Origin of the sequence: Bacillus safensis FO-36b, from assembly GCF_000691165.1 — a bacterium.
Taxonomy (GTDB): Bacteria; Bacillota; Bacilli; order Bacillales; family Bacillaceae; genus Bacillus; species Bacillus safensis.
Genome location: NZ_ASJD01000002.1, coordinates 519,045 through 634,387, shown reverse-complemented (window position 1 = coordinate 634,387; position 115,343 = coordinate 519,045). Strand labels below are relative to the sequence as shown.

Below are 115,343 nucleotides of genomic sequence, written 5' to 3'. Positions count from 1 at the left end.
AATCCAGAGGATGTAGAAAAAGCCATTCAAATCATTCATGAAGCAAAGCGCTTAGAGTTTTATGGGAGTGGCGGGTCCGGACTTATTGCAACAGACGCTTTTCATAAATTTATGAGGACAGGCATCAACTGTATTGTTCACACCGATTCCCATTTTCAAGCGATGTCTGCCGGTCTTCTCGACCAGCACAGTACAGTGATTGGTATATCTCATTCCGGCCGTAATAAAGATTTACTCGATGCGATGAAAACAGCAAAGGAAAAAGGAGCGAAAACCATCGGTATTACAAGTTATCAGCGCTCCCCATTGAGCCAGCTTGCTGATGTCACGTTGTATACTTCGACGCAAGAAACGGCTTTTCGAACAGAAGCGATGTCTGCAAGACTTGCTCAGCTCACTGTCATTGACGTACTATACTTTGCACTTGCTCACTTAAGACAGCAGGAAACTTTAACCAATTTAAAACAAATGAGAGAAACCATTTCACAAAAAAGGGTGTAATGGTTTCAAAAATAAATTTTTCTATTAGTGAAAAATGCCGTTGTGGTAACGATTTTGAGCTTTTAAGTGAAAATAATTTTCTTTTTAGTCGTTGAATGTCGAAAAAATTATTCCTATAATGGGATTTAACAGCTATATCAAAACAATAAAATATGATTTCAAATCAATGATTGGGCGTGATACAGATGAAGGGAAACCAGGCGGTAATTGGTTTGGATATTGGAACAACAAGTACAAAGGCGGTTCTGTTTGGACCACAGGGGAAAGTGATAGCAAAGCATTCGGTTCCTTATGATCTCATTCAGCCCCAGCCAGCATGGGTTGAACAGGACCCTGAACATATATTAGAAGCCGTCATTGCAAGTGTAAGAGGTGCGTTGACGAAAGCAGCATTTGATGCAAAACATCTCATAGGCGTCGGGATTAGTACAGCGATGCATTCCTTGATTGTGATGGATAAGGATGGCAAGGCGTTAACGAACAGTATCATTTGGGCAGATAACAGAAGTGCAGAACAAGCCAAGCGAATCACTTCAGACATGGACGGCTTCCAAGTGTATAAAAGAACCGGCACGCCGATTCATCCAATGTCACCGCTTTCAAAAATACGGTGGATCAAGGAAATGGCACCTGATGTCTTCAAGAAGGCAGCGAAATTCATTTCCATCAAAGAATATATTCTTTATCATTTCTTCGGTCAGTATGTCGTCGATTATTCAATCGCTTCAGCAACGGGACTGTTCCGTTTGGAAACGCTTCAATGGGATGAGCAGGCGCTGCGAATTGCTGGAATTGAGGCTGATCAATTGTCTGAACTTGTTCCCACGACGTATCAGCTGAGAGGGCTTCAGCCAGAGATCGCCCTGCGAATGGGCATTGCGGAAGATACACCATTTGTTGTTGGTGCGAATGATGGGGTTCTAGCGAACTTAGGTGTGGGAGCGATTGGAAAAGGTGAGGTGGCTGTCACGATTGGGACAAGCGGTGCAGTTCGTACGGTCGTGGACAAACCAATAACAGATGAACAATCAAGAACGTTCTGCTATGCGCTGACTGATAAGCATTGGGTGGTTGGAGGACCGACGAATAATGGCGGGATCATGCTGAGATGGCTGAAGGATGAATTTGGATCCTCGGAGGTAGAGGTAGCAAAGCGCCTTGGAGTGGACCCTTACGACCTGATGATTGACATTGCGAAAAAAGTTCCAGCCGGCTCAGAGGGGCTGCTGTTTCTGCCATTTTTAACAGGTGAGCGAGCACCTTATTGGAATCCAAATGCGAGAGGCACTTTCTTTGGGATTGGTCTTCAGCATAAGCGGGAGCATTTTATCAGAGCTGTGTTAGAAGGCGTCATTATGAGTGTTTTCTCAATCGGTGTGGCCTTAAGGGATTTAACCGGTTCAGCAAAGGATGTCAGGGCGTCGGGCGGATTTGCGCGATCTCCGCTGTGGCGGCAAATTTTAGCGGATACGATGGGCAGGGAAGTACTTGTTCCAGAAAGCTACGAGGCATCAGCACTTGGGGCGGCTGTGCTCGCACTTCATAGTTTAGGTTATATGGAAGAGATAGAAGAGGTTCAAGATTGGATTCGAATCTCTGCCCGTCATGAACCCAATATGGAGAACAATGAAACATACATAGAACTGTTTTACTTATATGAGCGTCTCTATGACAAACTCAAGGATGAATTTGATGTCATTAGTGCGCTTCAATTAAAACAAAATCATTAAACATCAGGGAAAAGGTGGGAGAGCATGCTTTTATTCATCGTGATTGCCGCAATTGTCCTTTTACTCATCCTCATAACAGTTGCTAAGTTGAATCCGTTTGTGAGTTTAATTATTACCTCTATGTTAGTCGGCTTTGCCACAGGGATGGACCTGCAGGAAATCATTCAATCCATCAAAACGGGGTTAGGCAATACGTTATCATTGCTGGCCATAGTTCTAGCGCTTGGAACCATGCTTGGGAAAATGATGGCTGAATCAGGTGGAGCTGAGCGGATTGCTCACACATTAATCGGCCGGTTTGGGACGAAAAATGTGCATTGGGCGATGATGTTTGTTGCCTTTATTGTGGGAATACCTGTCTTTTTCCAGGTCGGATTCGTTCTTCTCATTCCTTTATTGTTTACGATTGCGATTGAAACGGGCATCTCGCTCGTGACAATTGGGATTTCGCTCATTGCTGGATTGTCTGTCGTTCATGGTCTTGTGCCGCCTCATCCAGCTGCCATGGCAGCTGTCGGCATCTATCATGCCAACGTGGGGAAAACCATCTTCTTTTCCATTATTGTCGGTTTGCCGACAGCTATTATTGCTGGGCCGCTGTATGGAAAGTGGATTGGAAAGCGGATTCATAAACCAGTTCCAGAGCTGCTGAGAAAGCAATTTACTGAACGCAATGAAGATCGAAAACTTCCCGGCTTTGCAAATACGATGTTTACGATTTTGGTGCCAGTGATTTTAATGCTTCTTGCCACACTGGCGGATATTATTTTACCAGAGGACAATATTTGGTATCAGGTATTTAAGTACATTGGAGATCCAATTACAGCGCTACTGATTGCAACGGTGTATTCTTTCTTCAGTCTTGGCTTTGTGCAAGGAATGAGCCGTGACCGGGTGCTTTCCTTTAGTAATGAGTGTTTAGGACCGATTGCTTCCATTTTGCTTGTCATTGGAGCAGGCGGGGCTTTCAATAATGTGCTCATCGATTCGGGTGTTGGTGAATATATTGCGGATTTAGCCAAGCATTCGCCAATCTCGCCAATTTTGCTTAGCTGGCTGATTGCTGCGGTTATTCGTGTGGCAACAGGTTCTGCTACGGTCTCCATGATGACGGCAGCAGGTATTGTCGCACCGATTGCTGCAACTATGCCGGATGTGAGCAGAGAGCTTCTAGTGTTAGCAACAGGGGCGGGTTCGTTGATTTTGTCTCACGTCAATGACTCTGGTTTTTGGCTGATCAAAGAGTATTTTGGTATGACCATTAAAGAAACGTTTTTGACATGGACGGCTATGGAGACGATCATTTCCGTTAGTGCCATTGCATTTATTATGATCATTAATATGTTTATATAGCGAAACACAACAGCCTGATTCTGCGGAATTGGGCTGTTTTTGCTTTTGGCAATACCACCTTTGTCAGATTGGGGTAAAATAAAGATATTGAGAAGCGGGAGGCGGACACGATCGAACCATTAAAACACGTTTATCATGAATTATTTATTGAAGAATTAGCGGAGAAACTTGCACAAGCGTCGACTGGGTTTGATGCTGAAGAATTCCAGCGGCTTGTGTTTCAAAAGGATTGGCAGCAGCTTGAGTTAAAAGGCAGAATGAGAAGAGTCACTGAATCGATGCATGCCTGTCTGCCTAAGGATTATGAGAAGGCCATTGAAGTGCTGCGTCAGACAGCCCCGCATTTTTCAGGACTTAGTGCGCTTGTATTTCCAGACTACGTCGAAACATATGGCCTAGCACATTGGGATATCTCGATCAAGGCGCTCGAATTCTTTACGCCTTTTTCCACTTCTGAATTTGCCGTTCGGCCTTTTCTGATTCAGGATCAAGACAAAATGCTGGCGCAAATGCTTGTATGGTCACAGAATCAAAATGAGCATATTCGGCGGCTGGCTAGTGAAGGATGCAGACCACGTTTGCCATGGGGATTAACTGTTCCTGCGCTTAAAAAGAATCCTTCGGTTACGCTGCCTATTTTAGAAAACTTGAAGTCGGACCCAGCGCGCTATGTGCAAAAAAGTGTAGCGAACCACCTAAATGATATTTCTGCAATTCAGCCTGATTTGATGAAGAAGACGGCTAAAAGCTGGTATGGAACGAATGAACATACGACCTGGATCATCAAACATGCATCTCGTACTTTACTAAAAAAAGGCGATCCAGATATCATGGCTTTGTTTGGCTATGGGGATGATCCATCTGTTCAAGTAACAGATTTGAAAGTAGTGCAAGACCCTATTCGTATTGGAGAGAAAATGACCTTTCAATTTACACTTCAGGCCGCTAAGCCACTAAAGCTGCGTGTAGAGTATGCCATAGACTATGTCAAAGCTCGGGGTACCCGCAATCAAAAGGTATTTAAAATCACAGAGTTTGAAACAAGTTCAGCGTTACATAGAGAATTTATCCGGTCACAGTCCTTTCAAAATATGACGACGAGAAAACATTATGAGGGAACCCATACTTTAACGATTATCATCAACGGCATTCCAAAAGCGTCGGTTGATTTTGAGGTAACAGAAGATAGCAGCTCATAAAAAAACCCGCCAATTCGGCGGGTTTTGGCGTTTAAGCCTTCTTTTTCATTAAGAATGAAGCGATGATGGCAGCGACTAAGAAACCAATGCTGATAATGGAGCTAGGCAGGTTTTCTTGTCTGAATAGGAACAAAACAAAGCTCAAACTGAGTACAAGACCTGCAAATAAAGTTAAATATGGAAACAGCCACACCTTGAAATACGGCTCCTGTGGATATTTTGGACGCAGTTTCAGATGTGCCATACAAATGCTGATCCAAATGAGTGAAACAGCAAAACCAGGAATAGCCAGCATATAGCTGAAAATTTGGTCCGGATATAAGTAAGCAAAAAATGTTCCGATAAGAAGAAATAGAACGGTAACCCATAAACTTAAAATGGGTACGCCTCTTTTGTTGACTCGTGCCAGTTTTTTCGGACCGCCGTCTGATTTAGCCAGAGAATGAATCATTCTCGTCGTTCCATAAATTCCGGAATTAGCCGCAGATAGAACGGCTGTAATCAAGACGAAATTAATGAAGTGAGAGGCGCCTTGCATACCAGCAGCAGAAAAGACTTGGACAAAAGGACTGTTATTTGGGTCAATTTGATTCCAAGGAATAAGGCCGCAGATGATCAAAATCGGCAATGTGTAAAATAAGATAATCCGCCACATCATACTTTTGACTACTCCAGGCAGGACCTTCTCCGCATCCTTTGTTTCAGTAATGGTCAGCCCGATCAATTCAGAGCCTCCATAAGAGAAAATAACCACTAAAAGTGATGCAAAGATCGCACCCCATCCGTTCGGGACGAAGTTTTGATAGTTGGTAAAGGCTGGTGTGCTTTGTTCGTTTGGAATGATCCCAAATAATAATGCTGCACCAAGAATAATAAAGACAATAATAACGAAAATCTTCATTCCAGCGAACCAAAACTCAATTTCACCAAAGTATTTTACATTATTTAAGTTAATTCCGATGACTAAGAGTGAACAAAGTAAACATAGTGACCATAGCGGCACGTTCGGCAGCCAGTATTGAAGCAGACTGCCAGCTGCAATAATCTCAATGACACATACAGTGAGCCACATAAAACAATAAACCCAGCCGACGACAAATGAAAAACGTTGACCAAGCGCAATTTGTATAAGGTCGCGAAGATTATTTCCCGGATACACAATGGCCATTTCGGCTAATGCTGCCATCACAATGAGGAGCAGCAATCCAGCAAATACATAGGAAAAAATGACCCCAGGGCCTGCTAAACCAATTGTATCGGCACTTCCTTTAAAGATTCCTGTACCAATGACCCCGCCCATCGCAATCATGCGAATGTGACGCGGTGATAAAAGCTTTTTTAATTCTTGTTGCTCCTGATTCGCGCTCATGACGTTCTCCTTTTTTAAAAATGCTTATGTTCCATTTTCTTTTTTCAAGACGTCAGTGTCAATATAAAAAAAGAGATTTTTCAGACAAAAATAGTGGTTGATTCTATCAAAACATATACTTATATCCATAATCCCCTTATTTCATCCATATTCTAAAAATGAAACTTCAAATAAATGAACATTTGCCTTATTTATGACATAAACAATTTTCAGTTTTTGTCGATATATCTTTTGTATTACTAAAGTCCTAATAAAGAATTGTTTATAACTGTAAAATATTTCAAAAATGTAAGAGTTGAAAGGAGTTATGAAAGATGTTTATGAAAAAAGCAAATGATTCATCGGCTGGAATCCTTCTGAGTGAAAGCAGCCAATTAATAGAAAGAATCGAAAAGGGAGACCTTTCAGCAAGATTAGATACTGCTGCATTCTCTTCAAGCCAAACGATAGAAGCGGTAGCGCAAATTAATGAAGCTTTGCAAAAGATGCAGGAAGCTCATGAAAATATTCAAATGCGGGTGGAATTAGTGACAAAAGCCATTCAAGTTGGCTTATGGGATATGGTCGTCATCGCTGGAGACCCGGTCAATCCAAAAAATGAATTCACATGGACGGATGAATTCCGCAGAATGCTCGGCTTTCAAAATGAGCACGATTTTCCAAATCTATTAGACAGCTGGGCATCTCGAATACATCCGGATGAACAAGAATATACATTAGATGCATTTTCTTCGCATTTATTGGATCATTCAGGGCGTACGCCATATGATATCGAATATCGCTTAAAGTTAAAAAATGGAGATTATCGCTGGTTCAAAGCAACTGGAACGACCGTTCGTGATCGAAATGGTGTCCCTCTTCGTGTGGCGGGAGCTCTTTTTGATATCCATGATCAGAAATTGAAAGAAGAAGAGCTGCAAGCATTCGTCACAAGATATGACTTAATCAACCGTGCGCTTGTCGAAGCTCCTTGGGACATGGTGGTAGAGGCCGGTGATCCAGTCAATCCAAATAACGAATTTTGGTGGTCTCCGCAGTTCAGAAAAACGCTTGGTTTTACAGACGAAAAAGATTTCCCGAACGTGTTAAGCAGCTGGAGCGACCGTCTGCATCCTGAAGATCAAGAAATGGCTCTTCAAGCCTTTGCAGATCATTTAAATGACCACTCTGGACGCACACCGTTTGATATTGATTACAGATTGCAGCGCAAAAATGGGGAGTACCGCTGGTATCATGCGGGTGGTGAAACCATTCGTGATGAAAAAGGTGTTCCTCTTCGTGTGGCAGGAACCATTCGTGACATCACGTTAGAAAAAAACAAAGAGAAAACAGCGAATGAAATGGCTTCACAAGTAGAACAGCTTTCAAGTTCTATTAGCGAGATGGTATCGGGCATTAGCTCTGTGACAAATCAAGCACAGGAGCTTGCTGTTGCTCAAGAGCAGTCAACGTCTGCCGCAAATCTAGCAAAAAATAGTGCAGATGAAACGAAAAACATTTCTGACTTAATCAAAGAAGTGGCGAACCAAACGAACCTGCTTGGTCTGAATGCTGCAATCGAAGCAGCTAGAGCTGGTGAACAGGGCCGCGGATTCTCTGTTGTTGCAGATGAAGTACGGAAGCTGGCGCTGCATAGTGCCAATGCAACGGAAAATATCGAATCTAGTTTAACGGAAATGAAAACACAAATTGATGAAATTCTTGAAAATATCTCGAATATGACAGCTCTTACGCAAACACAGGCTGCTTTAACAGAGCAAGTGAATGCTGCAGTCGATGAAGTGAATCACATGTCTCAGCGTCTTGTGGCGTATTCAAAGAGTATTTAATCGTGAAAAACCGCCCTCTCATAGAAGGCGGTTTTTTTCATTAAATTTGATCTGCTGGGAAAACAATACCTGCATCTTTTCTTGCGGCATCAAGAACTTTCATCACGGAGAGACTTTCATCAAGCCATGCATAGCACTGTTCATGATTTTTTGTTTCAATGATCTGCTGAAAAGCTTCTGCTTCATAAAACAGCCGATTTGGATTCGTTTGTGCATTGAGTGAGATGACCCTGTCATCAACATGCAGCAGCACTTCCTCGCACCCATTCGCCCCATTTTTTACATGAATGAAGCCTTTTTCTCCTTGAATCAATGCAAAGTTCATGCTGCTTGTATCCTTACTGCCGACACTTGTCGCAATAAAATCATTGTAAGTGAACGTCAAAACACCAGATGTGTCAATACCGTTTGGATGGCGGTTTGCCTGATATCGGACTTGCTCTGGTGATCCAAAGAGGTTCATGATGAAATGGACATTATAGATGTTAATATCCATCAGCGCCCCTCCAGAGAACTCAGGGTTAAAGACATTTGGCGTTTCGCCGGCTAGCAGCTGATTATATTTGCTTGAATATTGACTATAGTTGCATTGAACCAGTTTGATTTTACCTAATTGATGAAGGTGCTTTTTGATCAAATGATAGTTTGGCATATGAATGGTCGTAATGGCTTCAAATAGGAGAAGCTGCTTTTCCTTTGCGAGAGCGATTAAGGCTTCCAGCTCTTTCACATTAGAGGTGAAAGGCTTTTCGCATATCACATGTTTTCCGTGTTTCAATGCTTTCGTTGCATGCTCGCTATGTAAACGATTCGGTGATGCGATGTAAACGGCTTCTACGTGAGGATCTTCTAGCATAGCAGTTAGATCCGTATAAGTTGTCTGCACCCCAAATTTGTCTGCGAGCTTCTTTGCCGTTGCTTCCTTTCTTGAATAGACAGCGTGACAAGAAGCACCGTCGAGCTGTTCAACCGCTTGCAGGAAGCCTTCCACAATGATACCTGTTCCGATGGTTGCGATGTTCATTCTCAAAACCCCTTCCACTCGTTTAAGCTGACTCTAGTATAACCGATGTTTTCATTGAACGTGTACTGAGATACCTGAGCGAAGTTGTGCCAGTGATCAACACCGGCACAACTTTGGCAGCCCTTACAATCAGCTGATGTTTGCTAATGTTTGTTTTGTTAACAATTGAATAGCTGCCTTCCTTTTTTTTAACTCTTGAATAGAGTGCTGGATATCTTCGACTTTTTGCTCGAGCAGCTGTTCAGCTTCTGTTTTTGACTTTTTTTCGAAAAGTGATTTGATAATTTCACGAATTTCTTTAAGCGAGAAATCTAGCTTTCTCGCTTCCGTGATAAATGACAGCATGAGTACATATTTTTTATCATATAGACGATAGCCGTTATGTGCTCTCTTTGGCTCTGGGAGCACTCCCTCATTTTCGTAAAAACGAATGGTTTCAATATGTACACCAGACATTTTTGACAATTTACCTCTCGTAAACGTAATCATTCCCTGCACCTCCTTTCTTTGCTATCCATCATACAATTAGATTTACTCGTTTCAAAACATTCTATGGTGGTGGACAAATGTTCTGTTTTACTAGTTTCAAATGGGGGATCAGCGCGATGAATAGAATGCGTTATAATAGAGTAGACTCATGTGATATTTGTTACAGATATGAACAAGTAGACAGCGTGAAGAAAAAACGATAGGCTAAAATAGGTAAATAGTAATGAAATAACCTGTCATCATCGTAATGGTGGCTCAAAATAGTGACAGCACGTTTTTGCTGAGAAAAGGGGACCAGTGAATGTATAAATTAGTCGCAATTGATATGGATGGTACGTTATTAAATGATCAACATATGGTACCGGATGAAGTGTTTGAAGCCATTCAAAAGGCTAAGGCAGAAGGAATTAAAATTGTCTTATGTACAGGCCGGCCGATTGGCGGAGTAAATCGCTATTTAGCTGATCTTCAGCTTAATCAAGAGGGAGATTATGTGATCGCGTATAATGGAGCACTTGTTCAAAACAGCCATACAAATGAAGTGGTGTCAGAGCTGACATTATCCTATGATGACTTAGCTTCTTTATATGAATTGAGCCGTCAGCTGGACACGCCGATGCATTATTTCGATTCAGCCAATTTATACACACCGAATCGCGATATTAGTGAATACACAGTTCTTGAATCCTATTTAACAAAACTGCCGCTTAAGTATTTACCTGTCGAAGAGGCAGATTCATCTATGAGGCTTCCGAAGATGATGTATATTGATCAGCCAGAACGTTTGGAAAAAACGATACAAGCCATCCCATCTGAAGTGAAGGAAAAGTATATGATGGTGAAAAGTACAGATTTCTTCCTTGAAATCCTGCATCCTGATGTGAGTAAGGGAAATGCCGTGAAGCTTCTAGCGAAGGAGCTGGGAATTCCTCGTGAAGAAGTCATGGCTATTGGTGATAACGGGAACGACGTCTCAATGCTAGAGTTTGCGGGCTGCGGCGTCGCTATGGGAAATGCCATTGATGATGTCAAAGCCGTAGCAGATGTTGTAACAAAGTCTAATAATGAAGCCGGAGTAGCACATGTCCTGCATGAGCTGGTTTTAGGAAAATAAGAAAAGAGCGGTCTGCCAGTGCGGTAGCCGCTTTTTTATATATTGGAGAAAAAGTAAACAAGCATACGTCTGCTGCTTAAATTCGTCTTTTGCAGCATCGCTTTCACATGATCATGAACGGTATGGGGTGAAATATATAACGTACTCGCAATTTCCTTTGTCGACTGGCCCTTTAATAAGCAGTCGAGGACGTTCATCTCTCTTTCTGTCAGCCTGTACGTTTTCGCTGCATAAGGAAGAATATCATTTGTTTGGGCTCGTTTGATGTGAATCATGACAGCCTTCTCCTGCCTGTCAGCCTGCGCCAATCGAAAGGCTTGAAGGGAAAGAAAGACCCCCGTAGGCATTCTTGTGATGCTTGCTGCTGTTTGATCGGTGCCGCTGTATAAAAGTTTAGCGCCTAATGCTCTGAACGGCCGGGGCATGACGGCTTGGTCATGGATTTGCTCAAAGACTTGAAATGTATGAAGCCAATGGAGCCCTGTCTCATTTCCATAAAGAAGCTTGTAATGAGTTGTAAGAATGAGAAATCCTTGCTGCTCCGCCGCATCATCATTTTCAGTTTCCTTTTTTTTGAAAATCTCATCTCTCAGCTTGGCTGCAAGTGACGGTGTTAGATCGATGACTGCTTGTATATCTCGCTTCCGAAAAGGTTCCTTGCCCTGTTGACGATAAAGACTGGCGATACCCCAGCATTCTCCTTGAATCACAAGGGCTGCCCGCAATTCATCAGACCAACCGTTAGGTATCAAAATATGCAGATAGCGCTCGCTGCTCAGATATTCTCCGCTTTGGACGAGACTCGCAGCATGAATAGGGCCTTTGGCTAGAAACTCATGCTGATGCACGTCCTTTTTTAAAAATTCATTTTGAAAGAGCTGGTCATGAATTTCTTCAATCGGTTCATCAGTGTAGGAACCTGTCGAGAGGAGAGTGGCTGGATCGATGGTTGTGATACAGGCGGCATCAAATTCAATGACAGCAGCAAGCTCGTCCCGAATGTGCTGCCTTAGCTGCTGAAAATGAGTGGCTGGATTGACCACATGATCTCCTCCTCAAAAACCCCCACTTTTAGGGATCGTTTTTTCTGGTGCCTCTTTTTACAATAAAGATGTCATATCGTTAGTGTACAGGAAACGATGGAAAGCGGAAAGGAACTGGAGGAGAATCATATGAAAGGAAACCAGCATTGGCACGACCCTGTTGCTGAATCATACGCAGCAACGATTTCACATAAAGTACCCGGCTATCACCTTTTGCATGAGTTAACAGTAGATGTATTAGAAACTGAAATAAAGGGAGCGGCCTCTCGTATTCTAACTGTCGGAGCGGGTGGGGGCGAAGAGATCATCAACATGCTTCAGAGAAAAGAAGACTGGCTCATCACAGGAGTCGATCCCTCTGCATCTATGCTGGATATGGCGAAACAGCGGGTTTCAAAGCTCCATATGGAGACGCGTGTCACATGGTATGAGACCGCATTAAACAAGGTGTCTGCTGAAGCTGTTTACGATGCCGCAGTGAGCCTGCTCGTGATTCATTTTGTAGAAAATCGGCTGCCATTTTTACAGGAGATTGCACAAAGGCTTCAACCAGGGGCCCCGTTTGTACTCGCATTTATACAAGGAGAGATGAATTCCAGCGCATTTCAGCAAGAGCTTCATATGCTGTCTCTTTTCATGAAGCGGCAAGGTCTAGGAAAAGAAGTGTTTTCGTCCTTTCATGACAGACTGGGACGTGCAACATATCCTGTGCCTGAGGAGGAAATGAGGGGACATTTAATTGAGGCGGGGTTTCGAGACATCAGACCTTATTTTCAGGCAGGAATGATCAAAGGGCTTGTTTGCAAGCGAGGTCGTAGAAAGGCGGATGAGAGATGAGATCACAGGTAATGGTAATTGGCGGCTATGGACATGTCGGACAGCAAATATGTCTACAGTTAAGTGAAGTGTATAAAGGGCAAATTGTTGCGGCGGGGAGAAGCTATGAGAAGGCTGAACAATTTTCACAGCAGACCAAAGGCAGAGTCCGTCCTTACAAACTAGATGTTAGAAAGCCATTAGATTCTGACTGGATGAATGAAACAAAGCTGGTGATCATGTGTCTCGATCAAGAAGACACGTCATTTGCTGAAACCGTTCTGCGGGCAGGCATTGATTATATCGATATTTCTGCAAAAGGGGCGTATATGGAGCAAATGGCACAGCTGGATCAGCAGCAAATCAGTGCAACGGCTTTGCTCAGTGTAGGCCTCGCGCCCGGTCTTACAAATTTATTAGCTGCGAAAGCGGCTTCTATGCTTTCATCAGTGGATCAAATAGATATTGGGATTATGCTTGGATTGGGGGATCAGCATGGAAAAGCCGCGATTGAATGGACGATTGATCATGTCCATACTGAATATGAACTCACTGAACATGATCAGCAGAAAAGAGTGAAAAGCTTTACTGGAGGCAGACCGGTCAACTTTGGTGGACAGCTTGGAAAGCGGTATGCCTATCGATTCCCCTTCTCTGATCAACAGACATTGCCTTCCACAATTCATGTGCCATCTGTGACGACAAGGCTTTGTTTTGATTCACGTCTAGCGACGGGTGCATTGGCCTTCACAAGGAGCCTTGGACTGACGTCGTTCCTTACATTACCGAAAATGAAGGATCGAGCCATTTCAATGATACAATCTTCTCAAGTGGGAACAGATCAATATGCGGTCAAAGTGGAAGCGGCAGGGACGGATGGGAAAATGGTTCATCATGCAGCGCTTGGAATAAAAGGACACGACGAGTCTCAAGCAACAGCTCAAGTCGCCTGTGCTGCGGCCCTGCATTTATTGAACAAGCGGTTTCAGCCAGGGATTTTTCATATTGAAGAATTATTTTCACTAGCATATGAGAACGGGCATTTTGCTTTGGTGGATCAAAAAACAAAGGAAGAACAGACATTAGCGATAAGGGCCAGCCTTTTGACGGCATAAAAGAAGACTAGCATTCTGCTAGTCTTTTTATGATGACGTTGACACATCCCCTTTTTTCTTAATGCTTGCTGTGATGAGCTGTGTCAGTGTGTCAGAACCTTTTTTTGAAAGGTGGACACCATCGGACTGAAAATAGGATGGCTGTCCAGTAGCGGCTGAATGCCAATCGACCAAGGTGACATTTTGATCTTGATCAGCCACTCGCTGAATGACCGCATTCACATCATTTTCCCATGACCTTGGAACCCTCGTATTCACTAGGAAAATATGTGCCTTAGAAAAGTTTTGAATGAATGCTTTCAGCGTGTCCTCAGTAAAATAACCATTTGTGCCGAGTTCAATGATAACAGCGGCATCAGATTGATTAAATGATTTGTATTGAGGGGCAATGCTGACGGCTTCGTTCATTTGTCTGCCAACTTTCCCATCGATGGTGATTTGTTTATATGCTTTTTCTAGATTCGGCGCAATGTCTAACATGACAGAATCACCAATGGCAAGAACTTGGTGAAATTGTTTTTGATCAGCTGCTTTTTTCTCGTGCTTTTCTTTCTTTTTCTTCGCTATTGATTCCGGTGGTTCGGCTGTTTTTTTCGGTGCTGTCTTAATTTGCGTCACTTCCTTCACATGTGGGGTGGAAGTGGACGAGTTAGACATGCCAATGATAAATAAGATCAAAAGAGCTGCGGTGATTCCAAGGAACACCTTATTAGATGTAGACCACTGTTTGATTCCTTTTTTCCAAATAGACCAAGAAGAAAAATATTGTCTGAAGCCATGCTGGCGGATCGGCTGTTCGATGAAGCGATAGGAAGCCTCAGCAACTAGTAAAATGGCGATGAGCTGTAATGTGACACGCGCTATGGAAGGCTGTCCAATTTCAATGACCGGTGTGGTCAGTACGATAATGGGGTAATGCCACAGATAAATACCATAAGACCGCTTACCTAGCCAGACGAGCGGCTGAAAGGACAGCCATTTCCCTATAAGACTTGCAGGGTGGCAGACGCACCCAATTAAGATGGCCGCATTCAGACAGAATAAAAGCATGCCGCCCTGATAGAGAAAGGCATCGAAATCGTCCACTGCATAAACACAAAAAAGGAAAATCGCAAACGAACCGAAACCGGCAATATGTAAAATACGTCTGCCAACAGGAAGTAATCTTTTGCTGGATAGTCTTTGCATAGGCCACACAAATGCCAGGCTGCATCCAATCAGGAGCGCAAATGCACGAGTATCTGTTCCATAATAAACCCTGCTTGGATCGGTATCTGGTGAATAAAGAATCGCCATCCATAAGGCAGAGACAAGTGCAAGTCCAAAGGTGATCATAGGCAGATGGGATCTGTTTTTTACCCATTTCAGCCCTGCAATCAACAGTACCGGCCAAATGATATAAAATTGCTCTTCTATTGCCAGAGACCACAAATTTTTCAGTGGAGATAGGGCATTGAAGCTATCAAAATATGAAAGCTGGTGAAAAATGTACCACCAGTTACTGACATAAAAAAAGGACGATATGGCATCGCCACGAATGGACAATAATGCATTTGATCCAGCAATCGCGCACCAGCTGACGGTTATAAAAATCATGATGTAAGCGGCTGGAAGAAGCCTCCTGATCCGTCCCATCCAAAATGGCAAAAGCTCTTGATAGCCTAAATCCTGCTTATGTAACAAGATCGTTGTAATCAAGTAACCAGAAATGACAAAAAATAAATCAACGCCAAGAAACCCACCGCTTGCGGGTCCGATATGTAAGTGATAAGCAATGACTGCCAATACAGCAACGGCTCTTAGTCCATCTAATCCTAAAATATAACGAAAACGATTTTCCTTGCTGTTCATGAAAATGAATCCCCCATCAATGTCAAACGCTTCTTTTTGTTGTTCATTCAAAAGAGCAACGATTCTTTTATTTTATATAAGATTAGACGAATCAGCATTACATTTTGTTGGCGAATTTCTGTCTTTTTTAAAATTTTTTTAATTGATGGGTTAAGAGATGTCGAATTTGATACTCAAAACCAAAATCCCTGTCATAATAAATGAAGAAGGAAAGGGGATGTGTTGAATGAGAACGATCGAAAATGATCAGTTATTGGTTCAGATTCATGAAAAGGGAGCGGAGGTCAGGGAGGTGCTTGACAAGGAAAGCGGGCGTCACTATATGTGGTCTGGTGATCCAGCTTATTGGGGCAGGGTGTCGCCTGTCTTATTTCCGATTGTTGGGCGATTAATGAATGACCAATACAAGATTGACGATCAAACCTTTGAGCTCACGCAGCATGGATTTTTGCGTGATGTCAATTTTGATTTATATGAAGAAACGAAGCATTCGGTGACCTTTCAATATGAATCAAGAGGCCGGCATGTGAAGCAATACCCGTATGAATTTACAGCGCGAATTCGTTATGAACTATTGGAAAATGGACTGAAGATTTCCTGGGAAATTGATCATGACGGAGAGGATACGATGTATTTCTCCATTGGAGGGCACCCAGCATTTCGCATTCCTCTTGTTGAAGGCGAGCAAACAGCAGATTATTCACTCACATTGACACCTTCCACTGATCATCTCCCTGTGCAATATGAACTGCGGAATTCACTTGTCAGGGAGAAAGAAAAAGGCATTCAGCTTGAGCCGATCCAGCTTCGGCCAGAGCTTTTTCAGCATGATGCGATGATTTTTAGCCATATCAATCGAGTGTCATTGACTTCCAAAGGAGGTCACGGGGTTGAGGTTGATCTCACTGGCTTTCCTTTCGTTGGCATTTGGTCACCTTTTGATCAAGAAAAAGGAACGATGGCTCCTTTTGTTTGTATTGAGCCTTGGTATGGCATCGCCGATATGGAAGGGACGAATGGGCAGTATAAAGAGAAGTTTGGTATTCAAACATTAGAAAAGAATGAGACCTTTCATGCCGCTTATACGATTTTCTTCAAATGAACATTTGTGCATGATGAGGTGAACAATTTGTTATGATAGAAGAAAAAGGGGGCGTATGAATGGATCGAGAGAAACAACAGCTGAGTATTGAAGCGGCAAGGCTTTACTATTTGTCTGATTACAGCCAGCAGGAAATTGCCAAACAGCTCGACCTGTCGAGACCGACTGTATCTCGGCTGCTTCAATATGCGAAAGAGAAGGGGTACGTCCAGATTACGGTGATGGATCCGTTTGAAGATTTAAATGAGCTTTCTTCATTGCTCAAGGAAAAATATGACCTGCTCGAAGCTCATGTGGTGTTTTCGCCGAAGGACGACTATCCAACCATCACCGATTATTTGAGCCGATTTGGTGCAGATTACTTGCAAGAAACGGTGAAAGACGGTGATATCGTTGGCGTGAGCTGGGGAACGACTATGTATCAAATTGCACAAAAGATGCAACCTAAACAGGTAAAAGGTGTAGAGGTTGTCCAGCTCAAGGGTGGAATCAGCCATTCTCATGTGAATACATATTCTGCGGAAACCATCCAGCTGTTTGCTGAGGCCTTTCAAACAGCACCGCGCTATTTGCCGCTTCCTGTTGTATTTGATAGTGCTGCCGTCAAGGAAATGGTTGAGCAGGACAGACATATTCAGCGAATTATTGAAATGGGCAAGCAGGCGAATATCGCTGTGTTTACTGTTGGAACGGTAAGAGATGAGGCGCTATTGTTTAGACTAGGTTATTTCCGTGAAGAAGAAAAAGCGCTCCTCAAGGCATCCAGTGTCGGAGACATTTGCTCGCGTTTTTATGATCAAGATGGACGCATTTGCAGTGAAGCCATTAACAATCGCACAATTGGCGTGGAGCTAGATGATTTAAGGACGAAAGAACGATCCATTCTTGTCGCTGGCGGTCATCGAAAGGTGGCTTCTATACACGGCGCACTAAGAGGAAAATATGCGAATGTATTGATCATCGATCAGCACACAGCGAGGGCTCTTTTAAATGTCACAAAATAGATGAACAAAATTTCATAACCGTGTTTACAATTGTTCATCCGTCATATATGATGAAAGTATCATAATTAAAAGGAAGTGTGAAGCATGACGATAGCAAAGCTCATTGATCATACAGCACTAAAACCAGATACAACTAGAGCTGCAATTATGCAGTTACTTGAAGAAGCAAAGACTCATCAATTTGCATCTGTTTGCGTAAACCCAACTTGGGTATCTCTAGCGTCGAAAGAACTAGCAGGAACAGGTGTAGATGTATGTACAGTCATCGGTTTCCCGTTAGGCGCAAACACAACAGCGGTAAAAGCATTCGAAACAAAGGATGCCATTGAAAACGGTGCCACAGAAGTGGACATGGTCATCAATGTTGCGGCATTGAAAGACGGCGAATATGATGTGGTTGAACAAGATATTCGTGCAGTTGTAGACGTAGCAAAAGGCAAAGCATTAGTGAAAGTCATTATTGAAACATGTTTACTTACTGATGAAGAGAAAGTCAAAGCTTGTGAGCTTTCAGTGAAAGCCGGCGCTGATTTTGTGAAAACATCGACTGGATTTAGTACAGGCGGTGCGACTGCTGAGGACATCGCATTAATGCGTAAAACAGTAGGACCTGACATCGGTGTGAAAGCATCAGGCGGCGTGAGAACAAAAGAAGACGTTGAGGCAATGACAGCAGCAGGTGCTACCCGTATTGGCGCTAGTGCAGGCGTTTCCATTATCAAAGGGGATCAATCAGCTCCTTCGAAAGACTATTAATTCATACGATCCTATGGTAGGATAACATTCATGACTCATAAATGATGAAAAAGTCATATGCGGAAGGATCTCACTTCTGGGAATTTCTTCCGCATTTTGTTTACGAAATAGGGATTGTTCCATACAAGCACATTAATGTAAACGAATTCATTCAAGGAGGAAAAACATGAAATACGTGATTGGTATCATCGGTTTGCTAGTGATTCTCGCCATTGCATGGCTGGCTAGTAATGGGAAAAAACGAGTGAAATTCCGTCCAGTAATTGTCATGATTGTACTGCAATTTATTTTAGGTTATATTCTGCTCAATACAGGTGTTGGAAACTTCCTAGTCGGAGGTTTTGCAAAAGGATTCCAAATGCTTCTAGGCTATGCCGGTGAAGGAATCAACTTCGTATTTGGCGGGTTAATGAATGATAAAGCGTCCACTTTCTTCATCAACGTCTTACTGCCGATCGTCTTTATCTCGGCGTTAATCGGTATCCTGCAGCATTGGCGTATTCTTCCGCTTATCGTACGCGGAATCGGATATTTGCTTAGTAAAGTAAACGGTATGGGGAAACTAGAATCTTACAACGCAGTAGCGTCTGCGATTTTAGGTCAATCAGAAGTCTTTATTTCTATTAAGAAACAGCTTGGATTATTACCTCAGCAGCGTCTTTATACATTATGTGCATCTGCAATGTCGACGGTATCGATGTCGATTGTTGGTGCATACATGCAAATGATTAAACCAGAGTACGTGGTTACAGCACTTGTGCTGAACCTATTTGGTGGATTTATTATCGCATCGATCATCAATCCATATGAAGTGTCTAAGGACGAAGACATGCTTGAAGTCGTCGAGGAAGAAAGACAATCCTTCTTCGAAATGCTTGGCGAATACATTATGGATGGTTTCAAAGTAGCGATTGTTGTTGCTGCAATGTTGATTGGATTCGTTGCATTAATTGCGATGATTAACGGTATCTTTACAGCAGTCATTGGTGTTTCTTTCCAAGATGTACTTGGATATGTCTTTGCTCCATTTGCGTTCCTTGTTGGTGTACCTTGGAGCGAAGCGGTACAAGCAGGAAGCATTATGGCAACCAAAATGGTATCGAACGAATTTGTTGCGATGCTCGCTCTATCTGGAGACGGTCTGCATTTCACTGCTCGTACAGAAGCGATCATTTCTGTATTCCTTGTATCATTTGCGAACTTCTCTTCTATCGGTATCATTGCTGGAGCAGTCAAAGGCTTAAACGAAAAGCAGGGGAACGTCGTCGCACGATTTGGATTAAAGCTGTTGTTCGGTGCAACTCTTGTCAGCTTCTTAACAGCAGGTGTAGTCGGTTTAATTTTCTAATTTAAAAAAAGGAATGGTGAAAACAATGAGAATGGTAGATATCATTGCGAAAAAACGTGACGGAAAAGAATTATCTTCAGAGGAAATTTCTTTCTTTGTCAAAGGTTATACGGATGGAACAATTCCTGACTACCAAGCAAGTGCCTTGGCTATGGCAATTTTCTTCCAAGATATGACGGATCAAGAACGTGCAGACTTAACACTCGCTATGGCGAACTCAGGAGATACAATTGACCTGTCTGCCATTGACGGTATTAAAGTAGACAAGCACTCAACAGGCGGAGTAGGCGATACAACAACGCTTGTACTCGCCCCTCTTGTTGCAGCACTAGATGTACCTGTTGCGAAAATGTCTGGGCGCGGCCTTGGGCATACAGGCGGTACAGTGGACAAGCTTGAAGCGGTGAAAGGCTTCCACGTAGAAATTACAAAAGACGAATTCATCGAGCTCGTGAACCGTCATAAAGTAGCGGTCATTGGGCAATCAGGCAACCTGACACCAGCTGATAAAAAGCTGTATGCTCTTCGTGATGTGACAGGAACTGTTAACTCAATTCCGCTTATTGCAAGCTCCATTATGAGTAAGAAAATCGCTGCTGGTGCAGATGCGATTGTACTTGATGTGAAAACAGGCGCAGGTGCTTTCATGAAAACACCAGAAGACTCAGAAAAGCTTGCAAAAGCCATGGTTCGCATCGGTAACAACGTAGGCAGACAAACAATGGCGGTCATCTCTGATATGTCTCAGCCGCTAGGATTAGCGATTGGGAATTCCCTTGAAGTGAAAGAAGCGATTGACACACTTAAAGGCGAAGGCCCTGAAGACTTAAACGAGCTTGTGCTCACATTAGGAAGTCAAATGGTCGTTCTTGCGAAAAAAGCAGAAACGCTTGATGAAGCAAGAGAAAAGCTGATTGAAGTGATGAAAAACGGCAAAGCACTTGAGAAATTCAAGGAATTCTTAAAAAACCAAGGTGGAGACAGCTCAATTGTGGATCAGCCTGAAAAACTGCCGCAAGCACCTTACAAAATTGAAGTACCTGCCAAAGGATCAGGTGTCGTAGCTGAAATCGTCGCGGATGAAATTGGTGTTGCAGCGATGATCCTTGGAGCAGGACGCGCAACAAAAGAGGACGATATCGACCTATCTGTCGGCATCATGCTGAACAAAAAAGTGGGAGATCGTGTTGAAAAAGGAGATTCACTTGTGACTCTGCATGCGAATCGTGAAGATGTTGCAAATGTCATGGAGAAAATTTATGACAACATCCGCATTGCTGATCATGCCGATGCACCAACATTGATCCACACGGTCATTACTGAATAAAGAAAAAGGACAAAAGCGATTCGTCGCTTTTGTCTTTTTTTATGGTTATTTTAGGCGCGTCTTTTTCTATTGAAATAAAAAAATTCACTTTATGAAACAAACCTCTTGCAATCATCAAACAATGGGTGTATATTAATTGACGAGTCAATGATTGATATATCAAGTAATTGATTTCTGAATAGAAAAGAGGGGATGGCATTGACTGCATTTTGCTCTGAAGAGGCAGAGATATTATATCGTTTGCAGTGCGTGAACCGTATGATGGGCGTGAAGTTCGAAGCATGTACGGGCATCAGCCAATCAAGACTTGAGTTGCTATCGCTGTTATTCCAAGCCGATGAAATCAGCCAATCAGATTTGCAGAAAAAAGTAAATATTGATAGTGCAGCTGTGACGCGTCATTTAAAACAGCTGGAAACAAAAGGAATGGTCACACGCAGAAGAAAACCAGAAGATAATCGAGTCACACTTGTCCGCTTAACAGAAGAAGGCAGAACGAGAATCGAAGCTTCTAAAATAGAAAAAGAACGATTTATCTCAGAAATGCTTGAAAACGTAAGTGAAGAAGAACGAAGGCTTCTCACTGATGTGCTCATCCGTATACAACAAAACATCGAAAAGATTCAAACAACCTAAAGGAGTGTTACACATGGCTACAACATTAAAAACAAACGATTTTATGGAAATTATGAAAGGGCGCCGCTCTATTCGTAACTATGATCCATCTGTGAAAATCAGCAAAGAAGAAATGACAGAGATTTTAGAAGAAGCAACAACTGCACCATCATCAGTAAATGCACAACCTTGGCGCTTCATGGTGATTGACAGCCCAGAAGGAAAAGAAAAGCTTGCACCACTTGCAAAATTCAACCAAACTCAAGTGTCAACATCAACAGCTGTCATTGCAGTTTTTGCAGATATGAAAAACAATGAATACTTAGAAGAAATTTATTCAAAAGCAGTAGAAAATGGCTACATGCCGCAAGAAGTGAAAGAAAGACAAATTGCTGCATTAACTGCACATTTTGAAGCTCTTCCAGAACAAGTGAATCGTGAAACAATCTTAATTGACGGTGGACTTGTGTCTATGCAGCTTATGCTTGCTGCACGTGCACACGGTTATGATACAAATCCAATTGGCGGATATGATAAAGAAGTCATCGCTGAAACATTTGGATGGGATAAAGAACGTTATGTACCAGTCATGCTTCTGTCCATTGGGAAAGCGGCTGACGAAGGTTATGCATCTTACCGTTTACCGATCGACCGTATCACAGAGTGGAAATAATTTTTAAAAAAAGGGAGACGATCACATGATCATTATTCATGCAGGGATGACCATTCATCCAGAAAAAGAAAACGTATTTTTAGAAGAAATCAACGAATTAATGAAAGCTTCACAGGCTGAAGAAGGCAATGTTTCCTACAAGCTGTTCAAGGATACAGAAAAGGAAAATACATTTTTAATGGTAGAAGTGTGGAAAGATGACGCTGCGGTTCAGAGCCATAATGCAAGTGCTCATTTCCAGGCTTTCGTAGCGAAGGCAAAAGAATTCTTAGCCGCTCCACTTGACGTGGTTGCCTTTCAAGGCCAGCAGCTTTCATAGAAAAACAACAAACACCCTAGGCGGTTATCGCCTAGGGTTCTTTTATTTTCGACATATGGTTCCACCCATTTCATTCACGTATTGTGCATTTTCCACAAAATTTCTGAAAATAAAATGTTTTTCGACTTAACTATATTGGAATATGCTAGAATTAGATATTATTTATTACCAAAATAGGGAGGAACCAATATGAAAAAAGGGAAATGGACGAAAATTGCACTAACCGCTGTCCTAAGTTTAGGCACATTGACAGCTTTCAGCACCCCTCTATCTGCCCACACCACAGAAAAATCAACATCCTCAGATGGCGGTCATTATTCAGGTATTCCATTTGACTCAAGTGTCGTGAATGAAGACCGTCTTATCAAAGCCTTGAAAAAACAAGGAAAGATCAAAAAGAATGCCAATGAGGCAGAAACCCAAAAAGCATTAAAGAACTATCTAAAGAAAAAAGAAGAATCGGCAATGAAACAAAGTGCCAGCACCTTAACAGAAGAGCCTGAATTCCTGAAAGAATACAAACAAGAGGTACATAACAAACTTGCCAAAAAGAAAAAATTAAAGAAGCATAAAGGAAAAGAAGGCAATCAAGTAAAACCGGTCAAAAAGGAAAAGTATAAAGGTGACGTCCGCAATGATAAAGTATTGGTTTTATTAGTAGATTTTAAAGATTATAAGCATAATAGTATCAAAAAAGAAGAGACTGATATGTACTATGACAAGTACGATCAACAGCACTATCAAGATATGCTTTTCGGAAAAAATGGCTACATCGGTCCAGATGGGAAACGGAAAGTATCCATGAAGCAATATTATGAAAAGCAGTCTGGCGGCAGTTACACAGTTAGTGGAACAGTTGCAGGATGGTATACAGCGAAGCATGAAGCAGCTTATTACGGCGGGAACGTACCTGACGATTCAGGCAGTGACGGCAGACCGCGCGAATTGGTGAAAGAAGCACTCGAAGCAGCAGCAAAAGATCCGAATATTGATCTCAGCGAGTATGATCAATGGGATCGCTATGATATTGATGGCGACGGGGTTTATAACGAGCCAGACGGCATCATTGACCATCTGATGGTCGTTCACGCCGGCGTAGGTGAAGAAGCAGGTGGCGGACAACTTGGCGCTGATGCGATTTGGTCACACCGCTGGTCACTTGGTGATGTATTTGAAATTCCGGATACTGAATCTGAAGTCGGACAAGGCGGGAAATTAGGTGCTTTGGATTACACCATTGAGCCTGAAGATGGAGCAGCAGGTGTGTTCACACATGAATTCGGACATGATCTTGGTCTTCCTGACGAGTACGATACACAGTACACAGGCAGAGGAGAGCCCGTTTCTTACTGGTCGATTATGTCAAGCGGAAGCTGGGCAGGTAAAGTTCCTGGTACAGAACCAACAGGCTTTAGCCCATATGCGAAAGAAATGCTTCAAAATTTGCATGGGGGCAACTGGCTTTCTGGACAAACCATCGATGGTAAAACATTAAAGAAAAGCAAAACAGTATTAATTGATGAAGCAGCAACAAAAGGAACGAACCATGATGCCGTTCGAGTCGATTTACCAGATAAAGAGATTGTCGTCACGACACCTGCTCAAGGGAAATATTCGTACTTCAGCGGAACGGGTGACAATTTGAATGCAACCATGACGACAACAGGTATTGATTTGTCAAAAGTAAGCAAAGCAGAGCTGACATTTAAAGCATGGTACGATATTGAAGAAGATTATGATTATGCGTATGTCGAAGTGCGTGAAACAGGGACTGATCAATGGAAGACCATCGCGGGTAACATCACGAATGATCGAAATGAAGCAGGTGCAAACGAAGGCAATGGCATCGACGGAAAATCAGACGGCTGGGTAGATGCAGCCTTTGACCTGTCTGCTTATGCAGGGAAGAAAATCGACCTGCAATTCCGTTATACAACTGATGCAGGCTATTCACTTCCAGGCTTATTCGTAGATGACCTGAACATCACGGCAGATGGAGCGAAAGTATGGTCAGATGATGCCGAGGGCACGTCTACTTTTACCTTTAATGGATTCTCAAAATCTAATGGAAAACAATATGCAGCACAATACTATTTACTAGAGTGGCGCTCTTATGCTGATGTCGATAAAGGCTTAAAGCATATTAAACGCGGGGCAAGTCTGATGAGCTATAATAACGGGTTGGTCGTTTGGTATGTCGATCAATCATACAGTGATAACTGGGTAGGAAAACATCCGGGGAACGGATTCCTTGGCGTAGTAGATGCAGATCAGCAAGTATTAAAATGGAGTGACGGTTCCATTGCCGCCACAGGGTTCCAAGTACATGATGCAGCATTCTCTTTGAATCCAAGTACGAAGCTGAATATAGATTATACAGCAACAACGGGCTTAACTTTGCAAGATCGCTACATTCGACCGGCTCGTACATTTAGTGATAAAAAGAACTATGTGAATCCAAACAACCCAGATGCAGGACGCGATGTACCGACATATGGGTTATCCTTTAAAGTCGTTGGACAAAGTAAGGATCGTTCTGTTGGAAAGGTATTAATTTCGAAAAGTAACTAAATAGAAAGCCGGATTCTACCATTGAATCCGGCTTTTTGATATGTGAGAAAAGGATTGTGAGGGCACGATTGTTTTTTAAATCGAATGTCTGTTCTTTTTTATTTTGATATCCGAATGAAACCATTATATAATAGACACTGGAAGGTTTTTCTTTCAACCATGATTCTTTTTAGCTGTTAAAACAAAGGAAAGGATGAGCGTTACCAATGAGTTGTGTCACTGCCAAGCAATTAAAGGTGATTCGAGGGACGATGCAGACTTTTTGCAGCCATTTGGAGTATGATGGCCACGGTAAGCTTCATATCAATACCATCATGGCTTTTATTAAAAAGGAATTCGGCGTGAGAAAAATGAAAGACATTCCACAAAGTCGCTTTACAGAAGCGCTAGAATTAATACAAGACTTTGATTTATACACGGACAAAATAGAGATTCGTGACCGTCTATCAGAAAGGAATTAACTAAATTGAATATTTTAGCAATGATTTTAGTAGGAATTGTCGCATTAGAACACATTGTCATCATGTTATTAGAAATGTTTTTTATGGAATCAAAGATGGCGAAGCGATCTTTTAAGCTGCCAGAACACTTGCAAAAAGATCCAAATGTCAAAGTAATGTTTGCCAATCAGGGGCTTTATAACGGGTTTTTAGCTGCAGGACTCATTTGGGGGCTCATTCTTGGATCGAATACCGTTGGATATATGATTCAGCTGTTTTTCATTCTTTGTGTGATCATCGCAGCAGTATTTGGCGGTGTAACATCCAATAAATCAATTATCATCAAACAAGGAGTACCAGCACTGCTCGCACTCATTGCACTGATGCTGGCGATCTAATCTTAAATAAAGCCGCCCCTGGTGAGGGCGGCTTTTATCTTTTTCGAAGACCCATCAAACGAATAATGGATGTCAGACAAAGGGCAACGGCAACGGCCAAAATGATTTTTCCGTACATGACCCCCGTTAGGTTCATCAAAAAGACGGCCAATATAATACAGAGCGTGATGATGATCATCACAATCGAATAGGTTTTCATCTCTTTTCCACTCCTTTAAAAATCCCCTCATGTGACGAGAGATCTGTCAATCTTTCCTCATATTATATCACTCAATGACAATTTTACATGAAATTCCCTACCAATAGAATGTGACATATTGATTAGATTTCGAGTCATACCATATTTTTTAGAAAATCGGGTATAACATAATGAGCTGGCCTAAAGTCATATTGCTTGATATTTAATTGTGCAAAATATAAAATAACCACAGGATAAATCGAAAGGATGATCAAGATGAGTAAGAAAGTGTTATTAGTATCGACAAGCAGCCCAGAAATGAATGGACATCCAACAGGCTTATGGCTAGAAGAGTTGGCAGAGCCATTTCATATCTTTAAAGAAAATGAACTAGAAGTACAAATTGTCTCTATTCAAGGTGGCACTGTACCAATTGACAAAAATTCAATTCCTGAAGGTGTCCCAGCGCAATATCAAGATGTATATGAATTACTTCAAGACACAAAGGCGCTTACAGATGTGAATCCCGCTGATTATGACGGAATTTTCTTTGCTGGAGGGCACGGCCCTATGATCGACTTTGCGTCTAATCAACTGGTAGCGGATGCGATCTTAGCAGTTTCAGATAAAAATGGTGCGATCGGAGCCGTTTGTCATGGTGTTTCAGCATTCGTTGATGTGAAGGATGAAAATGGCAAATCATTTATCGAAGGCAAAAAAATCACAGGCTTTACAAACGAAGAAGAGGAAGCCGTGCAGCTGACATCAAAGGTTCCATTTTTATTGGAAACAAAACTTCGTGAGCAGGGGGCAGCGTTTGAAAAAGGAGACGCCTTTGCGCCATTTGCTGTCGTTGACGGACAAATCATCACTGGACAAAACCCGGGATCAAGTGCAGAAACAGCACGCTTGTTTGTCAAAACTATTGCATAAAACGATCAAAAACCAGTCGTGACTCATGTGGCTGGTTTTTTTGTTATAAAAATGTCCCAAAAAAGACCAAAACAATAATTAGAATAATGGTAAAATAATCACAGGGTAAAAAACCCAAATGAGGAAAAAGGGGATGTTCCTGTGAGAGCATTTTATGTCAAAATCACCGCAGCTTTACTATCTGTTTTACTCGTCGCAACAGGTTTGTTGTCACCAGCATTAAAAGCAGAAGAAGCACCGAAATCAGAAGGGAAAATATCACCACTGACGGAAAAAGCGATTCAGCAAGTGCAAGAATCGTTTGAAAAGCAGGATGAAGGAACCGCTATTCAACAGAAGCAAGTGAAAAAATCATTTAAAGTGAATAAGAAGAAAGGAATCAGTATCAAACGAAAAGCTGCTAAAGAAGGCAAAATGCGCACGTCTGCCGTTCGCTCCATTGATGGACTAGCTATTAATCAATCGGCTGTCTTAACAGAGGACGACCCAGTTGATTTATGGTTTTTAAGCACATCTTCACCTCAGGCACTCATCAGCCGGATTACCTCTTCAAACCCTGATTATTTTGTTCAATTATTTGTTGTTGATTATGAAACAGGACAAGCCTACCCGACAGATTTGATTCAACCGGCAGGCAGCCTGCTTGGATTGACCAGCTTACCAGCAGGTGATTATGCATTCGGTATTACAAGCGGCGGAGAATTTGGAGATTCCTACACGATACAAGTAAATGCAAAAAACCCGCCCAATTTCACGGGGGCTGTATCTCTTTCGTCCACCTTGCAATATTTTGTAGCTGAGTATGCAAACGGTGATGTATTTGCAAATGGTACAAAAGTATACAATAAGCAAACAAAGACAGCAAATTATGAATGGGAGCGTGTTTTTTATTTCTCTTATGATGGAAAATACGAACAAAGAACTCATTCAATCTCAAGTGTGAAAGTAAAAAACATTTCGGCTCCTGTGTCATACTCAGCTCCTTATGCGAGCTCCTCAGAAGCCATCCTCGTTTACTTAGATGTTGAGACATTGTTTATGTACCATCAATCATCATATGCAAGCGGGCAATATTACCATGATACCTTTGTTGATACACTCGGGAAGACAACACCAAGACGCTTAGATATTGATGATATGACAAATTACGGTGATCATATTTTAGCTGTAGATTTAAAAACAGGAAAGCCGATTGATTTCTTCAGTGTGCTGAATTTCTACTATGCTGCAGGGATCGAGAAGCTGCCAACAATCAGAACGTTGAATTAAGAAAGGCGGTTGACATCAAATCGCCACATGTGTAGAGTAAAGATAATTAAATGACAAAAGTCCACTAGGGGAGTCATGTATGACTGAGACAAGAGAAAATCTTGGACCCTTTGAACCTGATCTAGTTCGTACTAGCGGAGGGAAGTGGAGCTGGACCTTGTCTTATTCATGATTGAATTGATAAGAAGGCCGCTCCATTTGGGGTGGCTTTTTCATTTATTCAACTGAAGAAGAGGAGGCTTTTTTTATGACATTTTCTACGCAATTAAGGAAAGAAGCAGAACCGTTATTTGAAGCCATTTATCAGCATCCGTTCGTCAGAGGCCTGGCAGCAGGAAAGCTGGAAAAGGAACAAATCATTCATTACGTCAAACAAGATGCAGAATACTTACAAGCATTCATTAAAATTTATGCAGCAGCGCTCAGCAGATGTACAGACAGAGAGGATATTGCGTTTTTTCATCAGCAGATTGCGTTTGTACTAGATAGTGAGACGCACCCTCATCAAAACCTTTGCCGAGTGGCAGGAGTAGCATATGATGAGCTCCAAGGTGCTTCTTTGGCTCCGAGTGCTCATCACTATATTCATCACATGCTGCAAGTTGCGCAAGAAGGCACGCTTGGTGAAATCATCGCTGTCCTGCTTCCATGTCCTTGGACATATTGGGAAATAGGGAAGCGAATGCTTACAGATGTGCAGCCGGACCCGTCACATCCGTTTTATGAGTGGATCACGTTTTATGGAGGATTAACCGATTCTGTCACAGGTGAGCTTTGCAAGCGGCTCGATCAGTTGGCGGAAGCAGCAAGTGAGAAGGAAAAGGAAAAAATGAAACAGCATTTTATCTTAAGCTGCCAGCTCGAGTACAAGTTTTGGGAAATGGCCTTCACTGTTGAAGAGTGGCCAGTTCAACTGGAGGTGCATTCATCATGACATGGAAGATGAAAGAAGTCGTCCTTGCGGTGATTTTATCCGTTGCTTGCGGTGTGATCTATTTAGGATGGTCCACGCTATACTTACCGATTACAGCACTTGTTGGCCCAGCAGGAGGCAACATCATGTTTGGAATATGGGTCATTGCCAGTCCAATCGTTGCGTATATCATTCAAAAGCCGGGGGCTGCCCTGATTGCAGAAACAGCCGCCGCGGCTGTGGAATTATTGACAGGAAGCCACTTTGGACTTTCAGCTCTGCTGATTGGTGTATGCCAAGGGCTTGGGGCAGAAATCGCCTTTGCTCTTTTTGGTTATAAACGGTATCGCATGTGGACACTGATGCTCTCTGGTGCCTTTGCCGCTATCGGAGCGATGGCGTATAGTCTCGTGGCAAATGGCTTCGGATATTATACGCCTCAAGTTTTACTTATGACGCTTGTGACTCAAATCATTAGTGGAATGATACTTGGCGGATGCCTTGCGAAAGTGGTGGTGGACGCACTATCCAAAACTGGTGTACTGAATCAATATGCCATCATGAAAGAAAAACGAAACAAAGGTGAACAGCATGAATTCATTTCTCGCGTGCAATGAACTCTCTGTCCGTTTTTATGAACAGCCTAAGCCAGTTTTGCATCAAATCTCCCTTACGATTCAAAAAGGGGAAAAGGTGCTTATTTTAGGACCGAGCGGAAGCGGGAAATCTACGCTCATTTCGGTTCTGGCTGGAATCATTCCAGAGCATGTGGAAGCAGACATGCAGGGCGAAGTGGTGCTGCAAAGACATACAGGCGTCATGTTTCAAGATCCAGACTCTCAGTTTTGTATGCACCGCGTCAATGAAGAAATTGCCTTTAGCTTAGAGAACCGTTCCGTCCCTCGTGAAGAGATGGATGACATCATTCAGCAGCTCATGCAAAAAGTCCAACTGAATGTCGATCCGCATACAGAGATTCACACTTTATCTGGCGGCATGAAGCAGCGATTGGCACTTGCTTGTCTACTCGCATTACAGCCGGATGTTCTATTATTTGATGAACCGACCGCACAGCTTGACCCGGCAGGTAGAATGGACATATTTCAACTGCTGCAGCAGCTTGCAGCCGATCAGCATCAGACCATGATTTTTGTAGAGCATGTGCTTGATGGTGTCATCGAATGGATGGACCGGGTGATTTTATTAGATGATCAAGGCAGCATTTTAGCAGATGGAGCTCCAAATGATGTGCTCGCGGCATATGAGGAAGAAATGAAAGAGGCAGGAATTTGGCGGCCTAAATTATTTCCCGAGAAATGGTCCACGATCATTCAAGATCCATTTCATCCACTGAGTCAAACTTTTATGCAAACCTTTAAAGCACGAAAAGACCAGCGTGAAAAAGTGCCATCAATCGAACGAAAGACAATGATTCGTACAGAAAATCTGCAATTAAGCTACGGGAAAAAAAGGATTATGAGTGATCTCCAGCTTGATATCAAATCAGGAGATTGGGTGGCGATCATTGGGGAAAATGGAAGTGGAAAAAGCACACTTCTCAAACATTTGGTTCGTTTAGAGCCAACGAAAAAAGGCCACATTTTCTTAAAAGATACACTCCTAAAAAAGTGGTCAGACCGAGAACTATATGAAAAAGCAGGCTTTGTGTTTCAAAATCCGGAGCTTCAATTTATACAAGACACAGTATTCGATGAAATTGCCTTTGGCGGCAGACAGCGAAACTGGCCAGAATCTGTCGTACAAGAAAAAACGGTTCAGCTGCTGGAAGAGTTCGGTTTAGAGAAGCATGCAAAAGCACATCCCTTCACCTTAAGTTTAGGGCAAAAAAGAAGATTGAGTGTTGCCACGATGCTCCTCTTTGATCAAGATGTATTGCTGTTAGATGAACCGACTTTCGGGCAGGATGAAAAAACGGCGAAGGAATTGATGAGGCGTTTAAAAGAGCGTCAGCGCCAAGGCACTACCATTGTGATGGTCACACATGATATGGAGCTTGTCGATGAGTGTGCCGATCAAGTGCTTCTGTTTCATCAAGGGAAGCATGTGTATGATGGCACCCCTTATGATTTATTTTCAAATCAGGAACTTGTTGATACTTATCGGCTAAGAGCTCCTTTGCATTATCGCTATGTGGCAGAAAGAAAGGACGTGCTGACGATTGCAAAGTAATCATTCCTTTCTTTCTACTGTGAATCCAGTCATGAAATTACTCGCTCATCTGCTTGCGATGTGCTGTCTTATGGCGATTTCTGACCCTAAAACAACCTTTATCATTTGGCTGTTTGCTCTTGGCATTGGAGTTGTTTTAGGTGGTTGGAATATGAAGTATCTCGTTACAAGGCTTGTCCCTTATCTGCTCTTTTTTATTCTCGTGTTCTGGATGATGGCGGCCTTCGGCAAGGGAGATCATACCGTTTGGAAGTGGGCGTGGTTTCATATCACAGAGGAGAGTTTAAGAAATGGGCTCACCATCGCTTTTAGAATGCTTGGATTTGTGACATTTGGTCTCCTTTTTACGTCCACAACAGATTTGACCGCATTTATGATGAGTCTGATTCACCAATGCCGAATGTCCCCAAAATGGGCGTATGGCATGCTTGCCGGCTTCCGGTTTATTCCGTTATTTCAAAGTGAATTAAAACAAATGAAAGCTGCACATAAAATCAGAGGCTACAAGCAAAAAAACAGCTGGAAAGCCTTTATGCGTTATGCATTGCCCCTTTTTACACAAGGTGTACGAAAATCAGAGCGCTTAGCGATTGCGATGGAAGCCAGGGGCTTCATAGGGACGAAAGAGCGAACGTATTATCATAACATCAGCACCTCATGGATTGACTATATGTATCTTTTTCTCATCGGTATCAGTGTCTTCATGTGCATTTACTTTGTTTAAAAAACACCCACATTCTCTTGATAGAATGTGGGCTTTTTATATGTCTTAGGTCATTTGATTGATATTAGTGCACATTACAGGCTGTAATAGATCATATAACGAACCGATAAAGAAGGTGTACTGAGAAATAGAGAGGATGAACGTAAGCGAATGTCACAGAGAATTGATAACATAATAGACGCTTTACCAATCATTGGACTTGCTATGAGAGAGCAGCTAACCTTTTCTGTTTTAGGGAAAGAGAAGGTTCTTTATTATCAGCAGCATGGGAATATTGATTTAGGATTTAAAGCTGGTGATGCACTAGATGCTGGATTCCAAAACTTTGCGATGTTGAAAAATGGGAGAGAACCATCGTTTATTCAAATTCCAAAAGAAGTATACGGGATTCCAATGGATATCGTAGCCGTTCCAATTTCTGATGAATCAGGTCAAGTGGTTGCTGCCTTCTGTGTGGCATATGACCAAACGAATCAACAACGATTAGATCACATCATGACGGAGAGCAACGAAGCTTCCGAAAAACTAGTCGCAATGGTACAGCAGGTTGCCGCACATTCAGAGGAACTACAAGCGACAAGTGAACAAATTCTACAAAATACGAAAACCACTGTCGAAAATTCCTCTAAAATCAATCAAGTGTCCAATCTCATCAAAGGTATCTCTGATCAAACGAACTTACTTGGACTCAACGCATCAATAGAAGCTGCAAGAGTAGGGGAAGCAGGAGCAGGTTTTGGAGTGGTCGCAACAGAAGTGAGAAAGCTGTCAACTCACGCGAAACAAGCGACGACTGATATTGAAACAGCCCTAAAAGATGTGCAGGGATCGATCAAAGGAATGGAAGAAGAAATTGCGCAAATTGTCGCTTCCTCTGAGCATCAGGCAGAGCTAGTAGGCACTTTCACAAAAATTATTGAAGGTCTTCACGAAACAAACGAAACGATGAAAGCATTAGCAAACGACTTAGTAAACTATCAAGTGAAATAAAAGAACGACAAAACCTCCAGCTGAATCGGAGGTTTTTTTACATTTTAAGAAGAGAAACTTGTTAGGATTTTGACCGATTTATCACTGACAGCCAGGGTACACTTCTGTATGATAGAAAAAGAGAGACAAGTTTTGGCATTAGACCTATTCATAAGGAGGAAGATCATCGTGACACAATCAGCGAAGCTGCAGGAAATACTTGCACCCTACCGTCCGTTGTTAGATGAAACGGAAAAACCAATGATTCAATTACAGATGAAACAAGGAAAAACAGGACCATACGACAGCAAAATAGCTGGTGATCCTTACTTCCCCAAAAACGACGAATATCCAGTTGACGGCGAAGGACATCCTATGAAACTTTTGGCCCAAATTAATTTCGGCCAGCTGCCCAAGCTGAAGGATTATCCAGAAACAGGACTTTTGCAAGTATTTATTTCTGTGCATGATGATCTTTATGGGATGAATATTGACCATAAAACAGAGCAAAAAGATTTTCGCATCAAATTTATTGAGGAACCTTTCTTGGCAGAAGAAGAGTTAATGACTGATTTTTCTTTTGTGGAAATTCCAGATGATTTTTATTTTCCTGTGACGAAGGAAGGTGCGATCACAGGTGAATTATCAAGCGAAACGATCAGTGTAGGAGATTTCCGCTTTGAAAAAGTCACAGGAAAGAACAGCTGGGACCTATTCGAAGATGCAGATGGTGTTAATGGCGATGAAGCAGATGCCCTGCTGGATGAGTTTTATGAAACAGCGAGTGGCTTTGGTCACAAATTGGGCGGGTATCCAGGGTTTACACAAGAAGATCCGCGTACCTATGTAGATCAAGAACATACCGTTCTGTTATTACAAATTGACTCAGATGATGAAGTAGATCTGATGTGGGGAGATTGCGGTATTGCCAACTTTTTTATCAAACCAGAAGACCTTAAACGAAGAAATTTCGAGAATGTCGTCTATAATTGGGACTGCTCTTGATTTTGTAAAATACACACTTTAAACACTCTTTTTAGAGTGTTTTTGTGTATTTTTTTAGACTTTTTTGCCCCTATTTCGTCATTTTTGAGAGGTAATATGTCATTCTTTCTAGTTGACCGTATCAAAAAAAAATGTAAAATCATCTTAAAGTCCTCTTTTTTGAAAATAATAATAACATGACATATGAATCAACGATAAAATGCTCGAAAAAGCGGAATGTACTGGGGGGTATCAATTGATCATTTCTAAAGTAATCAATAATAATGTTGTCAGTGCATATGATGACGAGCAGCATGAGCTGGTCATTATGGGCAGAGGGATCGCGTTTCAAAAGAAAAGCGGAGACCCGATTGACGAAGAACGAATCGAAAAAGTATTTTCTATTCAAAATAAAGATATATCAGAAAAATTCAAAACCCTGCTTTATGATATTCCAATCGAGTATATGCAAGTGTGTGAGGCGATTATTGAGCATGCGAGAACAACCCTTAACAAAAATTTAAATGACAGCATCTATGTGACGCTGACGGATCATATCACCTTTGCCATTGAACGTCATCAAAAAGGAATGGACATCAAAAATGCCTTGCTCTGGGAAATCAAACGGCTGTATAAAGATGAGTTCAGATGCGGTTTAGAAGCTATTCGGATCATTGAGGACAAGCTGAGCATCCATCTTCCTGAGGATGAAGCCGGCTTTATTGCCATGCATATTGTCAATGCAGAGCTCAATGAAGAAATGCCAAACGTTATTCAAATCACCAAACTCATTCAAGACATTTTAAACATCGTTAAGTATCACTTTCAAATTGATTTGGACGAGGAATCATTAAATTATTTCCGTTTTGTTACGCATTTGAAGTTTTTTGGTCAGCGTCTGTTTAACGAAACACAGATGGAAAATCAAAACGAGTTTCTGTATGAAGTGGTAAAAGAGAAAAACACCGCAGCTTTTCAGTGCGCAGAAAAAATTAACGATTATGTTCAAAAAGAATACAACCGAAGTCTCATAGAAGATGAAATGCTATATTTAACTTTGCATATAGACAGAGTAATAAAAAGAAAATAAATTCAAAAAGAAAGCGTTGACATCACAAAATTAACATGATAATTTATAACTATAAACTAAATAACCACAATCTTTTAGGATTGTTACTGGTCAAGCAGGCAAAACCTAAATCATTGTCCCTATCTATGATAAGGCGTGATTTAGGTTTTTTTATATCTAAAGACTTATAAAAATTAAATAACGATCAATCGCTATGAAGGATTGTTACTGGTTAAGCAGGCAAAACCTAAATATCGATTAATGTCTGAATCGCTATTTCTCGGACATTAATGGATGTTTAGGTTTTTTCTATATCAAGATGAAATCAACGATTGGAGGGTAATACAATGAACCACAAACAAACAGCAAAAGAAGTGCTAGAACTTGTCGGCGGTGAAAAGAATGTTAAGCAAGTTACGCATTGTATGACAAGACTTCGCTTCAACTTATACGATGAAAGCAAGGCAGATAAAGAGAAGCTGCAATCAACAGATGGCGTCATGGGCGTGAATCAAAGCGGAGGCCAATATCATGTCATTATCGGCAATGATGTCTCAAATGTCTATCAAGCGATGATCGCTGACTCAGGTCTATCATCTGATGTAAAGTCAGGTGGTACAGAAGAAGCGTCAAAGCAAAATGTGATATCAAAGCTTTTCGATTTTATCTCTGGTGTCTTCACACCGATTCTTCCGGCTATCGCTGGAGCCGGTATGATCAAAGGGATTTTGGCACTGATGCTCACATTCCAGTGGATATCAGATAAAAGCAGTACGTATGCGATTTTAACAGCCATTGGAGATGGAGCCTTTTACTTCTTACCGATTCTGCTTGCTGTAAGCGTAGCCAAAAAAATTGGCACAAATCAGTATATCGCGGCTGCCATTGCAGCAGCAGCACTGCACCCGCAGTTAACCGCTTTACTGGGCGCGGGAAATACAGAATTTCTAGGCTTGCCAGTGGTTGCCGTTGTGTACTCTTCATCGGTGATTCCAATTCTGCTCACCATCTGGCTTGGTTCATATGTTGAAAGATTCGCAGAAAAATATAGTCCGAAATCATTAAAGATCATCCTTGTTCCAACAGTCACACTTCTAGTCGTTGTACCAGTTATGCTCATCGCGGTTGGACCGCTTGGCGGGATTATCGGAAGTGGCCTTTCAGGTGGAATTGATTTATTGTTCAAACATGCAGGTCTTTTGGCCGGACTCTTGATCGGCGGCTTCATGTCACCATTGATCATTACGGGCATGCACTATGCACTGCTTCCAATCATGATTAACAACATTACGTTAAACGGTTTTGACTTCATTCTTCCAATGATGTTTGTAGCAAATATGGCACAAGCAGGCGCAGCATTCGGTGTCTTCTTAAGATCAAAAAACAAAACATTTAAATCATTGGCGATGTCTACAAGTATCACAGCCTTAATGGGTATTACTGAACCTGCTATGTATGGTGTGAACATGCGATTGAAAAAACCGTTCCTTGCAGCCCTTATTGGTGCAGCAGCAGGCGGCGTGTTCATGTCAATCTTTAAAGTAAAATCATATGTGATATCTGGATCAGCAGGCCTTCCAGGTCTCCCAACATTCATTGGACCAACATTTGTCTACTCAATCATCGGCTTAGTAATCGCCTTTGTCGTAGCAACGATCATGACACTTGTTCTCGGATTCAAAGATGTACCAGTGAAAGATGATACAAAAGCAGACAAACCAGAAGAAAAGAAAGACACAGCAGCACTTCAAAATGAAGTGGTACAAAGCCCGCTTGAAGGTCAACTAAAGCCGCTCAATCAAGTAAATGATGCAACATTCTCTAATGAAATCATGGGTAAAGGTGCAGCCATTGTACCAACAGTTGGGCGTGTTGTAGCACCTTTCAACGGCAAGGTTGAAACCATTTTCCACACAAAACATGCCATTGGTTTGAAGAGTGAACAAGGTACAGAACTTCTCATTCATGTGGGGATTGACACGGTAAAACTTGACGGAAAGTATTTTACAAGTCATGTGCAGTCAGGTGATCTGATTCAAGCAGGAGATGTACTCATTGATTTTGATATCGAGGGCATTCAGCAAGAAGGCTATGATGTCACCACACCTGTTATTGTCACCAACACAAACGATTTTGCACAAGTTGATGCGAAAACAGATGGAACGATTACAGTGAAAGAGACACTGCTTACAGTCAGTGTAGAAGAAAAAGAGGAGGGTATTCAACATGAACAAGTTAGAAAAAACATTTCCTAAAGGTTTCTTATGGGGCGGCGCTGTTGCAGCCAACCAAGTTGAAGGCGCATATAATCAAGATGGAAAAGGCTTATCGACAGCTGATGTATCACCAAATGGTATTATGCACCCATTCGATGAATCAATGAAAGACCTTAACTTATATCATGATGCAATCGATTTCTACCATCGCTATAAAGAAGATATTGCACTCTTTGCAGAAATGGGATTCAAGTGCTTCAGATTATCCATTTCTTGGCCGCGTATTTTCCCAAATGGCGACGATGCGGAACCGAATGAAGCAGGCCTCGCTTTTTATGAAAAAGTATTTGATGAACTGCATAAGCATGGAATTGAGCCAGTTGTCACCATCTCTCACTATGAAATGCCGCTCGCACTTGTGAAAAACTACGGCGGATGGAGAAACCGTAAGCTTGTGGATCTTTATGAAACATACGCGAAAACATTGTTCACCCGCTTTAAAGACAAAGTGAAATATTGGATGACCTTCAATGAAATCAACGTTGTATTACATGCGCCTTTCACTGGCGGCGGACTTGTATTTGAAGAGGGTGATGACGAGAAAAGCATTCAATATCAAGCAGCGCATCACCAATTTGTTGCAAGTGCTTTGGCTGTCAAAGCAGGACACGAAATCATTCCTGATGCGAAAATCGGCTGTATGATTGCAGCGATGACAACTTATCCGTACAGCTCAAGACCAGAAGATATGTTTGCTGCAATTGAGCAAGACCGTAAAACATTGTTCTTCTCAGATGTACAGGCAAGAGGTTATTACCCAGGTTACATGAAACGTTATTTCCTTGAAAATGACATCAACATCGAGTTCCAAGAAGGGGACGAAGATATTTTAAGAAACCATACAGTGGACTATATTGGCTTCAGCTATTATATGAGCTTTGTGACAAGTACAGATCCAGAGATTCTTGGACAAGTGACTGGCGGTAACTTATTTGAAGGTGTGAAAAACCCTTATCTAGAAGCAAGTGATTGGGGCTGGCAAATTGATCCGAAAGGACTTCGTACAACACTGAATCAGCTGTATGACCGTTACCAAAAGCCATTGTTTATCGTAGAAAATGGATTGGGTGCTGTCGATCAAGTAGAAGAAGACGGATCCATTCAAGACGATTACCGAATTGATTACCTCAGAAGCCACTTGCTAGAGGCGAGAGAAGCGATCGCAGACGGAGTTGACCTGATCGGTTATACAAGCTGGGGCCCAATTGACCTTGTCAGCGCATCAACGGCTGAAATGAAAAAACGCTACGGCTTCATTTATGTTGACCGTGATAATGAAGGAAACGGTACATTAGATAGAAAGAAAAAGAAAAGTTTCGATTGGTATAAACAAGTGATTGCGACGAATGGTGAACATTTGGATGCATAAAAGAAAAAGACAAACCGCCATACTGCGGTTTGTCTTTTTTTCTTCTCTGAGGGACTACGAAGTCCACACTTGATCTGCAATCTCAATCACATGACGCAGCTTTTCCCATTGCTGCTCTTCTGTTAACAGGTTGCCTTCCTCTGTTGAGGCGAATCCGCATTGTGGACTCAAACAAATTTGGTTAATGTCTACATATTGAGCCGCTTCCTCAATGCGTTTTTTAATCTGTTCAACTGGCTCAAGCTCTCCGTATTTTGAAGTGACAAGGCCTAGTACGATTTGAAGGTTTGGGTTCTTCACATATCGAAGGGGCTCAAATCCGCCAGAACGATCGTCGTCAAACTCTAAAAAGAGACCATCAAGATCTAAGCCGGCAAAAATTGTTTCTGCCGCTGCTTCGTAACCACCTTCAGCTGCCCATGTCGATTTAAAGTTACCTCGGCAAATATGCATGGTGATCACCAAATCCTCTGGGCGGTCGGCAACAGCTTCATTGATTGTCTTCGCAAACGATTCACGAAGTTCATCTTCTTCACGGCCAAAGGCTTTGATTTGTTCATGGCCTTTTTCAGAAAAGAACACTGCCCATGCCGTATCATCCAGCTGCAAGTAGCGGCAGCCTGCATCATAAAAAGCACGGATGGCTTTCTTATACGCTTGTGCCACATCATGGTGGAATTCCTCTAAGCTGTCATACACTCCTTCTTCAAGCTTTCCACGGAAAAAGAGCATATTCGGACTTGGAATCGTCATTTTAGCCGTATGATCACCAGCGATGCTGTGAAGGAAACGATAATCCTCCAGCATTGGATGATCTGTAAAATCGATCTTACCTGTTACCTTGATACCTCTAGCTTTTGTCGTTGTGTTATGGAATTGAATGCCTTGATCTGCTTCAAATCCTTCAACTCCATCGAGTCCTTCAAGAAAGTCAAAATGCCACCATGCACGTCTGAATTCACCATCTGTGACAACCTCTAACCCAATTTCTTTTTGCTTCTCTACAATACGTGTAATTTCTTCGTTTTCAATTTGTCGGAGCTGCTCTGCTGTCAGCGTACCGTCTGCTTTTTGCTTGCGTGCTTCCTTGATGCGCTCTGAACGAAGTAAACTTCCTACTTGATCTGCGCGGAATGGCGGTTTCGTTGTTTTCTTTCCAATGGTTTGTACTTGTGTCATGCTGAATCCCTTCTTTCCTCAGGTTAAAAAATCAAATAAAAAAGCTCTTCCTTAGATAAGGAAGAGCATCATATACTGTGAGAACTCTGCCTTATCTTCAAACAAGCATTTGCTTGCTTAAGGAATTAGCACCATTCTGTTCCTAGGAACAGCGGTTGCCGGGTTTCACAGGGCCAGTCCCTCCACCACTCTTAATAAGGTTACCTTTTGATTCAATTTTCTTAATAAACACAATTATTCAACCTTTTCGAGGAAAAGTCAATGGTTTTTACAATTTAATTTCCTACATGAACAAATCAGCGACAAGAACACCAGCAAGTCCGACAAGTGAAAGCACGGTGACCATCAATGTCCACGTTTTAAAGGTTTGAGCCATTGATAGGTTAAAGTATTCTTTATAAATCCAGAAACCCGCATCATTCACATGAGAGAATGTAATACTTCCCGCACCTGTTGCGATCACCATTAATTCAGGGCTGACACCCGTCAGGCCAATCAGTGGTGCAGAAATGCCAGCCGCCGTGAGACCGGCGACAGTGGCTGATCCTAAAGAGACACGAAGGACAGCAGCAATGAGCCAAGTCAGAAGCAGGGGAGAAAGTGTGCTTCCTTGCATGATTCCTGCAATGTATTGATCGACGCCGCTATCAATGAGCACTTGTTTAAAGGCGCCGCCGCCTGCAATAATTAATAGAATCATAGCAATAGAGCCGATAGAATCCGTGATGGACTTCATCACATCCTGCATGCTCTTTCCTCTTCCAAGCCCAAACGTGTAGATGGCAAGCAGCACTGAGATTAATAGTGCAATCGCCGGTTCGCCTAAAAACTCAGCAGTTGGCAGCAATGGAGAGGATGGGAAGAAAATTTCTAGAAATGCTCTAAATGTCATAAGCAATACAGGCAGAACAGCGGTGAAAATGCTAATGCCGAAGCTAGGCATTTCTTCTTCTGTGAATTCCTTTGGATTAAATAAGTTCTTTGGAATATGTGCGTGCAACTGATCTTTTTTAAATAGTTTCGTAAACAGAAGTCCGCCTACTAAAACAGCAGGAATCGCTAAAATAATCCCAACCAATAAGGTTTGTCCCATGTTTGCCTGAAAGACATTTGCAATGGCAGTCGGTCCTGGGTGAGGGGGGAGGAAGCCATGTGTGGTGATGAGTGCAGCGACGAGCGGCATCCCCACATACAGCACAGGAAGTCTTGCAGCCTGAGCGATCGTAAAGACTAATGGAATTAAGATAATGAATCCGGTTTCATAAAATAGAGCAATTCCAATCACAAATCCAGTCAGCATCGTCGCCCATTGGATTTTTCCGATGCCAAACCGGTCAATGAGTGTCATCGCGATCCGCTGAGCTCCGCCAGAATCAGCCATCAATTTACCAAGCATCGCACCAAAACCGAGAACGAGTGCGAGATGCCCGAGCGTACTGCCAAGTCCTTTTTCGACGGAAGCGATCGCTTCTAGTGGTGTCATCCCTTCTAACACAGCAACAATTAAAGAGACAATAATCAAAGATATGAAAGCGTTTAACTTAAAGACAACCATGAGTAAAAGCAGTAACAAAACGCCAAGTCCAATAAACACTAACGACATGATCTTTCCTCCTTTGTGGTGCATAAGGGGCGCAAACACCCCCTATGCCTTATCCTTCAAGTATGTCTACAGCTTCTTTTAACGTATCCTTTGCCCCAACATTTCCCGGGAAAATCACATAAGACATGAAAGGGAATTTACTTTCTTCTCCTGTTTGCCAAACGGGGATCCCTGGTTTGATTTGACCTGCCACGGTCGCACGTTTCACGCTAAGTCCTCTTGTTCCAATATCGCTGGAGGTAATTCCACCTTTGGCAATAAGATACTTAGGACGAATGGTGAGACGCTGGACAATACTTGTCACAGCATCACTAATCTGTACAGAGAGCTTTAATTCTTCCTCTTGGCGATCATCCCCAAGATCAAGCCGTTCTCTTCTTGTATAAACAGCTACAGATTGACCTGCTGCCAACAGTGCTTCAGTTTGCTGAATGACACGGTCAATTTCTTCGCGAAAGGCATCAGGCTCTAATACGAGGTGGGTATTAAATTCAATAAAAGCTATCTCTTTATCTTGTTGCAGCGCTTTTAATTGTTCTGTTGTTTTTTTCACATGAGAACCGATCATAATGAGACCACCATGCGGGCTTTCTTCTTGGATCAAGGCATCTCTTGTTAATAAGGCTTGATCCCCTATACCGCCAAGTACTTTTGTGAGCGCCGCCGCACTTCTGAACATCAGCTGCTGTCCTGCTTGAATGGCTTCAATGAGAGCGGTGACAAAGACTTTGACATCATCATAGTCCACCGCGTTTACAACCACCTTTTTGAAATCCTTGACACTCATGAGCTGCTGTTTGATTTGATCAATGCGTAAAGCCCGCAGATCAGCTAACGAAATGTAGGTAGTGTTCTTTTTTGTGAACATTCCTTCTGACTTTTCTTCAATCCATTCTCCAAGATGAGAAGATTGAAAGCCGAATGTACGGTCTCTTGCAAATTCTGTGTCACCAGCAGGAATTAATTCGTGTCCTTCCTGTACGTAATGAATATTGTCGATCGTAAAGCGTCCACCTTCTTGGAAAAAAGGAAGAAGGATTTCACCATCGAACTGGCGGGAGCTTTGCTGTTCAATGGTCGTTTTGAGTACTTCAGTTTCAAGCGGAAAGTGTCCGCGAAGAGTAGAATCCCCTCGGCTGACAATGACGAAGTCCTGATTAAGACGTTCAGCCACCTTTACAATGGTTGCTGCGATTGTTTTGTGCGCAGCGGCAGTTTCTTTCTCAGTCATACTGCGTGAATTGGTCAAAATAAAGAACATGCGGCTGTCTTCAAGAAAACCAGCCTCAATGCTTTCTTCTGACCAATCGGTGAAAACAGAGATGCCATGTACGGTTTGAATCCCTGTTGGATCATCGTCTAATACAATGACTTTATGCTCAAAGCTGCTCAGTGCTTGTTCGTATGCTGATTGAATGGCCTTTGAATCTGCTTTCGGAATGGCATTTAGTATGTCAGTGCTTTGCTTCATGACCATCTCATCCTTTCTTTACTTCGACATGAGCCATTTTTTCGTAATATTGAACGATGCCTCCATGATCAAGCCCGGATTTCCCGTCCGCTTTGAGGGCGTGGAAGATTTCAAGCAGCTGACTAGAAAGCGGGAGAGGAACACCGATATCATGAGCCGTTTCCATGACGTTGGTTAAATCCTTCAAGTTGATGTCGATGCGTCCGCCAGGTTCAAAATTTCGTTCTAAGATGAGAGGGACCTTTGCATCGAGAACAGCGCTCCCTGCCAGTCCGCCGCGGATGGCTTCATACATCTTATCAATGGCAATGCCTGATTTAGCAGCTAGAACGAGCGCCTCGGACATGGCCGCAATATTTAAGTTGACGATGATTTGATTGGCAAGCTTCGCTGTTGTCCCGCTGCCATTTGCCCCAACTAATACGACTTCAGTGCCCATTGCAAGCAGGACATCCTTTACTTTCTCAAAGATGGATTCTTCGCCGCCAGCCATGATGGCAAGTGTTCCGTCTATTGCCTTCGGTTCTCCGCCGCTGACAGGTGCATCGATAAATTCCACCTGATGCTGTTTGGCAAAAGCAGCTAAAGCCCTGGAGGTGACAGGAGAAATTGAGCTCATATCTACGATGACAGTGCCAGGTGCAGCTGTCGTTAAAATGCCTTGATCACCTGAAACGACTGCCTCTACATGCTCTCCTTTAGGAAGCATTGTGATGATGATATCGCTTTCAGAAGCTGCCTCAGCTGCTGAAACAGCACCTTTTGCTCCGGCTTCTTGTAACGATCGAATCGCTTCCTCATTTAGGTCAAAAACCGTCAAAGTATGACCGGCTTTTAATAGATTGAGTGCCATAGGTTTTCCCATAATACCTAGTCCAATGAATCCAATCTTCTTTGTCACGTTGTCTGCCTCCTATATAGAAAACCCTTACAAAAAGCGCTTTCTTTTCTTATTGTTAGTATATATACTATCAATTAAATTTAATAGTAGGAAATAAACTATTGTTCATTTAATGTACATGACGTGATAGGAACGTGTCAACGGAAAATATGATAAAAGTCACAAAAAAAGACCGGAATCAACTCCGGTCTTTTGCGTTTATGTTTTATTTTTAGCTACAGCTAATCGAGATCGTTTCACGTTTTCAATGGCATTTGATCCTAGCTCTAAAACAGCGGCGACGTATAGTACATCAATGATCACAAGCTGGTTGATACGGGAGATCATGGAGTCCGATCGATAGGTTGTCTCTCTGGAAGAACTAAGCAGATGAAAGTCAGACTGCTTTGCGAGCTCAGATTTCGGATAGCTGGTGATAGAAGCAACCTTTGCCCCTTTTTCTTTTGCAAACTGTACGGCGTCAAGAATTTCTCTGCTCTCTCCTGAATGGGAGATTGCGACGATAAAATCGTGTTCCATGGCGTGTGTTGCAATCATATTCATCATATGCGGATCACTGCATAGGCTCACTTCAAAACCAAGCTGCAGGAACTTATGATAAGCATCTCCAGCAATAAAGCTGGACGCACCTGCTCCAAAAAAGACGGTTTTATGTGCCTGTTTCATGTGTTCAATGAATTGCGTGACGGCATGATCCTCTAGAATATGCTTCATATCTTGAATAGAGTTTGTTGTTAACTCTATGACCTTATGTTTAATGTCAGCGACACTATCGGTTGCCTCGATCTCGCCGTATATGGATTGAGGGGTATTGGTCGCAATATCCTGTGCAACATGGACACGAAACACTTGATACGATTCATAGCCAATTTTCCTTAGAAACCGAAAGATCGTCGTTTCACTTGTGCTGCATTCAGCAGCGAGTGCACTTATAGAATGAAGCACAACTTTCTGAGGATTTTGTAAAATGTAATTGGCAATCTTTTTCTGGGTTGGGGACAAACTATGAAACGTCGTCCGAATGTGACTAAAAATATTCTCTTCTATGATAAACACCACACTTCATCTAGCATTCTACATTAAGCATACAGGAACTTATGAAAACGGTAAACAAACCCGGTGTGGAAAAATAAAGAATAATATGGAAAAAATACTTCTTTTGGTTCTTTTGTCATGGTATACTCATTTGGTAATAAACAAAAATGGGGGTTTTTACTATGACAATGAAAAAAGGTCTAACGATCAGCCTGCTTATTTTCTCACTGATTGTTTCCTTGTTTGCGCCAGTTGGATCTGCGGATGCCAAACAAGCAAAAAAAGCAAAAGTAAGCACACACTATTATAAAAAGAAAAAAACGTTCAAATATGCACAGGTGAAAAACCTAAGCAAGACGCATATGAAAACCATCAATCGTGATTTAAAAGAAGATATCGCTTTCTCTTATTCTACGTACTTGTTTTTAAAGGACGAAGCGAAAAAGGAAGGTTATGGGAAGGTCACGTATGAGAGAACGTATAAAACGAAATTTAATAATGGTAAGAAACTGAGTATCTTAAACTATGATTACATGTATAACGGTGGAGCACACGGAGACACAATGGTTTCCAGCATGAACTATGTGTTAACAAAGAAAAAAACAAAGCAGCTGTTCTTGACAGACGTTGTGAAAACAAAGAAAAAGCGTACGAAAGTAAGAGATTATATTTATAACTACACAAAGAAACATAAAAGCAAATTCTACGCGAACCTGAAAAAAAGCGACATTGAAATCAACTACAACACGCAGTATTACTTCACGAAAAAGGGAATTGCTGTTGTCTTCCAGCCATATGAAATTTCACCTTATTATGTTGGAATTCCTATGATTCAAGTTCCTGCGAAGGTATATAAATAAAAAGAAAAACGACCACTGAATCTGGTCGTTTTTTGCTGTTTATGCAAACAAAAAAGAGCCCCTCATGAGGCTCTTTTATTTGGATTTATACTTGTTTAGGTGCATCGTTTAGTGGGTGACGGCGTTTTCCGTTGTAGTGGCGGCGCATACGAAAGATTTCAAACTCCGAAAGCTCTGCGCTTTTTCTTTTTTGGGTGCGGTTATCTTTTTTGAAAGAGAATAGTAAGTAGCAGCAAAGTGAAGCGATAATCAATAAAATCATCATATGACATTCCTCCAATTCATCCTATTCTTTAAGTGTAGACAGGGTGAGTGATGTTTATAACTGAAAATAAGCAGCAGAAACGGTTTAGTTCTTAAGGTTCATTTGATCTGCTATTTTAGGTCTAAAATACTGGTTGTTTTTAACTATTATATTTCCAGTTATTTCACTCGTCAAGAAGAATTTTTTCTGGGGTTGTCTCTATTAGTACGAATAAGTGTCATAAAAGTTTCAGAAAATTGTAAACTTTTATTAAAAAACCGTTCCCGAACAGGAACGGTTGTAAACATGTCTATGCTTTTTCTTCAAATAAACGGGCAATTTCAACGATAACTTCGGTTGCTTTCACCATGTTTTCAACGGAAATAAATTCATATTTACCGTGGAAGTTTTCACCGCCGGTAAAGATGTTTGGCGTTGGAAGACCTTTATATGAAAGCTGGGAGCCATCTGTGCCGCCGCGGATTGGTTCAATAACCGGTGTTACTGAGCGGTTTTCCATGGCTTCATGAGCAATGTCTACAATATGTTTTACCGGCTCAATTTTTTCTCTCATATTATAATATTGATCCTGAATGCTGAGGGTGATGCTGTTTTCTCCGTATGTGGCTTTTAAGTCATTTGCTATTTTTTCAAACAGGGCCTTGCGATTGTTGAATTTCTCTTTATCAAAATCACGGATAATATATTGCAACTCAGCCTCTTCTACTTCTCCTACAAATTTCGTCAGGTGGAAAAAGCCTTCGTAGCCTTCTGTATACTCCGGAGATTCGTCAGAAGGAAGTTTGTTGTGAAAAAGCATCCCGATTTTCGCAGCACTGACCATTTTGTCCTTTGCTGTCCCTGGGTGGACATTGTTTCCTTTAATGGATACTTTCGCGCCCGCTGCGTTGAAGCTTTCATATTGCAGCTCGCCAAGCGGTCCGCCGTCAATTGTGTATGCATAGGAAGCGCCAAAGGCATCAACATCAAACTTGTGCGGCCCTCTGCCAATCTCTTCATCTGGCGTAAAAGCGACACGGATTTTTCCATGCTTGATTTCTGGGTGTTCGATGAGGTAATTCATAGCGGTCATAATTTCTGCGATACCAGCTTTGTTATCTGCACCAAGCAGGGTTGTGCCATCTGTTGTGATCAGTGTATGTCCTTGGTACTTTTGTAAATTTGGAAACTGTTGTGGAGATAAAACGATATGTAGATCTTCATTTAAGGTAATGTCGCCGCCTTGATAGTTCTCATGAAGCTGCGGTTTTACATTTTTGCCGGTGAAGTCAGTGGCTGTGTCAATATGAGCCAGAAAGCCAATGGTCGGCACATCTTTGTCTGTGTTAGAAGGGATCGTTCCCATGACATAGCCGTTTTCATCCATTGTTACTTCTTGAATCCCAATGGATTTCATTTCTTCAACAAGCTGTCTCGCCAGATTCAATTGTCCTTCAGTAGATGGGCAGCTTTCCTTTTCTGCATCCGACTGCGTATCTACCTTCACATAACTTGTGAAACGCTGAATCATTTCCTCTTTCATCTATACGTCACTCCTTTTGTAGAATACGTCCATTTTATCACGTCTTGAATGCGCTTCATAACAAGAAAGGCTTTCTCTGGCAATTAGAGAGGAAAAAGGCCTACTTTCATTAGGTAATGTGCTGAATGGTTCTTTAGGGTGATTTTTTTGGGTGTCTTTTTATTTATAATGAGGACATATAAAATCATCCATTTGTACGTTAAATTGGGAGAAAGGGGTGCGAAAGTTGGATTCTAGTCAAACGCTGGCACTCGCTCAAAAGTTTCAGGAAGCGGCTGATGAGATTCGGCAGTCCAAGCAGCTGCTGGAAAATCGGCTGAAGGCAGTAGGATCAGGCTGGCAGGGAGAAGCAAGGGATAAATTTGATCAAAGCTTTGAAGAAACAACGGCACGCTATGATCAATTTGAAAAGGATTTGCTTGAAACAAGTCAGGAACTGCGGGATGCAGCGGTCAAAATTGAGGAGCGTAAAGCTGAAATTGCCAGAATGGAAGAGCTTGAGCGAAAGAGACGAGAAGAACGGAGAGAAAGAAACCGAGAAGGGAGATGATGTGATGGCACGTGACATTGTGGTTGATCCAGATCAGCTGACTGGGCTGGCGAATGATTTTGTAGGCGAGCTGTCAGCCATTGAAACGAAGCACCGCGATTTACATAGTGAACTGGACGGGCTGATTTTAAGCTGCGATCTTCGGTATAGAAGCTGTTTTTCTGGTGTCGGGGATGCATGGGGAGCAGGACAGGCATTAATCAGCAAATTGAGCAGTGATGATATTGCCATTCGTCATGCAACGGATAAAATGGTCGAAGCAGATGATATATTGCGGAAATTGTACAGTATTTATGATCAATATGGTACACTCACGAGCTTATCTGGTATCGTGATGATGCAGGCGAAATATTACGGGCTTGGAATGACGACTTTCATTAAAGAGAATGGCCGATATGCAGCGCAGCATTCAAAGCTGCTGCTTGATCTGACCAGCCGGGTAGAAGGAACGAGATTTGACCGGTTAGCAAGGATTTGGCTGAGTAAAAAAGAATTATTAAAACGATCGAACTGGCCGATGGCTGACTTGGTTCATAAGAAATTCACAAAATTTTATCCTGACGATACAGTTGCGTTCACAAACAGTGTTCGTGATTTTACAAAAGGAAGTATTAATTGGAAGGACACGGCTGCTATTAAGTCTGTTCTGAAAAATGGTGCAAGATTTGCGAAAGGAAATGCCATCATTGCAACAGTTGTCACTGGTGCAACTGAGACGGTTGGCTGTGGATTGAAAATTGCCGAGAACTATGCAGAATTCGGCGATCAGCCAGAAGTTCTTAAGCGTGAAAATGCAAAGGCTGTTGGAAATGCAGTGAACAATACGGTCTTTATCGCTGGCGGTTCTGTCGCAGGTGCCGTTGTCGGCGGTGCTCTTGGCAGCTTTGCAGGTCCGATTGGAACCGTGGTTGGCGGAGCCATTGGTTCAGCAGTAGGTGGATTTATTGGAGAAAAAGTCGCCAAGCTGACATCCGGTTTTGCTGAACAGATGGCAGTGAAATTAAAGGACCCGATTCATGCAGTCGTGGATAAAGGGAAAAAAGCGTTCGAACTGGCGGGTCAAGGTGTGAAAGCAGTGAATGATACCATTGATCAGGCAAATCAAGTGATACATAAAGGGATAGAAAAAACAAAAGAAACCGCAGATTCGCTCATAAAGGGTGCAGGCGATTTCTTTAAGGGTGCATTTTCTTTTGGATAAGGAGAGATCAAGTTGGATCAGCTAAGTCTAAGTATTGAGGAACTCATCTTTAGTTTTTACAGTGAAGGCTATTTTGAACAAGGTATGTCCTTAAAGGAGGCTTATTATCCTGAAGTAGAGGACGAGCGCTTGGGTTTTTTATTTGAAATTGCGTGCCGCTCTTTGCTCGCAAAAGGTGTACTGGAATTTCGAAACAGACAATACCGTTATAAAACGGAATACCGTCATTTCATCCAGGCGATGAATGATGCCTCCCACACGATCAAGGCGTCTAGATTTGGAGATTTAGATGAAGAAGTCAGCACCTCTTTTCACACAACACAAGCGGGTGTATATGCGCATCATACGCTTTATGATCAACAAGTGCATCAGATTCGCAAACTGGATGGCGATCAGCAGGCAGAGGAGCAAGTGACAGCCTTTTTCAACATACAGATGAATGATCACCCTGAACCTGTCATCAGCCTGCAGGCAGAGGAATTTGAAATGCTATTAGAACAGGCAAGCGAAGCGAAAAATGAGTGGCCATCCTTTCTGAATAAAGCGGAGAATCAAGAGCTCGTGAAGGCATTTGTTTCTGATGTACAGACGAGAAAAGGAAAGATGGACTCTCTCATGAAGGTCGTCTATGACAAAAATAATACGCCTGATGTGGAGTCCATGCTATTTGTGATTCCAGGTGAGAACCAATCGTGGCTTGTATCAGGAATAAAAGAAAATCAATTTCGCATTGAGACGGCTCATCGAGACGGGTTACGTTCTATATTCTAATGGAGAAAAGGAGAATGACACTTGAATCCAAGTGAAGTAATAGAAGTAAGGAGCAGACCTTTTTTAAGAGTATGGGCATTCTTAGCAACGGGCGGCTTCGGTATCATCGGTATTTGGTTATTTTCAGAAGCTCTTACATTTGAATCAAACTATACATTGTTTTTATTTTTAGGCGGACTATTAGGTATTGTCTATGGCTGGATCTCCTTTTTGATGATTTTGCCTGCTTTTACGAAGAGGGGAAATGTGATTTTTCGCATTCAGCGCGGAGAGAATGGCGCTGTGCTGCACCGGGAGCGAATGATTCCTTTTCAAGATATTCAATCAATCGACATGCGCAGGCATCGTTACAGTATAAGAGGATTTCTTTTCATGGATGTGCTCATTCGGAAAGTAGATGGGAAATTGATCAAAATTCCGGCATACAGCATTTTAGATGAAGAAGTATTTGAGCAGACCGTCAAACAGGAGATCTATCCATATTTACATCAGACAGCCCAAGAAAATTGGAGACAGCAGCATGGCCAAGGAGAAGAGGAGACCGACTAAGTTGTTTTTGTCAGAATTCCATAGGATGAGGCGCCACTTTTTCGAAGAAATCGTGTATGATGTCAGTAAAGACTGAACACTCGAAAGAGGTGATGAGAGATGGATAAAGAGATGGTAATCGACCTCGTCACAGAACAAATGGCACGGATTCGAAAAGAAAAGGATTATACGCAGGATCGTATGGCGGAGGTACTTGGTCTATCGAAACGGCATCTACAGCAGGTTGAAAAAAACAGGCTGCGTCTCAACTGGACGCAATCCGCGGCCGTATGTGCATTATTCAGAGATAGTGACATTTTAAAAGGCACCCTGGGGGATGACCCGCTCGAGATTTTGGAAGTTGTGGCACATGATGAATTGCATCTATCAGTAGAGCGTACGATTGGCGGCAAGGTTTGGTGGAGGACGTCTGTCAAAAAAGGCACGTTTCGGCTTCAGCAAAATGTACTTAGTCAGCATTACCGCATCTTAGACGAGGAGAATTATCGCTATTATAGTTCGTTTAATAAAGAAGAAGCGAAGCGGCGGCTAGAGGAATTAAGCCAGCTGTCTTCTCCATATTGAGATTGGAAAAGGAAAGAGAGGCACCTGTTTATAAGGTGCCTCTCTTTTCTGTGTTTATACTTTTAGAGTGTTTTTCGCCCGAATAAAGGCAACAAGCTGTTTGATTTCTTCATCATTTAGGGGAACGCCGTCTACATAAATGGTTCCTTCTTTTGCTTCCGTCAGTTCAATTTTGATATCAGAGATTTTGCGTTGTATCTCTGGCTCGTCCGTTCTACCAAGTAAAAAATCAATGGACGTATCATACAAATCAGCCAGCAGCTTCACTGCTTCAAGCGAAGGTCGTCGGTACCCAGATTCGTAACCGGCATAGGTGCTTTTGGCGATACCTAGGCGATCTGCCGTATGCTGGAGAGACCATTTTTTCTTTTTTCTAAGGGTGGTTAAACGATCGAGTATCATACATGAACGCTCCTTTATTTACAACAACAGTATATCATATTTTGACATAGAATGTACGCGTTATGCGTAACAATTTCTTGATTAATTCGCGTTATGTGACTATAATGGCAATGAAGGTACGCGTAAAGCGTATATTATAGAATAGCACAAGCTAGCTTATAATATGTGTGACAAACGAAGTAATTTTACGAAAGAGGTGGACCTGTTGAAGAAATTATTGCTTTTAACGACTGGTGGGACGATTGCATCTGTAGAGAGTGAAAATGGTTTAGCTCCAGGTGTTAAAGCTGAGGATCTTTTGAGCTATTTAAACGAAATTAATGCAGAATATACAATGGACACAAAGTCCCTAATGAGTATAGATAGTACAAATATGCAGCCTGAATACTGGGTTGATATCGCAACAGCCATTTATGAGAATTATGATCAGTATGACGGGTTTGTCGTTACTCACGGAACCGATACAATGGCCTATACATCAGCAGCGTTGTCTTATATGCTGCAAAATCCTGATAAGCCGATCGTGATTACAGGTTCACAAATTCCGATTACTTTTAAGAAAACAGATGCGAAGAAAAACATCACAGATGCAATTCGCTTTGCATGTGACGGTGTTGGCGGCGTGTATGTCGTGTTTGATGGCAGGGTCATCCAAGGAACACGTGCGATCAAACTAAGAACGAAAAGCTACGATGCATTTGAAAGCATTAACTACCCATATATTGCATCAATTGAAAACCATCAAATTGAATACAATAGCAAAGTAAAAAGAACACCAATGAAACCGCTTAAATTAGATGCATCCTTGAACACAGATGTGTGTCTGTTAAAATTGCACCCAGGCCTGAAGCCCGAGTTTTTAGATGCAGTCAAAAGCATGTACAAAGGGGTTGTCATTGAAAGCTACGGCAGCGGCGGAATTCCTTTCGAAGGAAGAAACCTTTTAGAAAAGATTAACGAATTGCTGGAAGAAGGCATTTCTGTTGTCATCACCACTCAGTGTCTTGAAGAAGGAGAAGACATGAGTGTGTATGAGGTAGGGCGCAAGATCAATCAAGAATTGGTGGCACGTTCAAGAAATATGAATACAGAAGCTATCGTGCCGAAACTGATGTGGGCACTAGGCAAAACAACAGATCCAAGAGAAGTCAAAAAGATTATGGAAACGCCAATCGCAGAAGATTTAGTGATTTAACTATTCTATAGAAAGCAGGTCATAAGAGATGGTTCAAGCAACTTATCGCTATGAGAAGGATTTTCTTGGTGAAAAAGAAATTCCAGCAGACGTGTATTATGGGGTTCAAACCCTTCGTGCAAAAGAGAATTTCCCGATTACAGGATATCGGATGCACGAGGAACTAATCAGAGCCTTTGCCATCGTGAAAAAAGCAGCAGCTCAAGCCAATATGGAAGTTGGACGTTTATATGAAGGAATTGGAAATGCCATCGTTCAAGCGTCTGATGAAGTCATTGAAGGCAAGCTGCACGAGTACTTTATTGTCGACCCAATTCAAGGCGGCGCAGGAACGTCCATGAATATGAATGCCAATGAAGTGATTGGAAACAGAGCACTAGAAATCATGGGACATCAAAAGGGAGAATACATCCATTTAAGCCCAAACACACATGTGAACATGTCGCAATCAACGAATGATTCATTCCCAACGGCGATCCACATTGCTGTGCTCAAGCAGTTAGATATTCTGCTTGAAACGATGCAAGTCATGCAGGACGTCTTTCAAAAGAAAGCGAAAGAATTCGATCATGTGATCAAAATGGGACGTACGCACCTTCAGGATGCTGTTCCAATCCGTTTGGGACAGGAATTTGAAGCTTACAGCCGCGTGCTGAGCCGTGATATTAAGCGGATCAACCAATCAAAACAGCATTTATATGAAGTCAATATGGGTGCAACAGCAGTTGGGACAGGCTTAAACGCAGATCCTCGTTATATTGAAATCGTGGTGAAGAAGCTCGCTGATATATCTGGTCTTCCTCTTGTAGGCGCAGAGCATCTCGTGGATGCAACGCAAAATACAGATGCTTACACAGAAGTATCCGCCGCTTTAAAAGTATGTATGATGAACATGTCTAAGATTGCCAATGACCTTCGCTTAATGGCATCTGGTCCGCGCGCAGGTCTTGCTGAAATCGCATTACCAGCCCGCCAGCCTGGATCTTCCATCATGCCTGGGAAAGTCAATCCAGTCATGGCAGAGCTCATTAACCAAATCGCATTCCAGGTCATTGGGAACGACCACACGATCTGTCTTGCTTCTGAAGCAGGACAGCTTGAGTTAAATGTGATGGAGCCTGTTCTGGTCTTTAACTTGCTTCAATCTATTAGTATAATGAATAACGGATTCCGCTCATTCACAGATCATTGCTTAGCGGACATTGAAGCAAATGAAATACGTTTGAAAGAATATGTAGAAAAAAGTGCAGGCGTGATCACTGCCGTGAACCCTCACTTAGGCTATGAAGCAGCCGCTAGAATTGCAAGAGAAGCCATTTTAACAGGACAATCGATCAGAGATCTTTGCTTGCAGTACGATGTTTTAACGGAAGAAGAACTTGATATTATCTTAAATCCATTCGAGATGACAAAGCCTGGCATTGCAGGTGCAGAGCTCCTAGAGCGATAATAATATCAAAAATTTTATTTTATTAATATGTGGAATTGCCTGTGAAAAAGAGAAAAACAGGCAATTCACTTTCTTTCGAATTGACACACTTTTTTCACAATATTTTGAAAACGCTTAACGCACGCACAAAGGGAGGAAACAACATTGAAATCACCACGTCTACCATCTATTTTAGAAGTCGTAGCTGTACTTGGCTTGTTTTTAGCGATTGTTTTATCTTTTACTCTTTACTTCAAATTAGATATTCAGTTAGCATTGTTTATCTCATGGTTTATGGTTATTGCTTTAGGTATTCGATTGGGGCATTCATACAAAGATCTTCAAAACGCCATTACAAAAGGGATATCAAATGGTCTAGAGGCTGTTTTGATTTTAATTGCTGTAGGTGCACTTGTTGGAACATGGATTGCCGGCGGAGTGGTACCCACATTAATTTATTATGGACTGGAATTTATTCATCCTAATATTTTCTTACTAGCTACACTGATTATCTGTTCCATTATGTCTGTTGCTACAGGAACATCATGGGGGACAGTTGGAACCGCAGGTATTGCCATGATAGCGATTGGTGAAGGTTTGGGAATTCCATTACCTATCGTGGCTGGTGCTGTTTTATCTGGAGCTTATTTTGGCGATAAGTTATCTCCTTTATCTGATAGTACTGTGCTTGCTTCCTCACTTTCAAAAGTGGACGTGCTCGCACATGTTAGAGCAATGATGGTCTTATCCATACCTGCATTTGTCATAACTGCTATTATGTTTACAATTACCGGGTTTATGTATGGCGGAAAAAATATTGATCAAGGAAAAGTAGAGTTTTTGAAACAAGCACTGCAAGATACATTCACGATTAATATTTGGATGATCATTCCGGCGCTTATTGTTGTGCTATTACTTGTCTTGAAAAAGCCTTCAATGCCTGTTATTGCGATTGGTGCGCTTCTTGGCGCAGTTTGGGCAATGGCATTCCAAGGAATGAATCCAGCCGATGCACTTGGTACAGCTTATAATGGTTTCTCTATTAATTCAGATGTAGAATTCTTAAATACATTGTTAAACCGCGGTGGTATCGTTAATATGTTAGGGTCTCTAGTGGTGATTATCCTGGGACTTGGCTTCGGTGGAGTACTTGAATATTTAGGCGTATTAAAAGTTATCGTCGCGACATTTGAGAAAAAATTACATAATGCAGGGAATGTAACGCTGTCTACACTCGTTGTTGCGTTCTTCGCCAATATCTTTGGCTGTGCGATGTATGTATCGTTAATCCTTACACCAAAAATTATGGAAAAGAGCTACGATAAATTAAAGTTAGACAGACGAGTTTTATCCAGAAACTCTGAGGTCGGTGGTACGCTTACGTCTGGTATGGTTCCATGGTCAGATAACGGTATTTACATGGCAGGAATTCTTGGCGTATCGACATTCTCTTATTTACCATTTATGTGGTTGAGCTTTGTCGCCATTGGTCTTGCGATCATTTACGGATATACGGGTAAATTCATTTGGTACGTGAAAGATCAACAAGAAAGAGAAGAATCGGCCTCATAAGCCGTTTGCAAAAGCCGCTCCTGAACGGGGGCGGCTTTGTTTGTCCTAGGACTTTGAGACTATATGTGGCATATAACAAACGAACAGGAATTTAGACCTCCAATAAAAGAGGTCGAAAGGGGTGGTGTAAAGCAGAATGAAAGCATATTTATCCCATAAAAAGGGCACAAATCCCTATTCAAACATGAGTCTTTGAACCTTATAATAACAATATTGGAAAAAGTGCTATTCACCTTACGCTCGTTTAGAGGGACTCTAAACAGCGTTTTTATTTTTGGACAGGAGGAGGAACCCATATGAGCTTATCGGATATGCTGTCTGCCCTTAACGGTGGCATTTCAAATAAAAAAGCAGAAATTGAAGAGAAAATTGCTCGACTCAAAAAGGCCAAAAGCAAGGTTGAACGTGAACAAGATGCGGCAGAAACAGATTTAAAGCAAATCAAGCAGCCAAAGCTTGGGACCTCTTGGAAAGGTGAGCGAAGCCAGGATTTCAAAACAGACCGAAATGAAGCACATGATGCGCTGCAAACAATCGTGAACGATCAATACCCACGCTACGTGAGCCGCATCGAATTCAAAATCAGTACATTAGAAGCAGAACAAGCTGCGTTATCCTTTGCCAGTTCCTTAGCTGGAGACGCCGCACGTCTTGCTGAAAAAGGAGAAGACGCAGTAGAGGACGCAAAACGCTTGATCTCAAAAGCATGGAGCAGCTTGTAAGAGAGCGTCATGCTGAACAAATCTGGAGGAAATCACAATGGGACAAATTAAGTTAAACTACCAAACAGTCATGGATAAACTAGATGAAGTCTCCCAAGCCGTAGAAGCTTTAGCGATGAAAAAAGCAGCAGATAAAGCGGGTGAAAACAGCCTTGAATTTGTAACTAAGTGGACGGCACGTGAAAGAGAAGTGAGCGAAATGGTCTCAAGCTTTAAAGAAGCCTTAATTAAAAATGTTCAGGATACACGTTCTAACGTGAAAACATTAAAAGAACAAGACGAAGCGATTGCTGCAAAATAATCAGCACACTCGCTTTTATTTATAGGTACAATTAACGCGGTGTATAATTATAGTCTTAAAGACTCATATTAAATCAGGGGTGTAAGACCTTGTATTATTCCGTTTTTCTTCCAAACGCGTCACTAAAAGGACACCTTTTCCCTATTTAAGGCTGAGGCTTTTCGCCTTATACTATACTTAATGAAAGCAAAACGATAGAAATGTCAGGATTGGAAAAATCATGTGATTCGATGGTTTCCAAAGGCGCTCACGCCATGCTTTCGTATGAGGTCAGATAGAGGTGGATGACATGAGTTTATCCGAGATGCTGCACCATCTGCATATGGGAATTGAGAACAAACGTGCAGAATTTGACGAAATGATCTCTCGGTTAAAGACAGCCAAAAGCAATATTCAAACAGAACAAGATCTTGCCCAGTCAGATATCAAAGAAATCAAGAAGCCTGCACTAGATTCGTCATGGAAAGGCGAGAGAGGGACCGACTTTCATCGCCATCGGAAAGACGCTTACAGCGTGATGCATGACATCGTCAACAATGAATATGAAAAATATATAACAGAGATTGATCAAAAAATCTTACACTTTGAATTGAAAAAAATGGAGCTGGCCGTAGCCAGTAATTTTGCAGGAAGAGCTCAGGACGTGATGGAAAAGGGCGAGGATTTTGCAAAGGATGTTAAACATTTGATTGAACGGGGCTGGAAAGCTCTTTAAAACCATAAATGAAACAGCCGACTCATAAAAGGGCGGCTGTTTTTTTGTTTAATCACATCCACCACCGCCGCTGTCGCCTGAATCACTCCCACAGGAGGCATCAGAAGCGTGATGGGTATACGAATCAGTATAAGTGCTTGTCGTTGAGCTATGATGTGCAGAACGCTTAGCAGATGCACGTTTATCCTTTGGTGTGAACAAGCTGGCAGCGATGGCTCCTAAAGAAGCTAATATGATAATGACTACAAACATAAAAGTACCCATAATGCATCCCTCCTCTAGTTTCATATTCATACGAATGAGCCATATCAAGGTTCCCGATTTGAAAGAAATACTGGGCAAAGAGTTCTATTTTCGTTTATGATGATAGGCAAAAGTAAATGCCAAGGGAGGAGAGCCCATGCTATCTCTACGTCAGGAGGAGCTTTTGAAACGATTGATGCAAGCAGAGCAGGAACTGACAAGTGAAGAAATTGCCCGTGTGATCGGAGTCACATCACGAACTATTCGAACAGATATGAAAGCGCTTAAAAAGATCTTGGAAGAACATGGTGCCGCACTGCATATTAAACGCGGGGCAGGGTATACATTGAGCGTTGAAGATTATGGAGCATTTCGTACATTTTTGAAAAAGTCACTGAGAGAAAGGAATGAGAAAAAGGAACCGTTCATTCCCAATCAGCCTGAGGACCGTGTGGCTTATCTATTGAAAAGGCTGCTTCTGTCAGAAGACTATATCAAATTAGAGGGATTGGCAGAGGAATTATTTGTGAGTGAATCTACAGTGAAAAATGATTTGAAAGCTGTCAGGCACTTGTTTTCATTGCATGGACTTTCTATATCGCACCGGCCTAAATATGGAATGCGTCTGACAGGCGATGAAATGAAATTAAGATATTGTATGGCAGAGCATGTGTTTCAGCAGGAGCACGCGAACGCTGCACTGTTACCTGAAGAAACTTATCAATTGATTCAGGACATCGTGCGTTCACGTACAAAAGCCACCGGACTTCATCTATCAGAAATCGGTTTAAGTAATTTAGTAACCCACATTGCTATCGCATGCAAACGAATTGAAGAAAAAAAGCTGGTCAAGATGCCAGAAGCGGAATTGAGAGAAATTCAAGTGCAGCCAGTTTTCCAGGTAGCTCAACAAATGGCTGAAGATATTCGCTGCGTATTATCGATTGATTTTCCGCTATCAGAAATGGCGTACATCGCGATTCACTTAATGGGGGCAAAGATGATGGCATATGGAGAGGCTGGCCATACGCTATTTCATCTGCTGGACGAAGATCATTTTCGTTTCACTCACCAATTGCTTGCTTATGTAGAGGAGCACATGTCACTTGATATTCAGTTTGATAAGGAGCTGATCGTTGGTTTAAGTCTTCATTTGCGTTCAGCCATTCATCGTTTTAGATACGATATGAACATCCGAAATCCTTATTTACCAGACATTAAAAGGTATTATCCCATTGCGTTTGAGGCGGGTGTTTATATGGGCAGATGGCTGAAGGAAAAAGAGGGTGTTGAGATTCCTGAGGATGAAATCGGATATTTGGCACTTCATATTGGGGCTGCAATCGAGCGGACAAAATCACAGCATGTGAGAAAGACATGTCTTATTGTGTGTGCGACGGGTGTCGCCAGCAGTCAGCTTCTTCTTCATAAGCTCACGGCGGCTTTTAGCGGAAGGCTGGAGATCGCTGGAACTGCAAGTGTCGGGGAACTTCCTTCGTATGATTTAAGAAGCATTGATTTTATTATTAGTACCATTCCGCTTCAGAATACATTGCCGGTGCCAGTAATTGATGTACATACGATTCTGAGTGACGATGATATTGTACGGCTGAAACGATTTGTGAAGAATTCACAGGATACAGGAGTTTTGCGGTATGTGAGTCCGGCGCTGACATTTTTTCAGCAAGATCTCCAATCAAGGGAAGAGGTTCTTCAATTTTTTGTGAACGTTCTAAAGGAGCAGCATCGAATCCCAGACGAGTTTGAACAATTATTGCTAGAAAGAGAGCAAGTGTCACCCACATCTTTCGGTCATTTGGTTGCGATTCCTCATCCAATTAAGCCGGCAACAGATGACACATTTTGTGCGATCTGTACGTTGAAAAAGCCGGTGCTGTGGGGAGAAGATCGAGTACAAGTCGTATGCTTGTTAAGCATCCAGAAGACGTATCAAAAAGAATTACAGTCGCTTTATCAATTTCTTGTGCGGCTGACAGAACGGAAGGAAGTGGTGGAACAGCTCATCAAAGCCGCTTCATTTGAAGAACTGACAGCTGCGCTTCAAGTATTGGAGCATCCAAATGAAAAAACGCGGCACCCATTTCCTCATCTGTGAGGAAAAAGATTAGATGTTAATGAAAGCGCTTTTAAAATAACATCAAAAAGGAGGATGATCACGAGTTTTTGCAAAGGGGGAGACGGATCATGAGCTTCAAGGAGAAAGCGGCAGATGTCATGGGGCATGTGGCTTATCGCATCACCAACCAGAAATATATTATGGCGATTAAACAGGCATTTGTCACACTGATGCCGATCATCATTACAGGAGCTTTTGCTGTACTGGTGGCGAATATGATCATGAGCCCGGAAACAGGGCTTGCTCATTTTGAGATATTCAGGTTTTTAGCAGAGCTTCAGCCTATTATGAAGGCAATCAATTATGCCACACTGAACTTTTTAACCATTGGGGCTGTGATCCTCATTGGGATTGAGCTTGGGAAAATCAACGGTCACAAGTCTCTGTTCCCAGGATTGATGGCATTGATTTCATTTATATCTGTTATTCCAACGACACTTCTTCTTGAAGTCGATGGATCGATGCGTGAGGTTGTTGACGTGTTGGCAAGACAATTTTCTGATCCAAAAAGCTTATTTTTAGGGATGATCATTGCGATCGTATCTGTGGAGATTTTTTGTAAGCTGACCGAGGTGAAATGGCTGCAAATCAAGATGCCGGATTCGGTTCCGTCGAATGTGGCAACGTCTTTTTCGTCACTTTTCCCATCGATCATTACAATTACAATCATTAGCTCATTTGGCTTTGCATTTCACCGGTTGACAGGCATTTATCTGCATGAAGCAGTGTATAACGTGGTGCAGCGTCCGTTAGAAAGTGTTGTACAGGGGCTGCCTGGGATTTTAACGTTGATGTTTGTGGCGCAATTTTTCTGGGTGATCGGCATTCATGGCAACCAGATGATTAAGCCGATCCGGGAGCCGCTCTTATTAGGATCGATTGCAGTGAATATGACAGCATTTCAAGAGGGAAAAGAGATCCCGAATATCATCACGATGCCGTTTTGGGATGTGTATATGAGCATCGGTGGTTCAGGTGTGACCATTGGTCTTTTGATTGCGATTTTTATTGCTGGGAGAAGGGAAGAGATGCGAAGCATTGCCAAGCTCTCATCTGGACCCGGACTGTTCAACATCAATGAACCCGTTATTTTTGGATTACCTGTGATGCTAAACCCTGTGATGGCGATCCCATTTATCGTCACGCCCCTTGTGACAGGTACGATTGGGTATATTGCGACGGCTACAGGATTCGCTGGAAAAGCGGTCGTGATGGTGCCATGGACGACACCACCGCTTGTGAATGCATGGCTGTCCACCGCTGGCAGTATGGGCGCTGTCATCACACAGCTTATCTGCATTGGAGTTGCTGTTTTCATCTATTTACCGTTTGTTCTATTGTCTAATCGCAAGCCAGAAGCAGCACCAGATTCAGAATAAACATTCAGACGAAGAAAAGGGAGGCGGCGACATGAACAGAATTGAGATTCCAAGTGATTTTATCCTAGGTGCTGCGGCTTCTGCTTGGCAGACCGAGGGATGGAAGGGAAAGCGGGCGCATCAGGACTCGTACATCGACTTATGGTATAAGGAAGGATATCACGTGTGGCACGAAGGCTATGGTCCTGCTGGTGCGACAAACTTTTACGAGCGCTACCCTGAAGATGTAGCTTTAATGAAAGAGATTGGGCTGACACATTACAGGACATCGATCAATTGGTCGAGGTTTCTCATAGATTACGAGAATGGGATAGTGGATGAGGCCTATGCTCGTTACATTGATGATCTGATCAATGAATTAATCGCAGCAGGTGTAGAGCCGATGTTTTGCTTAGAGCACTATGAACTTCCTGCCGTTTTGCTTGAGAAGTACGGCGGATGGTCATCAAAGCATGTTGTCGAGCTGTTTGTTCTCTATGCAGAAAAGGTGTTTGAGCGCTACGGAGACCGAGTCAAGCATTGGTTTAGTTTTAATGAACCGATTGTTGTTCAGACACGTGTTTATCTAGATGCGATACGATATCCGTTTGAGCAAAATACGAAGAAATGGATGCAGTGGAACTATCATAAAGCTCTGGCAACAGCAAAAGTGGTGAAGCTGTTTCAGGAGATGGGCTTGAAGGAATCGGCAGGAGCCAAAATCGGCGTGATTCTCAATCCAGAAGTGACGTATGCAAGATCGTCTGCTCCCCATGACCATGAAGCGGCACGTATGTATGACTTGTTTTTTAATCGAGTGTTCCTAGATCCTTCCATCAAAGGGGAGTATCCAGAGGAACTGATCAATGTGTTAAAAAAGCATGATATTCTTTTCGATTCCACAGAGGAAGAGCTTCAGATCATCAAGAATCATACGGTGGATGTTGTTGGGCTTAACTTGTACTATCCGCATCGTGTCAAGGCACCGAGTAAGGCTTGGAACGAAGGGACGCCTTTTCATCCATCCTATTATTACGATATGTTTGAGCTTCCAGGGAGAAAAATGAATCCTTTCAGAGGCTGGGAAATCTACCCGAACATTGTCTATGATATGGGGATGAGAATAAAAGAAGAATACGGAAATATTGAGTGGTTTGTGGCCGAAAATGGCATGGGTGTAGAAAAGGAAGAACGGTTTAAAACTGAAGACGGTATCATTGATGATCAGTATCGCATTTCATTTATCAGCCAGCATTTGAAGCGGGCACTTCAAGCGAAAGCAGAAGGATCAAATTGCACAGGCTATATGCTTTGGGCATTTACAGACAATGTCTCACCGATGAATGCCTTTAAAAACCGCTACGGATTAGTCGAAATTCAGCTGGAGAATGAACGAAATCGTCAGCTGAAAGCATCTGCGTATTGGTACAAGACATTAATCAAAACAAGAGAACTGAAGGTTGAAACAGAAGTCATTTATCAATAGGAGTGATGGGATATGAAACGAATCATTCTCGCTTGTGCAGCAGGAATGTCGACGTCCATTGTGGTGTCGAAAATGAAGGCTGCGGCAGAAGCTAAAGGGCTGGATTACTATATTTATGCTATACCAGAAGGAGCCATTGCAGATGAACTAGAAGAGCATGGAGAGGATGTACAGGCGATTTTACTTGGCCCGCAAGTAAGCTTTATGAAAAAGGCAGCTGAAAAAACAGCGGCACCCTATCAAATACCTGTCGATGTCGTCAATGTAAGATTATACGGAACAGCAAACGGAGAAAAAATTCTAGAGCATGCACTGAAACTAGCAAATGAATCTTGAATAATTGGAGGAGAAACAGATGACGGTATTAGAGGAAATGCAGGGAGCAGCCTTTCAAATCATTGCCCATGCAGGCGAGGCAAGAAGTCATTATGTAGAAGCGATTCGTCTAGCAAGAGCGGATGATTTTGAAAAAGCGCAGCAGTTGATCGAAAAAGGGGAGGAAGCGTTTCGAAGCATCCACAACCTGCATCTGTCGCTGATTCAAAAAGAAGCGGCAGGTGAACAGCTTCCTTTTTCTTTACTGCTCATACACGCAGAAGATCAAATGCTCACAACAGAGACCATTCATCTGCTCGCCATCGAAATGATCGAAATGTGTAAAAAAATGAATACCCTGTCAAAATAGTTGTCAATGAATAACCAATTTCTGTTATAATCATTCGGTAGATAAAGAGAAAGCAGGATTGGTGAATGAAGAAAACATGTATGCTGATGACGATTGGTCTTATGCTGCTGCTCATTTCGGGCTGTATGGGAATGAAGGAGCAGGCGGGAGGAAGCCAGCAAGTCATCAAAGAGGAAAAGGGTCCATTACAAACAAAAGACATTCAGCAGAAAAAAGAGACAGCAGGGATAGAGCCACAAAACTGGATGAAGGAAAAGGAGCCGGTCGAGCTTCCGATTTTGATGTATCACAGTATCTCAAGCGGCAACTCGTTACGTGTGCCAAAAAGCGAATTTGCAGCTCATATGAAATGGCTGAAGGACAACGACTATGTCACGCTGTCGCCAGAAGAGGCGTACCGCGTTTTCACAACAAATTCGAAGCCAAGTAAGAAGAGTATCCTCATAACATTTGATGATGGATATACGGATAACTATACAAAGGCATTTCCGGTTTTGAAGCAGTATGAAATGAAAGCGACTATTTTTATGATTGAGCAATCCATTGGTCGTCCTAATCACCTAACGGATGAGCAAATGGATGAGATGATGGCACATGGGATATCAATTGAGAGTCATACGATTCATCATTTAGAGCTCAATCGATTATCAAAGCAGCAGCAGGAAGAGGAGTTAAAAGGATCAAAGACATTCTTCGATCAGCGATTTTCTCAGCGTACGAGAATGGTCAGCTATCCTGTCGGGCGCTATAATGAAGAGACGTTGAAGCTGGCGAAGGAAGCAGGATACCAAATGGCTGTCACCACTGAACCAGGACATGCGAAGAAGGAACAAGGCATGATGTCCTTGCACCGCGTCCGCATTTCACCGGGACTTTCACCCGAAAGCTTTGGCAGGCTGGTAGAAGGGAAATAACGATCAATGTTTCACATGAAACATTTTACGACAAGTTTCACCAAAATGAATCACCGCACATACACCTTGACATGATATGGACAGAACTTTCATGACCATGGGAGTTCTGTTTTTGAAAAAAATACTGCATTGTCATTCAAACCCTACATCGTATGAAACACCTCAAAGAAAGTCACCAAGTATCAAGCCCACCAATGAAGTAACAAACAAATTTGCTCAGCATCGCAAAAACTTAAGAAACACTGCATAGAAAAACCAATTGAGAAAAGAAAGGGAGAGGGGAATATGTCAAACTTTTTTGGAATCGACCACGTTCAACTAGCTGCTCCAAAAGGCAGTGAAGAGAAAGCTCGTTTGTTTTTTGGCGAAATTTTAGGGATGAAAGAAATCCCTAAGCCTAGTAATCTAGCTAAACGCGGAGGTGTCTGGTTCCAATGCGGTCATCATCAGCTTCACATCGGCATTCAGGAACATTTTCAAGCTGCAAAGAAAGCTCATCCAGCTTTTCTTGTAAAGAGTCTATCAGAATTAAAAGAAGCATTATTGAAGCATCACATTCGTATAAGAGAAGATGAGCCATTGGAGGGAGCCAATCGGTTTTATGTAGAAGATCCTTTTGGGAATCGAATTGAGTTTTTAGAGAGGAGAGACTAGAAGACAAAAATAAGGCTGTCGAGGAAATCTCGACAGCCTGTTTGTTATTGATAAACGGGATAGCCCGTCATTTTGATATCTTTTCCGAGTGGTTCCACGGTGAGTTGATCCAGTTCAATGGCATCACTCATGAGGCGTATGCCTTCGCCTCCGAAAAAGGAAGGAGAAAGTCGTCCGCCTATGAGCTTAGGTGCCATATAGATGACGAGTTTATCTACAAGCTGCTGTTCTAAGAATGAGGCGTTAATCTGGCCGCCGCCTTCAATCATGAGAGAGGAGATATTTTTTTCTCCCAGCACTTGAAGCACTTCTTGCAGTGGCACCCGCGTGTCGCTGTCTGTCATAAAGACACGGACGCCAGCTTCTTCTAAAGCCGCTCGTTTTTCCTTATCGGCTTGCTTTGTTGTAAAGATCCATGTAGGTGCCATCTGATCGGTGACGATCTTTGCTGTCAGTGGTGTTGACAGCTTTGAGTCTAAGACAATTCGAATCGGATTGTTTCCATTTGGAATCCGTGCAGTTAATGAAGGATCATCGTGAATGACGGTTTGAGCACCGACCAAAATCGCATCATTGATACTGCGGATATGGTGAGCGTCATAACGGGATGTCTCAGATGTAATCCACTTGCTGTCAGACGTGGCAGAGGCGATTTTTCCATCTAAGGTAATGCCTGCTTTGAGCGTCACAAAAGGTGTTTTTTTCGTAATAAAGTGATTAAATACTTCATTCAACAGAATGGATTCTTGTTCAAGTACGCCCGTGATGACTTGAATGCCTGCGTCTTGTAAAATGGCAATCCCGCGGCCAGCGACAAGCGGATTCGGATCAAGTGCTGCCACGACAACAGTTTCGACGCCGGCTTTTACAAGTGCTTCTGCGCAAGGGCCTGTGCGTCCATGGTGGGAACAAGGCTCGAGGGTCACATAAATAGTGGCTCCTTTTGCTTTGTCTCCGGCCATGTTGAGTGCATGAATTTCAGCATGTGGTTCACCGGCTTTCATATGAGCACCGACTCCAACAATTTCATTCTCTCGCACAATCACAGCCCCGACGAGCGGGTTCGGAGATGTCTGACCTTTCATTGCCCGTGCATTATCAAGGGCTAGCTTCATATATCGCTCATGATGTGGCAATCGTACGCACCTCTTGCTCCGCCTTCATGTGACCTGAGCGGTTGATTTTTGTCTGCAAATATTTTTCGTTAAATTCAGAGACATCTCCCCAAAGCGGAATGCGTCCAGAAAGAGATAAGCCTGCATGGCTGATCGCATCTGTCTTTTTCGGATTATTGGTAATGAGTCTGACTGGCTTTGTACGAAGTGTTTGAAGAACGGCAATGGCTTCTTCATATTGACGTGTGTCATCTTCAAAACCAAGTGCTTCGTTCGCTTCTACTGTATCGTAGCCGTTTTCTTGAAGAATATAAGCCATGGCTTTACTGAAAAGACCAATGCCGCGGCCTTCATGATTGGCTAAGTAAAACAAGGCTCCTGCCCCATTGTCCTCGATCATTCGCATAGACTGCTTCAATTGGAATCCGCAGTCGCAGCGCTTGCTTCCGAAAATATCGCCAGTGTGGCAAATGGAATGCATGCGGATAAGGGCTTCGTCAGCTTGCTCAAAATCCCCGTATACAAGAACGCTTGACTGCTGATGATCAGCAAGCTGGCGGGACGAGAGGCTTTCAATTAAAGCTTCATCTGACAAAGGCTCTCTTCCATCGTCTTTTAACCATGAATACCAGTTGAACATGACGGTTCTGCCGTCTAAATTCACTGGCAGTTTAATGGGTCCAGTGATATATATATACCCGTCTTCTTGCTGTACTCGTTTGATTTTATCTTTTAATATGGCTGTTTTAAGCTCTGTGTGTTTGTCCATATTCTGCACCTTCTTTTTAGTCTGTTTCTTCAATCTGTAAACGAACGAGAACGCCAAATGGATCAACAAATTCGCTGCTTTTTCCTGTCGTGTTGACTTGAGTGCCTGCTTTTGTCAGGCGTTCGATGACGGATTGTCTGTCTGCTTCTTCTGGGAAAACCAGTGTATAGCTTCTAATTCCTGAAAAACGTGGATCAATGGCTCCTTTTCGTCCGCGTCCCCATGCATTAAAGGCAAGGTGGTGGTGGTACACACCAGCAGCGATAAATAGGCTTGCTGGTGGAGCCATTCGGATATGAAAACCGAGCGTATGGACATAAAAGGAATCTGCTTCTTCTGGGTTGAGATGGAAATGCAAGTGTCCCATCACTGTACCCGCAGGGAGTCCTTCCCATGTGGTATCAGCGGCTTCCTGAAGGAGATCATCTCCATCAAGCGGTGCATTTCCGCCACCTTTCAGTTCTCCATGCTCACCTACCCAAATGTGCTGAGGACGGTCAGCATAAATTTCTACGCCAATGCCGTCAGGATCACTTAAATAAATGGCTTCACTGAAAAAGTGATCGCTTGCTCCAATTAAAGGATAGCCTTTTTTGATCACATGTGCCAGCCATGTGCCCAGGTTTTTTCTGGTAGGTAATAAAACAGCAAAGTGATAAAGTCCTGGCTCATGATCAGGCTTCTCTTTTAGCTGTGCATCTTCTTTTAACAAAAGAATCGGTTCCTTTGCATTGCTGCCAAGTGTCACCGTGGAATCTGTTTTTTCTAATATAGTAAATCCTAAAATGTCTGTATAAAAAGGTAAAGAACGATCAAAGCTGGACACATGTAATTCTGTCACACCCAACCTTAGCAGCTCAATTGTCTTCAAGCTCGGTCATCTCCTTCATGATATATGCATCGGCATGTTCAAATGTTTTTGAAAATCTATAAAAAATGAATACCTTGTTACTTTTAGTAACTAAACTATATAATAGTTAGTGACTTATTTCAAGTAATTAATTGTGTTATAATGAAAAAAAGAGAAAAAAGCAGGAGGGAGTAAGATATGGCTCAAGTAGATGGCTGCCCAATTACAGATGCCATGGAGATTCTAGGCAAGAAGTGGGTCATTCTCATCATCAATCAGCTTCTGACAGGGCCTAAGCGTTTTTGTCAGCTTGAAAATGAAATGAACATCAGCGGAAGATTACTATCAGAAAGGCTGAAGGATTTAGAAGCTGAGGGACTTGTTGAGAAAAAGGTATACCCCGACATTCCAGTGCGGATTGAATACGAATTAACAGTGCAAGGAAAGAAAACTGAACCGATTATTCGTGAAATGTATGCATGGTCTTTAGAGCGTAAAAACAGCAAAATAGAGGAACATGTTCCTTCTTAATCGATTTCGATCAGTGTGTCTGATCGAAATTTTTTTGTGTGATTTTCCAGAAAACTAAGACAATAGTATGAAAAATGATGTTGACAATCATTTCATGCATTATATAATATCAAGGAGAAGAGGGTTCTTTTCCCTGTAATGGAATGGAGGTTATGCCATGGTATTATGAATGGGACAGATTGCCTAAAACTCTTATCCATCATTTAGAAGCAGACATCTTTGACTTTAGGAAGCAAAGATTTATTTTTTCAACTCAATTGATAATGATTATCATAATCATCTATAAGTGTGTTCCAGCACTTATGAAGGTTATTTTTTTTATTGTCTATTGAGAATAATTATCAATATCATTTAGGAGGGCTCACATGAAAGTCATTCGTTCAACGTCACCCGTATTATTATTCCTTAGTTTTGTTCTATTATTTGCTCTAGCTCCTGTTAGTTCAGCTTCAGCAGCTGGCTTAGCAGATGGTCAATATTCAGCGCAATATGTGGTATGGAAAGCTGATAGCGATTCGACTTCAACAGCGAATACGTATTTCGAAAAACCAGCCAAGCTTGTCGTAAAGGATGGAAAAATCAAAGCGCAAGTCACGTTAACGAATAGCTCTTGGATCACAAGCTTTAAAACGCTCGATCAAGGTGTCTATAAAGATGCGAAGGTGATTAGTACAAATACAGCTGCGAATAAGAGAACAGTAGAATTCAATGTGAACAGCCTGACTGAGGCCGTACCAGCAAAAGTGAGTGTGACTGTACCGGCTATCGGATATACAGGCAATTACGATATTCGCCTCAAGTTTGATGCGGCATCTGTTCAATAGAAAGGGAGGAAATTCGCTTGATGAAAAAAAGAATGAGGCTGTCAGTCTTCATGGCGGTTTTTTTACTGGCACTTATGCTGCCTTTTTCAAACGCACAGGCTGCCGCATTAAAGGATGGTACATACTCCGTCAATTATACAGTGCTAAAAGCTGAAGGAAATGCGGTCTCAATGGCAAATGATTACTGGCTAAAACCAGCAAAAGTGATAGCGAAAAATGGGAACCTGACAGTGCAAATGACGATTAAAAATAGCAGCTGGGTAACGGAATTTAAAGTACCGGGAAATGGCGGCTATGTCGATACAACCGTTCTCTCAACAAATAAAAAAGCCAATACAAGGCTCGTTCAGTTCCAAGCTCAAAGCTTGTCTAAACCAATCAAGTCAAAAATTCATGTCACTGTGAAATCTGCTGATTATGATCATGATTACACCATTCAGCTGAAATTTGATGAGAGCAGCATCAAGTCACTTTCGTCTAACAATGCAAATCAATCAGCAGGTGCAGCAGAAAGTCAGCAGCCATCAAAAGAATCAACGAACAAAGCTGATTCATCCACAACGAAACAAGAAGAAAATCCTCAAACTGGTGATACAAGCCAGACAGGGTGGCTCCTTGTGCTTGTCTTATGTTCAGGCGGGTTTTTAGCAAGAAAGTGGATCATCAAGCATTAACGGAAGGAAGTGTCACCATTTGAAACGTCTTTTTCATCTAAAGGCAGCCAATCTGCTCGTTTTATTCAGTTTGTTGACTGCGTTTCAGATTCCTCAAGGAACAGCTCAAGCGGCATCATTCGTTGATGGTGAATACACAGTTGGATTCACCGTTTTAAAAAATGGCAGCACAGAAGCGTCCATGATGGATACCTATACAGAAAAGCCAGCTAAGCTGATTGTGGAAAATGGCAAGAAAACAGCCTATGTCACACTGAAGCAAAGCAAAGAAATAACAGATTTCAAGGTCGAACAAAATGGTGCTCTCGTTACCACTGAAACGGTCAGTGAGGACGAGACAGCCAATACACGTGTGATCAAATTTGATGTCGACGACTTATCAGCGAAATTAAACGGCTGGGTGAAAATTTACTGGGATTTAGGCGGCTTTATTTATGACGAAGCATATGACGTACAGCTTGCATTCGATCAAAGCAGCCTCACACTCGTTACGCCTGCAAAACCAGATGATAACGAAACAAAACCAGATGACCAAAACGGTACAAAGCCAGACGATAACGAAACAAAACCGGATGACCAAAACGGTGCAAAGCCAGACGATAACGAAACAAAACCGGATGACCAAAATGGTACAAAGCCAGACGATCAACCAACAACACCGGGCAATAATAATGGCACAAAACCAGATGATTCCGCGCAAAATCAATTAAAAGATGGCGTATATCGTATCAATTACAGTGTGCTAAAAGGGGATACGGATGAGTCATCTCGAATGAGTGATTACTTCTCACATCCTGCATCCTTAACTGTCAAAAATGGAAAGCAAACCATTTCCTTTACGGTGAAGGACCATAAGTCTGTCGCTTCTTTGAAAACAGAGAAAGACGGTTCTTATCAAGAAGCCAAAACAGTCAGCAAGGATGAAGCAAAGAACACAAGAGTGGTTTCATTTGATGTAGGTGATTTGAAAAACGAGATCAAAGGAAAAGTACACATTGTAGTAGCAGCCGCTAACTATGACCAAACCTACGATATTCGTTTTCAATTTGATTCAAAGAGTATCGCTCCAGTGAAGGACGGGCAGGTGGTAGAGGAAGAAACACCAGCTGCACCAGAAACACCAAAACCAAACACACCAACAACAGAAACAAATAACGGCGGAGCAAATCAAGAGACGGCTCAGCTAAAAGATGGTGTATACAAGCTTCCTTTCTCAATGAAGAAGGCAGACAAGGATGAGCTTTCTCGCATGAACGATTACGTTGTGAGTCCTGCGACACTGGTTGTAAAAAATGGCCGCCATTTCGTTTCATATACAGTGAAGAACAGCTCAGCGATCACGTCATTCCAAGTAGGAACAGGCGGAAAGTTTGAGGAGACACTTGTCGCGAAGACAGATCAAAAAGCAGATACACGCGTCATTCAATATGAAGCAAAAAGTTTAAGTGGAGCTCAGGCAGCACGCGTAAAGATTGATATTCCAGCTGCGAATTATCATGAGCAGTACGATGTCAAACTCGTCTATGACACAAAAGGTATCGCTCTCGGTGAGGGAAGCGGAATTTCAACGGTCATTGGAGACGATGAGAGTATCGGCTTTATCAAAAATCCAAATGATCACGATTCTCAAACGAATCAACTTGAGAATGCAGTACCTGAGGAAACGGGTGCGGAGCAGATGACATTTACGCCATCAGATGATCAAACCAAATCTGAGTCTGGACAGCTGAATCCGAAAACGGGAGATACCTCTCTTCTTTGGGTGTATATTCTTTTATTCGGCGGTTCGTTATTGGTACTCGTCAGAAAATATCAAACACGGACAAGATAGACTGTTTATTTTATGTGAGATGCGCCATTTATGCTGGCGCATCCACTCTCTTTTTTCGAAAGGAGGCTTCTATTTTTGAAGCATCGAATGTTATGTACCTTGATCGCTGCCTTCAGTGTGTGCATGATCTTATCGGGCTGCTCACAGTCAGCTGAAAGCTCAGCAAAAGGCAAAAAAAGCGCTGAATCAAGTGAGCGCATTGTAGCAACGACTGTAGCTGCTGCGGAGATCATGGATGCTTTAGAGGTGGATCTTGTCGGGGTGCCAACAAGTCAAAAATCCTTGCCAGCTCGTTACAAAGGACTGCCGGAAGTCGGTAACCCAATGAGCCCGGACATGGAAATCATCCAATCACTTCAACCGACAGATGTCCTCTCTGTCACAACCCTTCAATATGATTTAGAGACACCCTTTCAGCAAGCAGGTGTCCCTGCCACATACCTAAATCTCGAGAGCATGGCTGACATGGAGAAGGCCATCACGAAGCTTGGAGATCAGTATGACAGAAAGAAGCAGGCTGAACGCATTGTGTCAGAGTTTGAGCAAAAAAAGAAAGACATTCAAGAGAGGACGAAAGGAAAACGCAAGCCGTCCGTTCTGATTTTGCTTGGTGTGCCAGGCAGTTATTTGGTGGCGACAGAGAATTCATATATTGGTGATCTTGTGCGTATCGCAGGAGGAAAGAATATTGTCAAAGGCGAGAAAATGGAGTATTTGGCATCCAATACGGAATATTTACAAAAAGCCAATCCAGATATCATTCTCCGGGCCGCACATGGGATGCCAGACGAAGTCGTCCAAATGTTTGATGAAGAATTCAAAACAAATGACATCTGGAAACATTTCAATGCGGTCAAACAAGACCGGGTGTATGACCTCGAAGAAAGCTTATTCGGGACAACAGGCAATTTAAAGGCAGCAGAAGCATTAGATGAATTGACTCGTATGTTGTATCCGTCATAAGCGGCGAATCTTAATGATAAAAGGACGTTCAAGATGAAAAAAACAGGGATTTTATTTCTGATAGTCAGTCTCTTACTGGTCTGCGTATTTATTTATTCAGCCATTACTGGGAGCATTCATGTCACCCCATTTGAATTATTAGAAGGGCTCATCACCGGTCAACATGCACAGGTAGAAATCATTAAAGATTTGAGAATTCCCCGCATGCTTATCGCGATGTTTACAGGGGCCGCCTTATCTGTCTCCGGTGTACTGCTGCAGTCGGTCATGAGGAATCCGTTAGCTGATGCCGGCGTCATTGGCATTTCATCAGGAGCCAGCTTCTTTTCATTAATGGCGATTACAGCGCTTCCTCAATTTTATTTCTACTCTCCTTTATTTTCGGTTTTAGGCGGGGCTATTGCGTGTTTCCTCGTGTACGTTCTGTCTTGGAAGGGTGGTTTAAGCCCGATCCGCATGATCTTGGTTGGGATCGCCATCAATGCCATGTTTACTGGGATGGCTGAAGCATTTGTGACCATTTGCAGCTATTTCAATATCACAATTAATCAGTCAGGGCAGTCGAATCTCACGATGAAAACGTGGGGAGATGTCCGTTTAATCGGTGTCTATGGTGTCGCCGGCCTTATCGTTGCACTCTTCTTCAGCAGGTGGTGCAACCTCCTGGCTCTTCAGGACAAGACAGCAAAAAATTTAGGATTGCGTGTGACCAGAATGCGCCTTTTGATTTCCATCACAGCCGTTTTACTTGCGGCGGTGACAGCTGCAGTAGCGGGCGTGATAGCCTTTGTCGGCTTGCTCATTCCGCACATTTCAAGAAGGCTTGTCGGCTCGGATCACCGGGTACTGATTCCATTTTCTGCGTTAAGCGGGGCTTTGCTTATTTTGACGGCTGATACGCTTGGCAGGACGCTTGTGGCGCCAAATGAGATTCCTGCTTCTACGATCATGGCCGTGATTGGCGGGCCGTTTCTGATCTTTTTATTAAGAAGGGGGGACCGTCTCCATGGACATTCGTGAGGTGTCATTCTCATATGATCAGCAGAAGGACATCGTTCAATCAGTCACAACAAAGATTGAAAAGGGGAAAATCACAACCATTATCGGTCCAAATGGCTCGGGAAAATCCACGCTGCTTTCCTTAATGGCGAATAATCATTGTCCAAATAAAGGGCAAATTCACTTAGACAGGCAAACGCTGAATACGTTCAAGCCAAAGGAGCTGGCAAAAAAGCTCGCTGTCGTCCATCAGCAAAATGAAGCGCCGCTTGATTTAACGATCGAACGGGTCGTGGCATTCGGCAGAACGCCGTACCAGACGATGCGCGGAGGAGACAAGGAAGAGGATGAGAGAGCGATAGAGTGGGCGCTGTCCAGTACAAAGCTAACGGACAAACGAAAGGTGCCGCTCGCCTCACTGTCAGGTGGAGAGCGGCAGCGTGTATGGATTGCGATGGCACTTGCGCAAAAAACACCGATCCTTTTCTTAGATGAACCGACAACTTATTTGGATATTTACTATCAATTTGACATTCTTGAGCTGATCCGTGAACTGAATGCCGTGCATGGATTAACGATTGTCATGGTGCTGCACGACATGAATCAGGCTGTCCGCTACAGCGATATCATCATAGCAATGAAGGATGGACAGGTTATCAGTGAAGGACAGCCTAACGATGTGTTAACAGAGGAAAACGTGCGGCACATTTATGATGTGTCCGTCACGATTAGACAGGATGCAGAAACAGGGATGTACATTGTGCCTGTTGGTATATAAGCTGGGCAAAAAGCAGGTGAGACAGTGTGAAACGAGGAAAACGGCTTTGGCAGCGAATGCTGACGATCGTTTGTTTAGGCGTATTTATTTATAGCGGGACAGCCATCGGCTTCGAACTTTTCGGTTATTATCAAAATCGCCAGGTGCTTGCAAAGGCTCAGACGATGTATGGATATGAAGAAGATATGACTGAAAAACGGGAGCAGGGAAAGATCCGTTCGTCATTTGATGAGCTGCGGAAGGTGAATGAGGACATTGTCGGCTGGATCAATATGAAAGACACGATGATTCAGTATCCGATTGTTCAATCTCACGATAATGCGTTCTACTTAACTCGCAATTATTTAAAAAACGACACCCGGGCAGGCAGTATCTTTATGGATTATCGTAATGATGTCCTGCATGAAAGCCCAAATACAGTGGTGTACGGCCATCGGATGAGGGATGGATCCATGTTCGCTGGACTCACAAACTATCTAAAAAAAGATTTCTTCCAAGAGCACCGGACATTTCAGTACGATACGCTGTATCAAAGCTATGAAGCGGAGATTTTTGCTGTGTATGAAACGACGGTTGACTTCGACTATATTCAAACCGATTTTCAAGATCTTGGCGAATATGCGCACTACTTGCAAGCTGTGCGGAAGAAATCAATCTATCAAACGAAGACAGACGTGTCCACAGATGACCTCATCCTCACCTTATCGACCTGTGATCATGTGCTTGCACCTAAAAGCGGGCGTCTCGTGGTACAGGCAAAGCTAAAGAAAGTTTACTAGAAAAGGAGAGACAAACGGTTGAAATTTTCACATGTGATCTTAGCGGGACTCGTCTTGATGCTTCTCCTCGGCGGATGCAGTCAGGCAGCACCTGTAGAGAAAGGAAGCGGGCAAGGAGCGCTGAAAATAAAGGATTTTACCGGAAGAACGCTGTCGTTTGATGAATCCCCTCAGCGTATCGTCGCCTTGTCGACCGGGGACATGAGTATTCTGTATGCTTTAGGCGGTAAGGCGGTCGGCCGGCCAACTGCTGAGTTACCAGACAGCTTACAAAAGGCAAAGTCCGTACAAACGATTGGCACAACACATCAATTTGATGTAGAGCTGATCACAAGCTTAAAGCCTGATGTGGTGCTTGGAAATGAACAATTAAACAGCAAGGACATCTCTACAATAGAAGGAATTGATTCACAGCTTCTTTTGACAAGTGCCAATTCAGTGAAGGACATCCAGCGTCAAATCTCGTTATTTGGGGAGTTGCTCGGAAAGCAGCAAAAGGCTAAAGCACTCAATGAGCAAATTGATGAGCGAAAAAAGCAGGTCAAGCAGCCTAAGAAAAAAGTGAAAACACTCGTTGTGTACGGTGCACCCGGCACATATATGGCGGCACTTCCCCAATCCTTAAGCGGAGATTTGCTGCACATCGCTGGGGGTGCAAACATTGCTGAGAATGAACCGGCACTCGAAAAATTTCCTCAATACGCTCAAATTAATGCAGAAAAGGTGATCGAAGCCGATCCTGATCTCATTCTGCTCATGACACACAGCAATCCTGACGATGTGAAAGCGGGCTTTATGAGTGAAATGAAACAGAATGCAGCATGGCACGACGTATCAGCTGTCAAAAATGGCCGCGTGGAGATTCTGCCTAGTGATTTATTCGGGACGAACCCAGGCGCAGACGTCATAAAGGCGATTGATGAACTAGAGAAGAGATTGAAGCGATTGTCATCATGAAAGTGAATGCAGAGTTAGATTTTCAAAAAAGGCAGTCGAGACGAAGATGGCTGATACCGGGACTGCTTCTTTCGCTAGGTGTGGGCATTTGTTTAGGGCTTGCCTTAGGTTCTGTTCAATTATCGCTGCCAGATTTAATCGCTGCTTTGACGGGATCAGGCCAGCCAGTCCATGAAAAAATCGTCATGGATTTACGCCTGCCGCGCGTTCTCATAGGTTTCATCGTCGGGGCCTGTCTCGCAGCATCAGGGGCCATTTTACAAGGAGTCGTCCGAAATCCACTCGCTGACCCCGGGATCATCGGTGTGACCGCCGGCGGCGGGTTAGCTGCTGTACTCAGCATGATTGTGTTTCCGCAATTCACTTATCTGCTTCCAGCGGCTGCCTTCCTAGGGGCTTTATTAGCGGCACTTGTTGTGTATATGTTGTCGTTTGATCAAGGGGTTTCACCACTGAAATTGATTCTGGCGGGAGTGGCAGTTAATGCCCTGCTTGGTGCGGTCATGAATGGATTTATGGTGCTTTATAGTGAGCGTGTGCAGGCTGTTCTGCCTTTTTTATCAGGAGGATTAAATGGACGGAGCTGGCATCATCTGAGCTTTGTGTCACCTTATGCGATTGCTGGATTGTGTCTTTGTTTTTTTGCGATCAAGCCGGCAAATCTTCTTTTGCTTGGTGATGAGTCAGCGCAGCTGCTCGGACTTAGAGTCGAGCGAACCCGATTTTTCTTAATTGCACTGGCGGCGCTTTTGGCGGGTGCAGCTGTAAGCGTGAGCGGATTAATTGGATTTGTCGGTCTTGTCGTCCCTCATTTTATCCGCCTTTTAATTGGAGATGACTACCGGTACCTGCTGCCGATCTCAATGCTTGGCGGCGGCGTACTTGTGGTCTTTGCTGATACAGCAGCACGGGTATGGTTTACACCGGTTGAACTGCCTGTTGGTATCCTGCTTGCCTGTATCGGTGCACCTTTCTTCCTCTATTTATTAAAAAAGAAAGGGAGGGGTTAAGTTGGATGTGATTGCGATGGATGACGTGAGCCTCAGTCAAGGAGGCTTTCGGCTGTCTTCTATTTCAGCAGCTGTGCCTAAAGGAAGTGTAACAGGCATTATTGGACCAAATGGTTCAGGGAAGTCGACGTTTATTAAAGCAGCCGCACGTCTTACGTCGATTGAAAGCGGCATGATTTATATTCACGATATACCGCAAAAAGAAATGACAGCACAGGAGATTGCACAGGAAATCGCCGTTCTGATGCAGACGAGAACGGCGATCCCATCGATGACAGTACGTGAGCTGGTCGCACTTGGACGCAGTCCGCATCGTTCGATCTGGAAAAAGAGCTCGAAGACAGATCAGGAAGCGGTAGAGTGGGCGCTTGATGTGACAAATAGCCGCGTGAATGAAAACAGGATGCTGCATACATTGTCAGGCGGAGAAAGGCAAAAGGCGTATATTGCAATGGCACTGGCTCAGAAGACAGAGACGATTATTCTGGATGAGCCTACCACTTACTTAGATATTGCGCACCAGCTTGATTTACTAGAGCTGCTCAAACAGCTGAATGAAACACATGGAATCACCATTTTAATGGTACTTCATGACCTGCAGCAGGCAGCAAAATATTGTGACCGCCTGATTGCGATGAAGCGTGGTCAGGTTTACCAAATAGGGACACCAAAGGAAGTATTAACAGAAAACTTTTTCAAAGAGGTATTTGGGATTCAGGCAGAGGTTCACCTAGATGGAGAGCATCCGCTCATTATCCCAATCGCTTCGATCCAACAACAAAAGGGAGATGAACCAAACATGATCATTGTAAACAACCAGGTTAGAGTAGAAAAAGGCAGTGCAGACCACCTTGTTAAGCGTTTTAACAAGCAGGGACAAGTAGAATTCATGGAAGGATTTTTAGGCATGGAAGTCTGGGTCACGCAGCAGACAACTGATTACGATGAGGTGACCATTCATACCCGCTGGAATCGAAAAGAAGACTTTGTGAACTGGACAAAATCTCAGGCATTTGGAGATGCACACGCTCACGGAAAAGCGAAACCTGAAGGCCTATTAAAAAACAAAATTACGTACTATGAAGTCCAAGTGACAAGACCTGCTTTACAGAAAAAAGCCTAAAAAGAAAAACAGCGCTGCGGCCCACATGCAGCGCTGTTTTTTTGCGATTTTTTATTTTCCGTCACATATTTTTGACAAAGTATTCAAACAACTGACACAATACCATCCAATTTTTAGGTAAAATTTACTTTATTTTTGAAGCGTATGGGTGTAAAGTACAGGTATAAATAACTAACCGAATGAAAATCAAGAGTAAAATTTCACCTAGCGAACCATTTCAAATGGACTTTTATTTGTGAAACATTGAACAAATGGTGAATATTTTGTGAAGTGGTGAGCATGAATCGTTCGGCATGTGAAAGTAAGGGAGGATGTAAGGCTGTGAGTGAGCTGTTTTTAGCAAGATTTCAATTTGCTTCAACGACATTATTTCATTTTATTTTTGTTCCTATGTCAATAGGTTTGGTGTTTATCGTCGCATTGATGCAGACCCTTTATGTCGTCAAGAAAAAAGACATCTATAAAAAGATGGCGAAGTTTTGGGGTCACCTGTTCTTACTTAACTTTGCAGTAGGTGTGGTAACAGGGATTCTGCAGGAATTCCAGTTTGGGATGAACTGGTCAGATTATTCAAGGTTTGTCGGTGATGTCTTTGGTGCACCGCTTGCCATTGAAGCACTTTTGGCCTTTTTCCTTGAATCTACATTTATTGGACTTTGGATATTCGGCTGGGATCGTCTGCCGAAGAAGATTCATTTATTGTGCATTTGGCTTGTTTCCCTTGGTACGATCTTTTCGGCATTTTGGATTTTACTCGCTAACTCATTTATGCAGGAGCCAGTTGGATTTGCCATTAAAAATGGCCGTGCAGAAATGAATGATTTTGGCGCTCTTGTGACGAACCCGCAGCTTTGGGTTGAGTTTCCGCACGTTCTATTTGGTGCACTGGCAACAGGAGCTTTCTTTATTGCAGGAGTTAGTGCCTATAAAATGATCAAAAAACAAGAAATCGCCTTTTTCAAAAAATCATTCCAGATTGCGATGGTCCTCGCTTTAATTTCTGGCTTAGGTGTAGCGTTTTCTGGACATGATCAAGCGAAGCACTTAATGAAATCACAGCCAATGAAGATGGCAGCAAGTGAAGCCCTTTGGAAGGATAGTGGAGATCCAGCAGCTTGGACACTATTTGCCAACATTGACACAGATAAAAAAGAAAACTCTGCGGAGATCAATATTCCGTTTGCTTTAAGTTATTTGGCGTATCAGAAGTTCAGTGGAGATGTTCCAGGCATGCTGACACTTCAAAAAGAATATGAAGCCAAGTTTGGTCCTGGAGACTACATTCCGCCAGTGAAAACAACATTCTGGAGCTTTAGAATCATGGTCGGTGCCGGAATGCTGATGATTTTTGCTAGTATGATTGGCTTATATTTGAGCTTTAGAAAGAAACTAGAAACGAACAAATGGTTTTTACGCTTCATGGTAGGGATGATCGCGTTCCCGTTTATTGCGAACTCAGCCGGCTGGATCATGACTGAAATTGGGCGTCAGCCGTGGACCGTCTTTGGTATGATGACGACAGCTCAATCGATTTCACCGAACGTATCGTATGGCATGCTGTTATTCTCAGTCATTAGCTTTACGGTGATGTATCTGATTCTTGCCATTTTGCTTGCCTACTTATTCATTCGAGAAATTAAAAAAGGTGCACATTCTGAAGAGGATACAGATCAAAAGGATGAAACGGACCTGTCTACAGATCCATTTGATGGAGGCGCATATCATGGCATATCTTAACGAGATTTGGTTTATTCTTGTCGCAGTATTGTTTGTTGGATTTTTCTTCTTAGAAGGATTTGATTTTGGTGTCGGGATGTCCATGCAGCTGCTTGGAAAGGACGCGCACGAGCGCCGCATTTTAATCAATACGATTGGTCCTTTCTGGGATGCGAATGAGGTCTGGCTGATTACAGCTGGCGGCGCTATTTTCGCTGCATTTCCTCACTGGTATGCCACGATGTTCAGCGGATACTATATTCCGTTTGCGGTTCTCCTCTTAGCGCTCATTGGGCGCGGAGTCGCCTTTGAATTCCGAGGGAAGGTTGAGAAAGCCTCTTGGATTAAGGCGTGGGACTGGGTGATCTTCTTTGGCAGTCTGCTTCCGCCGTTTTTGCTCGGTGTGTTATTCACGAGTATTTTACGCGGGATGCCAATTGATCAAGACATGAACATGTACGCTGGATTTACGGACTTTGTGAATCTTTACTCAGTGATCGGCGGGTTAGCTGTGACGTTTCTTTGCCTGCTGCATGGCTTGATTTTTGTCACACTTCGTACAGAGGGTGACTTAAGAGATCGTGCAAGAAAACTGGGCCAGCGTGTCCTGCTCATTGCACTCCCTGTTCTTGTTATATTTGTCGGTGTGTCCATCATTGAAACAGATATTTATACTGTACGCCCGATCATCACCATTCCATTAACTGTGCTGATTGTGGTTTGTTATGTAGCTGCCCTTGTTTTGATGAGAAAAGAACGTGATGGCTGGACTTTCTTATTCACAGGCGCAGGCATCATGGTGACGGTGTCCATGCTGTTCACTGCATTGTTCCCGCGCGTCATGATTAGTTCAATCAGTCATTCATTTGATCTCACAATTCAAAACGCTGCATCTGGATCTTATTCACTGACGGTCATGACGATTGTTGCTGTTTCTTTGCTGCCCTTTGTGCTTGGGTATCAAATTTGGAGCTATTACGTCTTCCGTAAACGTGTAAGCGGTAAGGAGCCAATGACCTACTAATGGATAAACGTTTACTTCAATTAAAAGGAATGAGAGGGCTTCTTGCCCTCTTAGGTATTGTGTCACTCATCCAAGGAGCAAGTATTATTTTCCAAGCACAGTGGCTGGCACATGCCATTACAACGCTGTTTGACGGGAAAAGCCTCTCGCAGGCAACGCCTTATGTCATGCTGTTTCTTGCTGCCTTTGTTGTGCGGCACGGTCTCACCTTGATTCGGGAGAAGGTCATGTTTACCTACTCTTCCCGAATTGGAGCAGACGTCAGAAAGCAGCTGTTAGACCAACTCTTTCGATTAGGGCCTGCCTTCGCAAAGAAAAAAGGGACAGGAAAGCTTGTCACATTAGCAATGGAAGGAATTGCTCAATACCGTCAGTATTTACAGCTGTTTTTGCCGAAAATGGTGAACATGGCAGTGATTCCGGCGATGGTCCTTATCTATGTGTGGACATTAGATGAAACATCAGCCGTCATTTTAATTGTGACGCTGCCAATTTTAATTATTTTTATGATTTTGCTAGGCCTTGTTGCTCAGCGTAAAGCGGCCAAACAATGGAGATCGTATGAGAAATTATCCAATCATTTTACTGACTCTCTCCGGGGCCTTGAGACGCTTCGTTACTTAGGTATCAGCAAAAAACACTCCCGTCATATTGCGGAGGTGTCAAAGCGATATCGAAAAGCGACCATGAGTACACTGAAGGTCGCCTTTCTGTCATCGTTTGCCCTCGATTTCTTTTCCATGCTATCAATTGCAACCGTCGCTGTTTTTCTTGGCTTACGTTTAATTGAAGGAGAGCTTCTGTTATTGCCGGCTTTGACGGCGCTTATGCTGGCGCCGGAGTATTTTCTGCCGGTACGTGAAGTGGGAAATGATTATCATGCGACGTTAAATGGAAAAGAAGCGAATGAAGCCATGCAGGTCATTTTAGAAGAAAAAGGCTTCCGCGCCCAGGAGACAAAATCTGTGCAGCTGAATAAGTGGGATGAACAATCTGTGCTCACGCTGCAGGATGTTTGTGTTCAGCATGACGAACATGCCCCTTATTCCATTCAGGATGTAGATCTCACTGTCAAAGGGAAGAAAAAAATCGGCATCATTGGTGCCAGTGGTTCAGGGAAATCGACGTTAACCGATGTCCTCGGCGGTTTTGTTGAGCCGTCTTCGGGTCAAATCACGCTAAACGGCCAGCCGCTTGGTCATTTACAGATGAACGAATGGCAAAAGGAAGTTGTCTATATGCCGCAGCACCCCTATTTATTTCACATGACATTAAGAGAAAACATTCGTTTTTATGAACCAAATGCAACAGAGGAAGAAGTGGAAAGAGCGGTGCATGAAGCTGGCTTATCTCAGCTGGTTACGCAGCTGCCAAACGGACTGGACGAAGTCATTGGAGAACAGGGAAGAGAGTTAAGCGGAGGACAGGCGCAAAGAATTGCGCTTGCTCGAACTGTGCTGGGCCAGCGGTCCATTATGCTGTTAGATGAACCAACGGCGCATCTCGATATTGAAACAGAGTATGAACTGAAGAAAACAATGCTTCCACTGTTTGAACATAAACTTGTGTTCTTAGCGACACACAGACTCCATTGGATGCCGGACATGGATGAAATCATTGTCATGGATCAAGGAACCGTCGCAGAAATGGGGACACATGAATCATTAATGCAAAGAAAAGGCGTGTATTATCAATTGGTACAGGAGCAAATGGGGGCGGTCACACATGGTCAGTAAAGGCTGGTTTATACCTTATATCAAGGAGAATCAAAAGCTGTTTGCCTTGGTTTTATTTTTAGGAGCCATTGCGGTATTCTCTGCTTCTATGCTGATGTACACGTCGGGATTTCTCATTTCAAAGGCTGCGACAAGACCTGAGAATATACTCATGGTCTACGTCCCAATTGTGGCTGTACGTACCTTTGGTATTTCGCGCTCTGCTGCCCGCTACGCAGAAAGGCTGGCAAGCCATCAGCTCATTTTGACAATGATTGAAAAAATGCGTGTACGCCTCTATGACATGGCTGAACGAAGTGCCAAACAGACTAAGCTTGGGACAGGTGAAATGCTTGGTCTCTTGTCAGATGATGTGGAGAGATTGCAGGATGCCTATTTAAAAACCATCTTTCCATCCATCGGTGCACTGCTTTTATATGCCGCATCCATTGGAGCACTTGGCCTTTTCTCATGGCCTTTTGCTGGACTGATGCTGCTTTATATGGCACTTCTCGTATTCGTTTTCCCATACGTCACAGTGCTTGTGAACCGGGCAAGACAAATTCAAATGAAAAAAGGCAGAAATGAACTGTACAGCCATTTAACAGATGCAGTCATGGGCGTTAGTGACTGGCTGTTCAGCGGCAGGCAGAAAGATTTTGTGGATGGATATGAACAAAAAGAAGCGCAGCTGTTAGCGCTTGAAGCAGCGAAACACCGATTTATCCGCGTGCGTCAATTTTTGGCACAGCTCTTGATTGGAGGGGCTGTCGTGCTTGTTGTGTATTGGAGCGGCTCGGTCGTTCAGTCAGGATCCATGTCACACACACTGATTGCAGCCTTTGTACTTGTGCTGTTTCCATTAACAGAAGCCTTTCTTCCGCTGTCAGATGCGGCAGGTGATATTCCCGTCTATCAGCATGCTGTCAGCAGATTACATCATTATGAAAAGCAGTCATATGAAGGAGAAGCTGAGAGCAAGGCAGTGGATCAATCAGCCCTTTCTCACGATGAAGCTGTCTGTTTTGATCAAGTGTCCTTTCGGTATGACACGCATCAATATGTCCTTCAAGACCTGTCCTTTTCTCTGAAGCAAGGGGAATCACTCGCGCTTTTAGGAAAAAGCGGTGCAGGAAAATCGACCATTTTGAAATTGTTAGAAGGGGCAGTTGTTCCAAATCAAGGGACTGTCAGCATTCAAGGAAAACCGGTTCAAAGCATTCAAGAGAAGGTGTCTGCCTATGTATCTGTGCTGAATCAACAGCCATATTTATTCGATACGTCTGTTTTAAACAATATTCGTTTAGGATCTCCAGAGGCAACAGAAGAGCAGGTAAAAGAAGCAGCTAGACAAGTGCAGCTGCATGATGACATCGAGTCTTTGCCAGAAGGTTATCACACAGGTGTTCAGGAGACAGGGGTTCGATTTTCAGGTGGAGAAAGACAGCGTATGGCGTTAGCTCGAATTTTGCTTCAGGACACGCCGGTTGTTGTATTAGATGAACCCACCGTCGGGCTTGATCCACGGACAGAGCGTGAATTGCTTGAAACCATCTTCCGTGTGTTAAAAGGGAAAACAGTTATTTGGATCACCCATCATCTGACTGGCTGTGAGGCGTGTGACCGCATCATGTTTATTGAAGACGGACGCATTGAGATGCAGGGTCAGCATCAGGAGTTACTAAAAGAAAACAAGCGTTATCAAAAGCTGTATGAAATGGATCGCCCGTTTTCTACAATATAAATGGATGAAATGACAAAAACGTTCGGACAGGAAATCTCTGCCCGAACGTTTTGTGGTTTAAGGGTTTACTTTACCAACACCTGCATTTGATATCACTTCTGATTTCACATTGTTCACGTTAAGCAAAGAGTAGTTATAAGGAGGGTTATACGTACCTGTTGAAGACGTTGGCAGACTGCCTGTGCTGTTAATATACGAGTTGTTGATGACATGCCATGTACCAACTTGACGGCTGTCCCAGCTTCCAATGGCATTTGTGGTGTTTTCAAATACGTTGTGTTCAATTCTCATTTTCGCGCCCATACGTGAGTTAATCGCTGTTGTGAGGATGTTTTTATAATAGTTGTTATAGACATGTCCTTCCCCGAAGCGCATAGACGGTACACGAGAGTTTAGGTTTTCAAAGCGGTTGTTGTGGAACGTAATTTTTCGATTGTAGTTATCGTTATCGGAGCTGCCCATGAGCATTGTTTTCCAGCTGTCATGTACATAGTTCCACGAGAAGGTAATGTAGTCAGAGTCATTTTTTACATCAAATAAACCATCGTAATCATCCTTCCCGGAATTCAATGTGTTGTACAATTCATTATGATCGACCCATATGTTTTTAGAACCGCCTTCGATCCCGATGGCATCCTTGTCACCGATTTTGCTGTGGTGGATTTTCAAGTTGCGGATGATGATGTTATTGGCACGCCATACTTTAATGCCAATTCCATTCAATTCGCCGTTCGTCCCTTTACCGACGATCGAGACATTATTTGTATCTTTCACATCGATTTTATTGGCTGATGTATTAGAAGGGGTAATGGTCCCGTCTACAACAATTTTTAATTTTTCGTTTGTTCCTTTATTTTTGAGGGCAGCCAATAGTTCATTTCCAGTTTTGACTGTGACGGTTTTACCGCCTTCACCGCCTGTTGTGCCGCCATTTAATGTGGAGAAGCCTTGTTGATTAAAGTTGGCCATAATAGAAGGGCTTTCTGGATATTTGGCTGCTGCCTTTGCCTCCCCGTTTGGTGCAAATAATGAAGTGACGAGACCAACAGCTAATACACCGGCTAACATTGGAATTTTTCTTTTCAAACTCAACATCTCCATTCTATTTTATTTTAATGAAAACGTTTCCAAAATAAGCTGTGATTCAACCACTCCTCCTTCCTTCACAAGCATTGCTTCTTTCGGAATGTAGGATGAGCATAGCATGCAAAAAGGTATCATCGGCTAAGGATAGGCGCAGCGTATTCCATGATTTTCTAGGAAGCTAAGCCAATGATTATTTCATTTTCATCTTCATGAGATAAGGACCATTGTCGATAGGTATGAGGATGACATCTTGATTATGGAGAGGAGGCTCTCCGTTTGGTAGAAAATCAAGATGATTATAAACGCATCATTTTGTTAGAGAAGAAGGGATGCCATAATCATTACATAAGAAAAAATTGGATATAAAACGAGAATCATAGAAGATATGCTAAAAAATAAGGTCCATTTTAAACGATATTGTCATCCGTGTCGTCTTATGAGTAAGAGAAGAAAAGGAAGGAGGGGCGCGCTTGGAGCAGACAGAAGAGACATTATTGATTCAGCGGGCAAAACAGGGAGATGATGCCGCGTTTACAGCCCTTTATCGGCATCATTATTCATTTCTTTACCGATATATGTTGAAGCTGACCCTTCAACAAGAGCTGGCAGAGGAAATCATGCAAGAAACGATGCTGAAAGCGTATATGAAACTTTCTTCATTTAGAGGAGATGCCTTATTTTCAACCTGGCTCATTTCGATTGCATCTAGGCAATTTTTAGATCACCAGAAGAAAAGAAAACGTGAACAAATGAGAGAAGGAAAAGCGAATCAGGAAGCCATACGCCGCTTTAAATGGGACGTTCAGCAAAAGGGGAACACATGGCATGACATGTGGGATGCTTTAAATGAATTAAAGGCTCAGGAGAGAGCACCGATTATTCTGCACTATTATTATGGATTTACCTACCCAGAAATGGCTTCAATGCTTGGAATGAGAGAAGGCACTGTGAAATCGAGGGTTCATCATGGATTAAAGAAAATTCGAAAGGAGTGGGATTTATGAAGGAAGATCGTTTGACCGAACGTTTAAAAGAAGAGCTGCAGCAGCTAGACGAACAAATTGAAGTGGAAAAGCCAAGTGAGCAGGCTGTCATGATGATGCTGAAACAGGCGAAGGAAAAAGAGAAAAGGCGTTTTAAACAAGAAGTGCTGGCATACGTTTTGATCAGTTTGACCATTCTAGCACTCTTTGCAGCTGCCATTACCCATTTGCCTATCATCTTCATTCTTCTCCAAATAGTGAGCGTCCCCATCTGCTTTGTTGTTGGCTACAAGGAATATCAACATATCAAAGGAGGGTCTTCCGTATGAGTCAGTCGGAAATGATCATCTTATTGTGCGTCTTGCCGTTATTGTTTGCACAGGGCTTTCTTTTATTTATAGATGCAAAGAAAAGAGGGCGTTACAAGTGGTTCTGGGGCATTGTCGGTCTCATTAACTTTCCATCGTCTTCTATTTTATATTGGCTTTGTGTCGTGTTACCTGATCGAAAAAGAGGCGGGAAACCCCGAAAAGATTGAGTGCATCCGATCAAACTTTTGACCCTTTTTTCAATGGAAAACCAGCTAGAAATTCATCATGATTCATGTATTTGTCAAAGAAAACGGGACGAGAAATATCCGCTCGTTCGTTTCTAGCACATTAGTCATTCCTTGAGCGCTTATTTTTAAAAACAATCGCTACGGCTGCTTGATCTATCTCAATTCGGCATCATTTTCATCTGTTATCAATATTGATCAGATTTTACAATTGGTGTTAAATTAATCTCAATATGCGTTAGAAAATCTAACAATTAAATGTGTGGAGATATCTACAAGGAGGCAGATGCGACATGTTGACCTTAGATCGAGCAGCACAAACAGCACAAAGCTACATCCACCGTGTGTTAGAAGAGGTGGAAAAACGAAATCCCGGCGAGGAGGAGTTCCAGCAAGCCGTAAAAGAAATTCTGGAATCACTCGTCCCAGTTTTTGCGAAGCATCCAGAGTATGAAAAACAAGGCATTTTAGAACGGCTCATTGAGCCTGAGCGGCTTGTGGTATTTCGAGTGCCATGGGTAGACGATGAGGGCAAAGTACAAGTCAATCGAGGGTTTAGGGTTCAATTTAATAGTGCCATCGGTCCTTATAAAGGAGGCATTCGTTTCCATCCAACCGTCAATGCAAGCATTATCAAGTTTTTAGGGTTTGAACAAATCTTTAAAAACGCACTGACTGGTATGCCGATTGGCGGAGGGAAAGGCGGATCGGATTTTGATCCTAAAGGGAAGTCTGATGGAGAAATCATGCGTTTCGTTCAAAGCTTTATGAGTGAACTTGGCCGATATATTGGACCTGATCAAGATGTGCCAGCAGGTGATATTGGTGTAGGAGCACGCGAAATTGGCTATATGTTCGGACAGTACAAGAAAATGCGCGGTGCTTATGAAGCAGGTGTACTCACGGGGAAAAGCCCTGGATTCGGAGGCAGCTTAGCGAGAAAAGAGGCGACAGGCTACGGACTGGTGTACTTCATGGAGGAAATGCTGAAAGCACATGGGCTCCAATTTGAAGGACGTTCTGTTGTTGTGTCGGGCTCAGGAAATGTGTCTATCTATGCAATGGAAAAGGTAATCGAATTAGGCGGTAAGGTTGTGGCTTGCAGTGATTCAAGCGGAGCGATTTATGATCCTCAAGGGATTTCACTTGAGACGATCAAACAGCTCAAGGAAGTCGAGAATCAGCGGATTGGGGCATACATAGACATTCACCCGCATGCTGAATTAATTGAAGATTGCGAACAAATTTGGTCCGTTCCTTGTGATATTGCGCTGCCATGTGCAACACAAAATGAAATATCAGAGGCGCATGCACAGCAGCTTGTGGCAAATGGTGTCATCGCTGTAGGAGAAGGAGCCAATATGCCATCCACTCTTAAGGCGGTCAAAGTATTTGAAGAGAATCGTATTTTGTTTGCGCCGGCAAAAGCAGCGAATGCTGGCGGTGTAGGTGTATCAGCATTGGAAATGGCACAAAACAGTGCAAGAATATCTTGGACATTTGAAGAAGTAGATGCTCAGCTGAAACAAATGATGCAGTCTATTTATCGTCAGTGTACAGAGACAGCAGACGAATATGGACACTCAGGAAACATCATGGTTGGAGCAAATATTGCAGGATTTCGTAAGGTGGCAGATGCCATGATCGCACAAGGCGTGATTTAACTCCTGCTCTCCCGCACCTGTTTATTTCATGACAAGATGGGGAATCGTCCTTTAAGAATGACAATAAGGAGGCGCGGGAGAAATGAAAAAATGGCTGAAACAAATTGTCAAATGGGCACCTGTGATTTATCCAGTGGTGAGAAAAATATATAAAGAGCGAAAAGCATCTAAACGTCGTAACGTATCAGCCGGATAATCCGGCTTTTTTTTATGCAAACATACAGAGCCTGTGTTGTAAGAAAAAAATAATAGAATCGAATGATCTATTTTCTCCCTCTCTCCGTTAAGTACATAACAAACGGAAAGAGGAGGAAATAAAAGATGAACATGAAGAAAGCAATGTTAACCATTCCACTGAGCGCAGCGTTATTATTCCCAGCGGCTCATATCGCAAGTGCACACGAAGGACATATGCATGGGGAGGCGAAGAAGACGTCTTCGTCACAAGAGGTGTCAAATAAAGCCACAGATCTTCGAGCAGCACTAGATCAGCTGTTTTCAGAGCATGCCTATTTAGCAGTGATCACAATGCAAAAAGGAATTGACGGCAGTAAAGACTTCGATCAAGCAGCGGCGGCTTTAAATGACAACACGAATGACTTATCAGATGCAATTGCCTCTGTGTATGGAAAAAAAGCAGGCAAACAATTCAAGGACATTTGGTCAAGTCATATCGGCTACTTTGTTGACTATGTACAAGCCACAGCGAAAAAAGATAATGCAGGTAAAAAGAAAGCGATGAAGCAGCTTGATCAATATCGAATGAAACAAGCCGATATGCTCGATCAAGCAACAGATGGCAGACTGAAAGCAAGTGAGCTTGAAGAAGGCTTGAAGATGCATGTGAATGAACTGCTAAAAGCGTTTGACAGCTATACTGAAAAGGATTTTGATACGACCTATGAAACGGTTAGAAAATCCATTCATCATATGTTTGAGGTAGGAAAAGGCGTGTCATGGGCCATCACAGATCAATTTCCTGGGAAATTTGATCAAAAGTCAGTGGATACACCAGCAGCGGATCTTCGTGAAGATTTAAACTACTTGTTCTCAGAGCATTTGGCACTCGCGGTAGTTGCCATGCAAAAAGGAAATGATGGCAGTAAGGACTTTAAGCAGGCAGCTGCGGCTTTAAATGAAAACACAAATGATTTATCTGCTGCGATTGCATCTGTTTATGGTAAGGATGCAGGCAAACAATTCAAAAACATTTGGTCAAGCCATATCGGCTATTTAGTTGATTATGTCAAAGCGGATGCATCAGGGAATCAACAAGCAAAAGAAAAGGCTGTCAAAGATTTAGATGCGTATCGAATGAAGCAAGCGAAATTCCTAGATCAAGCGACAGATGGACGTTTAAAGGCAGCTGATTTAGAGGCTGGTTTGAAAACACATATTGATGAGCTGATCAAAACATATACGTCTTACCATAATGGCGAATATGATCAGCTTTATCCGACAGTGAGAGAGGCTTATGGTCATATGTTCATGGTTGGTCAGGATGTCACAGCAGCGATTGTTGATCAGCATCCTGAGCTGTTCAAATCCAATATGCCTAATGAAATGCCGAAAACAGGTATGGGAGGCACAGCCGGTCCTTTAGGCATGTCCTATGAAGCATTTGCGGGTATGATCGCAAGTTTAATTCTAGCAGGCGGTGCATTTTTCCTCATTCGCCGTAAGGCATCAAATTCTAACTCATAAAGACAGATGGGAACGTGCACAATCGTGCCGTTCCTTTCTTCAAAAGGAGGCCGGCTTAGATGAAGAATTGGCTGCTCAGTATTCTTTCGCTTCTCATCATCACAGGCTGTTCATCACCGTCAAAGGATGAATCGTCATCCTCAAAAAACATATCCGCTTCTAAGGAAATGACTACACATCAAGCTGAGAAACAGAACCACTCACACGATACATTAAAAGACGAGCCGTCTGGCATTGTACCAGCTGAAATTGCCATTCCCGCTATTGATGTCAAAGCAAAAGTGGAGAAAACATCTTTATCAAATGATGGCAGTATGGGTGTTCCTCAGGATACAGACAACACCGCTTGGTTTGAAGATGGTCCAAAGCCGGGAGATAAAGGGAATGCCGTCATGAATGGCCATGTAGATAATAAATGGGGGCCATCGGTTTTTTATCGATTAAAGGAGCTAAAAAAGGGAGACAAGGTGGTCGTCACGTCCTCATCAGGAAAAAAGCGAAGCTTTGAAGTCATAAAAGTAAGAAGCTATCCGCGTGAAGAGAAGCCCAATGCGTTTTTTGGATACGCCTTTACACGGAATCTCAATTTAATCACTTGTACAGGGACCTTTGATCATGCAGCAGGTACGCATGAAAAAAGATTGGTTGTCTTTACCGAGCTGATCTCTTCATAAAGAAGGCGGATACACGAAGGTGTACGCCTTTTTTTCGTTGTTTTCGCAAGTATCTTTCAAAAAGATTCATAGGACATTAGATATGGTTAGTTGTATAAATAGGGGCATTTGTCATATAAATGAGTTGGCAATTTTTATTTCTTTTCAGTAGAATATGAGTAATGAAGAGAACTGCAAGCGTATACAACCTGTCCAGACAAGGCAGATTCTCCACCCCTACATAAGGAGGCCGATCTGATGCTGAGTAAAAGACTGGCGCACATCTTAAGTCAGCTCATGGCAGCTGAGACCCCGCTCACCAGCGCTGCACTTTCTGCCAGTTTACAAGTGACAAGCCGCACCATTCGTACAGACATAAAGGAACTGAACGACCGCCTTGCCCCTTACCAAGCGGCCGTAACAGCTGTTAGAGGAGCTGGTTATGAGCTGCTGATCAACGATGAGAATGCCTTTCGCCGTTTTATGAAGGAGGAGGTCGAGCAGGAAGAGCCGCTTGCTGTGCTGCCAGAGGAGCGTGTTCGGTTTATTTTAAAAAGGCTTCTTTTGGCAGAATCCTATGTGAAGCTGGAGGATTTACAGGAGCAGCTGTTTATTAGTAAATCAACGATGAGCAACGATGTGAAATCGGTCAAACGTAAGCTGGAGCCCTTTGATCTGAAGCTGGAAGCGAAGCCGAGCAAAGGCTGCCGAATCAAGGGATCAGAGATGAAAATCCGTTATTGTATGTCAGAATATTTATTCAATGAACGTCGTTCTTATCAAACGATGCTGAACACAGCTGTTACCATTTTGCCAAAGCATGAACTCGAATTGATTCAGAAAACAATGATCAATTATATCAATGAGGAAGGTATGAATCTATCAGACATTTGCATGAATAATTTAATCGTTCATGTCGCCATTGCCTGCAAACGAATTAGACACGGAAACTATGTATCTGTTCTTCCAGAGGAAATCAGCGAAATTCCACGGGCAAAGGAATATAAGGTCGCTAAAAAAATGGTGGAGCGTCTTGAAGGGCTGCTGGATGTCTCATTTCCACAAGAGGAAATTGTCTATATCACCATTCATTTGCTAGGAACAGCCAAAATGGTACAGTCCTTTTCCTCGAACGGTCAAAAACAAATTGTAGATGATGAAACGAGCCGGCTTGTACAGCTCATGCTGAAGGCCATTGATCAAAAACTGCAGCTTGATTTAGCCGGTGATACGGAACTAATGATTGGACTCAGTCTGCACTTAAAGCCTGCCATCAACCGATGTAAATATGGAATGAACTTAAGAAATCCGATGCTTGATGAAATAAAAGCGGGGTATCCCCTTGCTTTTGAAGCGGGGATTATCGCCAGCAGGGTCCTTGAAGAAGAGGAAGGGCTGAGTATTCATGAGAACGAAATCGGATATATGGCGCTTCACTTTGGTGCGGCTTTAGAGCGGAGGAAAATGGAGATCCCGCCGAAGCGGTGTCTTATTGTCTGTGCGTCTGGTGCAGGGAGTGCAAGGCTGCTGCAGGATCGTTTGCGGTCACAATTTGGGTCAAAGCTGACCATTTTAGGAACAGCAGAGCTATATTCGCTGCCGCATGTCTCTTTGCATGCCCTGGATTTGATTATTACAACGATCCCAATTCATATGGATCTACCGGTTCCAGTCATTCAAGTGAACACCATATTGGGAGGCGGTGATTTTTTAAAAATTGAAGAAGCTCTGACGAGTGAAACAAGGGTGACATTGGCCTCTCAATATATGAAAAAGGAATTGGTTTTTACAAAACGAGCTTTTCACACAAAGGAAGAGGTCATCACCTTTTTAACGCAAAAAGTCATCGATTTGGGCTTAGCGCCAGCTGAACTCACACCATCTGTCATGGAAAGAGAAGAGGCTGCCCCAACCTCTTTCGGACATTATACAGCGATTCCGCACCCGATGACGCCGCTGACAGATGAGACGTTTTGGGCGATATGTACATTAGAAAAACCAATCATTTGGGGAGAGAAAAAGGTTCAATTTGTCTGCCTGCTTTGTGTCGAAAAAGAGAATGCCAAAGATTTAAAAGGCATGTACCGCCTGCTGGGGGAGCTTGTGCATAATGTGAAATTCATTCAGCATCTGATTGCCTGTGATACATTTGAAGACATGCTTGATATCATGTATAAAAAGGTTCCTTCGTACAAGAACTAACTGTGTGATATTAACTTTTTCCGCTTCCTAAAGGAAAAAGTATGGGTGTTTATGAAAGCGGTTTCATAATATGATGAAAGTGTAAAGAATAGCTTCACACTTTGAAAAGGGGGCGTTTACACATGAACATCTTATTGGTTTGCGCAGCAGGTATGTCCACAAGCTTACTTGTCACAAAAATGGAGAAAAGCGCACAAGAACAAGGAAAAGAATATCGTATTTGGGCAGTATCAGGAGATTCTGCGAAAAATCATATTGATCAAGCCGATGTGCTTTTATTAGGACCTCAGGTTCGATATTTATTACCACAAATGAAAAAGCTCGGAGAAGAAAAAGGAATCCCAGTAGACGTGATTAATACTGTGCATTATGGCGTTTGTAATGGCGCTGAGGTTTTAAAATCTGCTGAACAGTTAGTGAACGGATAAAGGGGGCGGAGGGGATGAATGGATTCAACCGATTTCTAGAAGAGAAGGTCATGCCGTTTGCAGGGAAGATTGCCGCTCAAAGACATTTACAAGCATTGCGTGACGGAATTGTTTTAACGATGCCTCTCATTATTGTCGGTTCACTGTTTCTCATTTTAGCCAACCTTCCGATTCCAGGATACAGCGATTTTATGGCAAGTATCTTCGGAGCAGAATGGGCCACGAAACTATCCTATCCTGTTAATGCAACCTTTGACATTATGGCACTTGTTGCGACCTTCGGGATTGCTTACAGGCTTGCTGAAAAGTATGCCGTTGATGCGCTATCATCTGGTGCGATCGCTGTTGCGGCTTTCCTTTTGGCTACACCATATCAAGTACCTTTCACACCTGAAGGCTCAACAGAAGCTATCCTAGTAGGCGGGGGAATTCCTGTCACACTGATGGGCAGTAAAGGTTTATTCGTTGCCATGATTATTGCCATGCTTTCAACCGAAATTTACCGCTTCATTGTACAGCGGAACATTGTTATCAAAATGCCTGATGGTGTACCGCCAGCAGTCAGTAAATCGTTTATTGCACTTATTCCAGGTTTTGTGGTCATCACCCTGATCTGGGTCGCTAGACTTGTGATTGAGATGACACCTTTTGAGAGTATTCATAATATCATCACGGTCTTAATTGGCACACCGCTATCGATTCTTGGTGGCAGCTTAGGCGGCAGTATCGTTGCGATGGGTGTGCAAATGCTCCTCTGGGCATGTGGTATTCACGGAGCAACCATTGTCGGCGGCGTCATGGGGCCAATTTGGCTCGGTGCAATGGATGAGAACCGTCTTGCATTCCAAGCAGGAGAAGTACTGCCGAATATTTTCACAGCGCAGTTCTTTGAAATCTTCATCAACGTCGGCGGAAGCGGAGCAACGCTTGCTTTGGTGCTGACCATGATCTTACGTGCCAGAAGTAAACAAATGAAACAGCTTGGCCGCCTTGCCATTGGGCCAGCCATCTTTAACATCAACGAACCAATCATTTTTGGAATGCCGATTGTCATGAACCCAATGCTCCTCATTCCGTTTATCCTTACGCCAATCATGATGATCATCACCACATATATCGGAATGAGCACAGGGCTTGTGGCAAAACCAGCCGGGATCGCTGTCCCATGGACCATGCCGCCAATCATTTCAGGCTATCTCGCCACAGGAGGCAAAATCTCTGGTGCTGTCATGCAGCTGATTAACCTTGCGCTGTCATTTGCTCTATACTACCCATTCTTTAGAATGTGGGATAAGCAGAAATTGAAAGAAGAAAGTGAATTAGAAACAAAAGCATCAACTGATGAAAATGTCGTCAGCATGTAATAGAGGGAACAAGGGGGATGCGGCCGATGGAAATGGAACAAATTGTGTTTCAACTCATCCTGCACGGCGGAAATGGCAGAAGCTCTGCGATGGAGGCCATTACATGTGCAAAACAAGGAAACTTTGATGAGGCGAAGCAAAAATTGCAGGAAGCACAAGACGCGTTAAATGAGGCGCATCACGCACAGACAGAGCTGATCCAAGGAGAAATCAGGGGCGAAAAGACGGATATTAGTCTCTTAATGATTCATGCGCAGGATCATCTCATGAACGCAATGACCGTCAAGGAGCTCGCAGCAGAAATCATCGAGCTCCATGAAAAAATGAAGCAACTCGGAGGTGTCAATTCATGAAAGAAGGAATCAAAATTGTCACAATAGGCGGTGGATCGAGCTATACGCCTGAGCTCGTCGAAGGGTTTATTAAACGATATCAAGAATTGCCTGTAAAAGAATTATGGCTTGTGGATATTGAAGCGGGTCAGGAAAAGTTAAACATCGTAGGCGCTCTGGCGAAACGTATGGTTGAAAAAGCAGGTCTGCCGATTGAGGTACACCTGACTCTTGATCGCCGGGAGGCCTTGAAGGACGCAGATTTTGTGACGACACAATTTCGTGTAGGACTGCTGGAAGCACGGGCAAAGGATGAGAGAATACCGCTTAAATACGGCGTCATCGGTCAGGAAACGAACGGACCAGGCGGTTTATTTAAAGGCCTTCGGACCATCCCAGTCATTCTAGACATTGTGAAGGATATGGAAGAGCTTTGCCCAGACGCATGGCTTGTGAACTTTACAAATCCAGCCGGCATGGTCACAGAAGCTGTTTTACGCTACACGAATCTAAAAAAAGTGGTCGGTCTATGCAATGTGCCGATTGGGATCAAAATGGGGATTGCCAAAGCGCTTGATGTGGACGTTGAACGCATCGAGGTACAGTTTGCCGGTCTCAATCACATGGTCTATGGATTAGACGTATATTTAGACGGGGTCAGCATTATGGATCAAGTGCTTGATGAACTAGGAAATCCAAACAGCCAGTGGTCCATGAAAAACATTGAAGCGAAAAACTGGGAGCCTTCTTTTGTGAAAGGATTAGGGGTCATCCCATGTCCGTATCACCGCTATTACTATAAAACGAAAGATATGCTGGAAGAAGAGCAAAAGGCGGCTCAAGAGAAAGGAACACGAGCAGAGGTTGTGCAGCAGGTCGAGCAGGAATTATTTGAGCTTTATAAAGATCCTGATTTGTCGATTAAACCACCGCAGCTCGAAAAAAGAGGCGGGGCCTATTACAGCGATGCGGCCTGTAACTTAATCAGCTCTATCTATAATGATAAGCACGACATTCAACCAGTCAATACAGTGAACAGAGGGGCGATTGCCAGCATTCCGGCTGAATCAGCGGTTGAAGTAAACTGTATCATTACAAAGGACGGACCAAAACCAATCGCGATAGGTGATCTGCCTGTAGCTGTAAGAGGACTCGTTCAACAAATCAAATCATTCGAGCGTGTGGCAGCAGAAGCGGCTGTGACTGGAGATTACGAGACGGCTCTTGTGGCGATGACCATCAACCCGCTCGTCCCATCTGACGGCATTGCAAAGCAAATTTTAGACGAAATGCTCGAAGCGCATCGTGAGCATTTACCGCAATTCTTCAAATCAGTCAATGCTTAACACTAACACATAATGGCCCCTTTAATGGGGTCATTTTTTTGATTGCCCCATATGGAAACTGGAGAAAGAAGTGTATGATTAGAAAAAACAGCATGTATGGCTTCAAAGAAAGGACTGTTGGAATATGGTTGCAATTGGTTTAATGTTTTACGGCTTTGTCGTACAGCCTGTCATGAGTTATGGTACAGTGATCTTGTTTTTGTATGGCCTTATTGCTTCATTTGTTGGCCTCATTCGGCATAAGGAATATGTGTGGATCTATGTTCTCCGCCTGCTCGTTTGTTTTACCATTCCCGTAACCAATCTGTTGATGTATTTTGCAACGATTGGAGGAGATGCAAGGAAATTTGATTTCCAGCCAATGCCGCTTGTTTATTATCTTGTCTTTATCCTAGAAATCATGATCATCTTTTTGCCAGAGATCTTTTTACTGATCGAAAAAAAGCGGAGCATCAAAAGGAAACAGTGGATATACGCAGGGGCGATTGTTGGGGTATCGGTCTTGTTTTGGTGCACGATTTGATGGGAAGAGACGGGTCAACTAAGTCTATTTCGCTTTTGTTTCTGTAACTTCTTTCGTCGGACCTTTACAAAAGAGATGGAAAGAGCAAGGATAGAGATTCCAAGAGCCTTAAATAAAAACCGGGTGAGGAAAGGTGAATCGTCGAAACCAGTGGCGACGATCATCGATCCGATACAGATTCCAAAGAATGCTAGTAGATAAGTAAAAAACATACCATCACTCCCCTTATTCATGTGTATTTCCCATTATAAGGGATAAAAGAGAGGTAAATAAACAAAAAAGAACCCTTCATGATTGAAAGGTTCTTTTTATATGCTTATGCTTGCTTGACGACTGAGTCAACTTCAACTGTCCAGCCGAAGATGTCTGGCTGTGTCCCTTTTTGGATGCCAGTAATGGCTTCGTACAATTTCTTCGATACTTCGCCTGTTTGACCATTTTGGATCACATATGGCTGATCATGATAAATTAATTCCCCGACAGGAGAGATCACGGCTGCCGTTCCAGTTCCGAAAATTTCTTCAAGCTCGCCAGATTGATGTGCTTCAATTAACTCATCAATTGAAATTTTGCGCTCTGTTACTGGAATTCCCCAATGCTTTAACAGTTCAAGTACAGAGTTGCGTGTGATGCCTTCTAAAATGCTGCCGTTCAATTCAGGCGTCACGATTTCGCCATTGATTTTAAAGAAGATATTCATGCTGCCGACTTCTTCAATGTATTTTTTCTCGACCCCATCAAGCCAAAGAACCTGTGAAAACCCTTTCGTTTCAGCAACTTGCTGTGCTTTAAGGCTTGAGGCATAGTTTCCAGCTGTTTTGGCATTTCCTGTTCCACCCTTAACGGCACGGACAAACTCATTTTCAACTGCAATTTTGACCGGATGAATGCCTTCTTTATAGTATGATCCCACAGGAGATAAGATAATGAGCAGCTTATACGTGCTAGACGGTGCAACGCCTAAATACGGCTCAGTGGAAATAATGAATGGACGAATATACAAGGAAGTTCCCTCTGCATCAGGTACCCAATCCTTATCAATGCGAATGAGTTCATTTAAGCCCTCTAATACTGTTTCTGTATCAATTTGCGGAATACACAGGCGGTCATTGGATCTGTTTAAGCGTTCCATGTTTTTTTCCGGACGGAATAAGAGAATTTTTTGATCCTCAGAAACATAAGCTTTCAAGCCTTCAAAAACAGATTGACCATAATGGTAGACCATCGACGCTGGGTCCATTGGAATGGCTTGATAAGGGATAATTCTTGGATCGTACCAGCCTTTATCAACTGAATAATCCATCACAAACATGTGATCTGTGAAGATTTTTCCGAATTCAAGTTGATCAGATTGAGGTTTTGGTTTTTTTGTTGAACTAAGTTCAACGCGGATGGGTTGTTTTGGCATTGTAAATCTCCTTGCTGTTTGATTATTTGAAAATTCTAATAATATGAAATAATTATGATTCTATTCTATACCTTCACAAAATATTAGCAATAGGTTTTCTGTAATTCAGACAAGAAAAATCTGTTAAAGCGCTTTCCTTCTCTCTGCTGTCAGTTTGGCTCATGTCACCCCTTTTAAAAAAAGAAATAAAATCCAAATGCGTTATTAACTGATTAATCTGACAATTTAAAAACGAATGGTTTTCCTGTAAGATATTCTTTCAACCATACACCTTTTGACTAGTACATTGCAAGGGACATCGTCATATTTTAATCCTCTTTTTTTTAACCGATAAAGGAAGGAGAGAAGGGAAAGGAGCAAACAACAAGATGAAACGAGCGTTACCAGGCATTTTACTCATTTTATTCATGACCGTCATCAGCTTTGGCTGTCAAGCGATGACAGATGAGGCTGGCGCTAAGCAAAGCACAGCCTATTACGTAGCGGTAAACGGAAGCGACAAAAACCCGGGAACTAAGCAAAAACCTTTCCGTACGCTGAAAAAAGCGGCAAGTATGGCGAAGGCTGGGGCAACCATTTACATGAGAGGCGGCACATACAAAGAAAAATTGATTGTCCGCCATTCAGGAACAAAGAAAGCACCCGTTGTCTTTCAAGCTTACGGAAAAGAAAAACCTGTGATTAGCGGGGCTTCCCTTAAAGGAAATCAAGCCGATGGCGGTCTTGTCACGATCGATCAAAAGAGCTACATCACCCTCAAAGGCCTGACTGTAGGACATCTTAAGACGAATAAAGAAGATTTGACACCAGTTGGTATTTTCATCAAAGGAAGCGGCAAAGGCGTCAAACTGCTTAATAACCGAGTGTATGATATTCAGACGAAACATGAAAATGGAAATGCACATGGAATTGCTGTCTATGGGACAAAAGCTCCAGCAGCGATTGAAGACATTGAAATCAAAGGAAATACTGTTGAAAAATTAAAGCTGGGCTTCAGTGAAGCGCTTGTGCTAAATGGGAACGTGAAAAAGTTCCGTGTGACACATAATACGGTCCGGCACACTGATAATATTGGCATTGATTTAATTGGATTTGAGAACGTGGCACCCTCTAAAAAGTATGATCAAGTCAGAAACGGTGTCGTCTCAAGAAACAAAGTATATGAGATTACGAGTGCAGGGAACCCAGCCTATGGCAGCGACATTTCTGCTGGCGGAATTTATGTCGATGGCGGAAAAGACATTGTGATCGATCATAACATCTCACATCACAATGACTTAGGGATTGAAGTCACAAGCGAACATAAAGGAAAAATGGCGGACCGCATCCGCATCGAACACAATCAAGTGTATTTGAACCGTTATACAGGCATTTCTATTGGCGGCTATGATAAGAAGCGTGGCGGTACAACCAATACGACGATCTCACATAATACTCTGTACAAAAATGACACAGCCGGTTTAGAAGGCGGTCAATTGCTGATGCAGTATCAAGCAGTGAACAATCGAATCACGAATAATATCATGACCGCTAGTGCCTCGCATTATTTAGTCGTGAATCTTTATCAAGTGAACCAAAAGAATACCTTCCAGAAGAACGTTTATGATGACCGCAAAGGTGCAAAAGCATCACAGTGGGTATGGCACGGGAAATGGCTGGAAGGCTACAAAACGTATCTCTCTAAAAGCGGTCAAGATAAAGGATCAGCACATCTGAACCCGCAATTTGTGAATGAGAAAAAATATGATTTCCGTCTGAAGAAATCATCACCTGCGAAGAAAATCATCGGAAGCTGATGGTATTTTAGAAATTTTCAAAAAAGTCATTGACATTGATGTGACATCACATTAAAGTAAAGAAGACATTTCAACGAAAACAAATTTCATAACGGATCTCTTATCAAGAGAGGCAGAGGGACTGGCCCTATGACGCCCGGCAACCGTTTCTATTTTAGAAATTGGTGCTAATTCCTGCAAAGCTGTTACAGCTTTGACAGATAAGAGAGGAAGACTTCCCGATACATGTTTCATGCAACGGTGATCAAGCCTCTCTTTCCAAGAGAGGCTTTTTTTCGTCTCTTTTTCGAATCAAATGCCTGTTTTACAGGCGTATTTCCACTCTTTTACCTAGTTTTCAGATGTGAAAAATCAAAACAACTTGAGGAGGAACAGCAATGAAGCGTAAGCATTTTACATCATGTCTTGTCTTATTAACGGCATTAACCGTCCTATTAACAGGCTGCGGCACCGGATCAAGTGCAGGCTCAAAGGCAAATACGAACGAAAAAGTCTCTTTTGACAATGTACCGAAGCGATTTGCAAAGGGACAGGGGGCAAAAATTAAAGTCATCCGCAAAATTGGAGGAGACGATCATACAGCTCAATTTTTAGCTGGAACCAAGGCAGAAGGTGAAGCACTCGGCTTTACGGTAGATGTCTACACCGCAAATGGAGATACAGCGAAGTTCCATGATGCCATCTCTCAGGCGCTTGAAGAAAATTATGATGGCTTTATCATCTCTCACGGGGACGACGAGGCGACAGTCGCTGATGTGAAAAAGATCACAGCGAAAGGCATTCCAGTTGTAGCATTTGATTCGAATCCTAAGCTGAAGGACATCAAAGGGGTCACAGTGACATCTCAAGATGACGAACAATTAGCGAAAAAATCATTAGATGCGCTCGTGTCTGATTTTAAAGGAAAAGCAAATATTGCATACCTGTGGGTAGATGGATTCCCGCCAATGGTGAGACGAAATAAGGTCTATCAAGAAACGCTTAAACAACATTCAGGGATCAAGGAGCTTGACCGCTTTGGTATTGCCTCCTCTGATACGTCTGTTCAAACGCAAAATGCAGTAGCGGCCATGCTGAATAAGTATCCAAAGGGCAAGCTGGACGCTATTTTTGCCACATGGGATGCCTTTGCCATTGGGGCAGCAAGAGCGTTAAAGGAAGCAGGAAGAACAGAAGTGAAGATTTATGGGATTGATGTATCAAATGCGGATCTTCAAGAAATGACGGCGAAGGACAGTCCGTGGAAGTATACAGCAGCGGTTGATCCGAAGCTCATCGGCGCAGTCGACGTGAGGATTCTTGCGAAGAAAATAGCTGGTGAGAAAACACCGTCTTCCTATGACCTTGAGGCCTCTCTCATCTCGCAAAAGCAGCTTCAACAAGCAGGAAAAGCTATTAACATGGTCAATCTTGCAGACGAGGTGAAGGGATTCGGTTCATCGACTGCTTTTGAGGAAGATTGGATGAAGACCTTGAAGAAGCATTATACAAAATAAGCGACGTGCACTCTCTTTCCATAGAGGGTGTTTCGTTTTTCAGATGATATCAAGAGAAGGAGGACACCTATGACAGCGCCGCTTGTTCGTATGAAGAATATTTCAATTGAATTCCCAGGGGTCAAAGCGTTAGATCAAGTGAATTTCACATTAAAAAAAGGGACGGTCCATGCACTGATTGGAGCGAATGGAGCTGGGAAGTCAACGTTAATGAAGGTTCTTTCTGGCGCTCATTCACACTTCGACGGGACCATCTACATCAATGGCCAGGCGGCATCCATTCAAACCCCAAAGAATGCATCCTCATATGGTGTGCAGACGGTCCACCAAGAAGTGGATACGGCGCTTGTTCCCTACTTAAGTGTTGGTGAGAATATGATGATGCATGAGATTGAGAAAAAAACATTTGTCAGCTGGAAAGAGCTGCATCGCAAGGCGGCTCAGCTATTAAAAGAAATGGACATCGACATTTCCACAAAACGACTTGTCAGCGATCTGACCCTTGCCGAAAAACAGATGGTGCTCATTGCCAAGGCTGTTTCCATTAAATGCAGCATTTTAATCTTAGATGAACCAACGGCTCCGCTTAGTCATGCAGAAACAAGCAAATTATTCTCAATGATTGATCAGTTGAAACAGAATGGGACGGGGATCGTGTTTATTTCTCACCGCATGCCTGAAATTTTCACCATCTGTGATGAATTGACTGTGATGCGAAATGGAACGGATGTCGCAGCTCACCTTGTCAAAGACACAAATCCGCAGCAGGTCATTGAAGAAATGCTAGGCGCACCATTAGAGGAGCAATTCCCGTCTCGCAGGCCACTGAAAGATGCACCTATTGTGCTTGAAGTGAAAGAGCTAAACGATCAACATAAATTAAACAACATTCACTTTTATGTCAAAAAAGGAGAAATTCTTGGGATCGCAGGACTTGTCGGTGCTGGTAAAACAGAATTGTGCAAAGCCCTTTTCGGTGCCTCAGAAAAAAAGACGGGGACCGTCCAGCTCCATGGTCAAACCATTCGCATCACTTCGCCTCATCAAGCTGTGAGAGCTGGAATGGCCCTTGTGCCTGAAGAGCGGAGAAAAGAAGGGATCCTGACCGAAGAGAGCGTGGGGTGGAACTTAACGGCTGCAAGTCTTCACTCATTTTCACGGATATTCAGCTTCTTACATCGTTCGAAGGAAAAGCAGGGAGCAGACGAAATCGTCAAACGACTTGGTGTCAAAACGCCGTCGCTTGAAGCAAAGGTGAAGCACCTATCGGGTGGAAATCAGCAGAAGGTTGCTATCGGAAAATGGCTGCTGGCTGAGGCAGATGTGTATCTCTTTGATGAACCAACCAAAGGTGTAGACGTTGGAGCGAAAAAAGATATTTTCACTTTGATTGCAGAGCTTGCTGCCCGCGGAAAATCTGTGATTTATGCGTCGAGTGAGCTGTCAGAGATTGCAGGTATCGCTGACCGAGTATACGTGTTATATGATGGCAGCATTACCCGGGAAATGACCGCACCGACGACTGAAGAGGAGCTTTTATATCATTCAACAGGAGGACAATCATGAGCGAACAACAAATTCCAGCCCCTGTGCAGCAAATCAAAAAACAGCGGCCATCCTTTCATCTGTTTGATTTCTTTTATCGATATGGCACAATCTTAACCATTGTTGTGTTGATTGTAATATTTGCGGCAGCGAATCCAGCGTTTTTGCAATCAGGAAATATCATCAATATTCTACGGTCTATCTCAATTGTGACCATCATTGCGGTGGGCTTAACCATCTCATTGGCAGTAAACGGCTTTGATTTATCAGTTGGATCAGTCGCTACGCTATCAAATGCGATTGTCATTTCTATGTTCGTATGGTTCTCGCAAAACCCACTGATTGCAATCCTCTCTGCACTAGCGGCTTCTATCATTGTTGGATTGATAAATGCATGGATGATCGTCAAAATGAAAATTCCAGATATGCTCATGACATTAGCCATGATGTTTATCATTCAAGGACTGGCTCAAACGTATACGAAAGGGGCGACCATTTCTGAAAATATGGTGCTGCCCGATGGTACGTTCTCAACGGGAACGATTCCTGCCTTTTTCAGCAAAATTGGACAGGTGCCATATATCATTCTCATTATGGCTGCCATTGTACTCTTTGCGCATGTTTTCATGACCTACACAAAGCACGGCCGATTCATGTACATCATCGGTGGGAATAAGGAAGCGGCTCGATTGTCTGGCATTCATGTGAACAAATACAAAATTGCGGCCTATCTGCTTTCTGCGTTATTTGCAGCGATCGGCGGTATCGTGCTGGCATCAAGGGTGATGACAGCAGAAATTAATGCGGGTGCACCATATTTAATGGATGGAGTAGCGGCTGCTTTTATCGGCTTTTCCGTCATGGGAGCAGGTAAGCCAAACGCATTTGGCACTTTTATCGGGGCTGTACTCATTGGTATTTTACAAAATGGGCTTGTGATGATGTCTGTCCCTTATTATGCAATGGATATTGTGAAAGGTTCTGTGCTGGCCCTTGCACTGGCGCTGACATATTACAAACAACGAGGCTAACTGCGTATTTTTTAAAACCATTCGAGTCCTCTCTCCGTCTAGTAAACGGAAAGCGGTGCAGCTGCCGTTTCCCAAAAGGAGATGACAAAAAGAAAATGAATATGTCAGCAACTCATGTAGAAGATTTGAAAAATGTCATGGAAGATTGGAAAAATGAACTATTAGTATATAAATTTGCGTTAGATGAAATGGATACAAAGTTTTCAATTATCAGCCAGGAGTATAATTTAATCCATGGACACAACCCAATAGAGCATACAAAATCACGAATTAAATCCTTTGAAAGCATCGTGAATAAACTAGCAAGAAAAGGATGCGACATCACGACACAATGTGCCAAGGAGCATATCCATGATATCGCAGGTGTCCGCATCATCTGTTCTTTTATTCAAGATATCTATAACATTATGGATGTATTGAGGCAAAGAGAGGATTTAAAGATCCTTGAAGTGAAGGACTACATTCAACATCCGAAACCAAATGGCTACAGAAGCCTTCATTTAATTGTTGAGATACCTGTCTACTTAACAAATCGTGTGGAGCATGTGAAGGTTGAGATTCAGGTGCGAACCATTGCGATGGATTTTTGGGCGAGTCTAGAGCATAAAATCTATTATAAACTGCATAACGATGTTCCTCATCAGCTGACTGATGAACTGAAGGAAGCCGCAGATATTGCCCATTACTTAGATGAAAAAATGCAGAATATTAAACGAGAAATTGATTAGCACATCAAAAAGCAGCTGTTTTGATCACAGCTGCTTTTTTTCATATTAAGGGTTGGTTCCACGGTCTCTCTTTTGAATAATATCTTGAGATTGTGCAGATTGGCTGTCTTTTTGAATGGAAGTACCAACAGAAACACCTGTTATCAAGAGGGTTAAAATCGCACTTGTGATGAGCCATTTCTTCATCATACATCACTCCATTTTCTTAACAAGTTTTCAAGGACAACGCCTTGTTTTTAAAATAAGAGGATTCTTCATGAAGCCCAAGATCCGTTAAGTAAGCTGCTGCATCCTGACAAATAGCTTCAAGGTCAACAAGGAAATTCATTGTTTCTAATTGATCGCAATAAGCCTTGATTTGCTCAATCATGTTGTCTGGCTGAATCATAAGTGTTTCTAAAATGGATAATTTAAGTGAAATGTTTCGTTGTTTTAAATTTTCTGCTTTTTGAAGTGAAAGCTGTACATAATAGTGGAACAAACCTGGCTTTTTCAGCTTAAATAGTGCTTTTGTGTAGGCGTACATGGCAAGTAAATAGCCGCCTGGAGAAGAAGTTTCGAATGATTCTATCATTAAAGCCTTTTCTAGAAGCGGCACAGCTTCATTGTATTCATTTCTTAGACTTTTAATAAAGGCTGCATTGCAATAGGCATGTCCAAGTAAATCTGGATCTTCCATCTGTTCTAGTGAATGAATCACTTCTTCGAACAGCAATTCTGCCTCATCATATTTCGACTGATCCGCATAATTCAAAGCAAGCATCATTTGACAGCTGATTGATTTTTTCACATAACATGGATCTGCGTCGTAAATAGATGAAGCCATCTTTAAGTGGTGGATGGAGAGAAGCGTGGACCTAATATTATAGTAAAGACACCCTGTTTTATAATGAAATTCGGCTTTTTCAATGTCATCGTGCACGAGATCTAATTTATCCTCGGCCAATTTTAAATGGTGAAATGCCGTATCCTGATTGCCTCTGCGCATTTCATACATCCCTTTAAAGAAATAGAAATAATAGCTGAGCATATCATCCGTACGGATGGCATTTTCATCAACAAAAAGACTATGATCTAATGAAGCTGTATCTTCTATTAGATCTTTAAAACGGTACTCTAGCAGTTGATAGTAAAGTAAGACGTCTTGATTTTCTTCCATTCGATCAAACGCTTGAAGAATGTCTTCTTTTAACTGGATGGCACCTTGTATCTCTCTTTTTTTCATCATGACATACCAATCATTGAGCATATTCGCTACATCAACGGACGACAAAACACCTGCTTCTGCCAATTCTTATCCTCCTTTCTTCATCTATCAATATCCGTTCTTCTGAATCAACTTCCCATATTCCAGTATCTTCTTATATTTTAAGCTCTCTCATGCAGTTTGTAAAACATGTTTTTTGATGTAAATTCAACCAGTAGTGAAAGAAATAGGGAGACACTGCTCTCTTGTATACGCTTACATTTTTTCGGGTAAAAAGAGGGTTTTGGGAAAAATATATTACAATATCAATATAGAGAGGAAGCAAGTTGTTGAGTTTGCTTTCGTATGCAAGGGAGAAACATCATTTATCAAGGCGCTGCCTCGTTTTTTGTGAGATTATCTCACATCATAATTGTGAATGACTCTTCTTTTAGAATAAAATGAGTTATTCGCAAAAAAGTAAAATTTAAAGAGACTATTGATCTAGAATTGTATGGATCTTTGGTATTGATAAAAAATATCACACACTATAGCTTTAGCGTGGTATAGTATTATTGTTATTGCGAATATTTAGACAAAACTGACAATGGGGGTCGTGTTTTATGAAGAAATCGATGTTATTGATCATGGGACTAATTGTTGTGCTTGTCATGGCAGCCTGTGGATCAAAATCGGACAGTGGTTCGGGAGAAGGCAAAGGCACATATAAAATCGGGATAGACACAACTTATCCGCCATTTGAATTTGAAAAGGGCGGTAAATATGAAGGGATAGACGTTGATTTAATTAATGCAATCGCGAAAGACCAAGGTTTCAAAGTGAAGCTTGAAGCCATGGACTTCTCAGGTATCATTCCAGCGATGCAGGCAGGACAGCTTGATGTTGGAATGGGCGGGATGAGTATTACAGATGAGCGTAAGAAGAAAGTAGATTTCTCAGATCCTTACTTCGACGCTGGACTGACAGTTGTTGTGAAAAAGGACAGCAGCATCAAATCTATTAATGATTTAAAGGGGAAAAAGCTAGCTGTTAAAAACGGGACGACTGGTGCAAAGTTCGCATCTGATAACGCAGATAAATATGGGTATGAAGTCGTTCAATTTAATGACAGCCCATCTATGTTCCAAGAAGTATCAAACGGAAATGCAGATGCCTTAATTGAGGATTATCCTGTCATTACGTATGCGATTGCACAACAAGATTTAAAATTGAAAACAGTTGGAGACCGCTTGAATGGAGACCAGTATGGTATCTCTGTCATGAAGGGGAAAAACCAAGACCTATTGAAGAAGATCAATAAAGGCCTTGAGAACCTAAAGAAAAACGGTGAATATGACAAAATTATTGATAAATATTTGAAGTCATAACACAAGCGAGGCGCGCTCCGAGCGCGCTTTCTTTATGTGTCAGCCGTATGTGAATTAGGGAGGGAGAAACATGGATACTATTATTAATGCATTTCCGTATTTAATGGATGGTTTGCAAACCACTTTATATATCTTTGTTGTTGCCATCATTTTAGGGTTTATCATCGGTTTAATTGTGGCATTATTCCGTCTGTCACCATTTAAAATCTTAAATTTCATCGCACTCGTCTTTGTGAATGCCATTCGAGGCACACCATTTATCGTACAGCTATTCTTCATTTATTTTGGTTTGAATACACTTGAATTCATTTCGCTTGATCGAGTGCCCGCAGGGATTATTACAGTAGCGATAAATGCAGGGGCTTATTTCTCAGAAATTATTCGTGCAGGGATTCAGTCTATTGATAAAGGACAAACAGAAGCTGCGCGCTCTTTAGGCTTTACAGGGGGGCAAAACATGCGCTTTATCGTCCTACCGCAGGCATTCCGCCGCATGCTCCCAGCGATTACAAACCAGGCCATCATCAGCTTGAAGGATACATCTCTCTTATCTATTATCGGAATTGCCGATATTATGCAGCGAGGACAAGTTCAAGCATCGGCTACATTTGATCCTTTGAATGTCTGGCTCATTGTCGGTGTCATTTATTTCGTGATCATTTATTTACTTTCTCTACTGGCTAGCTACGCAGAAAGGAGATTTGATATCAAATGAGTATGATTACGGTGAAAAACTTAAAGAAATCCTTTGGCGATCATGAAGTGTTAAAGGATATTAATGCAGTCATCGAGGAAAAGGAAGTCGTGTGTGTCATAGGTCCTTCTGGATCAGGGAAAAGCACGTTTCTAAGATGCCTCAATAAATTAGAAGATATCACGGCTGGAGAAGTCGTTGTCCACGGGCACACGATTACAGACCCAAAGGTGAATATCAATAAAGTAAGGCAAGAAGTAGGCATGGTGTTTCAGCACTTTAATTTATTCCCTCATAAAACCGTTTTAGAAAATATTACGATTGCACCGATAAAAGTAAAAGGCATCGAGAAGAAGGCGGCAGTCGAAAAAGCGTTAGACTTGCTTGAAAAAGTCGGCTTAAAAGACAAAGCTCAAAGCTATCCTAACCAATTATCTGGTGGACAAAAACAGCGTGTAGCCATTGCAAGAGCGTTGGCAATGGATCCGAAAGTACTATTATTCGATGAGCCGACATCAGCTCTTGATCCTGAGGTCGTAGGGGATGTATTAGCTGTAATGAAACAATTAGCTGTCGAAGGCATGACAATGATTGTGGTCACACACGAAATGGGCTTTGCAAGAGAAGTAGGAGATCGTGTCATCTTTATGGATGGCGGATATATTGTTGAGGAAGACAAACCGGAAGCTCTCTTTGGGAACCCGCAGCATGAGCGTACAAAATCATTTCTTAGTAAAGTGTTATAAAAAAGAGTAAGGGCATGTATATGCTCTTACTCTTTTCTTTATGAATGAATGGGAGAGATTTAGCGGCCCCATTTCCTAGGAAATATTAGCGCTGGAAGAATTCGATCCATTCTTGGTCTGGTCCTCTAAAAAAGAAGTAGCAATATCCATTTGGTAATGTCGTGATTTCTTCATCAATTAATTCAATTTGCAGCTTTTGAATACGATTGAATTCAGCATGAATATTGTCTGTTGTGAAAGCGAGATGATGGACCTTCCCTTCAGATGGCAGGTCACTGCTGTAGCCTTGGATGAGCTCAATTTCCGTTTCGGTTTCATCTTTAAAACCGAGAAAGGCAAGCTCAATCACTCCATTTGTATGAGTGATGCGGTCCTTTAATTTCATGCCCACCACTTTTTCATAAAAATCAATCGACTGATCAATATTCGAAACCATAATACCTGTATGATCTAAGCGTAATGTCGTCAAACGAAGTGCCTCCTCTATGTCATGTTGATAATTTTCTCCTCATCTTATCATAATAGAAGTAACGTATACATTCATATGGTAGGATAGAGAGAGTCAATTTAGGATAAGGATGACACAAATGAAAAAAATCTCATTAAAACAAACATTTGCGGAACAAGTGAAAAAGGGATATCCGCTCATTTCTAAAGATGCAGTATCGCATGTGAACGGTGTACGGGAAGGCGAGCTCATTGAATGGGTGGATGAGCGGGGCACTTTTTTAGGAAAAGGGTATTATGGTGTGCAAAATAAAGGAATCGGCTGGGTACTAACCTTTGATGCAAACGAAAAAATAGATCAAGCTTTTTTTGTCTCTAGGCTTGAGCAGGCAGCGAAAAGCAGAACGCATTTATTTCGTGATGCACAGACGACTGCTTTTCGTGTGTTCAACGGAGAAGGGGATGGAATTGGCGGCGTCACGATTGATCATTACGACGGATTCTACCTCATCCAATGGTATAGCGAAGGAGTCTATACATTAAAGGCAGAAGTATTGGCTGCACTTGAGCACGTCTATCCAGACTATAAAGGTATTTATGAGAAGAAACGATTTGATACGTCTGGACAGTATATTGAAGATGATGATTTTGTGAAGGGAGAGAAAGGTGAATTTCCTCTCATCGTGAAAGAAAACGGCATGAACGTGGCGGTTTACTTAAATGATGGCGCGATGACGGGTATCTTCCTTGATCAGCGTCATGTGAGAAAAGCGATCCGAGATCGTTATGCAAAAGGAAAGACTGTGCTCAATACATTTTCTTACACAGGTGCTTTCTCAGTGGCAGCTGCGCTTGGCGGAGCGAGCCGTACGACAAGTGTGGATGTTGCAAACCGCAGCTTGAAAAAAACATCTGAGCAGTTTGAAGTCAATGGTATTGATGTGGACGGGCAGGATATCAAAGTCATGGATGTCTTTAAATATTTTCCGTTTGCAGCGAAAAAAGGCTGGACCTATGATCTCGTCATCTTAGACCCGCCTTCCTTTGCACGAACGAAAAAGCACACATTCAGTGCGGCGAAGGATTATAAGAAGCTATTAAAAGAAGCCATCCAAATTACAGCTGAGAACGGCGTCATTGTGGCATCAACGAATAGCAGTGCATTTGGCATGAAGAAATTTAAAGGGTTTATTGCGCAGGCTTTTAAAGAAGCAGGGCAAACCTATCGGATACTTGAAGAATATACCCTTCCTGAGGATTTCCGTACAACGAAGAATTATCCTGAAGGGAACTATTTAAAGGTTGTCTTCATACAAGCATAAGAAAAAGCCATTTCCCTTATTGGAAATGGCTTTTTTTATAAGGCAAACGACATAAGGATAGGCGCTGCACATAATGTAATAATGGCTGAAATAATCATCGATACACTTGAGATCGTTCCTGAGACGGAGCTCATTTCAAAAGCCTTTGATGTTCCTGCCCCGTGTGCACCCGTTCCAAGCAGGACGCCCATGGCAATGTCATTATCGATGCGGAAGTAACGGATCACCATTGGACCGATAATCGATCCAAACAGTGCGGTTAAAATGACAAACACGGCCGTAACGGACGGCATGCCGCCGATCATCTCTGACACACTCATCGCTACAGGTGTTGTGACCGATCTTGGGACAAGGCTCTCAATAAGGCCTGTGTCCAGATGAAACAACTTGGCGATAAAAGCCGTTGATAAGATCGCAATGACAGAGCCGCAAGCCACATTCAAAATAATTTCCACTGCATGCTTCTTCAGGATATGAAAATACTTATATAAAGGAATGGCAAAAGCAACAGTCGCAGGCTGCAGCATATTCGTGAGCCATTTCCCTCCTTGATTGTAAGCATCGTAAGGAATGTTGACGATTAACAGCAAGACGACAAGGACAAGCGGAGTGACAAGTAACGGTGAGACATAGACCTTCGGATGCCGTTTGTATACCGCTTTTGATCCGAGATATAAAAGAACTGTTAAAATCAGAAATAGTCCGCCAACTAACATAGCTTTTTCCGCTCCTTTCGTTTTGCAATCATTTGCGTCATGATACCAGTTGAGAGCATGACCACAAACGTACTAATTAAGACGACAAGGACAATACTTGTGCCAGATTGAGAAAGCAATTTTCCATAATCAATGACACCAACTGCTGATGGAATAAAGAAAAGCAGCAGTTCTCCGAGCAGCCATACGGCGCCAAGTTCTATCCATTTTAATTGAATGATCTTAAAATGAAGTAATAAGAAAATGACAAGAATGCCTAAGATCGTGCCCGGAATTCTCAAATGCAAAAAGGCCGCCAGCACATTCATGAATTTCGCAAAAATAAACAAGACCATAATCTGAAGGGCAGCAATCAGCGGCGTTTTGAGCAATTTCACTTTCTGTTCACTCCTTTTTCTATATAAATTGTTCAGTGTTTCACAAAAACATGACAACGTTCCAATTGATGAGCTTACTTTAAAGTGTACAGCACGTTCAGTTATAGGTAAAATACATATATCGAATAGTAATTATTCCTTTTGTCTATAGGAAGGATGAAGCATGTGGACATCAGACATTTAACATATTTCTTAGAAGTGGCAAGATTAAAGAGCTTCACGAAAGCATCGCAGTCTCTTTACGTATCGCAGCCGACCATTTCTAAGATGGTCAAAAACCTAGAGGATGAGCTGGGGGTGCAGTTGTTTTACCGAAATGGTCGGCAGGTTGAAATGACAGATGCTGGCCAAACCATGTATACACAGGCGAGTGAAATTACACAGTCATTTCAGAATTTAACGAGCGAATTAAATGATTTAATGAATGTGAAAAAAGGGCATATTCGAATCGGACTGCCGCCGATGATTGGGTCAAGTTTCTTCCCGAATGTCATGGGGGAATTCCGTCAGCAATATCCAGATGTCACATTTCAATTGGTCGAGCACGGCTCCATTAAAGTAGAGGAAGGGGTCGAGGATGGGTCGCTTGATATTGGTGTCATTGTTCTGCCTGCAAATGATAAAATTTTTCATACGTACACCATTATTAAAGAGAACATGAAGCTCGTGACGCATCCATCCCATCCGATGGCTGGTCGTGAGGAAGTACATTTAGCTGATTTAAGGGAAGAGTCTTTTATTTTCTTTAGAGAAGATTTTGTTCTGCACAGCCGGATTTTGAATGAGTGTATGAATGCGGGATTTCGGCCAAATGTCATTTATGAAACGTCTCAGTGGGATTTCATTAGTGAAATGGTAGCTGAAAACTTAGGGATTGGACTTCTGCCAGAACGAATCTGCCGTGATCTTGATCCTGAAAAGGTAAAGGTCATTTCCCTAAACCCGGCGATTCCGTGGCATTTAGGTGTCATTTGGCGAAAGGACCGCTATTTGTCGTTTGCGGCAAGAGAATGGTTAAAGCATACGAAATCCTACGTGTGGGATGCAGAGTAAAAGGGAGGATGATACGGATGAAAACAAGCTGCGCGTCTCATTTATTGGAGAAGGTTCGAGAAAAAAATCCACTCGTTCATAATATCACCAATCAAGTCGTGACGAATTTTACAGCGAATGGACTGCTTGCTTTAGGTGCTTCGCCAGTCATGGCAAACGCCAAAGAAGAAGTGGCTGAAATGGCGCAATTAGCGGATGCACTAGTGCTGAATATTGGCACATTGACTAAGGAAACGGTTGAAGCCATGATTCTCGCTGGACAAGCAGCCAATGAAAAAGGTGTACCTGTTTTGTTAGATCCTGTCGGCGTTGGTGCGACAACGTTTCGAACGAATGCTGCTAAACAGCTGTTAGAGAAAGTGAAAATCACCGTTGTCAGAGGAAATGCTGCTGAAGTGGCTCATTTACTTGGAGTGGATGGCTGGGAGTCAAAAGGCGTTGATGCGAAAGCGGCGAATGGAGATGTATCGGCATTAGCCAAACAAGCGTCTATTGCACTTCAGACAATAGTGGTAATCACAGGAAAAGTCGATGTGGTGTCAGATGGAGATGAGGTGCTGTCTATTCATAATGGACATGAATGGCTCACGAAGGTGACGGGAACTGGCTGTTTGCTGACGTCTGTCATCGGAGCATTTTGTGCAGCGGGTGAACAGCCGCTTCATGCGTCGGCAGCTGCATTGATGTTTTATGGTGTCGCCGCTGAAAGGGCAGCTCTGCACGCAATGGATAAAGGACCGGGAACTTTTCAAATGGAATTCTTAAACGCACTATCACACACAACCGGCGATGATGTGCTGACACTAGGGAAAATAGGGGGAGTTTCACATGACAAAGGCTGATCAACAGCAAATCAAACAGCAATTATCGGTTTATTTTATTTTGGGCACAGCGAATACAACGAGGCAGCCGCTTGATGTTGTGAAAGAGGCCATTCAAGGCGGAATCACCATGTTTCAATTTCGTGAAAAGGGTGAAAAAGCCTTGCAGGGTGAAGAGAAGAAACAATTGGCTCGTCAAATTCAAGCGCTTTGCCAAGAAGCAAATGTTCCTTTTATTGTGAATGATGATGTACAGCTAGCGATTGATCTAGATGCAGATGGCGTTCATGTTGGACAGGAAGACACAAATGCAAAAGGCGTCAGAGAAAGGATCGGGAATAAAATATTAGGCGTATCGACGCATAACCTAGATGAAGTAAAACAAGCCATGAAGGACGGAGCAGATTATGTCGGGATGGGCCCAGTCTATCCAACGGAAACGAAAAAGGATACACGCAGTGTCCAGGGTGTGTCTTTGATCACTGAAGTCCGCCGTCATGGCCTTCAAATTCCGATTGTAGGTATCGGAGGGATCACATACGACAACGCAGCACCAGTGATACAAGCTGGGGCAGACGGTATAAGCATCATTAGTGCTATTAGCCAGAGCGCCGATCCTAAAAAAGCAGCAGAAGAGCTGAAATCACTTGTTGCAGCAGAAAAAGCATCTCTTTAATCTGAAGGAGACATGGATTAAATCAATTCATGTCTTTTCTTATGCCGGGTAAATTAGACAGGAGCTATACAATTGTGTACAATCATATAGTTCGATTATTTTCGAAATGACAGGTAAATAAAGGAGAATGAACATGGAAGTGCTCGATACGTATTTTCGTCGATACGATGAAGCAGGAAAAGGGCAGGAGCAGATGGATGAATTGCTGGCATTGTTTTCTGACGATGTCATGATTGTCTTAAATGGCGCCCAAAAGCCTGGGATCCAAGCGTTCACACAATTTTTGAATACATTTTTCCACGTACATGATGACATTAAGCATATGTGGGATGGGTGGAATAAAAGAGAAGATGGAAAGTATGAAACAAACTGGGCCGTTTGCGGAAAGCTTTCAGATGGCCGTGTCTATACAGCAGAAGGAATTGATATCGCAGAGCTGGACGACCAAGGGAAGATCGTTTATTTAGAAAACGTTCCGAAAAACCCAGAGTTATTCCAGCGCTATTAAAAAGCCGGCTGAGCAGCC

At 42.6% G+C, this 115,343-nt stretch carries 114 protein-coding genes, 1 pseudogene and 3 riboswitches (1 of these 118 only partly in view); of the genes and pseudogenes, 90 read left to right on the top strand and 25 right to left on the bottom strand.

Annotated elements, in window-relative coordinates; translation table 11 throughout:
* The 4 genes from BA81_RS07630 to BA81_RS07615 all read left to right on the top strand — a co-directional run.
* Positions 1-501, top strand: the 3' portion of a protein-coding gene (locus BA81_RS07630) for a MurR/RpiR family transcriptional regulator (protein ID WP_024423955.1). The gene continues 357 nt to the left of window position 1, outside the view; only the last 501 of its 858 coding nucleotides appear in the window; the start codon falls outside the window, past its left edge; it ends in the stop codon at positions 499-501.
* A gap of 185 nt (positions 502-686) precedes the next feature.
* Entirely contained in the window at positions 687-2,231 is a 1,545-nt protein-coding gene (gene gntK, locus BA81_RS07625; protein ID WP_024423954.1) for a gluconokinase, read from the top strand.
* 24 nt (positions 2,232-2,255) lie between these two features.
* A complete protein-coding gene (locus BA81_RS07620; protein ID WP_034281397.1) occupies positions 2,256-3,584 on the top strand; it encodes a GntP family permease in 1,329 nt (442 codons plus the stop codon).
* Positions 3,585-3,694: 110 nt separating this feature from the next.
* On the top strand, positions 3,695-4,783 hold the full coding sequence (locus BA81_RS07615; RefSeq protein WP_034281396.1) for a DNA alkylation repair protein: 1,089 nt from the start codon (positions 3,695-3,697) through the stop codon (positions 4,781-4,783).
* A 31-nt stretch (positions 4,784-4,814) separates the two neighbouring features.
* On the opposite strand, the gene BA81_RS07610 is transcribed toward BA81_RS07615, so the two are convergent.
* Entirely contained in the window at positions 4,815-6,152 is a 1,338-nt protein-coding gene (locus BA81_RS07610) for an amino acid permease (RefSeq protein ID WP_034281395.1), read from the bottom strand.
* A gap of 314 nt (positions 6,153-6,466) precedes the next feature.
* Between BA81_RS07610 and BA81_RS07605 the strand changes: the two genes are divergently transcribed.
* The gene (locus tag BA81_RS07605; RefSeq protein ID WP_034281394.1) at positions 6,467-7,981 is read left to right on the top strand and encodes a methyl-accepting chemotaxis protein; all 1,515 of its coding nucleotides are present in this window, start codon (positions 6,467-6,469) and stop codon (positions 7,979-7,981) included.
* A gap of 40 nt (positions 7,982-8,021) precedes the next feature.
* On the opposite strand, the gene BA81_RS07600 is transcribed toward BA81_RS07605, so the two are convergent.
* Both BA81_RS07600 and BA81_RS07595 read right to left on the bottom strand, forming a co-directional pair.
* On the bottom strand, positions 8,022-9,005 hold the full coding sequence (locus tag BA81_RS07600) for a Gfo/Idh/MocA family protein (RefSeq protein WP_034281393.1): 984 nt from the start codon (positions 9,003-9,005) through the stop codon (positions 8,022-8,024).
* A 129-nt stretch (positions 9,006-9,134) separates the two neighbouring features.
* Positions 9,135-9,494: a MerR family transcriptional regulator gene (locus BA81_RS07595; protein WP_024423948.1), complete on the bottom strand. Its 360-nt coding sequence runs from the start codon at positions 9,492-9,494 to the stop codon at positions 9,135-9,137.
* Positions 9,495-9,795: 301 nt separating this feature from the next.
* Between BA81_RS07595 and yidA the strand changes: the two genes are divergently transcribed.
* Complete coding sequence (gene yidA / locus BA81_RS07590) at positions 9,796-10,608, top strand: sugar-phosphatase (RefSeq protein ID WP_034281392.1); 813 nt, start codon at positions 9,796-9,798, stop codon at positions 10,606-10,608.
* Positions 10,609-10,643: 35 nt separating this feature from the next.
* Here yidA and BA81_RS07585 read toward each other — a convergent pair whose 3' ends face one another.
* Positions 10,644-11,651: a helix-turn-helix transcriptional regulator gene (locus tag BA81_RS07585; RefSeq protein WP_034281391.1), complete on the bottom strand. Its 1,008-nt coding sequence runs from the start codon at positions 11,649-11,651 to the stop codon at positions 10,644-10,646.
* 129 nt (positions 11,652-11,780) lie between these two features.
* On the opposite strand from BA81_RS07585, the gene BA81_RS07580 reads away from it, so the two are divergent.
* Positions 11,781-12,488, top strand: coding sequence for a class I SAM-dependent methyltransferase (locus tag BA81_RS07580; RefSeq protein ID WP_034281390.1), 708 nt, complete (start codon positions 11,781-11,783; stop codon positions 12,486-12,488).
* The gene (locus BA81_RS07575) at positions 12,485-13,582 is read left to right on the top strand and encodes a saccharopine dehydrogenase family protein (RefSeq protein WP_034281389.1); all 1,098 of its coding nucleotides are present in this window, start codon (positions 12,485-12,487) and stop codon (positions 13,580-13,582) included. Before BA81_RS07580 ends, BA81_RS07575 begins: the two co-directional genes overlap by 4 nt.
* Positions 13,583-13,609: 27 nt before the next feature.
* On the opposite strand, the gene BA81_RS07570 is transcribed toward BA81_RS07575, so the two are convergent.
* Positions 13,610-15,433 (bottom strand): acyltransferase family protein, encoded by a 1,824-nt coding sequence (locus BA81_RS07570; RefSeq protein ID WP_034281466.1) that lies wholly within the window; start codon positions 15,431-15,433, stop codon positions 13,610-13,612.
* 226 nt (positions 15,434-15,659) lie between these two features.
* Here BA81_RS07570 and BA81_RS07565 point away from each other — a divergent pair, with 226 nt between their 5' ends.
* The 11 genes and pseudogenes from BA81_RS07565 to BA81_RS07515 all read left to right on the top strand — a co-directional run bounded on the left by BA81_RS07565 (position 15,660) and on the right by BA81_RS07515 (position 25,986).
* Positions 15,660-16,535, top strand: coding sequence for an aldose 1-epimerase family protein (locus tag BA81_RS07565; protein WP_034281388.1), 876 nt, complete (start codon positions 15,660-15,662; stop codon positions 16,533-16,535).
* A 59-nt stretch (positions 16,536-16,594) separates the two neighbouring features.
* A complete protein-coding gene (gene deoR, locus BA81_RS07560) occupies positions 16,595-17,539 on the top strand; it encodes a DNA-binding transcriptional repressor DeoR (protein ID WP_034281387.1) in 945 nt (314 codons plus the stop codon).
* Between the two features lie 84 nt (positions 17,540-17,623).
* Positions 17,624-18,295 (top strand): deoxyribose-phosphate aldolase, encoded by a 672-nt coding sequence (gene deoC, locus BA81_RS07555; protein WP_034281386.1) that lies wholly within the window; start codon positions 17,624-17,626, stop codon positions 18,293-18,295.
* 166 nt (positions 18,296-18,461) lie between these two features.
* Entirely contained in the window at positions 18,462-19,643 is a 1,182-nt protein-coding gene (locus tag BA81_RS07550) for a NupC/NupG family nucleoside CNT transporter (RefSeq protein WP_034281385.1), read from the top strand.
* A 25-nt stretch (positions 19,644-19,668) separates the two neighbouring features.
* Positions 19,669-20,970, top strand: coding sequence for a pyrimidine-nucleoside phosphorylase (locus tag BA81_RS07545; protein WP_034281384.1), 1,302 nt, complete (start codon positions 19,669-19,671; stop codon positions 20,968-20,970).
* Between the two features lie 151 nt (positions 20,971-21,121).
* Positions 21,122-21,606: pseudogene (locus tag BA81_RS07540) on the top strand (MarR family winged helix-turn-helix transcriptional regulator).
* 13 nt (positions 21,607-21,619) lie between these two features.
* On the top strand, positions 21,620-22,258 hold the full coding sequence (locus tag BA81_RS07535; RefSeq protein WP_034281382.1) for a nitroreductase family protein: 639 nt from the start codon (positions 21,620-21,622) through the stop codon (positions 22,256-22,258).
* A gap of 25 nt (positions 22,259-22,283) precedes the next feature.
* The gene (locus BA81_RS07530) at positions 22,284-22,577 is read left to right on the top strand and encodes a putative quinol monooxygenase (RefSeq protein WP_024423933.1); all 294 of its coding nucleotides are present in this window, start codon (positions 22,284-22,286) and stop codon (positions 22,575-22,577) included.
* Between the two features lie 189 nt (positions 22,578-22,766).
* Positions 22,767-25,148, top strand: coding sequence for an immune inhibitor A domain-containing protein (locus tag BA81_RS07525; protein ID WP_034281381.1), 2,382 nt, complete (start codon positions 22,767-22,769; stop codon positions 25,146-25,148).
* Between the two features lie 206 nt (positions 25,149-25,354).
* On the top strand, positions 25,355-25,609 hold the full coding sequence (locus tag BA81_RS07520; protein ID WP_012011773.1) for an ORF6C domain-containing protein: 255 nt from the start codon (positions 25,355-25,357) through the stop codon (positions 25,607-25,609).
* Positions 25,610-25,614: 5 nt separating this feature from the next.
* Entirely contained in the window at positions 25,615-25,986 is a 372-nt protein-coding gene (locus tag BA81_RS07515) for a DUF1304 domain-containing protein (RefSeq protein WP_034281380.1), read from the top strand.
* A 34-nt stretch (positions 25,987-26,020) separates the two neighbouring features.
* Here the strand turns inward: BA81_RS07515 and BA81_RS19715 are convergent, their stop codons facing one another.
* Entirely contained in the window at positions 26,021-26,185 is a 165-nt protein-coding gene (locus tag BA81_RS19715; protein ID WP_003214630.1) for a hypothetical protein, read from the bottom strand.
* A 255-nt stretch (positions 26,186-26,440) separates the two neighbouring features.
* Here BA81_RS19715 and BA81_RS07510 point away from each other — a divergent pair, with 255 nt between their 5' ends.
* The 11 genes from BA81_RS07510 to bglH all read left to right on the top strand — a co-directional run bounded on the left by BA81_RS07510 (position 26,441) and on the right by bglH (position 38,860).
* Positions 26,441-27,097 carry a type 1 glutamine amidotransferase domain-containing protein gene (locus BA81_RS07510; protein ID WP_034281379.1) on the top strand — a complete coding sequence of 219 codons (657 nt, stop codon included), beginning with the start codon at positions 26,441-26,443 and terminating at the stop codon, positions 27,095-27,097.
* 141 nt (positions 27,098-27,238) lie between these two features.
* Positions 27,239-28,366, top strand: coding sequence for a hypothetical protein (locus BA81_RS07505; protein ID WP_034281378.1), 1,128 nt, complete (start codon positions 27,239-27,241; stop codon positions 28,364-28,366).
* Between the two features lie 56 nt (positions 28,367-28,422).
* Positions 28,423-28,526: riboswitch (TPP riboswitch) on the top strand.
* An 87-nt stretch (positions 28,527-28,613) separates the two neighbouring features.
* On the top strand, positions 28,614-29,300 hold the full coding sequence (tenA, locus tag BA81_RS07500) for a thiaminase II (RefSeq protein WP_025093767.1): 687 nt from the start codon (positions 28,614-28,616) through the stop codon (positions 29,298-29,300).
* Entirely contained in the window at positions 29,297-29,896 is a 600-nt protein-coding gene (locus BA81_RS07495; RefSeq protein WP_025093768.1) for an ECF transporter S component, read from the top strand. Before tenA ends, BA81_RS07495 begins: the two co-directional genes overlap by 4 nt.
* A complete protein-coding gene (locus BA81_RS07490; protein WP_034281377.1) occupies positions 29,871-31,469 on the top strand; it encodes an ABC transporter ATP-binding protein in 1,599 nt (532 codons plus the stop codon). The genes BA81_RS07495 and BA81_RS07490 overlap by 26 nt, the downstream gene beginning before the upstream one ends.
* Positions 31,459-32,193, top strand: a complete 735-nt coding sequence (locus BA81_RS07485; RefSeq protein ID WP_034281376.1) for an energy-coupling factor transporter transmembrane component T family protein — start codon at positions 31,459-31,461, stop codon at positions 32,191-32,193. The genes BA81_RS07490 and BA81_RS07485 overlap by 11 nt, the downstream gene beginning before the upstream one ends.
* 150 nt (positions 32,194-32,343) lie before the next feature.
* Positions 32,344-33,183: a methyl-accepting chemotaxis protein gene (locus BA81_RS07480; RefSeq protein WP_034281375.1), complete on the top strand. Its 840-nt coding sequence runs from the start codon at positions 32,344-32,346 to the stop codon at positions 33,181-33,183.
* Between the two features lie 168 nt (positions 33,184-33,351).
* Positions 33,352-34,167 carry a YwqG family protein gene (locus BA81_RS07475; RefSeq protein ID WP_034281374.1) on the top strand — a complete coding sequence of 272 codons (816 nt, stop codon included), beginning with the start codon at positions 33,352-33,354 and terminating at the stop codon, positions 34,165-34,167.
* 235 nt (positions 34,168-34,402) lie between these two features.
* On the top strand, positions 34,403-35,236 hold the full coding sequence (gene licT / locus BA81_RS07470; RefSeq protein ID WP_034281373.1) for a BglG family transcription antiterminator LicT: 834 nt from the start codon (positions 34,403-34,405) through the stop codon (positions 35,234-35,236).
* Positions 35,237-35,562: 326 nt separating this feature from the next.
* Positions 35,563-37,470 (top strand): beta-glucoside-specific PTS transporter subunit IIABC, encoded by a 1,908-nt coding sequence (locus tag BA81_RS07465; RefSeq protein WP_034281372.1) that lies wholly within the window; start codon positions 35,563-35,565, stop codon positions 37,468-37,470.
* The gene (bglH, locus tag BA81_RS07460; protein ID WP_034281371.1) at positions 37,442-38,860 is read left to right on the top strand and encodes an aryl-phospho-beta-d-glucosidase; all 1,419 of its coding nucleotides are present in this window, start codon (positions 37,442-37,444) and stop codon (positions 38,858-38,860) included. The genes BA81_RS07465 and bglH overlap by 29 nt, the downstream gene beginning before the upstream one ends.
* A gap of 54 nt (positions 38,861-38,914) precedes the next feature.
* Here the strand turns inward: bglH and BA81_RS07455 are convergent, their stop codons facing one another.
* From BA81_RS07455 to BA81_RS07435, 5 genes are all read right to left on the bottom strand, one after another.
* Positions 38,915-40,039: a 5-methyltetrahydropteroyltriglutamate--homocysteine S-methyltransferase gene (locus tag BA81_RS07455; protein WP_034281370.1), complete on the bottom strand. Its 1,125-nt coding sequence runs from the start codon at positions 40,037-40,039 to the stop codon at positions 38,915-38,917.
* Between the two features lie 88 nt (positions 40,040-40,127).
* A riboswitch (SAM riboswitch) is annotated at positions 40,128-40,240 on the bottom strand.
* Positions 40,241-40,322: 82 nt separating this feature from the next.
* Positions 40,323-41,642 carry a gluconate:H+ symporter gene (locus tag BA81_RS07450; RefSeq protein WP_024423918.1) on the bottom strand — a complete coding sequence of 440 codons (1,320 nt, stop codon included), beginning with the start codon at positions 41,640-41,642 and terminating at the stop codon, positions 40,323-40,325.
* 49 nt (positions 41,643-41,691) lie between these two features.
* Complete coding sequence (locus BA81_RS07445) at positions 41,692-43,113, bottom strand: four-carbon acid sugar kinase family protein (RefSeq protein ID WP_034281465.1); 1,422 nt, start codon at positions 43,111-43,113, stop codon at positions 41,692-41,694.
* 7 nt (positions 43,114-43,120) lie between these two features.
* On the bottom strand, positions 43,121-44,014 hold the full coding sequence (gene garR / locus BA81_RS07440) for a 2-hydroxy-3-oxopropionate reductase (RefSeq protein ID WP_034281369.1): 894 nt from the start codon (positions 44,012-44,014) through the stop codon (positions 43,121-43,123).
* A gap of 198 nt (positions 44,015-44,212) precedes the next feature.
* Positions 44,213-45,070, bottom strand: coding sequence for a MurR/RpiR family transcriptional regulator (locus BA81_RS07435; protein ID WP_170825854.1), 858 nt, complete (start codon positions 45,068-45,070; stop codon positions 44,213-44,215).
* A gap of 161 nt (positions 45,071-45,231) precedes the next feature.
* Between BA81_RS07435 and BA81_RS07430 the strand changes: the two genes are divergently transcribed.
* On the top strand, positions 45,232-45,909 hold the full coding sequence (locus BA81_RS07430) for a DUF3298 and DUF4163 domain-containing protein (RefSeq protein ID WP_034281367.1): 678 nt from the start codon (positions 45,232-45,234) through the stop codon (positions 45,907-45,909).
* 85 nt (positions 45,910-45,994) lie between these two features.
* On the opposite strand, the gene BA81_RS07425 is transcribed toward BA81_RS07430, so the two are convergent.
* Complete coding sequence (locus BA81_RS07425) at positions 45,995-46,174, bottom strand: hypothetical protein (protein ID WP_008345664.1); 180 nt, start codon at positions 46,172-46,174, stop codon at positions 45,995-45,997.
* Between the two features lie 289 nt (positions 46,175-46,463).
* Complete coding sequence (pepT, locus tag BA81_RS07420) at positions 46,464-47,696, bottom strand: peptidase T (protein ID WP_034281366.1); 1,233 nt, start codon at positions 47,694-47,696, stop codon at positions 46,464-46,466.
* 226 nt (positions 47,697-47,922) lie between these two features.
* Between pepT and BA81_RS07415 the strand changes: the two genes are divergently transcribed.
* The 5 genes from BA81_RS07415 to BA81_RS07395 all read left to right on the top strand — a co-directional run bounded on the left by BA81_RS07415 (position 47,923) and on the right by BA81_RS07395 (position 51,331).
* A complete protein-coding gene (locus BA81_RS07415; RefSeq protein WP_024427532.1) occupies positions 47,923-48,246 on the top strand; it encodes a WXG100 family type VII secretion target in 324 nt (107 codons plus the stop codon).
* A gap of 4 nt (positions 48,247-48,250) precedes the next feature.
* Positions 48,251-49,447, top strand: coding sequence for a DUF6861 domain-containing protein (locus BA81_RS07410; protein WP_034281365.1), 1,197 nt, complete (start codon positions 48,251-48,253; stop codon positions 49,445-49,447).
* A 12-nt stretch (positions 49,448-49,459) separates the two neighbouring features.
* A complete protein-coding gene (locus BA81_RS07405; protein ID WP_034281364.1) occupies positions 49,460-50,218 on the top strand; it encodes a hypothetical protein in 759 nt (252 codons plus the stop codon).
* Between the two features lie 21 nt (positions 50,219-50,239).
* Complete coding sequence (locus BA81_RS07400; protein WP_034281363.1) at positions 50,240-50,767, top strand: YfjD family protein; 528 nt, start codon at positions 50,240-50,242, stop codon at positions 50,765-50,767.
* A 99-nt stretch (positions 50,768-50,866) separates the two neighbouring features.
* Positions 50,867-51,331: a helix-turn-helix domain-containing protein gene (locus BA81_RS07395; protein WP_024423909.1), complete on the top strand. Its 465-nt coding sequence runs from the start codon at positions 50,867-50,869 to the stop codon at positions 51,329-51,331.
* A 54-nt stretch (positions 51,332-51,385) separates the two neighbouring features.
* Here the strand turns inward: BA81_RS07395 and BA81_RS07390 are convergent, their stop codons facing one another.
* Positions 51,386-51,733 carry a helix-turn-helix domain-containing protein gene (locus tag BA81_RS07390; protein WP_024427528.1) on the bottom strand — a complete coding sequence of 116 codons (348 nt, stop codon included), beginning with the start codon at positions 51,731-51,733 and terminating at the stop codon, positions 51,386-51,388.
* Between the two features lie 205 nt (positions 51,734-51,938).
* Between BA81_RS07390 and BA81_RS07385 the strand changes: the two genes are divergently transcribed.
* The 6 genes from BA81_RS07385 to BA81_RS07360 all read left to right on the top strand — a co-directional run bounded on the left by BA81_RS07385 (position 51,939) and on the right by BA81_RS07360 (position 57,667).
* Positions 51,939-52,928, top strand: coding sequence for an asparaginase (locus tag BA81_RS07385; RefSeq protein WP_024427527.1), 990 nt, complete (start codon positions 51,939-51,941; stop codon positions 52,926-52,928).
* A gap of 28 nt (positions 52,929-52,956) precedes the next feature.
* Positions 52,957-54,378 carry an aspartate ammonia-lyase gene (aspA, locus tag BA81_RS07380; RefSeq protein ID WP_024423908.1) on the top strand — a complete coding sequence of 474 codons (1,422 nt, stop codon included), beginning with the start codon at positions 52,957-52,959 and terminating at the stop codon, positions 54,376-54,378.
* 144 nt (positions 54,379-54,522) lie between these two features.
* Positions 54,523-55,929, top strand: a complete 1,407-nt coding sequence (gene nhaC, locus BA81_RS07375; protein WP_034281362.1) for a Na+/H+ antiporter NhaC — start codon at positions 54,523-54,525, stop codon at positions 55,927-55,929.
* A gap of 296 nt (positions 55,930-56,225) precedes the next feature.
* Complete coding sequence (locus BA81_RS07370; RefSeq protein ID WP_024423906.1) at positions 56,226-56,651, top strand: YwqH-like family protein; 426 nt, start codon at positions 56,226-56,228, stop codon at positions 56,649-56,651.
* Positions 56,652-56,688: 37 nt separating this feature from the next.
* Positions 56,689-56,952 carry a YwqI/YxiC family protein gene (locus BA81_RS07365; RefSeq protein WP_034281361.1) on the top strand — a complete coding sequence of 88 codons (264 nt, stop codon included), beginning with the start codon at positions 56,689-56,691 and terminating at the stop codon, positions 56,950-56,952.
* A gap of 289 nt (positions 56,953-57,241) precedes the next feature.
* Positions 57,242-57,667, top strand: a complete 426-nt coding sequence (locus BA81_RS07360; protein ID WP_034281360.1) for a YwqH-like family protein — start codon at positions 57,242-57,244, stop codon at positions 57,665-57,667.
* A 48-nt stretch (positions 57,668-57,715) separates the two neighbouring features.
* On the opposite strand, the gene BA81_RS07355 is transcribed toward BA81_RS07360, so the two are convergent.
* Positions 57,716-57,931 carry a hypothetical protein gene (locus BA81_RS07355; protein ID WP_227001687.1) on the bottom strand — a complete coding sequence of 72 codons (216 nt, stop codon included), beginning with the start codon at positions 57,929-57,931 and terminating at the stop codon, positions 57,716-57,718.
* A 136-nt stretch (positions 57,932-58,067) separates the two neighbouring features.
* Here BA81_RS07355 and BA81_RS07350 point away from each other — a divergent pair, with 136 nt between their 5' ends.
* From BA81_RS07350 to BA81_RS07320, 7 genes are all read left to right on the top strand, one after another.
* Positions 58,068-60,026: a BglG family transcription antiterminator gene (locus BA81_RS07350; RefSeq protein WP_034281359.1), complete on the top strand. Its 1,959-nt coding sequence runs from the start codon at positions 58,068-58,070 to the stop codon at positions 60,024-60,026.
* Between the two features lie 89 nt (positions 60,027-60,115).
* Positions 60,116-61,426, top strand: coding sequence for a PTS sugar transporter subunit IIC (locus tag BA81_RS07345; protein WP_034281358.1), 1,311 nt, complete (start codon positions 60,116-60,118; stop codon positions 61,424-61,426).
* A 31-nt stretch (positions 61,427-61,457) separates the two neighbouring features.
* Positions 61,458-62,891: a glycoside hydrolase family 1 protein gene (locus tag BA81_RS07340; RefSeq protein WP_034281357.1), complete on the top strand. Its 1,434-nt coding sequence runs from the start codon at positions 61,458-61,460 to the stop codon at positions 62,889-62,891.
* A 12-nt stretch (positions 62,892-62,903) separates the two neighbouring features.
* Complete coding sequence (locus BA81_RS07335) at positions 62,904-63,227, top strand: PTS sugar transporter subunit IIB (protein WP_024423899.1); 324 nt, start codon at positions 62,904-62,906, stop codon at positions 63,225-63,227.
* 19 nt (positions 63,228-63,246) lie between these two features.
* Positions 63,247-63,576, top strand: a complete 330-nt coding sequence (locus tag BA81_RS07330; RefSeq protein ID WP_024423898.1) for a PTS sugar transporter subunit IIA — start codon at positions 63,247-63,249, stop codon at positions 63,574-63,576.
* 65 nt (positions 63,577-63,641) lie between these two features.
* A complete protein-coding gene (locus BA81_RS07325) occupies positions 63,642-64,490 on the top strand; it encodes a polysaccharide deacetylase family protein (RefSeq protein ID WP_034281356.1) in 849 nt (282 codons plus the stop codon).
* A 285-nt stretch (positions 64,491-64,775) separates the two neighbouring features.
* On the top strand, positions 64,776-65,144 hold the full coding sequence (locus tag BA81_RS07320; protein WP_034281355.1) for a VOC family protein: 369 nt from the start codon (positions 64,776-64,778) through the stop codon (positions 65,142-65,144).
* Between the two features lie 44 nt (positions 65,145-65,188).
* Here BA81_RS07320 and ribD read toward each other — a convergent pair whose 3' ends face one another.
* From ribD to BA81_RS07305, 3 genes are read right to left on the bottom strand one after another with little or no spacing between them, the layout of a single operon-like run.
* Positions 65,189-66,280, bottom strand: coding sequence for a bifunctional diaminohydroxyphosphoribosylaminopyrimidine deaminase/5-amino-6-(5-phosphoribosylamino)uracil reductase RibD (gene ribD, locus BA81_RS07315; protein ID WP_034281354.1), 1,092 nt, complete (start codon positions 66,278-66,280; stop codon positions 65,189-65,191).
* On the bottom strand, positions 66,267-67,028 hold the full coding sequence (locus BA81_RS07310; protein ID WP_034281353.1) for a GTP cyclohydrolase II: 762 nt from the start codon (positions 67,026-67,028) through the stop codon (positions 66,267-66,269). Before BA81_RS07310 ends, ribD begins: the two co-directional genes overlap by 14 nt.
* Before the next feature lie 16 nt (positions 67,029-67,044).
* A complete protein-coding gene (locus BA81_RS07305) occupies positions 67,045-67,899 on the bottom strand; it encodes a VOC family protein (RefSeq protein ID WP_051627326.1) in 855 nt (284 codons plus the stop codon).
* 177 nt (positions 67,900-68,076) lie between these two features.
* Here BA81_RS07305 and BA81_RS07300 point away from each other — a divergent pair, with 177 nt between their 5' ends.
* The 15 genes from BA81_RS07300 (at position 68,077) to cydC (ending at position 84,546) form a co-directional block, all read left to right on the top strand.
* Complete coding sequence (locus tag BA81_RS07300) at positions 68,077-68,409, top strand: winged helix-turn-helix transcriptional regulator (RefSeq protein ID WP_034281352.1); 333 nt, start codon at positions 68,077-68,079, stop codon at positions 68,407-68,409.
* Between the two features lie 365 nt (positions 68,410-68,774).
* Complete coding sequence (locus tag BA81_RS07290; protein ID WP_034281350.1) at positions 68,775-69,233, top strand: NEAT domain-containing protein; 459 nt, start codon at positions 68,775-68,777, stop codon at positions 69,231-69,233.
* Between the two features lie 20 nt (positions 69,234-69,253).
* Positions 69,254-69,907: a heme uptake protein IsdC gene (isdC, locus tag BA81_RS07285; protein ID WP_034281463.1), complete on the top strand. Its 654-nt coding sequence runs from the start codon at positions 69,254-69,256 to the stop codon at positions 69,905-69,907.
* 19 nt (positions 69,908-69,926) lie between these two features.
* The gene (locus BA81_RS07280; protein ID WP_034281349.1) at positions 69,927-71,738 is read left to right on the top strand and encodes an NEAT domain-containing protein; all 1,812 of its coding nucleotides are present in this window, start codon (positions 69,927-69,929) and stop codon (positions 71,736-71,738) included.
* A gap of 123 nt (positions 71,739-71,861) precedes the next feature.
* On the top strand, positions 71,862-72,701 hold the full coding sequence (isdE, locus tag BA81_RS07275) for a heme ABC transporter substrate-binding protein IsdE (protein ID WP_375153291.1): 840 nt from the start codon (positions 71,862-71,864) through the stop codon (positions 72,699-72,701).
* Between the two features lie 33 nt (positions 72,702-72,734).
* Positions 72,735-73,721: a FecCD family ABC transporter permease gene (locus tag BA81_RS07270; RefSeq protein WP_034281347.1), complete on the top strand. Its 987-nt coding sequence runs from the start codon at positions 72,735-72,737 to the stop codon at positions 73,719-73,721.
* Positions 73,708-74,478, top strand: coding sequence for an ABC transporter ATP-binding protein (locus tag BA81_RS07265; RefSeq protein WP_034281346.1), 771 nt, complete (start codon positions 73,708-73,710; stop codon positions 74,476-74,478). The genes BA81_RS07270 and BA81_RS07265 overlap by 14 nt, the downstream gene beginning before the upstream one ends.
* A 26-nt stretch (positions 74,479-74,504) precedes the next feature.
* A complete protein-coding gene (srtB, locus tag BA81_RS07260) occupies positions 74,505-75,257 on the top strand; it encodes a class B sortase (RefSeq protein WP_034281345.1) in 753 nt (250 codons plus the stop codon).
* 18 nt (positions 75,258-75,275) lie between these two features.
* The gene (locus tag BA81_RS07255) at positions 75,276-76,214 is read left to right on the top strand and encodes an ABC transporter substrate-binding protein (protein WP_034281344.1); all 939 of its coding nucleotides are present in this window, start codon (positions 75,276-75,278) and stop codon (positions 76,212-76,214) included.
* Positions 76,211-77,224, top strand: coding sequence for a FecCD family ABC transporter permease (locus BA81_RS07250; RefSeq protein ID WP_034281343.1), 1,014 nt, complete (start codon positions 76,211-76,213; stop codon positions 77,222-77,224). The genes BA81_RS07255 and BA81_RS07250 overlap by 4 nt, the downstream gene beginning before the upstream one ends.
* A 7-nt stretch (positions 77,225-77,231) precedes the next feature.
* Positions 77,232-78,347, top strand: coding sequence for a heme oxygenase (gene isdG, locus BA81_RS20065; protein WP_269199621.1), 1,116 nt, complete (start codon positions 77,232-77,234; stop codon positions 78,345-78,347).
* A gap of 321 nt (positions 78,348-78,668) precedes the next feature.
* Positions 78,669-80,084, top strand: coding sequence for a cytochrome ubiquinol oxidase subunit I (locus BA81_RS07240; protein WP_034281341.1), 1,416 nt, complete (start codon positions 78,669-78,671; stop codon positions 80,082-80,084).
* On the top strand, positions 80,071-81,087 hold the full coding sequence (gene cydB, locus BA81_RS07235; protein WP_034281340.1) for a cytochrome d ubiquinol oxidase subunit II: 1,017 nt from the start codon (positions 80,071-80,073) through the stop codon (positions 81,085-81,087). Before BA81_RS07240 ends, cydB begins: the two co-directional genes overlap by 14 nt.
* Positions 81,087-82,823, top strand: coding sequence for a thiol reductant ABC exporter subunit CydD (cydD, locus tag BA81_RS07230; protein ID WP_034281339.1), 1,737 nt, complete (start codon positions 81,087-81,089; stop codon positions 82,821-82,823). The genes cydB and cydD overlap by 1 nt, the downstream gene beginning before the upstream one ends.
* Positions 82,813-84,546 (top strand): thiol reductant ABC exporter subunit CydC, encoded by a 1,734-nt coding sequence (gene cydC, locus BA81_RS07225; protein ID WP_034281338.1) that lies wholly within the window; start codon positions 82,813-82,815, stop codon positions 84,544-84,546. The genes cydD and cydC overlap by 11 nt, the downstream gene beginning before the upstream one ends.
* Before the next feature lie 57 nt (positions 84,547-84,603).
* On the opposite strand, the gene BA81_RS07220 is transcribed toward cydC, so the two are convergent.
* Positions 84,604-85,641, bottom strand: coding sequence for a pectate lyase family protein (locus BA81_RS07220; protein ID WP_034281462.1), 1,038 nt, complete (start codon positions 85,639-85,641; stop codon positions 84,604-84,606).
* A 461-nt stretch (positions 85,642-86,102) separates the two neighbouring features.
* Here BA81_RS07220 and sigY point away from each other — a divergent pair, with 461 nt between their 5' ends.
* From sigY to BA81_RS07160, 13 genes are all read left to right on the top strand, one after another.
* A complete protein-coding gene (gene sigY, locus BA81_RS07215) occupies positions 86,103-86,636 on the top strand; it encodes an RNA polymerase sigma factor SigY (protein WP_034281337.1) in 534 nt (177 codons plus the stop codon).
* Positions 86,633-86,944 (top strand): YxlC family protein, encoded by a 312-nt coding sequence (locus tag BA81_RS07210; protein WP_034281336.1) that lies wholly within the window; start codon positions 86,633-86,635, stop codon positions 86,942-86,944. Before sigY ends, BA81_RS07210 begins: the two co-directional genes overlap by 4 nt.
* On the top strand, positions 86,941-87,153 hold the full coding sequence (locus BA81_RS07205; protein ID WP_034281335.1) for a hypothetical protein: 213 nt from the start codon (positions 86,941-86,943) through the stop codon (positions 87,151-87,153). Before BA81_RS07210 ends, BA81_RS07205 begins: the two co-directional genes overlap by 4 nt.
* Positions 87,154-87,464: 311 nt before the next feature.
* Positions 87,465-88,835 (top strand): NADP-specific glutamate dehydrogenase, encoded by a 1,371-nt coding sequence (gene gdhA / locus BA81_RS07200; RefSeq protein ID WP_024423873.1) that lies wholly within the window; start codon positions 87,465-87,467, stop codon positions 88,833-88,835.
* Positions 88,836-88,917: 82 nt separating this feature from the next.
* Positions 88,918-89,031: a hypothetical protein gene (locus BA81_RS19895; RefSeq protein WP_223250414.1), complete on the top strand. Its 114-nt coding sequence runs from the start codon at positions 88,918-88,920 to the stop codon at positions 89,029-89,031.
* Positions 89,032-89,156: 125 nt separating this feature from the next.
* The gene (locus BA81_RS07195) at positions 89,157-90,539 is read left to right on the top strand and encodes a hypothetical protein (protein WP_034281334.1); all 1,383 of its coding nucleotides are present in this window, start codon (positions 89,157-89,159) and stop codon (positions 90,537-90,539) included.
* A gap of 59 nt (positions 90,540-90,598) precedes the next feature.
* A complete protein-coding gene (locus BA81_RS07190) occupies positions 90,599-91,213 on the top strand; it encodes a class F sortase (protein WP_034281333.1) in 615 nt (204 codons plus the stop codon).
* Positions 91,214-91,450: 237 nt separating this feature from the next.
* The gene (locus BA81_RS07185) at positions 91,451-93,394 is read left to right on the top strand and encodes a BglG family transcription antiterminator (protein WP_034281332.1); all 1,944 of its coding nucleotides are present in this window, start codon (positions 91,451-91,453) and stop codon (positions 93,392-93,394) included.
* A gap of 122 nt (positions 93,395-93,516) precedes the next feature.
* Complete coding sequence (locus BA81_RS07180) at positions 93,517-93,822, top strand: PTS sugar transporter subunit IIB (RefSeq protein WP_024423869.1); 306 nt, start codon at positions 93,517-93,519, stop codon at positions 93,820-93,822.
* Between the two features lie 14 nt (positions 93,823-93,836).
* Positions 93,837-95,186 (top strand): PTS cellobiose transporter subunit IIC, encoded by a 1,350-nt coding sequence (gene celB, locus BA81_RS07175; protein ID WP_024423868.1) that lies wholly within the window; start codon positions 93,837-93,839, stop codon positions 95,184-95,186.
* A 26-nt stretch (positions 95,187-95,212) separates the two neighbouring features.
* A complete protein-coding gene (locus BA81_RS07170) occupies positions 95,213-95,539 on the top strand; it encodes a PTS lactose/cellobiose transporter subunit IIA (protein WP_003215078.1) in 327 nt (108 codons plus the stop codon).
* Positions 95,536-96,864 (top strand): 6-phospho-beta-glucosidase, encoded by a 1,329-nt coding sequence (locus tag BA81_RS07165; RefSeq protein WP_034281331.1) that lies wholly within the window; start codon positions 95,536-95,538, stop codon positions 96,862-96,864. Before BA81_RS07170 ends, BA81_RS07165 begins: the two co-directional genes overlap by 4 nt.
* A 124-nt stretch (positions 96,865-96,988) precedes the next feature.
* Entirely contained in the window at positions 96,989-97,387 is a 399-nt protein-coding gene (locus BA81_RS07160; protein WP_034281330.1) for a hypothetical protein, read from the top strand.
* 316 nt (positions 97,388-97,703) lie between these two features.
* On the opposite strand, the gene BA81_RS07150 is transcribed toward BA81_RS07160, so the two are convergent.
* A complete protein-coding gene (locus BA81_RS07150) occupies positions 97,704-98,795 on the bottom strand; it encodes a branched-chain amino acid aminotransferase (RefSeq protein ID WP_024426445.1) in 1,092 nt (363 codons plus the stop codon).
* Between the two features lie 368 nt (positions 98,796-99,163).
* Between BA81_RS07150 and BA81_RS07145 the strand changes: the two genes are divergently transcribed.
* The 5 genes from BA81_RS07145 (at position 99,164) to ywaC (ending at position 105,391) form a co-directional block, all read left to right on the top strand.
* Positions 99,164-100,591, top strand: a complete 1,428-nt coding sequence (locus BA81_RS07145) for a DUF1565 domain-containing protein (RefSeq protein ID WP_034281328.1) — start codon at positions 99,164-99,166, stop codon at positions 100,589-100,591.
* A 97-nt stretch (positions 100,592-100,688) separates the two neighbouring features.
* Positions 100,689-100,798, top strand: a riboswitch (SAM riboswitch).
* Positions 100,799-100,968: 170 nt separating this feature from the next.
* Complete coding sequence (locus BA81_RS07140) at positions 100,969-102,087, top strand: sugar ABC transporter substrate-binding protein (RefSeq protein WP_034281327.1); 1,119 nt, start codon at positions 100,969-100,971, stop codon at positions 102,085-102,087.
* A 69-nt stretch (positions 102,088-102,156) separates the two neighbouring features.
* Entirely contained in the window at positions 102,157-103,653 is a 1,497-nt protein-coding gene (locus BA81_RS07135) for a sugar ABC transporter ATP-binding protein (RefSeq protein WP_034281326.1), read from the top strand.
* Positions 103,650-104,663, top strand: a complete 1,014-nt coding sequence (locus BA81_RS07130) for an ABC transporter permease (protein ID WP_034281325.1) — start codon at positions 103,650-103,652, stop codon at positions 104,661-104,663. The genes BA81_RS07135 and BA81_RS07130 overlap by 4 nt, the downstream gene beginning before the upstream one ends.
* Positions 104,664-104,758: 95 nt before the next feature.
* Complete coding sequence (gene ywaC / locus BA81_RS07125; RefSeq protein WP_034281324.1) at positions 104,759-105,391, top strand: GTP pyrophosphokinase YwaC; 633 nt, start codon at positions 104,759-104,761, stop codon at positions 105,389-105,391.
* Between the two features lie 45 nt (positions 105,392-105,436).
* Here the strand turns inward: ywaC and BA81_RS19710 are convergent, their stop codons facing one another.
* Positions 105,437-105,577, bottom strand: coding sequence for a hypothetical protein (locus BA81_RS19710; RefSeq protein ID WP_162860197.1), 141 nt, complete (start codon positions 105,575-105,577; stop codon positions 105,437-105,439).
* Positions 105,578-105,596: 19 nt separating this feature from the next.
* A complete protein-coding gene (locus BA81_RS07120) occupies positions 105,597-106,682 on the bottom strand; it encodes a Rap family tetratricopeptide repeat protein (protein WP_034281323.1) in 1,086 nt (361 codons plus the stop codon).
* 518 nt (positions 106,683-107,200) lie between these two features.
* Between BA81_RS07120 and BA81_RS07115 the strand changes: the two genes are divergently transcribed.
* The 3 genes from BA81_RS07115 (at position 107,201) to BA81_RS07105 (ending at position 109,405) form a co-directional block, all read left to right on the top strand.
* On the top strand, positions 107,201-107,965 hold the full coding sequence (locus BA81_RS07115) for a transporter substrate-binding domain-containing protein (RefSeq protein WP_024423857.1): 765 nt from the start codon (positions 107,201-107,203) through the stop codon (positions 107,963-107,965).
* Positions 107,966-108,035: 70 nt separating this feature from the next.
* Positions 108,036-108,680: an amino acid ABC transporter permease gene (locus BA81_RS07110; protein ID WP_024423856.1), complete on the top strand. Its 645-nt coding sequence runs from the start codon at positions 108,036-108,038 to the stop codon at positions 108,678-108,680.
* The gene (locus BA81_RS07105; protein WP_034281322.1) at positions 108,677-109,405 is read left to right on the top strand and encodes an amino acid ABC transporter ATP-binding protein; all 729 of its coding nucleotides are present in this window, start codon (positions 108,677-108,679) and stop codon (positions 109,403-109,405) included. Before BA81_RS07110 ends, BA81_RS07105 begins: the two co-directional genes overlap by 4 nt.
* Before the next feature lie 85 nt (positions 109,406-109,490).
* Here the strand turns inward: BA81_RS07105 and glxA are convergent, their stop codons facing one another.
* The gene (glxA, locus tag BA81_RS07100) at positions 109,491-109,874 is read right to left on the bottom strand and encodes a glyoxalase GlxA (RefSeq protein ID WP_024423854.1); all 384 of its coding nucleotides are present in this window, start codon (positions 109,872-109,874) and stop codon (positions 109,491-109,493) included.
* 118 nt (positions 109,875-109,992) lie between these two features.
* On the opposite strand from glxA, the gene BA81_RS07095 reads away from it, so the two are divergent.
* Positions 109,993-111,174, top strand: a complete 1,182-nt coding sequence (locus BA81_RS07095) for a class I SAM-dependent rRNA methyltransferase (protein WP_034281321.1) — start codon at positions 109,993-109,995, stop codon at positions 111,172-111,174.
* 35 nt (positions 111,175-111,209) lie between these two features.
* On the opposite strand, the gene BA81_RS07090 is transcribed toward BA81_RS07095, so the two are convergent.
* Complete coding sequence (locus tag BA81_RS07090; RefSeq protein WP_024423852.1) at positions 111,210-111,890, bottom strand: CidB/LrgB family autolysis modulator; 681 nt, start codon at positions 111,888-111,890, stop codon at positions 111,210-111,212.
* Positions 111,884-112,267, bottom strand: coding sequence for a CidA/LrgA family holin-like protein (locus BA81_RS07085; protein WP_080701177.1), 384 nt, complete (start codon positions 112,265-112,267; stop codon positions 111,884-111,886). Before BA81_RS07085 ends, BA81_RS07090 begins: the two co-directional genes overlap by 7 nt.
* A 165-nt stretch (positions 112,268-112,432) precedes the next feature.
* On the opposite strand from BA81_RS07085, the gene cidR reads away from it, so the two are divergent.
* The 4 genes from cidR (at position 112,433) to BA81_RS07065 (ending at position 115,325) form a co-directional block, all read left to right on the top strand.
* Entirely contained in the window at positions 112,433-113,320 is an 888-nt protein-coding gene (cidR, locus tag BA81_RS07080; RefSeq protein ID WP_034281320.1) for a cidABC operon transcriptional activator CidR, read from the top strand.
* A gap of 17 nt (positions 113,321-113,337) precedes the next feature.
* Positions 113,338-114,162 (top strand): hydroxyethylthiazole kinase, encoded by an 825-nt coding sequence (gene thiM / locus BA81_RS07075; protein ID WP_034281319.1) that lies wholly within the window; start codon positions 113,338-113,340, stop codon positions 114,160-114,162.
* Positions 114,149-114,817 carry a thiamine phosphate synthase gene (thiE, locus tag BA81_RS07070; protein WP_034281318.1) on the top strand — a complete coding sequence of 223 codons (669 nt, stop codon included), beginning with the start codon at positions 114,149-114,151 and terminating at the stop codon, positions 114,815-114,817. The genes thiM and thiE overlap by 14 nt, the downstream gene beginning before the upstream one ends.
* Positions 114,818-114,950: 133 nt before the next feature.
* Complete coding sequence (locus BA81_RS07065) at positions 114,951-115,325, top strand: nuclear transport factor 2 family protein (protein ID WP_034281317.1); 375 nt, start codon at positions 114,951-114,953, stop codon at positions 115,323-115,325.
* The last annotated feature ends 18 nt before the right edge of the window (positions 115,326-115,343 follow it).

Coding starts and splice junctions, on each gene's coding strand:
- BA81_RS07330 (WP_024423898.1), top strand. CDS start 63,247: ATGACGGTATTAGAGGAAATGCAGGGAGCAGCCTTTCAAATCATTGCC.
- BA81_RS07095 (WP_034281321.1), top strand. CDS start 109,993: ATGAAAAAAATCTCATTAAAACAAACATTTGCGGAACAAGTGAAAAAG.
- BA81_RS07185 (WP_034281332.1), top strand. CDS start 91,451: ATGCTGAGTAAAAGACTGGCGCACATCTTAAGTCAGCTCATGGCAGCT.
- cydD (WP_034281339.1), top strand. CDS start 81,087: ATGGATAAACGTTTACTTCAATTAAAAGGAATGAGAGGGCTTCTTGCC.
- BA81_RS07360 (WP_034281360.1), top strand. CDS start 57,242: ATGAGTTTATCCGAGATGCTGCACCATCTGCATATGGGAATTGAGAAC.
- BA81_RS07355 (WP_227001687.1), bottom strand. CDS start 57,931: ATGGGTACTTTTATGTTTGTAGTCATTATCATATTAGCTTCTTTAGGA.
- BA81_RS07455 (WP_034281370.1), bottom strand. CDS start 40,039: ATGACACAAGTACAAACCATTGGAAAGAAAACAACGAAACCGCCATTC.
- BA81_RS07115 (WP_024423857.1), top strand. CDS start 107,201: ATGAAGAAATCGATGTTATTGATCATGGGACTAATTGTTGTGCTTGTC.
- BA81_RS07130 (WP_034281325.1), top strand. CDS start 103,650: ATGAGCGAACAACAAATTCCAGCCCCTGTGCAGCAAATCAAAAAACAG.
- BA81_RS07150 (WP_024426445.1), bottom strand. CDS start 98,795: ATGCCAAAACAACCCATCCGCGTTGAACTTAGTTCAACAAAAAAACCA.
- isdE (WP_375153291.1), top strand. CDS start 71,862: ATGATCTTATCGGGCTGCTCACAGTCAGCTGAAAGCTCAGCAAAAGGC.
- yidA (WP_034281392.1), top strand. CDS start 9,796: ATGTATAAATTAGTCGCAATTGATATGGATGGTACGTTATTAAATGAT.
- BA81_RS07270 (WP_034281347.1), top strand. CDS start 72,735: ATGAAAAAAACAGGGATTTTATTTCTGATAGTCAGTCTCTTACTGGTC.
- BA81_RS07530 (WP_024423933.1), top strand. CDS start 22,284: ATGATCATTATTCATGCAGGGATGACCATTCATCCAGAAAAAGAAAAC.
- bglH (WP_034281371.1), top strand. CDS start 37,442: ATGAACAAGTTAGAAAAAACATTTCCTAAAGGTTTCTTATGGGGCGGC.
- tenA (WP_025093767.1), top strand. CDS start 28,614: ATGACATTTTCTACGCAATTAAGGAAAGAAGCAGAACCGTTATTTGAA.
- thiE (WP_034281318.1), top strand. CDS start 114,149: ATGACAAAGGCTGATCAACAGCAAATCAAACAGCAATTATCGGTTTAT.
- BA81_RS07140 (WP_034281327.1), top strand. CDS start 100,969: ATGAAGCGTAAGCATTTTACATCATGTCTTGTCTTATTAACGGCATTA.
- BA81_RS19715 (WP_003214630.1), bottom strand. CDS start 26,185: ATGAAAACCTATTCGATTGTGATGATCATCATCACGCTCTGTATTATA.
- BA81_RS07365 (WP_034281361.1), top strand. CDS start 56,689: ATGGGACAAATTAAGTTAAACTACCAAACAGTCATGGATAAACTAGAT.
- BA81_RS07090 (WP_024423852.1), bottom strand. CDS start 111,890: ATGTTAGTTGGCGGACTATTTCTGATTTTAACAGTTCTTTTATATCTC.
- BA81_RS07550 (WP_034281385.1), top strand. CDS start 18,462: ATGAAATACGTGATTGGTATCATCGGTTTGCTAGTGATTCTCGCCATT.
- BA81_RS07600 (WP_034281393.1), bottom strand. CDS start 9,005: ATGAACATCGCAACCATCGGAACAGGTATCATTGTGGAAGGCTTCCTG.
- BA81_RS07580 (WP_034281390.1), top strand. CDS start 11,781: ATGAAAGGAAACCAGCATTGGCACGACCCTGTTGCTGAATCATACGCA.
- BA81_RS07570 (WP_034281466.1), bottom strand. CDS start 15,433: ATGAACAGCAAGGAAAATCGTTTTCGTTATATTTTAGGATTAGATGGA.
- BA81_RS07320 (WP_034281355.1), top strand. CDS start 64,776: ATGTCAAACTTTTTTGGAATCGACCACGTTCAACTAGCTGCTCCAAAA.
- BA81_RS07170 (WP_003215078.1), top strand. CDS start 95,213: ATGGAAATGGAACAAATTGTGTTTCAACTCATCCTGCACGGCGGAAAT.
- BA81_RS07335 (WP_024423899.1), top strand. CDS start 62,904: ATGAAACGAATCATTCTCGCTTGTGCAGCAGGAATGTCGACGTCCATT.
- BA81_RS07210 (WP_034281336.1), top strand. CDS start 86,633: ATGAAGGAAGATCGTTTGACCGAACGTTTAAAAGAAGAGCTGCAGCAG.
- BA81_RS07520 (WP_012011773.1), top strand. CDS start 25,355: ATGAGTTGTGTCACTGCCAAGCAATTAAAGGTGATTCGAGGGACGATG.
- BA81_RS07195 (WP_034281334.1), top strand. CDS start 89,157: ATGAACATGAAGAAAGCAATGTTAACCATTCCACTGAGCGCAGCGTTA.
- BA81_RS07465 (WP_034281372.1), top strand. CDS start 35,563: ATGAACCACAAACAAACAGCAAAAGAAGTGCTAGAACTTGTCGGCGGT.
- BA81_RS07180 (WP_024423869.1), top strand. CDS start 93,517: ATGAACATCTTATTGGTTTGCGCAGCAGGTATGTCCACAAGCTTACTT.
- BA81_RS07105 (WP_034281322.1), top strand. CDS start 108,677: ATGAGTATGATTACGGTGAAAAACTTAAAGAAATCCTTTGGCGATCAT.
- cydC (WP_034281338.1), top strand. CDS start 82,813: ATGGTCAGTAAAGGCTGGTTTATACCTTATATCAAGGAGAATCAAAAG.
- BA81_RS07340 (WP_034281357.1), top strand. CDS start 61,458: ATGAACAGAATTGAGATTCCAAGTGATTTTATCCTAGGTGCTGCGGCT.
- BA81_RS07395 (WP_024423909.1), top strand. CDS start 50,867: ATGGATAAAGAGATGGTAATCGACCTCGTCACAGAACAAATGGCACGG.
- BA81_RS19710 (WP_162860197.1), bottom strand. CDS start 105,577: ATGAAGAAATGGCTCATCACAAGTGCGATTTTAACCCTCTTGATAACA.
- BA81_RS07595 (WP_024423948.1), bottom strand. CDS start 9,494: ATGATTACGTTTACGAGAGGTAAATTGTCAAAAATGTCTGGTGTACAT.
- BA81_RS07480 (WP_034281375.1), top strand. CDS start 32,344: ATGTCACAGAGAATTGATAACATAATAGACGCTTTACCAATCATTGGA.
- isdC (WP_034281463.1), top strand. CDS start 69,254: ATGAAAAAAAGAATGAGGCTGTCAGTCTTCATGGCGGTTTTTTTACTG.
- BA81_RS07605 (WP_034281394.1), top strand. CDS start 6,467: ATGTTTATGAAAAAAGCAAATGATTCATCGGCTGGAATCCTTCTGAGT.
- BA81_RS07410 (WP_034281365.1), top strand. CDS start 48,251: ATGGCACGTGACATTGTGGTTGATCCAGATCAGCTGACTGGGCTGGCG.
- deoC (WP_034281386.1), top strand. CDS start 17,624: ATGACGATAGCAAAGCTCATTGATCATACAGCACTAAAACCAGATACA.
- pepT (WP_034281366.1), bottom strand. CDS start 47,696: ATGAAAGAGGAAATGATTCAGCGTTTCACAAGTTATGTGAAGGTAGAT.
- cydB (WP_034281340.1), top strand. CDS start 80,071: ATGGCATATCTTAACGAGATTTGGTTTATTCTTGTCGCAGTATTGTTT.
- BA81_RS07620 (WP_034281397.1), top strand. CDS start 2,256: ATGCTTTTATTCATCGTGATTGCCGCAATTGTCCTTTTACTCATCCTC.
- BA81_RS07145 (WP_034281328.1), top strand. CDS start 99,164: ATGAAACGAGCGTTACCAGGCATTTTACTCATTTTATTCATGACCGTC.
- BA81_RS07450 (WP_024423918.1), bottom strand. CDS start 41,642: ATGTCGTTAGTGTTTATTGGACTTGGCGTTTTGTTACTGCTTTTACTC.
- BA81_RS07545 (WP_034281384.1), top strand. CDS start 19,669: ATGAGAATGGTAGATATCATTGCGAAAAAACGTGACGGAAAAGAATTA.
- BA81_RS07110 (WP_024423856.1), top strand. CDS start 108,036: ATGGATACTATTATTAATGCATTTCCGTATTTAATGGATGGTTTGCAA.
- BA81_RS07290 (WP_034281350.1), top strand. CDS start 68,775: ATGAAAGTCATTCGTTCAACGTCACCCGTATTATTATTCCTTAGTTTT.
- BA81_RS07370 (WP_024423906.1), top strand. CDS start 56,226: ATGAGCTTATCGGATATGCTGTCTGCCCTTAACGGTGGCATTTCAAAT.
- BA81_RS07325 (WP_034281356.1), top strand. CDS start 63,642: ATGAAGAAAACATGTATGCTGATGACGATTGGTCTTATGCTGCTGCTC.
- BA81_RS07250 (WP_034281343.1), top strand. CDS start 76,211: ATGAAAGTGAATGCAGAGTTAGATTTTCAAAAAAGGCAGTCGAGACGA.
- gdhA (WP_024423873.1), top strand. CDS start 87,465: ATGTTGACCTTAGATCGAGCAGCACAAACAGCACAAAGCTACATCCAC.
- BA81_RS07525 (WP_034281381.1), top strand. CDS start 22,767: ATGAAAAAAGGGAAATGGACGAAAATTGCACTAACCGCTGTCCTAAGT.
- ywaC (WP_034281324.1), top strand. CDS start 104,759: ATGAATATGTCAGCAACTCATGTAGAAGATTTGAAAAATGTCATGGAA.
- BA81_RS07535 (WP_034281382.1), top strand. CDS start 21,620: ATGGCTACAACATTAAAAACAAACGATTTTATGGAAATTATGAAAGGG.
- BA81_RS07345 (WP_034281358.1), top strand. CDS start 60,116: ATGAGCTTCAAGGAGAAAGCGGCAGATGTCATGGGGCATGTGGCTTAT.
- BA81_RS07065 (WP_034281317.1), top strand. CDS start 114,951: ATGGAAGTGCTCGATACGTATTTTCGTCGATACGATGAAGCAGGAAAA.
- BA81_RS07205 (WP_034281335.1), top strand. CDS start 86,941: ATGAGTCAGTCGGAAATGATCATCTTATTGTGCGTCTTGCCGTTATTG.
- BA81_RS07430 (WP_034281367.1), top strand. CDS start 45,232: ATGACAATGAAAAAAGGTCTAACGATCAGCCTGCTTATTTTCTCACTG.
- BA81_RS07220 (WP_034281462.1), bottom strand. CDS start 85,641: ATGTTGAGTTTGAAAAGAAAAATTCCAATGTTAGCCGGTGTATTAGCT.
- BA81_RS07135 (WP_034281326.1), top strand. CDS start 102,157: ATGACAGCGCCGCTTGTTCGTATGAAGAATATTTCAATTGAATTCCCA.
- BA81_RS07610 (WP_034281395.1), bottom strand. CDS start 6,152: ATGAGCGCGAATCAGGAGCAACAAGAATTAAAAAAGCTTTTATCACCG.
- BA81_RS07575 (WP_034281389.1), top strand. CDS start 12,485: ATGAGATCACAGGTAATGGTAATTGGCGGCTATGGACATGTCGGACAG.
- aspA (WP_024423908.1), top strand. CDS start 52,957: ATGGTTCAAGCAACTTATCGCTATGAGAAGGATTTTCTTGGTGAAAAA.
- BA81_RS19895 (WP_223250414.1), top strand. CDS start 88,918: ATGAAAAAATGGCTGAAACAAATTGTCAAATGGGCACCTGTGATTTAT.
- BA81_RS07445 (WP_034281465.1), bottom strand. CDS start 43,113: ATGAAGCAAAGCACTGACATACTAAATGCCATTCCGAAAGCAGATTCA.
- BA81_RS07510 (WP_034281379.1), top strand. CDS start 26,441: ATGAGTAAGAAAGTGTTATTAGTATCGACAAGCAGCCCAGAAATGAAT.
- BA81_RS07265 (WP_034281346.1), top strand. CDS start 73,708: ATGGACATTCGTGAGGTGTCATTCTCATATGATCAGCAGAAGGACATC.
- BA81_RS07490 (WP_034281377.1), top strand. CDS start 29,871: ATGAATTCATTTCTCGCGTGCAATGAACTCTCTGTCCGTTTTTATGAA.
- BA81_RS07495 (WP_025093768.1), top strand. CDS start 29,297: ATGACATGGAAGATGAAAGAAGTCGTCCTTGCGGTGATTTTATCCGTT.
- BA81_RS07310 (WP_034281353.1), bottom strand. CDS start 67,028: ATGGACAAACACACAGAGCTTAAAACAGCCATATTAAAAGATAAAATC.
- deoR (WP_034281387.1), top strand. CDS start 16,595: ATGGATCGAGAGAAACAACAGCTGAGTATTGAAGCGGCAAGGCTTTAC.
- BA81_RS07165 (WP_034281331.1), top strand. CDS start 95,536: ATGAAAGAAGGAATCAAAATTGTCACAATAGGCGGTGGATCGAGCTAT.
- BA81_RS07350 (WP_034281359.1), top strand. CDS start 58,068: ATGCTATCTCTACGTCAGGAGGAGCTTTTGAAACGATTGATGCAAGCA.
- BA81_RS07160 (WP_034281330.1), top strand. CDS start 96,989: ATGGTTGCAATTGGTTTAATGTTTTACGGCTTTGTCGTACAGCCTGTC.
- BA81_RS07565 (WP_034281388.1), top strand. CDS start 15,660: ATGAGAACGATCGAAAATGATCAGTTATTGGTTCAGATTCATGAAAAG.
- gntK (WP_024423954.1), top strand. CDS start 687: ATGAAGGGAAACCAGGCGGTAATTGGTTTGGATATTGGAACAACAAGT.
- thiM (WP_034281319.1), top strand. CDS start 113,338: ATGAAAACAAGCTGCGCGTCTCATTTATTGGAGAAGGTTCGAGAAAAA.
- BA81_RS07300 (WP_034281352.1), top strand. CDS start 68,077: ATGGCTCAAGTAGATGGCTGCCCAATTACAGATGCCATGGAGATTCTA.
- BA81_RS07390 (WP_024427528.1), bottom strand. CDS start 51,733: ATGATACTCGATCGTTTAACCACCCTTAGAAAAAAGAAAAAATGGTCT.
- BA81_RS07190 (WP_034281333.1), top strand. CDS start 90,599: ATGAAGAATTGGCTGCTCAGTATTCTTTCGCTTCTCATCATCACAGGC.
- BA81_RS07425 (WP_008345664.1), bottom strand. CDS start 46,174: ATGATGATTTTATTGATTATCGCTTCACTTTGCTGCTACTTACTATTC.
- celB (WP_024423868.1), top strand. CDS start 93,837: ATGAATGGATTCAACCGATTTCTAGAAGAGAAGGTCATGCCGTTTGCA.